Below are 83,380 nucleotides of genomic sequence, written 5' to 3'. Positions count from 1 at the left end.
TCAATTTGCTCCAGCACGACACCCGAAAACTCTCCATCCGCAGAAAATTTAAACACGCCGGATGGCACGACGACTATCTCTCTTCTCTCCTCGCTCAAATGCGATAGCCCTGCTTCCAGGGAGGGGACAAACACGTCGCTTATTTAAGCGCGGCGAGGTCGGTCTTGGCCTTGGCCAGCATCGCGTCGGTCAGTTTGCCTTTGGACATGCCCTGAAGATCGAGCAGCCCCATGCTCTTGAAGCTCTCGTACATCGGATGGACGAGCAGACCCGGAATATCTGCGTTGAGCACGGCCTTGCCGGCGGGGTCGGCGGCGATCGTCTCGACCGGCGTGTCGAGCGTGAACTTCGCGACGGGCGTGGCAGCAGGTGCCGCCGGAGGGGTCGCGGGGGTCTGCGCGAGCGCTGGCGCGGCGACGGCGGCAAGCAGGAGTGCGGCGAACTTCATGGGAGACCTCTTCACGATCGACGGCGAATCGCCACCGCGAAACGATCTAACCGCCAATTGTGTCGTTCGAAATATGCTGCGGCGCAGCGACGCCCCGGACGGATGAAGACCCGTCCGGGGCGATCGTCTCGCTTAGGCCAGTTCGCCTTCGAGCCAGGCCTTGAGCCGGCCCTTCGGCTCAGCACCGACCTTGGTGGCGGCCGGGACGCCGTTCTTGAACAGGATCATCGTCGGGATGCCGCGCACGCCGTACTTGCCGGGTGCATCCGGGTTCTCGTCGATGTTGAGCTTGGCGATCGTCACCTGCTCGCCGAGCTCCTCGGAAATCTCTTCGAGGCTCGGCCCGATCATCTTGCACGGCCCGCACCATTCCGCCCAGAAATCGACGAGCACGGGGCCATCGGCCTTGAGGACATCGGTATCGAAGCTGGAATCGGTGATCTGCTTGGTGGCCATCTGGTGTCTCCTTGTTCGAACGGTAACGTAGGGTGCGCGCCCGCCCGGCTCAAGCCGCTTCCGCCTAGCTTTGCTGCGCGGCCGCAAAGCCCGGCTTGTGCGCGGCGAGCAGTTCGGGCGGAAGCGCGAACAACGCCGGCGCGCCGGTGTAGAGCAAAGCCGCCTCGACCGGCCGCTCGGGGAAGATCACCCTGAGCGCCTCGACATAGGCCGCCATCTGCCGGACGTGATACGGCGGCACCTCCGCCAGCGATTGCGGCGCGCGGCGGCCGGTCTTGAAATCGACCACGATGATAGTCTCCGGCGTCACCAGCAGCCGATCGACCGTGCCCGACACCACCACGCCATCGCCAACCACCGCCGCGATCGGCGCCTCGGCGAGCGCATCGGGACCGAACAAAGCGGCGAAGCGCGGATCGTCGAGGATCGCCAGCACCGTTTGCGATATCTCCGCGCGCGCCTCGGCATCGCCGACGCCGCCCGCCCCCGCCAGCCAGCGATCGGCAGCGGCGGCGCGGGCATCGGGCGCGATCGGCGGCAGCCGCTCGAACAGCGCGTGGATCAGCCGGCCGCGCTCGGCGGCTTCACGCATCAGCGGGGTCGGCGGTGGATCGGCGACCGCATCGTCCCCGAGCGACGAGGGCGAGAGCGGACGCGGCGGGCGCGCTTCTTGCGGGGCGGGCTGATGCGCCCAGTCCGGCACCGGCGACGGCGCCTCTGCCATCGCCGTCCCCCTGTCGCGCCGCTTGACCGGCTTTAGCTCAACGCTGCCGATGAAGCTGCGCGTGCCGTCAGCCTCGCGCTCTACGCCAAGGTCCGTCATCGCTAGGTCGGCGGCGGCATACCAGCTTGCCGGCGGCGGCTCGCCCTTGGCGAGCGGACCGAGCGAGCCCGCGATCACCAGCCGCTCCTCGGCGCGGGTGGCGGCGACGTAGAACAGCCGCCAATGCTCCTCCAGTTCACGCTGCGCGGTCGCCTCGGCGATCTCGGCGAGCGGGCCAGCTTCCTCCTTGCGCGGGCGGAAGATCGGCAGCGTGGCGGCAATCTCGTCCACCGGCCATTTGAGCGTCGTGCGCGGTGATTTGGTGGGATCGACCGCCGCATCGGCTAGGATCACCAGCGGCGCCTGCAACCCCTTGGCGCCATGCGCGGTCATCACGCGAACCGCATCGAGCGGCGCGGATGGATCGCGCTTGATCTCGACCTCGCCGCGATCGAACCAGTCGAGGAAGCGTTGCAGCGAGGGCGTGCCCTGCGTCTCGAACTGAAGCGCGGCGGTGAGCAGTTCCTCGATCGGATCGCGCGCCTCCTGCCCCAGCCGCCGCAGCAGCGCGCGCCGCCCCCCGAGCGGCCCCGACAGCAGCTCTTCGAGGAACTGGTACGGCGTGGCGATATCGGCCCGATCGAGCATCCCCCGAAGCGGCCCGAGATCGTCGCCGATCGTGCGTTCGAGATGCCGCCACAGGCTCCCCGACCCGCGCGGCGCGGCGGCCATCAACCGCTCCTGTGTCCAGCCGATCAGCGGCGAGACCAGCAGCGACGCGAGCGACAGATCATCCTCGGGCTGGAGCACGAAGCGGATCGCGGCGAGCAGATCCTGCACGCTGAGCGGCGCGTTGAGCCGCAACCGATCGACGCCGGCGACCGGCACGCCCTCCGCATACAGTCGCGCGACGATCAGCGAGGCGAGATCACCGCGCCGCTTGACGAGGATCATCACGTCCTGCGGTTCGAGCACGCGGCCCTTGCTCTCCAGCATCAACGTGCCGATCCAGCCCTTGATCGTACGCGCGATCCGGCGTGCGAGTTCGCGCGTCGAATCGGCGATCCAGCCTTCCTCGTCCTCCTCGCTGCCGCCCGCGACGATCAGCGGCCAGAGCGTGACGGTGCCGGGGCCGGGCACTTCGCTGGCATGGCGTTCGAGCACCGCGACCGCGCCAAGCCCCGGCTCGGGCAGAACCGCCATCGTCGCATCGACGAACTCGAGCACGGGCCGGGTCGAGCGGAACGACTGAGTCAGCGACAGCCGGTTCCACGCGCCGGCTGCGGTCGGATGGCCGAGCTTGCGCAATTCCGCCTCGGCATTCCACGCGCCGCGCGCGAGCTTGCCGAACCGATCCTCCGCCGCCGCGAAGAACGCTGGGTCAGTGCCCTGAAAGCCGAAAATCGCCTGTTTGAAGTCGCCGACGGTGAAGAGTGTGCGCGTCTCGCCGCCGTGTGCGCCCTCGCCCGCGAAGAACTCGTCGGCGAGCGCACCGATGATCGCCCATTGCTCGGGATTGGTATCCTGCGCCTCATCGATCAGGATGTGCGACGTTTCGCGGTCGAGCTTGAAGCGCACCCACTCGCCGATGCCGGGCTGATTGAGCAGGTCGATCGTCGCGGTGATGAGATCGTCGAAATCGACCGCGCCGAGCCGCCGTTTCGCGCGCGCATACGCGGCGGCATAATCGCGCCCGACATCGAGCGCGTCGGCGAGCAGATCGGCATACACGGCGCGGTGGCGCATCGACAGCAACGCGCTCGCCGCCTCGCCGACCGATTGCGCGAGATCGGCATAGTCGACATCGGCGTCGAGCAGCTTCTTCGAATATTTGCGCGGCTCGCCCTTGGCGGTGAACGGCACGGTGACGAGATCAACCAGCATCCGCGCGCGCATCTCGGGGTCAGCCTCGATCCAGCATTCGGCGATGTCGGCGTGGTTGCCGCCAGTGGCAGTGCCCCATGCGCGATTGGCGGCGGCGAGCCGCGCGACCGCGTCGCAGTCGAAGTCGTCGTCGCTGCACCCCGCGACGATCGCCGCCTCGATCTCGCCCATCGGCAGATCGAGCTGGCGCCGCACGAAGGCGCGCACGCCCTCGGCGCCCATTGGTAGCGCCGCCATCGCCTTGGGCGCGCGCGCGCAGGCGATCAAGAACTTCTCCGCCTCGCCCTCGCCCAGCCGCACGCTGAGCGCACCGACCGCCTCGACTGGGCGCGTGCGCCCGTCGCGATCGGCATCGACAAGCAATTCGGCCAGCGCCTCACGCGCGAGCACCGCTTCCTCGCGCGCCTCGATCGGGCGGAAGCCGGGCGCCAGCCCCGCCTCGACCGGGAAGGCAGCGAGCAGGCTCTGGCAGAAGCCGTGGATCGTCTGGATACGAATTCCGCCGCCGCGCGCGTCGAGCACCTTGGCGAACAGGGTGCGCGCGCGCTGGTACATATCGGGCGTGGTTTCCTCGCCGAGCGCGCGCAGGTCGAGAAACAACTGCGTCTCGGGCATGCGAACCCATGCCGCCAGCCGCTCCCCAATCCGCCCCGCCATCTCGGCCGCGCCCGCCTTGGTGAAGGTGAGGCATAGGATCGCCGACGGATCGACCCCGCGCAGCAGCAGCCGATAGACTCGCGCGGTCAGCACCTGCGTCTTGCCCGTGCCCGCCGAAGCGGAAAGCCAGACATGGCCGTCGGGCGCACTCGCACGCGCCTGATCGTCCTTGAGCGGCGGCAGCGATGTCGTGCCGCTATCGCTCACGGCCATACCATTCGTCGCGGCGCATCAACTGGTCATACTCGCTATAGGGCGCGAATTCGGGGTGGAGCTTGGCGGTGAACGCCTCCCCCCCGGTCAGCCAACGGCCGACCGCTTCGCTGAAATGGTGCGCGGCAAGCGTGGTGAACTCTTCGGGCAACACCTTGTCGTACTTGCCGGCGGGATCGACCGGCGAGGTGACGTAGCCGAACTGGTCGGCGCGCTTGCCAAGCGACCAATATTCGAAGCCGCGCGCCTGACCGGCGATCCCCTCATACCCACCGCGCTCGGCGATCAGGCCGAGCAGACCGAGTTGCAGGCTGAACCCCGCGCGCACGGCGGCAGGCGACGGCGGCATGCCGGTCTTATAGTCGATCACGACGAGGCTGCCGTCGGCGAGCCGGTCGAGCCGGTCGAATGTGCCGTTGAGCGTCACGCCGGCGAAATCGATACTGCCCTTGCGCTCGACCGCGATCACTGCGCGGCCCTCCTCGGCCTGTTTTTCGATCGTGCGCGCGATCCAGTCGATCGCCTGCATCAGCCGGGGCTGCCACAGCGCCCGCATCATCGGGTGCGTGCGTTCGTCGGCCAGCATCGCGCGGGCGCGGTCGTGGAGCTTGTCGGGGTGGCAAGCGTCCTCGCGCGCCCATTCCTCCAGGATCGCGTGAACGGCGGTGCCGCGCCATGCCGCGCTCGGATCGGCATCGACCGGATCGAGCGGAGCGAGCCGCAGGATCTGGCGTGCGTAGAAGGCGAACGGATCGGCCTTGAGGCGATCGACATCGGTGACGGCGATCTGCTTGGGTCGAAGCGTCGCGTCGGGCGACGGCGCCGGCTGATCGACGGGATCGTGCGCGCCGGGATCGTCGAGCGCGCGCGTCCAGCGTTCGAGCGGCAGCGCCCGGCCGCGCGCCCAGGTCTCCCCGGCGAGCGCCTGCAACCGCAGCCAGAACCCCGAGGCGATCGCCGGCTGCGTGGCATCGCGCCGCGCGCGGGTGATGAGCGCATTCGGCGCACCCAGCGCGCTCGCGAAATCATGCGCGGCCATCCCGACCGCGCGTTCCTGCCCCGGCAGACCCAGCATCGCGCGGATGCGCGGCGCCAGCCACGGATCGGGCGCCGGCTGGCCGGGCCAGACACCTTCGTTGAGGCCGCCGAGGATCATCAGATCGGCGGTCTGGAGCCGCGCTTCGATCAGGCCGTAGATGGCGAGGCGCGGATGCCCGTGCTGCTGAGGCCGCACCGCGATCTCGTCTATCAGCGTGCGCAGCAAAGCAGCGAGCGAATCGGGATCGACCAGCACTGGGCCGTCGTCGGCACGCGCCTCGAGATCGGCAAGGAAATCGGACGCGGCACGGCCGGCGGGGCCGCTCCACAACATATCGCCGCACAGAGCCTGCGCGGTCTCGCGCAGCGCGGCAACCAACGTACCGAGCGGCTGCGCACCGGCCTCGAACACCGCTTCCAGCGGCGCGAGCAGCGCGCGGGCCTCCGGCCACCACACCGCAGCAGCGGCGCGGCGTGCCGCCTCGCGCTTGGGCGCGTCGGCGAGATGCGCGTCGATACCGGCCAGCCCCGCCGCCGGGCGCGGCCCGCGCAGCACACGATCGAGCTTGCGCGTACCCTCCAGCCAGCCGCGCCGCCCGTCGCCCGCGCGCACCAACGGATGCTTAAGCAAGGTCAGCAGCGCGAGCGGCGCGAAACGTTGCGCGGCGGCATCGGCCAGCGCGAGCAGCAAGGTTCCCGACGGCAGGATCGACAGCGGCCGCCCGGCGGTGTCGTCGATGTCGATCCCCCAGCGCCCGCAATGCGCCGCCACCCGCCGGGCGAGCGCGCGGTCGGGCGTGACCAGCGCCGCCGTCCGTTCGGGCGTTTCCAGCGCCTGCCGCAGCGCCAGCGCGATGGCCTGCGCTTCCTCGCCGGGGGTTGCCAGTTCGGCCGCCTCGATGCCGGCAAGGCGACGCTCGGCGGCAGGAAGCTCGGTCCATTTGCCGGTGAAATCGGCCGGGGCGAGCGCGCTGGCGATCGCCTTGCCGCGCGCCGCCGTGGCGTCGAACTCGCTGCCGCCCCGCCACACCGATACCTCGGCGCGGTTGAAGCCCATCCGGTCGAGCAGCAGCTTGAGGTGGAATTGCGGGTGAGTCTCGATCGAGCGTTTGATGGCGCCGGTAACCGGATCGGGCGCATGCGGGCCGAGCGCCTGCCACTCCGGCTCGTCCATCGCCGTGGCGAGATCGGCGAACACGACCATGCCGCGCTCCAGCGTCGCGACCCGGCCCAGCAGCGCGGCGACGGCGGGCGCGGTGTCGGTGACGCCCGCCGCACAAACGAAGCCAGCGGGCGGCGCATCCTTCCAGCGCACCGCCAGCCGCCGCAGCAGCCGCGCGCGCCGGTCGGCCAGATCGATGCACCCAAGCCGCGCCAGCTCGGCGGGCCAGCGATCGAGCACCAGTCCGAACAGATCGAGCGCACGGTGCCAGTGCGTCGACAGCTCTTCGCCGAGCTCGATCTCACGCAGGCGGTGCGGCGGCACTTCCTCGACCAGCAACTGGTCGAGCGTCCGCGCGAGGTCGCCGGCCAGCCGCACCGCCTCGGCGGCGTCGATCGGCTGGCCGGCACGCTCGCGTGCCGCCGCGACCAGCCGCGCGAGGATCAGCCGGCGCTGCATCGGCGCCACCGCCGGCGGCACCGGATCGGCCTCGTCGGCAGGATCGAGCGCCGCGCCCGCCGCCTCATCGAGCGCCGGATCGCCGAGCGCGACGAGGCGCGGCAGCAGCAGCCCACCGCCGCTCGCGCGAACGAACGCATCGGTGACAGCGCGCTTGGCACGGTTGTTGGGCAGCAGCACCAGCCCGCGCGCGAGGCCGAGCGGTTGCTCGCCGAACCGCCGGATCAACCCCGCCGCGAGCGAGTCGGCGAACGCGCGATGGGCCGGGATCGTGTAGAGATGCGGGCGTGCCCGCTCAGCCATCGGCGAGGATCGCCTCGGTCTTGCCGATCGCCGCCGGCGAACCGACGTCGAACCACAGCCCTTGGTGGACCATGCCATAAGCGCGGCCCGCCTCGATCGCGCGTTCCCAGAACAGCCGGGTCGAGAACGCCCCCTCCGGCCAGTCGCGGATCACGCGCGGCGAGAGGATCTGCACGCCGGTGTAGACGAACGGCGCGGGCTTGCTGGGCGTGCGCCAGCCGGTGATACGGCCATCGGGCGCGAGCCGGAAGTCACCTTGCCCGACATGGTTGTTCGCGCGCGCGAGCGGCACCATCAGCAACAGCGCGTCCATCCGCGCGTCGTCCCATTGCGCCGCGAGTAGCCGGATCGCATCGCTCGGCCCGTCGATCCACAGATTGTCGCTATTGACCACCACGAATGGCGCATCGCCGATCAGCTCGCGCGCCTGGACGATGCCGCCGCCGGTCTCCATCAACTGCCGGCGTTCATCCGAGACGACGACCTCGATGCCCTTCACGCGGTTGCGCAAATGCGCCTCAAGCGCGTCGGCGAGGTAATGCACGTTGACGATCGCACGCTTGACGCCCGCCGAGCGCAGCCGGTCGAGCACATGATCGATCAGCGGCTTGCCGGCGACCTCGATCAGCGGCTTGGGGCGTGTCGCGGTGAGCGGGCGCATCCGCTTGCCCAGTCCTGCCGCCATCACCATCGCGGTTTCGGGCACGCGCGCATCGGGCACGGGGCGCAGCGCGAGCGTCTTCTTGGCGGTCATGCCTGCATCACCTGTATCGGATCGCCGCGCAGCGCGGGCGGGATGTTGGCGTCGAACCACGCCGCGACGGGCGCGAGATCGGGATGCGCGAGATCACGTTCGAGATAGCCCCACACGCGCGGGCACAGCGCCGCATAGCGCGGCTTGCCATCGCGCTGCCACAGCCGGGTGAAGATGCCGACGATCTTGGCGTTGCGCTGCGCGCCGAGCACGCGGTAAGCGGTATCGAACGCGTCGCCCGCGCCGGTTGCGGCATGATAGCGCGCCAGCATAGCGGCCTCGATCTCGACCGGAACGTCGCGCCGTGCATCCTGAAGCAGCGAGACAAGATCATACGCCGGATGGCCGGCGAGCGCGTCCTGAAAATCGAGCAAGCCGAAGCTGCCGTCTTCGAGCAGCATCAAATTCTCGGCATGATAATCGCGCAGCACCGTCACACGCGGGCCTACGAGCGCGGCGTCGAACACCGCATCCCAAGCGGCTACATAACCGGCGAGATCGGGTTCGATGCCAACCGCCGGGCAATACCATTCGGGGAGCAGATTGACCTCGCGGTGCAGAACCGCGCGATCATAAGGCGGCACATCACCCGCTTCATGCGTGTGCAGATCGACGAGAATGTCGATCGCCGCGCCATACAGAGCGGTCTGTCGCTCCGGCTCGGCATCGGCGGTTTCGCGCAACCGATCGTCGCCGAAATCCTCCAGCAGCACGAGGCCATGCACCAGATCGCTGCCGAGGATCGCCGGCGCACGAAAGCCACGCTCGGCGAGCCAGCCGGCGATAGCGATGAACGGGCGCGGGTCTTCCTGCGGCGGCGGCGCGTCCATCAACACCGCGCGCCGGTTCGGCGCGACGATGCGGAAATAGCGCCGAAACGAGGCATCGCCCGCGAGCGGCAGGATCTCGGCATCGCCCCAGCCGAGCGCGTCGAGGAAAGCGCGCGCTTGCGGCGGCGGAATCATGGAAAGGGCCATCGCGCTCTCCATGCCGCCGGCACCTGCGCTGTCAAGCGGCGCCCGCCGTCGGGCGTAAAATCGAGCGCCAGCGCCAGCGCGTGCGGCCATGCGCCCGGCGCGCGATCGGGCCATTCGACAATCAGCAACGACTCCGCCGCCGCCTCGTCGAGCCCGAGTTCCTCGATCTCTTGCGGTTGTTCGATCCGGTAGAGATCGACGTGAAGCACCGGCAATGCGGTCTCCGGCGGCGCATAGGGCTGGACGATCGCGAAGCTGGGGCTCGGCGCCTCCCCCTCCAGCCCGAGCGCCGCGAGCAGACCGCGCGCGATGCTGGTCTTGCCCGCGCCGAGCGACCCGGTCAGCGTGATGACGTCGCCCGGCCGCACCAGCGCGGCGAGCCGCGCACCAAACGCAGCGCTCGCCGCTTCATCGGGAAGATCGAGCGTCATCGGTTGCGCGGCAACAGGACGGTGATCGCGGTGCCCTCGCCCGGCTCTGACATCAGCTCGATCGTCCCACCATGCGCCTCGACGAACTGCTTGGCGAGCGGCAGTCCCAAGCCCAGCGCGCGTTCGCCGTCGCGAGTCACGTCGGGCTGCGCGAAACGGTCGAACGCGCGCGCCACGGCTTGCGGGCTCATCCCCGCCCCGTCATCCGACACAACGATCCGCGCCGCGCGCGAATCGCCATCGACATGGAGCAGGATTCGTCCGCCCTGCTGCGTGCCGACGACGGCATGGCGAAGCAGATGCTCGATCACCTGGCGAATTCGCTTGGTGTCGCCGCGCACGATCCCGGCGGAGGGCATCACCTCGACCACGAACTCGAGCGTGCGCCGCTCGACCAACGGCGCGACCGCCCGCGCAGCACCGCGCGCGAGTGGCACCAGATCGACCTCCTCGCGGACCACCGCCGGCTCGGGACCATCGCTCTGGGTGAGATCGAGCACGTCATCGACCAGCGCGCCGAGCCGCTTTACCGATTCGAGGATCGCGTCGACATAACTCCCCGCCGTATCGTTGAGCTTGCCGCCATAGCCGGCGCTCAGCATCTCGGCGAAACCGCTGATCGAGGTGAGCGGCGTGCGCAATTCGTAGCTCATATTGGCGACGAACGAGGTCTTCACGCGGTCGGCCGCCTCCAGCGCCTCGTTGCGGTCGCGCAAGGCCGTCTCAATGCGGCGGCGGTCGGTGGTGTCGAGCATCGTGAACAGCCCGTTGCCATCGGGCAGCGGCACTGCGGCGAATTCGAAATAGCGCCCGTCGGCGAAGCGCACCTGCCCGCCGCGCTGCTGGCGCTCGACCGTCGCGGCGCGGACCAGCTCGCCGATCAACGCCGCCCGATCGGGATTGGCGAGCCGCGGCGCCGCCTTCTCGGCCAGCGCATCGACGCGCGGATGCGTGGCGAGGAACGCCTCGTCGAGATCCCACAGCATGCGGAACTTGTTGTTCCAGAGCTGCAACCGGCCATCGGCGGCGAACACGCCGAGCGCCTCGAACAGATTCTCGAACGTCGCGGTACGCACGCGCAACAGCGTGTCGAGGCCGCTGGCAAGCTGGACCTGCTCGGTGCGGTCCTCGAAGATCAGCAGCAGGCCGCCATCGGGCAACGGCTGCGCCACGACGCGCAGATGCACGCCGCCGGGCAAATGCCACTGCTCCTCGATAACCCCGCCAGTCGCGACGAACCACGCGCGCCGCTCCGCCTTCCAGCCGGGGAAATCGCGCACTTCGGGCAGGCGATTGCCTTCGCGCATCCGCTCCAGCACGCGATCGAACTCGGGCGAATCCCCCAGCCACTCGCTTTCGATACCGAAGATGCGCTGGAACGGCTGGTTGAAGAAGGTCAGCGCGCGATCAGCGCCGAATTGGGCAACACCGGCAGAGAGCCGGTCGAGCGTCGCGCGTTCGGTCTCGCCCAGCCGCTTGATCGCCGCGCGCGCCTGTTCGAGATCCTCGATATCCACCGCGAACCCGGCCACGCCGCCATCGGGCATCGGCACGTCATAGACGCGCAGCATCCGCCGCTCGCCCTTGATCGTCGCCGGCATCGCCTTGACCTGCAACCGATCGCTATCGCGCGCCGCGACCGCCCCGGCGAGCGGCCCGCCCCGCCCACCCCCTTCGAGCAGCTCAAGCCCACGCCCGACCGCATCCTCGGGATCGGCGGCGTCGACCGCATCGGCATAATGGCTGTTGACCATCGCCAGCCGCATATCGGCGCCGCGATACCACATCGGCATAGGTGCTGCTTGGATCAGCCCGGTGAGCACGTCGAACGCGCGGTGCGCGGCGGCGACCTCGTCGCTCAGCCGCTCGATCTCGGCAAGGTCGTCGGTCGCGTCGAACACCCACAGCACGACCCCGCCGGGCGCGCGCAGCTCGCTCGCCGCTTTGGCGCCACGGATCATCAGCGCGCGCGACGACCCGATCGCCCGCACCGACCGGCTGAACGGCCGCCCCGATTTCTGCGCCGCCGCGATCTCGGCAGCAAGCGCATCAGCATCCCGCGGCGACAGCCCGCCCGCCTCGCTGGCAAGATCGGCGAGATAGCGCGGAGTCGTGGCCAGGCCGAGCCAATCGCCGAATTGATCGGGCGCATCGAGCCGCCCGTCAGCGCGGACGATAACCGACAATGCGGGAGAAGACCGCATCAGCGCCGTAAAACGCGCAGCGGTGTCGATCGAGTCCGTCGCTGCACGGCGCGCGCTGAGGCCTAGGAACAACACCCATCCCGCACCGCCGATCAGCAGCGCCAGCAGCACGCCCGCGAGCGTCAGCGTCATGATCGGCAGCTCATGCATCACCCACGGTTCCTTGCCGGGTTAGGCCGACCGCGTCGATACGAAAAAGGGCTGCGGATTGCGCCGCAGCCCTTTCCTCTGGTCGGACGTGTCCGATCAGTAGCGGTAATGATCCGGCTTGAACGGCCCCTCGACCGGCACGCCGATGTAATCGGCCTGCTTCTGGCTGAGCGTGGTCATCTTCACGCCGAGCTTTTCGAGGTGCAGCGCCGCGACCTTCTCGTCGAGGTGCTTGGGGAGAACGTACACGTCGTTCTTGTAGTTCTCGGCCTTGGTGAACAGTTCGATCTGCGCGAGCGTCTGGTTGGTGAAGCTCGCCGACATCACGAACGACGGGTGGCCGGTCGCGTTGCCGAGGTTCACGAGGCGGCCCTTCGACAGCACGATGATCTGCTTGCCGTCGGGGAACTCGACGAGATCGACCTGCGGCTTAACCTCGGTCCACTTGTAGTTCGACAAAGCGGCGATCTGAATCTCCGAGTCGAAGTGGCCGATGTTGCAGACGATCGCCATGTTCTTCATCGCCTTCATGTGATCGGCGGTGATGACATCGGCGTTGCCGGTGGCGGTGACGAAGATGTCCGAGCGGGTGACCGCCTCTTCCATCGTCACGACCTCGAAGCCCTCCATCGCCGCCTGCAGCGCGCAGATCGGATCGATTTCGGTGACGAGAACGCGCGCGCCGCCGTTGCGAAGCGACTGGGCCGAACCCTTGCCGACGTCACCGAAGCCGGCGACGGTGGCGACCTTGCCGGCGAGCATCACGTCGGTGCCGCGACGGATCGCGTCGACCAGCGATTCCTTGCAGCCGTAAAGGTTGTCGAACTTCGACTTGGTGACGCTGTCGTTGACGTTGATCGCCGGGAACGGCAGCTCGCCCTTCTTCGAGATCGCGTACAGGCGGTGGACTCCGGTGGTGGTCTCTTCCGACACGCCCTTGATGTTCTTGACGGTCTCGGTGAGGTAGCCCGGCTTCTTGGCGATGAACGCCTTCAGCGCGCGCTGCATCTCGACCTCTTCCTCATTGTCGGGCTCGGGCATGGTGTGGCCGGCTTCGAGCTTGGCGCCCCACAAAGCGAACATCGTCGCGTCGCCGCCGTCGTCGAGGATCATGTTGCAGGTCTGGCCGTTGCCATCGACGTCCCAATCAAAGATCGAGCCGACGTAATCCCAATAGTCCGCGAGGCTCTCGCCCTTGATCGCGAACACCGGCACGCCCGACGCGGCGATCGCGGCGGCGGCATGGTCCTGAGTCGAATAGATGTTGCAGGTCGCCCAGCGGACATCGGCGCCGAGCGCGGTCAGCGTCTCGATCAGCACCGCGGTCTGGATCGTCATGTGCAGCGAGCCGGTGATGCGCGCGCCCTTCAGCGGCTGCGACGCGCCGAACTCGCTGCGCAGCGCCATCAGGCCCGGCATCTCGGTTTCGGCGATGTTGATTTCGGCGCGGCCGTAATCGGCGAGGCTGATGTCGGCGACGACATAGTCGTTCTTGCGGTCGAGTACGGTGGCCACGTGAGAAATCTCCGGATTACGCGGTTGGATGGCCGGCGCTCTAGCGCGAGATCGGCTTCGGATCAAATATAAAGATGTCTTTATATGACGCCGACCGTTCCCCCGCGAAAGCGGGGGTCCAGAGCCACGGACGGCAACGCCTGCGGCTCTGGACCCCCGCTTTCGCGGGGGAACTGAAAAGTTCGCGCGCCATGTCACATCCGCGCCCGCTCGTTCGTCAGGTTTGCACAACCCTGAAGGAGCCTGACGATGACCGCACGCGTACACTATTTCGCCGCCGCGCCCGAGCTGATGAAGGCATGGTTCGCTTTCTCCAACCAGGTTGCCGAGAGCGGACTCGAAAAGCCGTTGCTCGAACTGGTCAAGATCCGCGCCTCGCAGATCAACGGCTGCGCCAACTGCCTCAACATGCACACCTATGAAGCCCGCCAGGCCGGCGAGACCGAGCAGCGGATCGCGCTGATCGCGGCATGGCAGGAGGCCCCGGTGTTCACGGACCGCGAGCGCGCCGCGCTCGACTGGACCGATCATCTGACGCAGATTGCCACCCGGCGCGCACCGGCCGATGTCTATGCCGCGCTCGCCGCGCAGTTCAGCAAGGAGGAACAAGTGAAGCTGACGATGGCGATCAGCGTCATCAATACGTGGAACCGGATCGCGATCGGCTTCGACATGTTCGATCCGAGCTACGGCTGGCCCAATTCCGGTGAAAAAGCGTGAGCGGCAGCGCCGCCGAGTTCGACGCGCAGCGGCCGATGTTGCTGCGCGTCGCCTACCGTATGCTCGGCTCGATCGCCGATGCCGAGGATGTGGTGCAGGACGCATGGCTGCGCTGGACGGCGGCGGATCGCGGTGACGTGATCGTCCCCGCCGCCTTCCTGCGCCGGACGGTGACGCGGCTGTGCCTCGATCACCTCAAATCGGCACGCGTGCAGCGCGAGGATTATGTCGGCCAATGGCTGCCTGAGCCGATCGTCGAGGATTCGCCAGAAGACGATGTGACGCTGCCGCTGATGCTCGCGCTCGAACGACTCTCGCCCCTCGAACGCGCCGCCTTCCTGCTCCACGACGTGTTCGGCGAAAGTTTCGAGGACGTCGCCGATGCGCTCGGCCGCGATCCCGCCGCCTGCCGGCAACTCGCCGCGCGGGCGCGCGCGCATGTCCACGCCGAGCGGCCGCGCTATCCGGTCGATCGCGCACATGGTCTGGAGATCGCGCACGCCTTCTTCGCGGCGGCGCGCGGCGGCGAGATCGGCAAGCTCGGCGCGCTGCTGGCGACCGACGCGGCGATGTATTCGGACGGCGGCGGCAAGCGTCCGGCGGTGGCGCGAGTCATCCACGGCCCGGACGAGATCACCCGCACCCACGCTGCGCTGGCCAAGCTAGCACGCGGCAGGGCAGCCGAGCTGCTGCGCTATACGCTCGTCAACGGCCTGCCCGGCTTCGTCACGCGCGAACCCGACGGCATTTTGCAGACCACGGCGCTGCTGATCGAGGATGGGCGCATCAAGGCGATCTACGTGATGCGCAACCCCGACAAGCTCCGCCATCTCGCGCATCTGGACAGGTGACGCACGCCGCTTGCGCCCCCGCCCCGCCCCGGCTAGGCCACGGCTTTAATGCAACCTTCCGATCACCGCCCCGCTTCGCAGATTGCCGGAAGCGCCGTCTTCCCGCATCGGCACCTCACCGGCATCGACGGCCTTCAGCCGCACGAGATCATGTTCCTGCTCGACGAGGCGGAACATTGGGTCGAGGCCAACCGCAACCGCACCAAGAGCGACAAACGGCTCGAGGGCCTCACCCAGATCAACGCCTTCTTCGAGAACAGCACGCGCACGCTGCTGAGTTTCGAGATCGCCGGTAAGCGGCTAGGCGCGGATGTCGTCAACATGCACGCCGCGCAATCGAGCGTGAAGAAGGGCGAGACGCTGATCGACACGGCGATGACGCTCAACGCCATGCGCGCGGACGTGATCGTCATCCGCCATATGTCGAGCGGTGCGGTGCGGCTGATCGCGGGCAAGGTCGATTGCCCGGTGCTCAACGCCGGCGACGGCCAGCACGAACATCCGACCCAGGCGCTGCTCGACGCGCTGACGATCCGGCGGCGGCGCGGGCACATCGCCGGGCAGACCGTGGTGATCTGCGGCGACATCCTGCACAGCCGCGTCGCGCGGTCCAACATCCTCGCGCTGACCGCGCTCGCCGCGCGCGTGCGGGTGTGTGCGCCGTCGACGCTGATGCCGGTCGATATCGAGAAGATGGGCGTGACCGCCTTCACCGATTTCGACGCGGCGCTGGACGGCGCGGACGTGGTGATGATGCTCCGCCTCCAGAACGAGCGCATGGCGGGCGGGTTCATCCCCTCGAACAACGAGTTCCACTTGCGCTATGGCCTGACGCCAGCGCGGCTGGCGCGGGCGCCGGGCGCTTTGGTGATGCATCCCGGGCCGATGAATCGCGGCGTAGAAATCGATTCGGCAGTGGCCGATCATCCCGAGCAATCGGCGATCACCGAACAGGTCGAAATGGGAGTGGCGGTGCGGATGGCGTGCCTGGACGTGCTGACGCGACGTGCGCGCGGCGTGGAGGGTTGGGCATGAACCGCACACTCGCACTGCTCAACGCAACGCTTGTCTGTCCGGTCGCTGGCGTCAGCAAGGGCGGCGTGCTGATCGTCGACGATCGCATCGCCGCGACCGGGCTGTTCGAAGTGCCCGAAGGCGCCGAGCGGATCGATTGCAAGGGCAAGCTCCTCGCCCCCGCGATCGTCGATCTCGGCGTGTTCGCGATCGACCTGCCGGCGTTCCACAAGGGCGGGATCGTCCGGGTCGGGCTGATGCCCGACCAGTCGCCGGTGCTCGACAACCCCGGCCTCGTCCAGCGCGCCGCGCTGATCGGCCGGCCCGATCTGTGGATTCACCCGATCGCCGCCGCGACGCGCGGGTTGGCCGGCAAGGATCTCGCCGAGATGGCGATCAACTGCGCTGCGGGCGCGCGCGCGGTCGGCACCGGCGCGGGCTGGATCGCCGACTCAGGGGTGATGCGCAAGGTGCTCGCCTATGCCGGCGATCTCGGCCTGACCGTGATCGCGCATGCCGAGGATGGCGGCGTCGCGGGCGCGGCAGTCGCCACCGCCGGCGAAACCGCGACCCGGATGGGCCTGCCCGCCGCCCCCGCGCTCGCCGAACCCCTCGCGATCGCGCGCGACCTGATGCTCGCGGAAGAAACCGGCGCGGCGCTCCACATCCGTCAGGTGACGACCGCCGCCGGCTTCGATCTCGTCCGCGCGGCCAAGCGGCGCGGCGTGCGCGTGACGTGCGGCATCACGCCTGCCCATCTGTTCCTCTCCGACATCGCGATGAGCGACTTTCGCACGTTCGCCCGCCTCTCGCCGCCGCTTCGCGCCGAGAGCGACCGCCGCGCGGCGCTGGCGGCGGTGCAGGACGGCACGATCGACGTGCTGTGCTCCGGCCACGAACCGCGCGGACCGGAGGCGAAGCGCCTGCCGTTCGCCGATTCGGATGCTGGCATGGCCGGCGCGGAAACCTTGCTCGCGCTCGCGCTCGGGCTGGTGCGTGACGAACTGGTGACGATCGACCGGCTGTTCGCGCTGCTCGCGCTCAATCCCGCCAAAGTGTTGGGCGTTCCAACCGGATCGCTCACCCCCGGCGCACCCGCCGATCTGCTGCTGCTCGACGAACATGCGCCGTGGCAGATCGATTCGGACCGGCTCGTCGCCAAGGCGGGCAACACGCCGTTCGACGGCCTGCCCGTTCAGGGCAAGGTGCTGCGGCTGTTCAAGGGCGGCGCGACGCTGGTCTGACCTAAATCTCCGTTCGCCCTGAGTAACGGCCGAGTAGCCCGCAGGGCGTATCGAGGTCGTGTATCGAAGGGCACCAGCACCACCCGGTTGTTGACGTCGCCATGCTGGACCGCGATCTGGCGGAAGCTGTGGATGTTGGAGGCGGCGGCGAAGATCGGCGGGATCTCGCTCATCCCGCCGAAATCGAGCGAGCCGCCGTTGAACGCCTCGATCACCTGGCCCGACTGGAACTCGCTGAGGAAATCCTACTATATTTGTAGAGATAAGACCGATCGCCCGCCCGCGGTCGATCTGCGATAGAGGTTCGATCGACGATTCGGTTTGGCGCAAGGTAGGCATGACGAAGAGCATCGCGATCATCGGTGGCGGGTTTTCCGGCACGCTCGCCGCCATCAACCTGCTTCGCCATTGCGAGTCGCGGCTCGTGCTGATCGAACGCCAGCCGCTCGCCGGCGAAGGGCTGGCGTATGGCGCGGCGCACCCGGCACATCTCCTCAACGTCCGCGCCGCTAACATGAGCGCCTTCCCGGACGATCCCGGCCATTTCCACCGTTGGGTCGCGGCGCAGGCGCCGGACGGCGATCCCAATCCGTTCGTGCCCCGGCTGCGCTACGGCGATTACCTGCGCGAACTGCTCGACGAGGCCCGCCACGCGGCGGAAGGCCGGTTGGAGATCGTGCGCGGCGACGCCGTGGACGTGGTCCGCGAGGGGGACATCACGCAGGTTGTGCTCGCGGACGGGCGGCGGATCGGCGTGGATACGGCGATGCTCGCGATCGGTAATCTGCCGCCGCACCCGCAGCCGGGCACCACCGGCCTGCCCGAGCGGCTGTACGCGCCCGATCCGTGGGCGCCGGGCGCGCTCGACGAACTCGGCGACGACGACACCGTGCTCGCGCTCGGCACCGGGCTGACGATGGTCGATGTCGTGCTGGCGCTGCGCGCGCGCGGGTTCGGCGGGCGGATCGTCGCGATGTCGCGGCGCGGGCTGCTGCCGCATCCGCACGCCGCCGCCGCGCCGCCGCCCGATCCGCTCGACGAGCGCCCGCGCGAGACCGGCTCGGCGCTGCTGCGCCGTGTGCGGACCCGTGCGAAGGCGATCGGCTGGCGCGCCGCGATCGACGAGCTGCGCCGCTTCACGCAGGATATGTGGCGCGCCGCGAGCGACCATGAGCGCGCGCGCTTCCTGCGGCATCTGCGCCCGTGGTGGGACGTTCACCGCCACCGCCTCGCGCCCTCGGTCGCCGAGGCGCTCGCGGCCCTGCGCGACAGCGGCACGCTCACGGTCTGCGCGGGCAAGATCGTCGCCACGGCGAGCGACAGCGACGGGCTGACCGTCACATGGCGGCCCCGCACCAGCGCGACGCCCGAGACGCTGCGCGTCGCGCGGATGATAAACTGCACCGGCCCGCAAGGCGATCTGCTCCGCGCCGAGGAACCGCTGCTCCGCAATCTCGTCGCGCGCGGCACGCTGCAGCCCGATACGCTTCGCATCGGCATCGACGTCGATGCGCAAAGCCGCACCATCGCCGCCGACGGCACCAGCAACGCCTGGCTCTACGCGCTCGGCCCGATGACGCGCGGTGCCTTCTGGGAGATCGTCGCGGTGCCCGACATCCGCGTCCAGAGCTGGTCGGTCGCGCGCCGCCTCGCCAACGCACAATGGGTCGGCGGCGAGGGGCTTTAGGGCACCGCCTCAGTCGTTGAAGCGTGCAGAAGCGAGACCTTTGAGAAGATCTCTCACGCGCATTTCTTAATGTGTTTTCCCGCGAAAGCGGGAAGCCAGAGCCAAACAAAACAACAACTTGCAGCTCTTGGACCTCTCGACTCCCGCGTGCGCGGGAGAACAAGAACGCGTTACACGCTATACCGCGAAGCAAAACTTTCGCGCGCCCAATCAACCCGAGTGTTGAAAATCCCAGCACTTATGTGGACATTCGACCCTGACGAGGATCGAAAAGGACACCGCGTTCGTGAGTATCGAAGCGACATCATGGCCGGAACCGAATGCGCTCGACGATGCGGTTGCGGCGTTGCGTTCGGCGCGGATCGACTATCGCACCGATCTACGTGGCGGACGGACTCCGGTGCCGCTGTTTCCGTCCTCGGCCCGGCTCGCCGCCGCGATCGACCATCTCTCGGGCGCGATATACCCACGCCGGATCGGCGACTTCGCCGGCCCGGACTCGCAGGAGGACGGCTTCGTCGCTGATCGTCTCGCGCTCGGGCTTGATGTGCTGCGCGGCGAGATCGCCAAGGAACTCGCCTATTGGCAGGACGAGACGGCAACCCCGTTCGACCCCGAACAGCCCGAGCTCATCACCCGCCTGTTCGCCGCCACGCTCGGCGATATCCGCCGGCTGATCGATGCCGATGTCGAGGCAGCGTTCCTCGGCGACCCCGCCGCACGCAGCGTCGATGAGATCCTGATCTGCTATCCCGGCGCGATCGCGGTGCGCTATCACCGCATCGCGCACGAACTCCACGCGCTTGGCGCGCCGATCGTCGCGCGGATCATCTCGGAGATCGCCAACAGCCGCACCGGCATCGACATCCATCCCGGCGCGACGATCGGGCCGAGCTTCTTCATCGATCATGGCACCGGCGTCGTGATCGGCGAAACCACGATCATCGGCGCACGCGCCAAGCTGTACCAGCATGTCACGCTCGGCGCGCGCAGCCCGCTCGGGCTGACGCATGTGGGGCCGCGCGAACGCTACGCCCGCCATCCCGTGCTGGAGGACGACGTGACGATCTACGCCGGCGCGACGATCCTCGGCCGCGTGACGATCGGACGCGGCGCGACGATCGGCGGCAACGTCTGGCTGCTTGAGGACGTGCCGCCCGGCAGCGTCGTGACTCAGCCCGCAGCAAAAATCGCCGATCGCGAGACCGCCGAAGACCTGCGCGCCGCGCTGTCGGGGCGGAACCCTTGAGCGCCTGGTCCAACCCCTGGCCGCGCCAGTCGGGCTGCGCGCGCCGCCCGGTGATCGGCGTCTTGTGCTGCAACGAATTCTCGCAGCGCCCGGTGCAGGCGGTGGCGACGCGTTTCGTCCAGCCGCTCGCGGATTTCGCCGGCGCGGCGGTGGTGCTGATCCCGGCGGTGTCGGATGCCTGCGACGCGCTCGCGCTGGTCGATCGGCTCGACGGGCTGTTGCTGACCGGATCGCGCTCGAACGTCGCCGCCACGCGCTACGGCGCGGCCCGCGACGATAACGGCCCCGTCGACGAGCAGCGCGACGAAGTGGCGCTGCGCCTCGCCGCACACATGATCGAAGGCGCGCGGCCGGTGTTCGGCATCTGCCGGGGCTTGCAGGAGCTGAACGTGCTGTTCGGCGGCACGCTCACCGATGGGCTCGACTCGGTCCACCATTGCGGCCTCGCCGACGGGACTCACTATGAGCGCCATTTCGAGCATCGCCACGATCTCACGCTGACGCCCGGCGGAATGTTGCAGGCGCAGGCGGGTGTGGCCGCCGAATCCGTCAATTCGGTGCATCATCAGGGTATCGACCGGCTCGGCCACGGCCTCACGATCGAGGCGACCGCCGCCGAGGACGGACTGATCGAAGCCTTTTCCGCCCAACCCTGCGGCGCCGACGTGCTCGCGGTGCAATGGCACCCCGAATGGGACATCGGCACCAGCCAGGCGAGCAGCGCGTTCTTCGACCGGATCGGCACGGCGCTCGCCACGAATGTAAGGACGTTATCATGACCGAGGCTCGCCGCCTCTCCTTCCCCTTCGGCGCGCAGGTCGCGGTCGGCATGGCTGCGGGCATCGCGCTCGGCGTGATCGCGCGCGGCTATGTGACGCCCGATGCGCCGGGTCCGCTGGCCGAGGCGTTGCGCATCATCGGCGAGAGTTTCGTGCAATTGCTCAAGGCTTTGGTCGCGCCGCTGGTGTTCACCGCGATCGTCGCGTCGATCGCTGCTTTGCGCTCACTCGACAATGCCGCGCGGCTGGTGACATCGACGCTCATCTGGTTCGCGATCACCGCCGCCATCGCCGTCGCGATCGGCATCACGCTCGGCGTGACGATCCAGCCGGGGCTTCACGCCGGCGTCGAGCGTGCGGCGGCGGTGCGGCCCGATACGACCGGAAGCTGGCTCGATTTCCTGCGCGGGCTGATTCCCGCCAACGTACTCGGCCTCAGCGCCTCGACCACGATCAAGGGCGATGCGGTCAAGACGGCGCTGTCGTTCAACGTGCTGCAATTAATCGTCGTCGCGGTCGCGATCGGCGCGGCGGCGGTGCGCGTGGGAGAAGCCGGCGCGCCGTTCCTCGCCTTCAACGCCTCGGCCCTCGCGATCTTCCGCCGGCTGCTGCGCTGGGTGGTGCGGCTGACCCCGATCGGCACCGCCGCGCTGCTCGGCAATGCGATCGTCCATTATGGCTGGACATCACTGTCGGCGCTCGGCGCGTTCGCCGGCTCGGTCTATCTCGGCCTCGCGCTGGTACTGCTCGTGGTCTATCCGCTGCTGATGATCGCCAACGGCATCTCGCCGGCGCGCTTTTTCGCGGGCGCATGGCCGGCGATCCAACTCGGTTTCGTCTCGCGCTCGTCGATCGCCACTTTGCCCGTCACCGAGCAAGCCGCCGAACGGCTCGGCGTGCCGCGCAGCTACGCCGCCTTCGCGGTGCCGTTCGCGGCGACCACGAAGATGGACGGCTGCGCCGCGATCTACCCGGCGATCGCCGCGATTTTCGTCGCCCAATATTTCGGGATGACGCTCGGGCCGGTCGATTACGTGCTGATCGCGCTCGTCTCGGTGCTCGGCTCGGCAGCGACGGCGGGGCTGACCGGCGCGCTGGTGATGCTGACGCTGACACTATCGACGCTCGGCCTGCCGCTGGAGGGTGCGGGGCTGCTGCTCGCGATCGACCCGATCCTCGACATGGGCCGCACCGCCGTCAACGTCGCCGGGCAGGTGCTGGTGCCGCTGATCGTCGCCAAGCGCGCCGGATTGGTCGCGAGCGACCTGCCCGACGCGAGACTTGCCGCCGCCTGACGCACGCGGTCTTCCCGTGGCAATATGCTTTCGTTGCAGTGCAGCAGGTTGGAATCTGCGGGCCGCCCCCCTAAGAGGAGGGCGTCCCCTCCCCCACGGAAAGACCGGTCATGAGCAAACTCCACCTCGTCTTCGGCGGCCGCGTCAGCGATCCGCAGACGCTCGACTTCAACGATACGACGTCTCTCGATGTCGTCGGCATCTTCCCCGATTATGCCACCGCCGAAAAGGCCTGGCGCGCCGCCGCGCAGCGCACCGTCGATGATGCCGAGATGAAGTATGTCATCGTTCATATGCATAGATTGCTGGAGCCGGATTTGATGGCACCGCCCGCCGTCTGAAGCGCAGACAAGCTTCGTCGCCCCGGCGCAGGCCGGGGCCGCTGCGTAGCTTGGCTGGCCGGGTGCCCCAAACGCAGCGGCCCCGGCCTGCGCCGGGGCGACGGTGTCGTGTTTTGATGAACGCGCGCGCGACACAGCGCGACGCGGGAGTAAATCCCGCGTCGTCGGTCGGCGCTGGAGCGCCGCCGGCCGGTCGCGGCTGAAGCTCGGGATCAGCTTCGCTGATCCCGTCGCCGCCGCTTAGATAAACTCGATCTTCGACACGACGTAATAGCGGTCGCCAGAAGGCACCGTCACCTCAACCTCGTCCTCAACCTTGCGCCCAATCAGCGCCCGGCCGAGCGGTGAGTTGTACGAGATCCGCCCGCCCTTGGCGTCGGCCTCGGTCTGGCCGACGATCTGGTATTTCACCGGCTTCTCGTCCTCGTCGAGCAACGTCACGGTCGCGCCGAACACCACCTTATCGCCGGAGAGATCGCGCGGATCGATGATCTGCGCGCGGCTCAGCTTGTCCTCGATATCGGAGATCGACGCCTCGATCTGGCCCTGCCGCTCCTTGGCGGCGTGATATTCGGCGTTTTCCGAAAGGTCGCCGTGCGCGCGTGCTTCCTCGATGGCGTCGACGATCAGGGGACGCTCGGCCTTAAGCTGTTTGAGGTGCGCAGTGAGCGTGTCATGGCCCTCCTGCAGCATCGGCATCTTGTCGACGGTCGCCATCCCTTGAAATCCTTCGTCCCGAAAATGTGTCCCCAAGCCGGCCCTTCCGGACCGACCCGCACTGTGTTCAACTGTTGGGGAGTAATCGTGCGATCAGGAATAATAGGATTGCAGCGGCCGTACTTCAAGGTTTTGCGTCGCAAGCGCCACGATCGCCCGTGCCGCTTCCACGCCAGCCGACGCCGTGGTGAAGTGCGGAATCTTCTGAGTCAGCGCGGCGGCACGGATTGGCTGCGAGTCTTTCAGGCTCTGCCAGCCTTCCGTGGTGTTGAAGATCAGGTCGATTCCGCCGTCCTTGATCCGGTCGACGATATGCGGTCGCCCTTGCGCCACCTTGTTGACGCGCTCGACCGGGACGCCGTTGCGCTCAAGGAAATCGGCGGTGCCGCCGGTCGCGACGATGGTGAAGCCGTGGTCGGCAAGCTGCCGCATCGCCGGCAGGATGACCGGCTTGTCGCTATCCTTGACGCTGACGAACAAAGTCCCCGATTTGGGCAGCACCGTGCCCGCGCCAAGCTGCGCCTTGGCGAAAGCGAGCGCGAAATTCGGGTCGATCCCCATCACTTCGCCGGTCGATTTCATTTCCGGCGACAGCACCGGATCGACACCGGGGAAGCGCGCGAACGGGAACACCGCTTCCTTGACGGCATAATAACTGATGTTGCGATCGATCGCGGGCAGATCGGCGAGCTTCTCGCCCGCCATCACCCGAGCGGCGATTTTGGCGACAGGCACGCCGATCGCCTTGGCGACGAAAGGCACCGTCCGGCTCGCGCGCGGATTGACTTCGATCAGATAGACCAGCCCATCCTTCACCGCGAACTGGATGTTCATCAGCCCGACCACCGACAGCGCCTTGGCGAGCTCGCGCGTCTGCCGCTCGATTTCGGCGATGACATCGGCGCCGAGGCTATACGGCGGAATCGAGCAGGCGCTGTCGCCCGAATGGACGCCCGCCTCTTCGATATGCTGGAGCACACCCGCCACGACGACATCGGTGCCGTCCGAGATCGCATCGACATCGACCTCGATCGCGTCGCGGAGATACTGGTCGATCAGCACTGGCGACGTGCCGGAAACCTGCACCGCCGTCTGGATATAATCGTCGAGCTGCACCAGCGAGTCCACGATCTCCATCGCCCGCCCGCCAAGCACATAGCTCGGCCGCATGAGCACCGGATAGCCGATCCGCTCCGCCACCGCGACCGCCTCGTCGCGGCTGCGCGCGATGCCGTTGGCGGGCTGACGCAAGCCCAGCTTGTTGATCATCGCCGCAAACCGCTCACGGTCCTCGGCGAGATCGATCGCATCGGGCGATGTGCCGAGGATCGGAATGCCGGCATCCTGCAACGCCTGCGCGAGGTTGAGCGGGGTCTGCCCGCCGAACTGGACGATCACGCCATGCAGCGTGCCGTTCGACATCTCGACATGGAGGATTTCGAGCACGTCCTCGGCGGTCAGCGGCTCGAAATAGAGCCGGTCGGAGGTATCGTAATCGGTCGAGACGGTCTCCGGGTTGCAGTTGACCATGATCGTCTCATAGCCAGCATCCGCCAGCGCGAAGCAGGCGTGGCAGCAGCAATAATCGAACTCGATCCCCTGCCCGATCCGGTTCGGCCCGCCACCGAGAATGACGACCTTCTTGCGGTCGGTCGGCATGCTCTCGCACTCCGGCTCGCCGAACGTGGGCGCCTCATAGGTCGAATACATATACGGCGTCTTGGCGTCGAACTCGGCGGCGCAAGTGTCGATCCGCTTGAACACCGGCCGCACGCCGAGCTTGTGGCGCGCCGCGCGCACCTCCGCCTCGGTGATGCCGCCGGTCATCGCCTTGACCGCCTCGTGGATCAGCCCCGACCCACGCGCGATGCCGCTCGCGTTGCCGCGAAGATTGGCGGACTTGAGCGCGAGATAGGCGAGCCTTTTGTCCGAGAAACCCATCGCCTTGAGCTTGCGCATCCCCGCCGCATCGCGCGGCAGCCCGTTGTGGCAAACCTCTTCCTCGGCACGCACGATCTCGGCAATCCGCTCGAGAAACCACGGATCGTACTTGGCGATCGCATGCACTTCGGCGACGGTGAAGCCCTCGCGCAGCGCCTGCGCCGCGACCAGCAGCCGGTCCGGCGTCGCCTTCGCCAGCGCCGCCTCGATCTCGACCCGCGGCGCGCCCGACAGCCGCTCGACCATGTTGAAGCCGCTGAGGCCCGTCTCCAGCCCGCGCAGCGCCTTCTGGAGCGATTCATGGATGTTGCGGCCGATCGCCATCACCTCGCCGACCGACTTCATCGCGGTGCCGAGCACCTCTTCGGCGCCCTTGAACTTCTCGAACGCGAAGCGCGGGATCTTGGTGACGACATAGTCGATCGTCGGCTCGAACGATGCCGGCGTCGCGCCGGTGATGTCGTTGGTGATCTCGTCGAGCGTATAACCCACCGCCAGCTTGGCGGCGACCTTGGCGATCGGGAAGCCGGTCGCCTTCGACGCCAGCGCCGAAGACCGCGACACGCGCGGGTTCATCTCGATCACGATCAGTCGGCCGTCGGCGGGGTTGACCGCGAACTGGACGTTCGATCCGCCCGTCTCCACACCGATCTCGCGCAGCACCGCGATCGATGCGTTGCGCATGATCTGATATTCCTTGTCGGTCAGCGTCAGCGCGGGCGCAACGGTGATCGAATCGCCGGTATGCACGCCCATCGGATCGATATTCTCGATCGCGCAGATGATGATGCAATTGTCATGGCGGTCGCGCACGACCTCCATCTCATATTCCTTCCAACCGAGCAGCGACTCCTCGATCAGCACTTCATTGGTCGGCGAGGCGTCCAGCCCCGAACGCACGATCGCGATGAACTCCTCGCGGTTGTACGCGACGCCGCCGCCGGTGCCGCCGAGCGTGAAGCTCGGGCGGATGATCGAGGGCAGCCCGGTCCGCTCCAGACCGACGAGCGCCTCCTCGACGGTATGCGCGATCGCCGAGCGCGCGGATTCGAGGCCGATCTTGTCCATCGCGTCGCGGAACTTGAGCCGGTCCTCGGCCTTGTCGATCGCGGCGGCATCCGCGCCGATCATCTGCACGCCGTACTTCGCGAGCGTGCCATCATTGTACAGCGCCAGCGCGGTGTTGAGCGCGGTCTGCCCACCCATCGTCGGCAGGACGGCGTCGGGCCGCTCCTTCTCGATGATCTTGGCGACGATCTCCGGCGTGATCGGCTCGACATAGGTCGCGTCGGCCAGATCGGGATCGGTCATGATCGTCGCCGGGTTCGAATTGACCAGGACGATGCGATAGCCTTCCTCGCGCAGCGCCTTGATCGCCTGCACGCCCGAATAATCGAACTCGCAGGCCTGGCCGATCACGATCGGCCCCGCGCCGATCACGAGGATGGAGGAGATGTCGGTGCGCTTGGGCATGTCAGTTCTTCAATCCGGTTTCGCCAGGTCCGGCCTCAGCCGTGCAACCCCAGCCATCATATTCCACATCGTACAGAAGCTCGATCTGCAGGCACTTGAGCGTCAGCGCGCGGATCGCGTCGGCATCGACGCTCTGCTCGATCCCGAGGAACGTGCTGATCTCGCCGTCCTCGTCCTCCTCGCGCTCGATGAAGCTGAAGCCGAGCGTCTCGGCATCGTCCTCCAGTCGCTCCAGCGCCGCCTCGTCGCCGCGAAAGCTCACATCGACCAGCCGCACGATCTCGGCACGGTCGCCGTTCGCGGCGAGGCTGGCGAGCACGTCCTTGTCCGCCGCCCACTCGGCTTCGAGCCGCTTGGGATCGACTTCTGGGAGCGTCATGCCATCACCGCCGGGTTGAGCATATCGACGAACTTGCCGAACAGATACAGGCTGTCCTGCGGCCCCGGCGACGCCTCGGGGTGGTATTGCACCGAGAACGCCGGGCGATCGACCAGTTCCAGCCCCGCGTTCGATCCGTCGAACAGCGATACATGGGTCGCGCGCGCGTTGTCAGGCAGGCTCTCGCTCAGCACCGCGAAGCCGTGGTTCATGCTGGTGATCTCAACGCCGCCGTCGCCCAGCCGCTGGACCGGATGGTTGGCGCCGCGATGGCCCTGGAACATCTTGCTGGTCTCGGCGCCCACCGCGAGCGCGAGCAACTGGTGGCCGAGGCAGATGCCGAACAGCGGCTTGCCCGTCTCCAGCAACTGCCGGATCACCGGCACCGCATACACGCCGGTAGCGGCGGGATCGCCGGGGCCGTTCGACAGAAAGATGCCGTCCGGCGCGAGTGCCATCACCTCGTCGAACGTCGCGGTCGCGGGCACCACCGAAACCTTGGCGCCGGCGGCGACGAGGTTGCGGAAGATGTTGCGCTTCGAGCCATAATCGATCGCGACGACATGCGGACGCGCGCCCTCGCTCACGCCATCTTCATACCCGAAACCGAGCCGCCAGATGCCGCCCTCCCACGCCCCATGCGTCTCGCGAGTCACGTCGATGGCGAGGTCCATGCCCTCCAGCCCCGGCCAGCCCTGCGCCTGCGCGAGCAAAGCGGGAATGTCGAACACGCCGTCCGCGCTGTGCGCGATCACGCCGTTGGGCGCGCCGCCCGCGCGGATTCGCTTGGTCAGCGCGCGTGTATCGATGCCGGCGAGGCCGATGCGGTTGTGCCGCGTCATCCAGTCGTCGAGCCGTTCGACGCTGCGGAAGTTGGAAGGCTCGGTCACGTCCTCGCGCACGATCATGCCGAGCGCATGGGGTTCGTCGGCCTCGACGTCATCCGGGTTCGCACCGACATTGCCGATGTGCGGGAAGGTGAAGGTAATGATCTGACCCGCAAACGACGGATCGGTCATGATCTCCTGATAGCCGGTCATCGCGGTGTGGAAACACACCTCGCCGACCGCCGCGCCCTCAACGCCGAAACCACGCCCCCACACCACATCGCCCGATGCGAGAACCAACACGCCAGTGGCACCTTCGGGCGCGGAAATAGGTTTGGCGTCGGCCATGATCGGCGGGCACTCCTGCATTGGGTTTGGCGATGTCGCTAAGGCGCGGCAGCTAGAACCCGCAGGCGGCAGCGTCAATCTGTTATCGCCGCGCCGGTTGGGGTAAGCGGCGTGTTTCGATGTGCGGTGCCGGCCCGCTCTCAACACAAGGGATGTGACAATGATCAGGGACGACATCAAGGCGGCGCTCATCACCGCGATGAAAGCAGGCGAGAAAGCCGACACCGCCACGCTCCGCCTCGTCCAGTCGGCGATCAAGAACCGCGACATCGAAGCCCGCACCGGCAAGGCCCCCGACAGCGACGACGCGCTCGTGGTCGAGGTGCTCCAGAAGATGGTCAAGCAGCGCCGCGAATCGATCGAGATGTTCGTAAAGGGCGGCCGCCAGGAACTCGCCGACGCCGAAAGCGCGGAGATCGCGGTGATCGAACGCTTCCTGCCGCAACAGATGAGCGAAGCCGAGACGTCAGCCGCGATCGAGGCGATCAAGGCGGAGCTGGGTGCGTCAGGCATGAAGGACATGGGCCGCGTGATGGCCGAACTGAAGGCCCGCCACGCGCAAACGCTCGACATGAGCAAGGCGAGCGGGCTGGTGAAGGCTGCGCTGAGTTAAGCGCAACACACTCCCCTCCCGCTTGCGGGAGGGGCTGGGGGAGGGCCTGTTGGACAAAGCCTACACCAGACCAACCATCCGCGCTCGCGAATTGCGCGCCAATGCGACAGACGCGGAACGGCGCTTGTGGTCGATCCTAAGCGCCCGCAAGCTCGCAGGCGTCCGCTTCAACCGCCAAGTTCCAATCGGCCCATTCATCTGCGATTTCGTCTCACGCAGCGCAAAGCTCATCATCGAAGTCGATGGCGGCCAGCACGATGCTAACCACGACGCCGACGCGCAACGAACGCGCTACCTCGAAGCACAGGGCTACCGCGTCATCCGCTTCTGGAACAACGAGGTGATGCAGAACCTTGAGGGCGTTGCGTACACCATACAGCGCGCGCTTGCGGACATGCCCTCCCCCGACCCCTCCCGCGAGCGGGAGGGGAGTTAAAGCGCGCGCCCAAACTCCCCCTTGCAAATCCCTCCCCCTTTCTGGCAATAACCGTGCTAGAATCGCGCGGTGAGTCTTTCCCCTGCCTTTCTCGACGAGCTGCGCTCGCGCACGCTTCTGTCGGCGCTGATCGGCCGCACGACCAAGCTCCAGAAGGCCGGGCGCGAGCATCGCGCGTGCTGCCCGTTCCATAATGAGAAGACGCCGAGCTTTTACGTCAACGACGACAAGGGCTTCTACCATTGCTTCGGCTGCTCGGCGCACGGCGACGCGATTCGCTGGCTGACCGACCAGCGCGGCCTCCCCTTCATGGATGCGGTCAAGGAACTCGCCCAAGCCGCCGGCATGGAACTGCCGGCGATGGACGCGCGCGCCGCTGAACGTGCCGAGGCCGCCAAGGGCCTGCACGAAGCTTGCGGTGACGCCGCCGCGTGGTTCACCGAACAACTCCACGGCCTCGCCGGCGCCGAGGCGCGCGCCGTGCTGGAGAAGCGCGGCATCCGCCCGGAAACCGCGCGCGACTTCGGCCTCGGCTTCGCGCCCGACTCACGCGGGAAGCTCAAGACAGCGCTCAAAGACTATGGCGATCCGATGCTGGTCGAAGCCGGACTGCTGATCTCAGTGGAAGGCAAAGACCCCTACGACCGCTTCCGTGGCCGGCTGATGATCCCGATCCGCGACCAGCGTGGTCGAGCCATCGCGTTCGGCGGTCGCATCATCGGCGACGGCGAGCCCAAGTACCTCAACTCGCCCGAGACCCCGCTGTTCGACAAGGGCCGCACGCTCTACAATCTCGACAAGGCCGCGCCCGCCGCGCGCAAGGCCAACCGCGTGCTGGTGGTCGAGGGCTATATGGACGTGATCGCGCTCGCCCAGGCCGGCTTCGGCGAGGCCGTCGCCCCGCTCGGCACCGCGCTCACCGAACCGCAGCTCGAACGGCTGTGGCGGATCAGCGACGTGCCGATCCTGTGCTTCGACGGCGACAGCGCCGGGCAGAAAGCCGCGATCCGCGCCGCCCACCGCGCGCTGCCGATGCTCACGCCGGGCCGCAGCCTCGCCTTCGTCACGCTGCCGCAGGGGCAAGACCCGGACGATCTGGTCCGCGCCAAAGGCCCGGCCGCGTTCGAGGCGCTGCTCCGCCAGACACAGCCTTTGGTCGACCGGCTATGGGCGCACGAGCTCGCCGCCGAACCCACCGCCACGCCCGAGCAGAAGGCCGGCCTCAAGGCGCGCTTTACCGAGCTCGCCAACAGCATCGCCGACAGCGACGTGAAGCACGAATATCTCGCCGACTTCCGCCGCCGCTTCGACGAGATGTTCCGCCCGCAGCGCAGCGCCTTCGTACCGTTCGCGCCGCGCGCGCCCGGCGGCGGGGGCGCTGGCGGCTCCGGTCGCCGCAACGGTCAGCCGTGGAAACTGCCGATTGGCCCAATCCGCGCGGAAACCAAGGCAGCGCAGTCGCTTGGCGTCGATTCCACGCATATCAAGCTCATCCTCGCCGGCCTCATCCGTCACCCTGCCGAAATCGCGCGGCATATCGATGTCCTCGGCCTGCTGCGCCCGGCCGAGCCTTCATTGAACCAACTGTTCGACAAGATCATCGATCTGGCGATCAACGATCATACGCTTGATAGCGCGCGCCTGCTCACCATATTGGCCGCATCAGGCTTCGATCAGACGGTCGGCGAGTTGTTTAGGGCAGATCAGCCGCAATGCTCGTTTACCGAGAAAGATGCCGATCCCGAACGAGCCCGCGCCGATCTCGATGAGACCATCGCGATCTTGGTCGCGAGGCCGGAGGTAGTGGCCGCTTTGAACGAGGCGACGGCGGCGATGATGACTCATTTCACCGCCGAGGCGTTCGATCGGCAACGATCGTTAGTTAATGAATGTAACGCTTTGGAGTCGCGGCTTGCAAATCTCGTGCAAGCGAACGAAGACGCCAGAGCTTTTAAATCTGAGGGCAGTTAATGGCGAAGACCGATATGGCGGACGTTTCGGACACCAACGAGGGTGGCGATGCGCCGCTGATTGACCTCAACGATGCGAACATCAAGAAGGTGATCGCACGCGCGAAGAAGCGCGGCTACATCACCTACGATCAGCTCAATGAGGCGCTGCCCCAGGGCGAGATGTCGTCCGACCAGATCGAGGACATTTCCTCCGCGCTGAGCGAGATGGGCATCAACATCGTCGAGAATGACGAGCAGGGCGAAGAGGGCGACACCGAGGAGCAGCCCGAGGATGAGGCCGAGCCCGCCGATACGGCGGAGGAAAGCGCACCCAATCTCGACGTGAAGAAGAAGGAGATCGTCGATCGTACCGACGATCCCGTCCGCATGTACCTGCGCGAGATGGGTGCGGTCGAGCTGCTCAGCCGCGAGGGCGAGATCGCCATCGCCAAGCGGATCGAGGCCGGTCGCGACACCATGATCCTCGGCCTGTGCGAAAGCCCGATCACCTTCAACGCCATCATCGACTGGTCGACCGCGCTCAACGAGGGCACGATGCAGCTCCGCGAGATCCTCGATCTCGACGCGATGCTCTCCAAGGACCCCGCGCCGGAAAGCCTTTCCGACGACGATACGGGCGGGGATGCTGAAATTTCAGAGAAGACCGCCGGCCCGTCGTTCAAGGAAGAGGAGGAACCCGAAGAGGCGTCCGCCGACGAGGACGAAGATTCGATGACCGAGCGGCGCACGCCGCGCGCCTCCGACGACGAGGAAGAGGACAATACCCTCAGCCTCGCGCAGATGGAGGAGCAGCTCAAGCCGATCGCGCTCGAACGGTTCGCCAACATCACGGCGATCTACAAGAAATTCTCGAAGATGCAGCAGCAGCGCCTCGACCAGATGGGCGCCGGCGGCGAGCTGTCGATGGCCGAGGAGCGCAAGTACCAGAAGCTGCGCGAGGAACTCACCGCCGAGGTTGAGAGCGTTCAGTTCCACAACGCCAAGATCGAATATCTCGTCGATCAGCTCTATTCGTTCAACCGGCGCCTCACCGCGCTGGGCGGCCAGATGCTGCGCCTCGCCGAGCGTCACAAGGTCAGCCGCAAGGACTTCCTCGATCGCTACATCGGCCACGAACTCGACGAGGCATTCCCGTCGAGCGCGGCCAAGGTCGACAAGAAGTGGGCCGCGTTCGTCCTGAACGAGACCGAAGCCGCCGACCGCATCCGCCTCGAAATTTCCGAGATCAGCCAGCAGACCGGCATGGCGCTCGGCGAGTTCCGCCGCATCGTCAACATGGTGCAGAAGGGCGAGCGCGAGGCGCGTATCGCCAAGAAGGAGATGGTCGAGGCGAACCTGCGGCTCGTCATCTCGATCGCCAAGAAATACACCAATCGCGGCCTGCAGTTCTTGGATCTCATCCAGGAGGGCAATATCGGGCTGATGAAGGCGGTCGATAAGTTCGAATATCGCCGCGGCTATAAGTTCAGCACCTATGCGACCTGGTGGATCAGGCAGGCGATCACGCGCTCGATCGCCGATCAGGCGCGCACGATCCGCATCCCGGTCCACATGATCGAGACGATCAACAAGCTGGTCCGCACCAGCCGCCAGTTCCTCCACGAGCAGGGCCGTGAGCCCACGCCCGAGGAAATGGCCGAGCGCCTGAGCATGCCGCTCGAGAAGGTCCGCAAGGTGATGAAGATCGCCAAGGAGCCGATCTCCCTCGAAACGCCGATCGGCGACGAGGAAGATTCGCACCTCGGCGATTTCATCGAGGACAAGAACGCGATCATCCCGGTCGATGCCGCGATTCAGGCTAACCTCAAGGAAACCGTCACCCGCGTGCTGGCGAGCCTCACCCCGCGCGAGGAACGCGTGCTGCGCATGCGTTTCGGCATCGGCATGAACACCGATCACACGCTTGAGGAAGTCGGCCAGCAGTTCAGCGTGACCCGCGAACGCATCCGCCAGATCGAGGCAAAGGCGCTCCGCAAACTCAAGCACCCGAGCCGCAGCCGCAAGATGCGCTCGTTCCTCGACCAGTAAGTCTCACGCCGCGCCGGGCGACCGGCGCGGCGGCAACGACATAACCGGCTGATCGAAATACGGTTAAGCCGATCTACACCACGTCTTTACGCGCTTCGTATAAACCGTCTCGGCTAACCCCATATCGAGCATACCGGCAACGGTTCGAAAAGGCACACCGATTACATGGCGTTCGAGGCACCATCGATGAAACCAGCCGGTGATGCCTGGCAGATGCTCGCCGCGTTGGCCACCGCCGACGGTAGCGCCGCCCATCCCCGCATCGCCGCGCTCGCAGCGCCGAACGCCGACAAGCGCGACGTCGCGGATGCGGTCCACGCGGTCTGCACCATCCACGGCCGCTATCTGTTCGAGGGCGTCGCGCTCCAAAGCGACCAGCAGACCGCCGACTGGTTCGACCGCATCACCACCGCCTTCACCGACGAACGCGCCTATCTCGCGCATCTCACCGCCGCCGTCGGTCCCTTGCCGTCGACGCCCGGCCAGGCCGAAGCAGACGCCGCTTTCACCAACCAGCGCCACACCTTCGACATGCTCGCCCGCTCGGATCGCAAGGGCTGCGCGATCGGCACCGCCATCGCGCTCGTGATCGACTGGCAGGCGATCCGCATTGTGCTCGATGCAGCCGCCTTGCGGTTCGGCATCGCGGTGCCGCCATCCGAACTGCCCGACCGCGCCGATCTCGCCGCCTTCGTCGCGACCGCCAGCGACTCGCCCGCGACCCAGCGCGCCATCGCCTTCGGTGCGCAACAGGTCTTCGCCCAGCATCGCGGGCTGTGGAGCCTGCTCGAAGCCCGCGCCAGCGCCCGCAACCACCATTGCTGAGCGGCTTGCGCGACCGCGCGCACGCCCTCTATCCTCGGGCGGACCAAGGGGGACACGATGACCAAAGGCGGATGCCTGTGCGGCGCGATACGCTATGAAATTCCCGGCGAGCCGATCGCGGCGCGCGCCTGCTGGTGCCGACTGTGCCAATATCTCGGTGCCGGCAGCGGCACCGTCAACGTCGCCTTCTCGAGCGAAGGCGTGGCGATCACCGGCGATCCGCGCTGGCGCACCGATACCGCCGATAGCGGCAACACACTCCGTCGCGGCTTCTGCGCCGAATGCGGCACGCCGCTGTTCAGCACCACCGACGCCCGCCCGCACCTGATATTCGTGCGCGCCGGCTCGCTCGACGACCCCGATCTGATCGGCCCCGGCGCTACGATCTGGACCAGCGAAGCGCCGATATGGGCGCATTTCGATCCAGCGCTGCCGCAGGTGGAAAAGCAGCCGCCGCCGGTCGCGTAACGCCGTCCTGCCCGGCCTGCGCCGGGGAAGCCATCACCAGCCGCTCGGCTTGCCCTTGTTCTGCGCGTCGAGCCACACCTTCAACGGCGCGAAATAATCGACCATCGCCTGCCCCGACATCTCACGGCTGCCGGTGAACGCCTGTAGCGCCTCAGGCCACGGCTTCGACTGGCCCATCGCCAGCATCGTATTCAACTTCGCACCGACCTCCTTGTTGCCGTAGAACGAGCAGCGGTGCAGCGGCCCGGTCCAGCCCGCCTGCTTGCACGCCGCCTGGTAGAACTGGAACTGGAGCAGCCGGGCGAGGAAGTAGCGCGTATACGGCACGCTCGCCGGCACATGGAATTTCGCACCCGGATCGAACTTGGTCTCGTCGCGCGCGACCGGCGGCACGATGCCCTGATACTTCAGCCGCAAGTCGTTCCAGCCCTTCTCATACTGGCTCTCGGGAATCGCGCCCGAGAACACACCCCAGCGCCATTTGTCGATCAGCAGCCCGAACGGCAGGAAGGCGACCTTGTCCATCGCTTGCCGCAGCAGCAGGCCGATATCCTTGTCCGGCGTCGGCACCTTGGCCGGATCGAGCAGGCCGATCTTGACGAGATAATCGGGCGTGATCGACAGCGCGATGAAATCACCGATCGCTTCGTGGAAGCCGTCGTTGGCGCCATTCTCGTAGAGGAACGGCTTGGTGTTATAGGCGCGCTGGTAGAAATTATGCCCCATCTCGTGGTGGATGGTGGTGAAGTCGTCCGAATTGACCTTGGTACACATCTTGATGCGCAGGTCGTCCTTGTTGTCGAGATCCCATGCCGACGCGTGGCAGATCACCTCGCGGTCGGCCGGCTTGACGATCTGCGAGCGCTTCCAGAAACTCTCGGGCAGCGGCTTGAAGCCGAGCGAGGTGTAGAACCCCTCCCCCGTCTTGAACATCCGCACCGGATCATAGCCCTTGGCCTTGAGCAGATCGCCGACATCGAAACCGAGATCGCCCGCCCCCTTGGGCGCGACGACATCATAGATATTGCCCCATTCCTGCGCCCACATATTGCCGAGCAGATCGGCGCGGATCGGCCCGGTCTTGGCCTGCACCGCGTCGCCGTATTTCTCGTTGAGCTTCCAGCGGACATAGGTGTGCAGCGCCAGATACAGCGGCTCGACCTGCTTCCACAGCGTATCGGTGAGCGTGGCGAACTGGTCCGGCGTCATGTCGTAGCCCGCACGCCACAGCGCGCCGGTGTCGGCGAAACCGAGCTGCTTCGCACCCTGGTTGGCGATCACCACCTGCCGCGCATAATCCTTCCGCATCGGCGCGCCGACCTGACCGTGCCAGCTAACCCACATCTCCTTGAGCTTGGCCGGGTCGCGCGTGGTGCCCATCGCCGCTTCGATATCGCTGCCGTTGATCGGCTTGCCGTCGAGCGTGCCCTTGCCCTTGCCGTATTCGGACGACATGCGCGTGACGATCGTCGCGAGTTCGCTCGCCGCGCCGGGCGTGGTCGGCGCCGGCAGAGTCAGCCCGCCACGCAGCAGATCGAGCTTGCGCTTGGTGTCAAAGGACAGCCCCGGCAGCGTCGCGAACCGTGCCGCGCCAAGCGCATATTTCACCTGCATCTCGGTGCTCTCGGCACCAAAGCGCGCGGCGATCGCGTCGGTATCGTCGGTGATATAGGTCTCGTTGATCCACGTCGCCTGCTGGACCGGCACCGAGAAATCGCCGAGCACCTTTTCGGCATCGGCGACGAAGGCATCGGCCTGTGCAGGGGTCGTCGGCGCGGCGGTCTGGGCCAGCGCTGGGGCCGCCGCGAGCGCAAGCGCCAGCGCGACGGTGGAGATACCGGTGCGGATCATGGAATGCCCCTTTGGTCTTGTCTCGATGCGGCAAACTGTGCCGCAGCGGCGATCAGGTCAAGCCGCGAGAAAGTCGGCGATTTCCCGGCCAAGTTCGGGCTTCACCACCGCGCTCATGTGGTTGCCGGGGATCTCCCGGAAGGTGCCATCGACCAGCGCCTCGGCCAGTTCCGCGCCAGACCCATTGTCGTCGTCATCGACCCCGGTCAGCACCAGAGTCGGCGTGGTGATCGCGGCGACCGCCTCGGCCGGCGTATCGACGAACGTGTCGAGAATGCGCAGCAGCGCTTGCGGGTCGCCCTTGGTGGTCTTGAGGAAAGCCTCGGTCAGCCACTCGTTGCTGCCACGCGTGAAGCTGCCGAGGTTGGTCAGCACATGGCGGAAATAGCTGCCCCGCCCGGCAGTATGCACGATCCCCTGATAGCCCATCCCAGACAGCACCGCCCGCCGTGGCGTCGCGCCATTGGCGAGCATCCGCACCGTCGTTCGCCCGCCGAGCGAATAGCCGGCAAGATCATATTCGGTGAGGCCGAGATGTTCGATCAGCGCGAAGCCGTCGTGCATCAGCACATCGGGCGGATAGCTGGCGGCATCGTGCGGCTTGGCGCTGCTGCCGTGCGCGCGCAGATCGGGCATGATGACGCGGAACCCGCGCGATGCGATCAGCGCGGCATGGCCGTAGCGTATCCAGTTGGTGAACGCGTCGGAAAAATAGCCGTGGATCAGGACGACCGGCCTACCCTCGCCTAGCTCGCGCCACGCGATGCGGGTGCCATCGAAACTATCGAAAAACTGCGGTTCAATCGGGGAGCTTGCCAAGCGCGTCCATCCAACGGTCTGAGGTCGAGGGGTTATCCTCGCTCCTTATCCGCGGCAAGGCGTGCGTGTCGATCCATGCTTCGTGCAGGCTCTCTACGCCGAAGTGATGGCGCGGCACGAACCGGCCGGGCTCGTCGAAGCTGCCGACGGTCAGGTCCATCGTCTCGCCAGGCTTGAGGAACTCGAACGTCAACGGCGTGCCGCATTCGCGGCAAAACCCGCGCTCGGCGATCGGCGAGGATCGGAACCGCTCGGGCGGCTGCGTCGTCCATTCGACGTCGGCGATCCGAACGCCCTTGAACGCGATCGACACGCCCCCGGTCGCGCGCTGACACATACGGCAATGGCACAGATACGCATCGTCATCGTCGATCGCGACCGCGTAGCGGATGCGACCGCACTGGCAGCCGCCGGTGAGGGTTTCCGTCACAGCTCGAACACCTCCCGAAGTCGATCGATACTCTTTTCTCTATCAAAAATTGAGAAGCGGCTGAGGTGCGGCAGCGCGATCAGCTTTCGCCCATCGGCGAGGCGGTAGCGGTCCGCAGTGACCGCCCCCCATCCAACCAAATGACTGCTCTCGAATTGCGCTCCGCACAGGCTGGCCAGCGGTTTGGCTGGCTGCTCCTTTCCCATACAAACGATGATATCGAACGATATCTTGGGATATATGGATCGCCAGAGCCGGTCCGAGAACCTCAACGCGGCATTCCGGTGCGGGAGAGCGTCCCAACTCGGGCTACGAAACGGAACGTAGTTCGCGCTAAAAACCTCGTCGTCACAAACGTCGAGCAAGGTAAACAGGGCCTGGACCTGTTGCTGAAGCCTAGCCTTTCCCGGCTCGCAGCCGTTCCATGCCTCGACTCTGTAGGCGCTGCCCAACTCTTGCGACCAAGACGGGCCATGACGTTCTTTCCCGCCCGGATTGAGCGTCACGAACAGCAATTTCGCGGTGGCCATGTTCGCTTGCGGGCACATGATAAAGCGCCAGCCGAGATCATATCCCAGTCGGCGTGCCTCAATTTCGATCTCCGCGCCCCTACACAACGGATCGTCGCTTAAGGGTTGCTCAGACGCGCCCGCCAGTGTGACGTCATGGCAAAAAATCGGGGCATTCTGGTAAAGTAGTTTTCGAGCGTAATCCTCAACATTTATCCCGGCGGCATCTGCTTCGCCAGTTAAGCGCTCGATCAGGTCATCGTCCAATTCGAGAAAAAGATCCGCCATAAGGTGATGATGCCATCAAGGCATCATCACCTCAAGTCATCTCAATCCGCCTTCTGCAAATGCCGCCGCCCCAGCAACTCTGCGATCTGCACCGCGTTCAACGCTGCCCCCTTGCGGAGATTGTCGCTCACGCACCACAGCGACAGGCCGTTCTCCACGGTGGGGTCTTCGCGGACGCGGCTGATGAAGGTGGCATATTCGCCGACGCACTCGACCGGGGTGACGTAACCGCCATCCTCGCGCTTATCGACCAGCATGATGCCGGGTGCTTCGCGCAGGATGTTCTGCGCCTCCTCGGCCGAAATCTCGCGCTCGAACTCGATGTTGATCGCTTCGGAATGGCCGACGAACACCGGCACGCGCACGCAAGTCGCGTGGACCTTGATCTTCTTGTCGAGGATCTTCTTGGTCTCGACCACCATCTTCCACTCTTCCTTGGTCGATCCGTCGTCGAGGAAGCTGTCGATGTGCGGGATCACGTTGAACGCGATCTGCTTGGTGAATTTCTTCGCTTCGGCACTGTCGCCGACGAAGATGTTGCGGCTCTGCTCGAACAGTTCGTCCATGCCAGCCTTGCCCGCACCCGACACCGACTGGTAGGTCGCGACGACGACGCGCTTGATGGTGGCGGCGTCGTGCAGCGGCTTGAGCGCGACCACCATCTGCGCGGTCGAGCAGTTCGGGTTGGCGATGATGTTCTTGACGCGATACCCGGCGATCGCTTCGGGGTTCACCTCGGGCACGATCAGCGGCACGTCCGGGTCCATCCGGTAGAGCGACGAATTGTCGATCACCGTGCAGCCCGCCGCCGCGAAGCGTGGCGCGTGGATCTTGGTCGCTTCCGAACCGATCGCGAACAGCGCCATGTCCCAGCCGGTCGGATCGAAATTGTCGATGTTCTGGACCTTGAGCTTCTTGCCGGTCTCACCGAAATCGACTTCGTCGCCCTGGCTGCGCGAGGATGCGACGACGGCGATCTCGTCCGCCGGAAACTCGCGCTCCGCCAGAATGTTCAGCATTTCGCGCCCGACATTGCCCGTGGCGCCTGCGACGACGATCCGATAACCCATGATATTCTCCAATTCGGGCCGTGCCCGTAGCGTCATTGCGCGGCAGCGTCCATCGACTTTGCTAATCGTGCGTGCGCGCTTGCCAGGTCGCATGGGTGATGCCGTGAACCTCGGCGAGATGATCGGTCAGCGCATCGAGTTCGCTTGCCGCGACATTGGTGCTGACCAGCTTGGCGACGATCTCTACGCGGTCCTCGCCGCGCGGCACCACGTCGAGTTCGGCGACCGGCAGTTGCGCGCTTTCGAGATGCTCGGTCAGCAGGTCGCCCATCGGCCCGGCCGCCTCGGCCTCGGTGGTGATGGTTACGGTGTAGGTCGCCTCGACGTGCCGCCCCTCGATCGGCACGCGGTTGATCGCATCGACCAGCGGACGCAGCACGGTGTTGACGAGAATCACCATGAACGCGAGCAGCGCGGCTTCCGCGATCATGTCGCTGCCCGCGATCGCGCCGACCGCCGCTGAACACCACAAAGTCGCCGCCGTGTTGAGCCCACGGACGTTCATCCCCTCCTTCATGATGACGCCAGCGCCGAGGAAGCCGATCCCCGACACGACATAGGCAATGATGCGGATCGACTCGACATCCCCGCCGAGCCGCTGCCCGAGATCGACGAACGCTGCCGATCCCAGCGCGACCAGCGCATTGGTGCGCAAGCCTGCCGTGCGCTGGCGATATTGCCGCTCGGCGCCGATCAGCGTGCCGAGCACGAAGGCGACGAGATAACTGACGACCGTGTCGAGAAACGGCCACAGATGAAAGGTCGTCAGGAAACGCATGACGTTACGGCTTGGACTTTACAGTGCGGTCCAGGAAATTGACGATCGTCCCGAGCACATGCGGCCCGACCTCGGAGCGAAGCGCGCTATGCGTCTGGCCGGGGTAGAACATCATCTCGAACGGCCGGTTCTGCTTCTGCATTTCGGCGGCGAACGCGGTCGAATTCTCGAACACGACATTGTCGTCGGCCATGCCGTGGATCAGCATCAGCGGGTCGGCGATCTTGCCGGCATCGCCGAGCGCGTCGGATGCGGCATACGCGGCGGCATCCTTCTTGGGATCGCCCATGTAGCGCTCGGTATAATGCGTGTCGTAGAGTTCCCACTTGGTCACCGGCGCGCCCGACACGCCGGCGGCATAGACGCCGGGGTTCGCCGCGAGCATCTTGATCGTCATATAGCCGCCATAGGACCAGCCGAAGATCGCGACCTTCGATGGATCGACGAACGGCTGGGTCTTGATGAACTTGGCGCCGGCAAGCTGATCCGCGACCTCGACCGTCCCCATCGCGCGATAGATCTGGTCCTCAAACGCCTTGCCGCGATTGTACGATCCGCGATTGTCGATCTGGAAGAACACATAGCCGTGCTGCACCAGATATTGCGGCAGCGCGCCGCCCCATGCCCGCGTCACCTGCTGGCCGGTGCCGGGGCCGCCATAATGCTGGAAGAACACGGGATATGTCTTGCCCGGCTCGAGCTTGGGCGCGATCATTTCGTAATAGAGCGGCGTGCCGTCGTCGGCCTTGATCGTGCCGAACTGCGTGCTCCGGTGCGCGGCGCTATAGGGGTAATAGGGATGGCCCGGCACGATGGCATTCTCGTTGATCCACGCCAGCCGCTTGCCCGCCGCATCGGCAAGGTAGGTCTGCGGCGGCTGATCCGGGCTTGAGCGCGTGACGATCAAGCGGCTCGCGTCGCCGTCCATCGTCGCGCTGTTCCACCAGCCAGCCTCGGTCAGCCGCGTGATCGCGTTGCCGTGCTTGAGATCGAGCGCATAGACATGCTGTTCGAGTGGGCCATCCTTGTTGGCAACGAAGGTGATCCGCCCCGCCTTCTCGTCGATCCCGATCAGCGCCTGTACCACCCAGTCGCCCTTGGTGAGCTGGGTCCATTTGCCCTGTGCGTAGCGATAGAGGTGGCGGTAGCCGCTGCGCTCCGACGCCCAGATCAAGCTGCCGTCGCTGAGCACACGATACGCGTCGCTCAGGTTGAGCCAGCTCCGCACGCCCGATTTCTCGGTGAACAGCACATGCGCCTTGCCGGTCGCCGGATCGACGCTGAGCATGTCGAGCGTCTTCTGGTCACGGCTCTGCCGCTGGACGAGCAAGGCCGAACCGTCGGGCGTCCAGTCGACGCGGGCAAGATAGATGTCGCGGTTTGCGCCGAGATCGACCTTCACCTGTTTGCCATCCAGGCCGACCACGTAGAGATCGACCAACGCGTTGGGCGTGCCCGCCGCCGGATAGCGCTGGTCATAGACCTTGGTGCCCTCCGCGCCGATCGCCGCGCGCGTGACCACGCCGACCGGCGCCTCGTCGAACCGCTCGATCGCGATACGAGTCTCGTCGGGCGACCACCAATAGCCGGTGAAGCGGTGCATTTCCTCCTGCGCGACGAACTCGGCCTCGCCCCAATGCACCGTGCCGCCGCCACCCTGCGTCACCGCATGCGCCGCGCCGCCGCCGAGCGGCTGGACGAACACATTCTGGTCGCGCACGAAGCCGATGTAACCGCTGCGCGGGGATACGGTCGGGTTGAGCTGCCCGCCCGGCTGGTTGGTCAGCCGCCGCACCTGCCCGTCGAGCCCGGCAAGAAACAGGTCGCCATCGAGCGGCACGAGGATCGTCTTGCCATCGGGCGCCCAGTCATACGCGACGATGCCTTTGCTGCTGCCGATGCGTGCGCGCTCGCGCTGCATCTTCTCGGCTTCGGACAGTTCGGCGCCGCTGCCGATCTTGCGCGAATCGACCAGCATCCGCTCTTCGCCGGTGCGGGTGTCGCGCGCCCACAAATCGAGCCGGTCCTTCTCATCGGCGCGTGGGCGAAGCGACGTCAGCAACGTGCCGTCCGGCGACAGCCTCAGCGCACGCGGCTGCGGCCCGGCGAGATCGGGGCTGGCGAAGACGCGGTCGAGCGTCAGCGCCTGTTGCACCGGCTCAGCGGCCATGAGCGGGACCGGCGCCGAGAACAACAGCACCCCAGCGAGCAAAGCGCCTTTTCGCAAACATCATCTCCGCATCTCTCAGGCCATCGCCTGCGCGAGCGGCAGGCGGGAACGGCCTTATCGCGATGCGGACGCGGTGCGTAAAGGGGCCGGTTTGCGCCACGGCAAACGCCGCCCTTCGATCAGCGAGCGCCACGCCCATTCGACCGGCGCGATAGCATAATGCCGCACATAGACGTTCGCGACCCATAGCAGCACTGCATCGATGACGAACGCCACCACCATCAGCGGCCCCCACGTCAGCTTACCGTACAGCGCCAGAGCGAACGGCGGGAACAGCAGCCACAGGCAGATCAGCGTCTGCGCGATGTAGAGTGTCAGCGCCGTCCGCCCCGCCGCGACGAACGGCCGCAGCAGCCGCGCGCCGAACACCGTCGTCACCAGCAGGTTGATCAAGCCGATATGCCCGAGCGTCACCGCCAGCCGGGCCAGTTCGGAGGTCGCCCAGTCGAGCTTCGGCGCATCGTCGAACCGCATCGTCTGCCACGCCGAAATCGCGCGCAGCGACAGGCCGATCGCATAAGCGATCACCGTCATCCCCACGTAGAACCGCCGCGAGCGCTGGCCTTGCAGCAGGCCGAGCTTGAACAGTCCGGCACCGATCAGCATCGTCGACGCAGCTTCCCAGACGAACAGCGCTTCCAGCCCATAACTCTCCATCATGATGATGATGGACCATTGCATCTTCGCCCAACTGAACGCGGTGCCGCGCCGGGCCGTGTCCTCGGCGACGACCCGCGTGGCCATCTCCCGGTCGCGCTTGGCCTTGCTGACCTCATGCTTTTTCTGCGCCGCGATCGCCTTGCGATCATCCGCGTCGAGCGGCACGCCATTGTGCTGCTTGATCGCCACCTGCGCGAGCGTGGCGTGCCGCTGGATCACGGTGTTGAGATCGAGCGCGCCGGTGACGAACGTGAACGCGGCCAGGTTGAGGCCAAGGAGGATAAGCCATTTGCCCGGAAGCCGCGCGAACAGGAAGGCGATCAGCGCGGCGATGCCATAGGTGTGCAGGATCTCACCCGGCCACAGCAGGATGAAGACATGGACGACACCGAACGCGAAGAGGATCAGGTTGCGCACATAATAGCGCCCCAACACCTGCAAATGCCCCGCCGCCTCCGCCGCGCGGGTGGTTAGGATCACCATGCCCGCCCCGAACAGCATCTCCAGCATGCAGCGCGCGGTGCCATCGGCGAACACCTCGCGCAGCCACCACGCCGCCTGATCGGTCGGACTCCAGCCGAGATGGCGGATATCGTCGAACGACGCGATCAGTGATTGCCCCATGTCGTTGATGTTCATGAACAGGATGCCGAGGATCGCCACGCCGCGCAGGATATCGAGCACCGCAATCCGCGGCGCACCGTCCGGCTCGGCGGCCGTCGTCATCGGTATGTCGCTCACCCCGGCTCTCCCCCTCAGCGAGACGAGAATACCGCAATGCATGTGTCCTGTAAATGCAACACACCGCCTCATAACCCGTCACCCAGCGCAAGCTGGGGCCCCTCCGAGGCGGACGTTCCGGTTTCCACAGGAAGACCTCAGCTTGCGCTGGGGTGACGGTGACGGTGACGGTGACGGTGACGGTGACGGTGACGGTGACGGTGACGGTGACGGGCCGATGCTCGAACGTACCGCGCCCGCGCACCAAAAAGGGCGCGGGAGCTATCGCCCCCGCGCCCTTCCTGAAACCTTGCGGTCGTCGCTTATTCGGCGGCGACGGTGCCCTTGGCCGGACGGTTGTCGCGGCGCTCGGCGATACGCGCCGACTTGCCGGTGCGGCCACGCAGGTAATAGAGCTTGGCACGACGCACCGCACCCTTGCGGACGACTTCGATGCTGTCGATGTTCGGCGAATACAGCGGGAAGACGCGCTCGACGCCCTCGCCAAAGCTGATCTTACGAACGGTGAAGTTAGACCCCATGCCCTTGTTCGAACGCGCGATGCACACGCCTTCGTAGTTCTGCACGCGGGTCCGGTCGCCTTCGACCACCTTCACGCCGACCTTCAGCGTGTCGCCGGGGCGGAATTCTGGGATCGTCTTGGTCGCCAGGAACTTGGCGATGTTTTCGGCTTCGATCGTCTGGATGAGATTCATCTCATGCGTCCTTCGTCTGTCGCCGCGCGCCAGAGGGAGGCTTGACCCGAACGCCCTCGTGGCGCTCCCAAAGGTCCGGCCTCCTTAGCCGTGTCTCGGTCTCGGCCATGAGCTTTCGCCATGCCGCGATCCTCGCATGATCCCCCGATCGCAGCACTTCGGGGATCGTGCGCCCTTCCCATTCATTAGGTCGGGTATAATGCGGATATTCGAGAAGGCCGCTTTCGAAGCTCTCGTCATCTCCGCTGGAAGGCGCGCCCATTACGCCGGGAAGCAGGCGAATGCAAGCGTCGAGCAGCACCAGCGCCCCCATCTCCCCGCCCGACAGGATATAGTCGCCGATCGACACCTCTTCGATGCCGCGCGCCGCGAAGATCCGCTCGTCGAACCCCTCGAACCGACCGCACAGGATGGTGACACCGGGGCCGCTCGCCAAGTCACGCACGCGGCGCTGGGTGAGCGGCACCCCGCGCGGCGTCATTGCTATGAGGGGGGCGCCCGTCGCCACGCTATCGATCGCAGCGGCGAGCACGTCGGCACGGAGCACCATCCCCGCGCCGCCGCCCGCCGGCGTATCATCGACGGTGCGGTGTTTGTCGGTCGCGAAATCCCGGATGTTGCGCGCATCAAGGCTCCACCGCCCCTCGCTCAGCGCCCGCCCGGCCAACGACATGCCGAGCGGGCCGGGGAACATATCCGGGTAGAGCGTGAGGATGGTGGCGGCGAAGGTCACTTGGCCCAATTTTCCACCACGAGACCCGGCACGTCCATGAAGTCGCGCTCATTGGCAGTCACGAGCGTCAGGCCGAGCGACAGCGCATGCGCGGCGATCAGGCGATCGAAACTCGCCCGTCGAAACGGCAGCGTTGCATAAGCGCGCGCCGCCGTTTCGTCGAACGGCACCAAGGCAACGTCCCTCAGGAACGCATCAAGCGCCCCCATCGGCGGCGGGCGTCCCTTGGTTGAGCCGAGCGCGACCTCGGCAAAGACGATAGCGGATACTCCGAGATCGCCCTCGTCGCATCGACGAACCCGCTCGGCCAGAACCGGGTGCGGACCGCTGAGCAGCACGATGACAGTATTAGCGTCGAGCAGGTATTTCATGGTTTGTCGGGCCGCCAGCCTGACCAATCAGGATCATCCCAAACCCTTGGTGAATCCTCGAACTCACGCTCTTCGGGCGTGAGCGGCTTGAGCCAAGGGATTGCTCCCATCCAACCCTCACCGCTGATTTTCCGCTTCGGCGCGTTGGCAGGTTCGAACGTGAAGCGACCATGCTCCTCGCGCAAGCGCATCTCGGCGCCTTCTTCAAGGCCAAGCGCCTTGGGCAAGCGCAGTGCGAGCGAATTGCCCGACTTGAACACCTTGGCTTTATAGTCCTCGCTCATCGCCGCAGCTCCGTATACACTCCACGTATATACTAAACCACGAACGCCCCGTCAATCACCACCCGCTCGCCGTCCCATTCGGGCACCGCGTCGGCGTTCATCGGCACCATGAAGCGCTGGCCGCCTTCACGTTCGATCTCTATCACGTCGCCCGCGCCGAAATCTTCGATCAGCACGACATGCCCCAGCGGCTCGCCCATCGTTGAGACGGCGGCGAGGCCGATCAGGTCGGAATGATAATATTCGCCCGGCTCGAGCGGCGGCAAAGCCGAACGCGGCACCGTCAATTCGGTGCCGCGCAGTGCCTCGGCAGCGTTGCGATCAGTCACTTCGGCGAAGCGCGCGATCGTGCCGTTGCCGCCCGGGCGTGCCGACTTGAGCGTCAGCGCGCCACCATTGAGCACCTTGTAGCGCGCCAGATCCTCGGTGAAGACCTTGAGCCGCACTTCCCCCGTCACGCCATGCGCGCCGATGATGACGGCGAGCGTAACGGGGCGATCTGCCAACATTATGCCTCGGCCGAAGCCTCTTCGGCGGCCGGGGCTTCCTCAGCCGGCGCAGCAGCGGCGGCCTTGGCGGCTTCCTCGGCTTCGGCGAGCTTGGTGGCGCGTTCCTCGGCGCGTTCGGTCGCCTTCTCGCCCGGCTTGCCCTTGTTCGGGTTGTTGCGGACGGCACGCTCCTTCACGCCCGTCACGTCGAGGAAGCGCGCGACGCGGTCGGTCGGCTGCGCGCCGTTGCCGAGCCAGTGCTTCGCGCGCTCGGCGTCGAGAATGATGCGCTTCTCGTCATCCTTGGCGAGCAGCGGATTGTAGGTGCCGATCTTCTCGATGAACTTGCCATCACGCGGCGAACGCGCGTCCGCCACGACGATGCGGTAATAGGGACGCTTCTTGGAGCCGCCACGCGACAGACGAATGCTGAGTGCCATCTTGAACTACTTCCTTCTTCTTATCTTCTGTCGCCCCGGCGAAGGCCGGGGCCGTTTCGTTGAGGTCGCCGCGGCGACGATTACTTCTTCTTGTTCATCAAATTCTCGAACCCCGGCGGCAGCTTGGCCTGACCACCGCCAAGCCCAGGCAGCCCGCCCGAGTTGCCGCCGATCAGGCTGCCGATATCCGGCATGCCAGCCCCACCGAGGCCACCCATGCCGCCACCGCCCATGCCGCCCTTGCCGAACATCGCCGCCATGCCCTTCAACCCGCCCATCTTGCGGATCTTCTTCATGGCGCCGGCCATTTCCTGATGCATCTTGAGCAGCTTGTTGACGTCCTGCACGGTCGTCCCCGAGCCCTTGGCGACGCGGATCTTGCGCTTGGCGTTGAGCAGTTCGGGCTTGGCGCGCTCCTTCTCGGTCATCGAACCGATCATCGCGTCCATGTGGATCAGCACCTTGTCGCCGCCGACCTGCTGAACCGCGCTCTGCGCCTTCTTCAGCCCCGGCAGCATGCCCGCGAGCGCGCCGAGGCCGCCCATCTTGCGCATCTGCTGGAGCTGCGCGCGAAGATCGTTGAGATCGAACTGGCCCTTGGCGAGCCGCGCCGCGATCTTCTCGGCATCTTCCTGCTGGATCGTCTCGGCGGCGCGCTCGACCAGGCTGACCACGTCGCCCATGCCGAGGATGCGGCCCGCGACCCGGCTCGGATGGAAGGCTTCGAGCGCATCCATCTTCTCGCCGGTGCCGGCGAACTTGATCGGCTTGCCGGTGACGGCGCGCATCGACAGCGCCGCACCACCGCGCGCATCGCCGTCCATGCGGGTCAGCACCACGCCGGTCAGCGGCACCTGCTGCGAGAAGCTGGTCGCCACGTTGACCGCGTCCTGGCCGGTGAGCGCATCGACGACGAGCAGGATTTCCGCCGGACGTGCGACATCAGCGACGGCGCGCATCTCATCCATCAGCGCCTGATCGACATGCAGGCGGCCCGCCGTATCGAGCATCAGCACGTCATAGCCCTGCAGCTTCGCCGCCTGAAGCGCGCGCCGCGCGATATCGACCGGCTGCTGGCCCGGCACGATGGGCAGCGTCGCCACCTCGGTCTGCGTGCCCAGCGTGGCAAGCTGTTCCTGCGCGTTCGGGCGATTGACGTCGAGCGACGCCATCAGCACCTTCTTGCGCTCGCGGCCGCCCTGCCCGCCCGACAGCCGCCGCGCGATCTTGGCAGTGGTCGTCGTCTTGCCCGAGCCTTGCAGGCCTACCATCATGATGACGGCCGGCGGCGTGACGCCGAGTTCAAGCTCGGCCGCGCTACCGTCGCCATCGCCGCCCAGCATCGCCACCAAGGCGTCGTTGACGATCTTGACGACCTGCTGACCCGGCGTGACCGAACGCAAAACTTGCTGGCCGATCGCCTGCTCGGTCGCCTTGTCGACGAACTCGCGCGCCACCGGCAGCGCGACGTCGGCTTCGAGCAGCGCGACGCGCACCTCGCGCATCGCGGCGCGCACGTCCGCCTCGGTCAGCGACCCGCGGCCGCGCAACCGATCGAACACACCGCCAAGACGGTCGCTGAGGCTCTCGAACATCGTCAAACCTTCCACTTCGAACGCTATCGCCCTACGAAAAAACGCAAAAGACGCCGGCGGACGAAACCTCGTCGGCCGGCGTAGCCCCGTGGGGCAAGCCTTTCACGAATCCCGATGGGGACACGATCGAAGCGCGCTTTAGCGACTTCGCGCGCATCTCGCAACCCGCCGGGGCTTAACGCGAAATACACGGCTCGAACGACATAGTCCGTTGATCGGGTTTGTAAGGCGTTGGCAATGGGTTCTGGACACGACGACGGATCGGAGGTCACGCTCCCGCCACGCCAGGATCTGTGGATCGGCGCCATCACGGTCACCGCGATCGTGCTGTTCGTCTGCACCGCCGGCGCCGCGCTGTCGCTGGCGTTCGACGCGCATCGCTCGGATCGGCCGGCCGATCGCTGGTTGATGATCGCGCTGCTGCTCAACGTCGCGCTGATCCTGTTCGGCTGGCGCCGCCACCGCGAACTGAGCAGCGAGGTCGCGGCTCACACCCGCGCCGGAGACCGCGCACACCACCTCGCCGCGCGCGATCCGCTGACCGGCGTCCTCAACCGGCGCAGCCTCACCGAGGAAGGCGCGACACTGTTCGTCGGCGCACGCCGCCGCCACAAGGCGATGGCCCTGATGATGATCGACATCGATCACTTCAAGGCGATCAACGATCGCCACGGCCACGCCACCGGCGACGCCGTGCTCCGCCTCGCCGCCGCCGAGATCACCCGCATCATGCCGAGCGGCGCGGTGCTGGCACGGATCGGCAGTGACGCATTCGCCTGCGGCTTCCTGTTCGATTCCGGCCATCCCGCCACGGTCGAGCGCGTCGTCGAGCGCACGATCAGCAAGTTCGCCCAACCCTTCAAATGCGAGGGGCTGGCACTCGCGATCAGCGCCTCGGTCGGCATCGCCCGCTCTGACAATGGCTGCGCCAGCTTCGAGGCACTGATGCGCGGCGCCGACTCCGCGCTCCACGCCGCCAAACACGCTGGCCGCAACCGCTACGCCTGGTTCGATCAGGCGTTGGAACGCGAGGAAGCGGCCCGTGCCCTGCTTGAGACCCGCCTGCGCGGCGCAATCGCCCGGCAGGACATCGTCCCCTATTTCGAACAGCAGATCGATCTCGCTACCGGCGGCCTGCGTGGCTTCGAAGTGCTGGCGCGCTGGGACACGCCCGACGGCATGGTCGCCCCCGCCGTCTTCTTGCCCGTCGCCGAGCGCACCGGGTTGATCGGCGATCTGTCGTTTTCGGTGATGCGACAGGCCTTCCTCGCCGCGCGCGATTGGGACGCCGGGCTGACGCTGTCGGTCAACCTCTCACCGTGCCAGTTGCAGGACGCCTGGCTCGCGCAGAAGATCATTAAGGTGCTGACCGAAGTGCGCTTCCCACCCGGTCGGCTCGAGATCGAAGTGACCGAAACCGCGCTGTTCGACAACCTCGCGCTCGCCCAGTCGATCCTCGCCAGCCTCAAGAATCAGGGCGTGCGGCTGGTGCTCGATGATTTCGGCAGCGGTTTCGCCAGCCTTGCGCATCTCCATGCCGCAGCGTTCGACCGGGTCAAGCTCAGCCGCAGCTTCGTCACCGCACTCGACACTACGCCCGATCATGCCGTGATGATCAACGCCGTCGCCCGCCTCGGCGAATGCTTCAACCTGCCGATCACCGCAGTCGGCATCGAAACCGCCGAGACCGGGGAACGGCTGCGCGCGCTCGGCTACACGCGCGGGCAAGGCCAGCTCTATGCGCAGCCCGCCAGCATCGCCAACACCCGCCGCCTGCTCGCACAGCGCGGCCTGCTGCGCCAGCCCGGCCCAACGATCGCCAACCCACACCGCGCGATCGGCTAGAATGGACATCCGCCGCGCCCGTCCCTAGATCACCGCGCATGATCGACCGCGCCGGCCCCTGTCGTGGCTGACCCCCATATCGTCAGCCTGGGCTGCCGGCTCAACATCGCCGAGAGCGAGACGATCCGCGCGTTGCTCGCAGGAACCGAACGCGCGCGCGACACGGTCGTCGTCAACAGTTGCGCCGTCACCAACAGCGCCGTCGCCGAGACGCGCGCCGCGATCCGCCGCGCGCGGCGCGAGCGCCCGACGGCGGAGATCGTCGTCACCGGCTGCGCCGCGCAGATCGATCCGGCCAGCTTCGCGGCGATGCCCGAGGTCGATCGCGTGATCGGCAATGCCGAAAAGCTTTCGTCGCACGCCTGGAAAGCATCGGCCCCGGTCGTGGTCGGCGACATCATGCAGGTGCGCGACACCGCCCCGCATCTGGCAAGCGCCTTCGCCGCGCACGCGCGCGCGTTCGTCGAGGTCCAGAACGGCTGCGACCATCGCTGCACCTTCTGCGCGATCCCCTATGGGCGCGGCAACAGCCGTTCGGTGCCGGCGGGCGGGGTGATCGACCGGATCGCGGCGCTGGTCGATGCCGGCTACCGTGAAGTGGTGCTGACCGGGGTCGATCTCACCAGCTACGGCCCCGATCTGCCCGGCGCGCCGACGCTCGGCATGCTGGTCGAACGTATCCTCACCCACGTCCCCAAGCTGGAACGGCTGCGGCTGTCCTCGCTGGATTCGGTTGAGATCGACGACCGGCTGTTCGACCTGATCGCGCGGCATCCGCGCATCATGCCGCACGTCCACCTCTCCTTCCAGGCCGGCGACGACATGATCCTCAAGCGCATGAAGCGCCGCCACAGCCGCGCTCAGGCGGTCGCTTTGGTCGCGCGCCTGAAAGCGGCCCGCCCCGACATCGCGATCGGTGCCGACCTCATCGCCGGCTTCCCGACCGAGGACGCCGCGATGTTCGCCAACACCCGTGCGCTGATCGACGATTGCGACATCGTCCACGCGCATATCTTCCCATACTCGCCGCGCGAAGGCACCCCCGCCGCGCGGATGCCGCAAGTCGCGCCGGACGTACGCAAGGCGCGCGCGGCGGAACTCCGCGCGGCAGCGGCGGCGCGCAAGGCGGCGTGGCTAAACACCCTCGTCGGCACCGAACAGGACGTGCTGGTCGAGCGACCCGGCGATCGCGGCCACGCCGGCAACTTCGCCGAAGTCCGCTTCCCCGCCCCGCTACCCTCCGTTCGCCCTGAGCCTGTCGAAGGGCGTGTTCCGGGCGCAGGTGCTTCGACAGGCTCAGCACGAACGGAGTGGGTCGGACAGGTCGCGCGCCTCACCATCACCGCCACCGACGGCCTCACCCTCCAAGCCCCATCGCTACAAAAGGCAATCGCATGAGCACCACACCCGGCTGGCACGAGCGCCTGCTCGGCGGCTTCAAGCGCACCTCCGATCGGCTGATCGGCAACCTCGTCGGGCTCGGCACCGCGCCGCTCGACGACGCCACGCTCGACGATATCGAGGAAGCGCTGATCGCATCCGATCTCGGCCCGCAGACCGCGCACCGCATCCGCGACCGGCTCGCCGCCGGCATGTTCGAGCGCGACATGGAGGATCTCGGCATCCGCCTCACCGTCGCCGAAGAAATCGAGAAGGTGCTGGAGACAGTCGCCAAGCCGCTGGAAATCGAGGCGTTCCCCCGCCCGCAGGTGATCCTCGTCATCGGCGTAAACGGTTCGGGCAAGACCACCACCATCGCCAAGCTCGCGCACTGGCTGAAAGAGCAGGATTACGCGGTGATGCTCGCCGCCGGCGACACCTTCCGCGCCGCCGCGATCGGCCAGCTCGCCACCTGGGCGGAACGCGCCGGCGTGCCGATCATCAGCGGCAAGGAAGGCGGCGACGCCGCCGGCATCGTTTACGAGGCGGTCAAGCAGGCGACCGCGATCGGCACCGACGTGTTGATCGTCGACACCGCCGGCCGCCTCCAGAACAAGCGCGAGTTGATGGACGAACTCTCGAAGATCCGCCGCGTGCTCGGCCGGCTCAACCCCGCCGCCCCGCATGACGTGGTGCTGGTGCTCGACGCGACCACCGGCCAGAACGCGCTCAACCAGATCGAAGTGTTCAAGGAAATGGCGGGCGTTACCGGCCTCGTCATGACCAAGCTCGACGGTTCCGCGCGCGGCGGCATCCTCGTCGCGGCGGCGGAGAAATACGGCCTGCCGATCCACGCGATCGGCGTCGGCGAAGGCATGGGCGATCTCCGCCCGTTCAACGCCAACGAAGTCTCGCGGATCATCGCCGGTGTGGATGGAGTGCGTCGTGGTTGAGATCAGCAAGAAGCCCGTCCCCAAACCCGTCAACGCGCCGCTGCTGCGCATGGCGGTCGATTACGGCCCGCTCGTGGTATTCTTCGCGGTCAATTACCTCGCCCCCGGCCCGACCGTCGCCAAGGCGGTCGCCGCGACGATCGCCTTCATGATCGCCGAGGTGGCGGCCTTGCTTTTCTCTCAGCTCAAGCTCGGCTCGATCTCGCCGATGCTGTGGATCACCGGCGCGCTGGTGCTCGTGTTCGGCGGGCTGACCATCTATTTCCACGATCAGCAATTCATCCAGATGAAGCCAACCTTCGTCTATGCGCTGTTCGGGGGCCTGCTGCTGTTCGGCTGGCTGACCGGCCGGCCCTTGCTCCAGCAATTGCTCGAAACCGCCTATCCGGGTCTCGACGCCGAAGGCTGGCGCAAGCTTACCCGCAACTGGGCGATTTTCTTCATCCTGATGGCGATCGGCAACGAAGCCGTCTGGCGCGGCACTGCGATGCTGTGGGGTAAGGACGCCGGCTGGAACGCGTGGTTATGGTACAAGATGCCCGGCTGCGTCATCATCACGCTCGTCTTCGCGATGGCCAACGTGCCGATGCTGATGAAGCACGGCCTGACGCTGGGCGACGACAAGCCGCCGATCGTGCCGCCAGAGGGCTGATCCGAAATATATCGTCACCCCGGCCTGCGCCGGGGCGACGAGGGGCATCAAAAAGGGCCGGAGACCCTGCGGTCCCCGGCCCTTTCGGTAACCGTCAGCGGCTGGATCAGCCCTGTTGATCCGCGCGGCTCACGCCCTCGCCGTCGAGGTTCTGCGCGGCGAACTCCCAGTTCAGGATCTTCCCCGTCAGCGCTTCGAGATAGCCCGGGCGCGCGTTGCGATAATCGATGTAGTAAGCATGCTCCCAGACGTCGATCGTCAGCAGCGGCTTGTAATCATACACGACGGGCGTGTCGGCGTCGTGCAGCGACGTCACCTTGAGCTTGCCGTCCTCAAGCACCAGCCAGCCCCAGCCGCTCGCGAAATGGTTGGTCGATTCCGCGACCAACGCCTTCACCAGCGCCTCCGTCGAACCGAAAGTCTCCTCGATCATCTCGGCGAGCTTGCCGGTCGGCGCGGCATAGTTCGGGGTCAGCGAGTTCCAGAAGAAGGTGTGGTTCCAGATCTGCGCGGAATTGTTGAACAGGCCCTTGTCGCCGGTTTCCTTGGCGTGGCGGATGACCTCGACGAGCGATTTGCCCTCAAGGCCCTTCTCCGTGACGAAGCCGTTGGTCTTGTCGACATAGGCCTTGTGATGCTTGCCGTGGTGGAAGTCGAACGTCTCGGCGGACATCGTCGGGGCGAGCGCGTCTTTGGGGAAAGGCAGCGGGGGAAGTTCGAAAGCCATGGGATATCCTCCTTATGAGACGTTCAGGATCACGGCGCAAACGCCTGTGCGGCGGAAATGGGTCCGCATGGATTATTACGCAACCGATTCGGAATTGAGAATGAATCGCAAGTCGTTACTGCGAATCGTTTTCAAAAATATCCTCGGAACGATCCCGCCGCCGCCGTCTGGCATTCCGACGCGGCACTCGCTATCGGCGGCACCATCTCGCGCCCGTTGCGGCGCACCAGCATTCAAGGACGAGAATATGGGTTTCCGCTGTGGTATCGTGGGCCTGCCCAATGTCGGCAAATCCACCCTGTTCAACGCGCTGACGCAGACGGCGGCGGCGCAGGCGGCGAATTACCCGTTCTGCACGATCGAGCCGAACGTCGGCAACGTCGCGGTGCCCGATGCGCGGCTCGACCAGCTCGCGGCGGTCGCCGGATCGGCCAAGATCGTCGAAACGCAGCTCGCCTTCGTCGATATCGCCGGGCTGGTGCGTGGCGCGTCGAAGGGCGAGGGTCTCGGCAACCAGTTCCTCGGCAACATCCGTGAGGTCGATGCGATCGTCCATGTGTTGCGCTGCTTCGAGGATGGCGACGTGACTCACGTCGAGGGCAAGGTCGATCCGATCGCCGATGCCGAGACGGTCGAGACCGAATTGATGCTGTCCGATCTCGAAAGCCTCGAAAAGCGCGTGCCGAACCTCGCCAAGAAGGCGGCGCAGGGCGACAAGGAAGCCAAGATCGGCGTGGCGGTGTTGGGGCAAGCGCTCGACCTGCTACGCGAAGGCAAACCCGCGCGGCTGACCGTGCCCAAGGACGAGGAAGAGGCGCGCGTGTTCGCGCAGGCGCAATTGCTCACCTCCAAGCCGGTGCTCTACGTCTGCAACGTCGATGAGGGCGATGCCGCGAACGGCAATGCGCTGTCGGCGCGCGTGTTCGAAAAGGCCAAGGCCGAAGGCGCCGAAGCGGTGGTCGTCTCTGCCGCGATCGAGGCCGAGATCGCGACGATGCCCGCCGACGAGCGCGGCGAATTCCTCGGCGAACTTGGCCTTGAGGAGACCGGCCTCGCCCGCGTCATCACCGCCGGCTATAAATTGCTCAAGCTGCTGACCTTCTTCACCGTCGGCCCCAAGGAAGCGCGCGCCTGGACGGTGCATGTCGGCGCCAAGGCCCCGCAAGCGGCAGGCGAGATCCACACCGATTTCGAACGCGGCTTCATCCGCGCCGAGACGATCGCCTTCGCCGATTACGTCGCGTTCAAGGGCGAAGCCGGCGCGCGCGACGCGGGCAAGCTGCGGCAGGAGGGCAAGGAATATGTCGTGCAGGACGGCGACGTGATGCTGTTCCGCTTCAACGTCTGAGTTTCCGCGCCACACTGTCTTGAAGATGTAGCGGAGCCGGCGCAGGGGGCGGGCCATGCGTTGGTATAGCAAGATCATCGTCGCCGGGCTCTGCGCCGGCCTTCAGGCCTGCGTCACCCCGCCGGCGGTGGCCCCCGCCCCGCCCGTCGCGTCCGCCACCCAGGCGCGGACGCCGGTCACGATCCTGATCTCGATCGACGGGTTCCGCGCGGATTATCTCCAGCGCGGCGTGACGCCCAATTTGTCGGCGCTGGCGGCGACGGGGATCAGCGCGGCGATGCACCCATCGTTCCCGTCGAAGACCTTTCCCAACCACTGGACGATCGTCACCGGCGAGCGGCCCGATCGCAACGGCATCGTCTCGAACACCATGGAGGACGCGCGTCGCCCCGGCGAAACCTTCACGATGGCGACCGACGATCCGTTCTGGTGGAGCGAGGCCAAGCCCTTGTGGGTCGATGCGGAGGAGTCCGGCATCCGCACCGGCGCGATGTTCTGGCCCGGCTCGAATGTCGCCTGGGGCGGTGCGCTCAAGCCCAACAGCCACGGCGCCACCACCGGCGGCACCCGGCCCGAGGACTGGATGCAGTTCAACCAGGCAGTGACCGGCGAACAGCGCGTCAACGGTGTGCTCGACTGGATGCGCCGCCCGACGGCGATCCGCCCGCGCTTCGTGGCCCTGTATTTCGATACGGTCGATGGCGCCGGGCACGATTTCGGTCCCGACGACGCCCGCACCACCGCCGCCGCCGGCGCTGCCGATGCGCTGATCGGCGAACTCGTCGCGGGTCTGCGCGAATTGGACCAGCCCGCCAATCTCGTCATCGTCGCCGATCATGGCATGGCCGCGACCAGCAGCGCGCGCACGATCGCGATCGACACAATCGCCAACCCCGCCGACTATCGCATCGTCGAAACGGGGCCGTTCGCCGCGCTGTCGGCGGTGCCGGGGCATGCGGCGGCGCTGGAAAAGGCGCTGTTCGCGCGCCACGACCATCTGCAATGCTGGCGCAAGAGCGATATCCCCGCGCGCTTCCACTATGGCACGAACCCGCGCGTCCAGCCCTATTTCTGCCTCGCCGAACCGGGCTGGGAAACCGCCAAGACCACGCCCGACAAGCCGCGCACCGGCGGCAATCACGGCTATGACAATATGGCACCCGAAATGCTCGCGCTGTTCGTGGCGAACGGCCCGGCGATCAAGCCGCTTGGCACGCTGCCCTCTTTCGACAATGTCGATGTCTATCCGTTGCTGCGCGACCTGCTCGCCCTGCCGCCGGCGAAGGGCGTGGACGGCGACGATGCGCCGTTCCGGGCTGCGCTCAAACGATAAACTTACTGCCGCAGGATCGCGACGAAGCGATCGGCCGGGCATAATGTGCCGCAACCGGGCACGCTCAGCACCTGTTCGAACGGCGCACCACCGCCGGCCCGCAAGGCGGCGAGCGGCTGAGCGCGGTATTTGACGCGCACGAACGCCTTCCCGGCCGCATCGCGCACCTGTTCGATCACGATAGCGCCGCCGGGAGCTGGATCGTCCTCGGCATAGCCGGGCACATGCCAATGCACACCGAGCAGCCCGCCGAGATTGGCGACCTGCGTATCATGCGCGGAAAACACCGTGATCCGCGCCGCCTTGGGATCGGTCAGCGCCGCCGCGATCGTCGGAAGTATCAGCGACAGGTTGGCGCGCGCGACCGGCAGCGGTCGCGCCAGCAGGCGAAATTCGAGCGCGTGGAATTCGGACAGTGCGGTCACGTCGGCGGCGGTGGCGCGGCCGAAGCCGACATCGGCCATCGGCTTGCCATCGGCATATTCGAGCAACAGCACTTGCGCGGCGGTCGAGGCGAGGTCGAGCGCGCCGCGCAGCTTGGGGCGACTGGTCGCGGTCGCATCGGTGAGGCCGGTCGGCGCTTGCATCACCCCGCACGCGGCCTTTCCCGCGCAGAGGATCGTGTCGAGCTTGCGCAGCAACGGCACGTAGCGCGCGTCGAGCGCCCCCACCCCGCCCGGCCCGACCGCAGCCTTCACCGCCGCGTTCACCGCCGCCGGATCGAGCATCACACCATTGCCGAGCGGAGAGAACATCGGATCATCGACATCCTGCGGCTTGTGCATGCTCGGCAGCGAGCAGCCGGGCGCGAACCCTGCCGCCCACGCGCCGGCGGTGGCGATAGTGCGCTGGTCGCTATCCGCGATGATCGCTACCGATCCCGCCGCCGGGCAGCCGCTCGCCGGCAACAGCCCTGCCCTCACGAACCCGGCCCGATCAGCGGTGCCGAGCGCCGTCACCGCGACCGTGCCATGCGCGGTCAGCCACCCCGGCGGCACCGCCCAGTCCGGCCACCGTTCGGGCGTGACGCTGGCCGGCAGCGCCGGCGCCTTGGTCGGCGGGCGGACGCCGTGGCGCATCATCAGCACGACGCGATCGAGCTTGAACGCAGGGGTTTTGGCGGGTGCGGCACTGCTGCCCAACCCGGCCAGCGCGAGAGCAAGAGTCAGGGTTGAACGGCGCATCGACGTACCTCTTCCATATTCCTCGTTCGCCCGTAGGGTTGGGTGCATCCGCTAAAAGTGCAGTTGCACGCCACCCCGCAGCGAATAATCATAGCGCTCGCGTTCGACCAGATTGGCCTTGGTGCCGATGAAGCGCCGCCACGGCGCGTCGGTCAGGTTGGTGCCGTCGGCGAAGATCGTCACCATCGGCGTGATCTGGTAGCTGGCATGCACGTCGAGCTGGCCGTTGTTGTCGGTATATTCGTCGGTCGCCGCGCTGGCACCAAGCAGGTCGAGATATTTCGAGCGGTAGCTGTAGGCCACCCGCGCCGCGAAGCCGTAGTTCTCATAGAAGAGCTGCGCGGTGCCGATGTCGTGCGACTGAAAGCCAAGCGGAATGTCGCCCGCGCGAATGCCCGGCGCGGTCGCGTGGCCCTCGACATGCGTGTAGTTGGCCGACACGCCGAAACCACCCCAGACCCCCGGCAGCCAGGTGAACTGCGTCTGCGCGTTCAGTTCGATACCGTACACGACTTCGTTATCGGCGTTGATCGGCTGCGATACCTGCGCGACGGGGTAGGTCACGCCCGCATAGGTGACGTTGGTGAGCCGCGCGCTGCTCGTGTAGATCGGGTTGTCGATACGCTTGTAGAACAGGCCGATCGCGAACACGCTGTCCTTGGCCGGGTAATATTCGAGCGAGCTATCGAGATTGACCGATTTGTACGGTTTGAGATCAGGATTGCCGAGCGAGACGCCCGTCACGGCATCATCGGTGACGACGATGGACGGCGCGAGATTGGGATAGTTCGGCCGTCCAATCGCGGTCGTCACCGCAGCGCGCATCAGCACATCCTGCGCGATATCCCATTTCGCATTCAGGCCGGGAAACACGTCGGTATAGCTCTTCTTGCCGAAGCTGTTGTAGCCGTCGGTCAGCTTCGAAGCGCCATTGACCACCGTTGCCTTGGTCTTGTCCTCGGTATGCTCGACACGCACGCCGGGGATCAGCGTGAGCGGCCCGAATTTGAGCGTCGCCATCGCATAGCCCGCGACGATGCTTTCGCTCACGTCATAGTCGCTCGACAGCGAATCGGCGAGCGTGGCGGTGGGATCAAGCTTGAGGGTGGCCGGGTTCGCCTCGACATAAGCACGCGCCTTGAAATAGTCGATACGCTGACCGAAGCTGTACATGCCGTTGTAAAAGCCGGTATCGCCGACATACCCCAAATTGGCGAGCGCCAGCGCGGTGCCACCGGCCTTGTAATTGGTTTTATCCTGATTGTTGAACTTGCGGCGATCGAGATACTTGCCGCCGATCTTGATACTGCTGTCATCGCCGAGCGTGATCGGCAGGGTGTAGTCGACTCGCGCTTGCCAGATTTCCTCATAGGCCTGGCGCCGATCGAGATTGAATTTGGTGAGCGTGAACTTGCTCGGATCGGTAAAGCCGGGCGTGCGCGGGGTGAAGCTGTAGGGATCGGTCGACAGGTCGTAATCGACCGTCAGCCCGCTCTTCGCGGTCGCGAAGGTGAATTCGCTGCGGATCGGATCATCCTTGACCGCCTTGGTATAGCCGCCCGACGCCTCCAGCTTGCCGCCACCGACGTTGAACTCGCCGCCCAGCGTCACCGACTTGGTGTTGTCGTCCTCCTCGCGGCGCCGCACCAGAATCGTGCCGGTCGCCTTGAACACGCCACTGGTGGCACTGGCCGGAGTGATGCCGGTTTCGCTGCCGATGCGGTTCTGGTCGCGCGTCTCATGGTCGGTGAATTTCGAGTAACTCGACCGGATGTACAGCTTCACGTCGTCGGACGGGCGGTAATCGAAATTGCCGACCACACCAAGCCGGGTGCGGACAAGGTTGTAATCGCGCAGGCCATTCTGGTCGGGGATGCCGGTGCTCCACGCTTCGGACCCCTGAAAATTCTCCGATTCGATCGGCCGGCGCGAGTAATTGGCGGAGACGACCGCGCCGAATTCCTCGTTGGTGCCGAAGCGGCCGCCGACCTGCCCGTCGACTTCCCACGGCGTCTTGCCGTTGAGCTTGCTCCAGCCCGCCGAGCCGCGCGCGCCAAGGAAGAAGCGCTCGCTGCGATCATAAGCGGTCAGCGTGCGGATCGCGACTTCGCCGCCGATCGCATTGGCGTCCTGGCTCGGCAGCAGCGACTTGGAGACGACGACCGATTGGATCATCGCCGAGGGCAGATCGTCGAGCTTGACCTGGCGACCGGCCGGCTCTGGCGCGGGCAACGTCTGGCCGTTGAGCGAGACGTTGACGAGATTGGGGTCGATGCCGCGGATGATGACATAGCGGCCCTCGCCCTGATCGTTGGCGACCGAGAGCCCCGGCAGGCGGCGCAGCGCCTCGGCGACGTTCTGGTCGGGCAGCTTGCCGACATCGTTGGCATAGAGCGCCTCGACGGTATTGTCGGCGTTACGCTTCTCGGCGACCGCCTTGCGCTGGCCTTCGCGTGCGCCGGTGACGACGATGTCCGGCGCGGTGTCCTCGGTCGCGGCGGCCTCGGGCGCGGGCGGCGCGGTTTCGGCGTGCGCGAGCATTGGCGCCGCGAATGCGCCCGCGACGATCGCGCAGGCGGCGACACGCGCCAGCAGCGCGCTCTGGATCGGCTTCATCGATAGTCCCCCCGGTGTGCTTCCGGGGAGGCGCTAGGCAAAGTTCACGACCTGCGCGTGACGCGACGGTTACGGTTTCGCGTCAGCCGGCCGGCGTCTTGCGCACCGGCACGTCGAGATTGCACAGGTCGGCATTGCCGGCCGGCACGGTGAAGAACGGCAATCCGCGATTGGCGCGCGCCTCCAGCGTCCGCGCGAACTCGGGCGCGGAGGGCTTGAGATACTGGTAGGACAGCCGCTCGCCCGCAGGCAGGTCGCTCGCAATCGCGACCCGGCGGATCGGCACATTGTCGCGGGCGTTTTCGTACAGCCCAAGCCCCCCGCCCGTCCCCCGCTTGCGCGCCGAGAACGTCGCCATGCCGTCGATCACACGCCCGACCACGGCGATGTTGCGGTCGAGATGGCGCGGCGCATGGCCGATCACGGTATAGAGATCGCCGCCGGTCCCGACATCGGGCGCGAGATCCCGCGCGACCCCGACCATGCCATAGCAATGCGGCAGCCATTGCGAGCGCCCGTCACCCGCCACCGCCCAGCCATCGGCGGTAAAGCCGGTGACGGCGGCATAAGCGTCCTTATATGGATTGGCGACGATCGGATGCGCCGACGCCGGCCATTCATATTCGGCGGGCGGGTGAACCGCGATGCCGGCGGCAGGCGGCTTCTTGTTGGTCGGATCGCCCCATTGCGTGACGTAATTGTCCTGCACGCGGTAGATCGCGCCGTCGCGCCACCAGCCGCTGCGCGCGATCGTGCGGATGTTGGCGACATGCACCGGGGCGAGCGCGGACGCGAGCCAGATCACCCCGCGCTGCCCGTCGGCGAAGTCGATCACCAGCAGATCCTCGGGCGCGATGGTAGCCCAGGACGACGCGGGTGCGGCCGCGGCGATCTTCGCGGCCGTCGGTTTCGGCGGCGGCTCGACACCCTGCGGTGCGGCGGCGAGGGCGAGGAGCATGGGCAGGATCATCGGCATAGCCGCGATCCTGCCATGAGGCACGACCACCACGCAATCCTCACGCATGGCTTGCGCTGCCCGCACCGACCCGATAGGGGCCACCAATCCCAGGGAATGCGGAGCGGTGGCCGAGTGGTCGAAGGCGCTCGCCTGGAAAGTGAGTATACGTCAAAAGCGTATCGAGGGTTCGAATCCCTCCCGCTCCGCCATTTTACCGTTTCCCACCATGTGCCAACGTCCGCTTAGGACGCATAATCCTCTGATTATGCTAGAGATTTATCCGTTCTTGTTTTCCTCCATCCGCAGTCATTTGATTCCGAGTGTGGGACTGAGTGTGGGGCTGGAAAGCTCGACCGGCTTCAGTTCTGGCTCCGAAAATGCTATGTCTTGGTCATGGGAAATTTGACCAAGGACCAGGTTCGAGACCTTTCTACGCCGGGTCGCTACTCGGATGGCGACGGCCTGATTCTGAAGATCGGACCGAGCGGCGGCAAAAGCTGGATATTGCGCGTTCAGGTCAACGGACGTCGTCGGGACATCGGACTTGGGGATTGCCAGGATTTTTCGCTGCGCGCTGCACGCGCGGCAGCGGCCGATCTTCGTAAGCTCGCCCGCGCAGGAATCGATCCCTTGGAGGAGCGCAAAAAGCAGGTCGTCGTCGTCCCGACATTCGAGGAAGCCGCAGCGCTGGTCCATGCCGAGTTGCTCAAGGGCTGGAAGAACGGCAAACATACCGATCAGTGGCTGACCACTCTCAAGAATTATGCCTACCCAAAGCTCGGCAAACTGCGCGTCGATCAAATCGAGGGACCGCTCATCCGTGACGTGCTCGCGGAAATCTGGCTCGACATTCCCGAGACCGCCCGAAGGTTGAAGCAACGGATCGGGACGGTGTTGGACTGGTCATACTCCAAGGGGTTCCGATCGACAGAAGCCCCCATGCGCTCGATCTCCAAGGGTCTGCCTCGACAACCCCGCAAGTCGGGACACCACGCGGCGATGGCGCACGCCGACCTGCCCAAGTTCCTTGCCCAACTCCGATCAAAGCCCTTTAACGTTGGTCGGCTTGCACTTGAGGCGACCATCCTGACGGCGACGCGCTCCGGCGAGGTGCGCGGTGCGCGCTGGCCCGAATTGAACGAAGATTTCACGGTCTGGACGGTGCCCGCCGAGCGGATGAAGGCCGGTGTTGCACATAGCATCCCCCTATCTCCGCAAGCTGCCGACGTTTTCCGTCAGGCAGCGCGCATTCGGATCAAAGAGTGCGATCTCGTTTTCCCCGGACAAATCTCCGGGGCGCCGCTGTCTGACATGACGCTGCTCGAAATACTGCGTGGCATGGAACTGCCAGTGACGGTCCACGGCTTCCGATCGACTTTCCGCGATTGGGTCGCCGACGAAACCGATTATCCGCGGGAAGTAGCGGAGGCTGCGTTGGCACATACGCTAGAAAACAAGGTCGAGGCCGCATATCGCCGGACTGACTTTTTCCTGAAACGCCGGAAGCTGATGAACGACTGGGCCGATTATTGTGACAGCGCGGGAAACAACACCAGCAGAGAGGTCCGAGCTGAGTTGACTGCAAAGCGGCCAGCACAGCGGCGGCGGCGCGCGGCAGCGCGCACTATCTCGACCGGAAGGAACGCGGTCAGCGTTCCCGATGACGGGCAATGAAATCGTGCAGGCTCTGCACGACGATGAGCCTTGCCTTGCCCGCCTTCACCGTTTCAATTTCGCGACTGTCCATGAGGTCGTAGATCTTTGATCTTCCGAGACCGAGCATGGCCATCGCCGTTGGAATACGTACCGTTAGCCGGTGCGACTCCGTGAGCGCGTCATCCTTTTTCATGATGCTCGCCCGCCTGCCACTTTTTCGCTTCGCGCCTTAGCGAAGCCGCGATCGCTCGCAAGGAAGGCGGCCAGCATGTGTGGGATCAGATCGGCGACGGCCTGTTCGTCGCCATATGTTTCCCGGTAGATCGCGGCATAGTCGGTTAGCTCCCGTTGCAGATCCGGCGCTATGCTGATGGTCAATTTTATGGGCGTTCTGTCCGGGAGGCGGGCAAGCTTGAGATCGGGCATATTCAGTTCCTATTCCTTCCAGGATGCCAGAACGAGATCGCGATGCACAATCAGGCGGACCGGCGCGCCCGGCCGGATCGTAATCGTCGGCTGTATTTGCAAATTGCGCGACGTGATCTGGTCGCCAGCGCGCGAGACATTCTGCTGCGTGGATTCGCGGATCGCCTGGACGAGATCGCTCTCGCCGGAGAAGGTCACGTTCGCGCCCACGCCAAGCAGAGTCGAGATCGCGACGCCCTTGAGCAGCGCCCAGGTGTGGAAATCCACCTTATCGGCAAGCCCGGCATAGCCCGACGAGTCGGTTGCCGGCACATTGTCGAGCCGGATCGAGCTTCCGTCCGGCAAGATGATCCGCTGCCACACGACCAGTGCGCGCTTCTGCCCGAAGGCGACGACACTGTCGTAGCTGCCGATCAGGCGCGCACCTTGGGGAATGAGAAGAATGCTGCCCGTCGCGCTGTCGAACACGCGCTCGGTCACCTGGGCGGTGACGAGCCCAGGCAGGTCCGACCTGAGCCCGGTGATCAGGCTGGCGGCGATGACGCTTCCGGCGGACAGCATGTTCGGCGACGCCGGCGGGCTTAGCCGATGCTCGTTGACATCGCCGCCGGTGTCGCGCGCTGCGACGAAGTCGGCCTTGCGCTGCTGGGCATTGGGATCACGATCGGGATTGATCGCGATCCGTGACGCATCGATGGCTGCAACCGGTGGCGAGGATGGCGTCGAATCTGCGGCGCGAGTCGGATCGGTGCGACTGCCGTTTTGTACCAACAGGCCCGATTCACGCGCTGCCTTCAGCTCCGCCGCCCGCCGATCGCGTTCGGTCGCGGCAGCCTGGTCCGCGCGCGCTGTTTCGCCGGCCGCCGGCGCAATGCCCATCGCTCGCTGATGATCGAGGATCGGCCGGCCGAGATCTCCCGGCAGCGGCGGTCCGAGCTTGGGTACGTCGCCATAGCTGCCCGGGAGCTTGCTCAAGGTATCAGCCGGTGCCTTCGCCGCGACCGTCTGATCGTCGGCTTGTCCAGCAAGGTGCAGCGCGGACGGCCGCAGCGCGACCCACGCCGTCGCAACCAGGCTAACGGAGCCCAGCGTCGCGATCGCCACCACGGCGCCGCGCTTGAAGCGGATCGCCCGTGCCGGCTGGGCGCGAAGCGCGAGCGTCTCCGGGTCCACCTTGGCGGGTGTGGCGGGGGGCTCGGGTGGCGGTGGGGCTGCCGCTTCGACGGTCATGATCCCCTCCGCGTAGGCGCGCCGCCCGCCACCCGGTTGATGCGGACGATCTGCTGGTGCTTCGTGCCGAGGCGAAGTTCGGCGACGTCGAAGATGCGATCGACGACATAGAAGCGGCCCTTCACGCGATAGTTGACGAGTTGGGTATCACCCTTCCCGTCCACCAGGAAGATTGGCGGCGCCTCGCCAACTGCCAGAGTTGCCGGGAATTCGATGAAGGTCTGGCGCCCATCGTCGAAAGCGCGGAACGGCCGCCAGACCGGTCGATCGCCCGATACGGCATAGTTGAAATGAAGCTGCTCGACCTCAATCCCGGCCGCCACCGGAGCCACCGCCTCGGTCGCCGCAGCGGCGCGCTTCAAGGCGATCAGCGCATCCTGGGGATAGGTCCAGGAAAGCGCGGCCATCGCCGTCTTCGCCGTGGCTGTAAGCGCGACGTGATAGCTGCGCCGATCGGTGGTGATAACGAGATTGGTGGACAGACCGGCGCTGAACGGCTTGATCAGCACATGCGTCCGCTTATCCGCGCCGGAACCGCTGGTGGTATCGCCGATCACCCAGCGCACCGTGTCGCCACTGGCCACGGCGACCAGCGTCTCGCCGGGTTGCAGCGCGATGTCGGTCACCCGCTCGATCGCGGTGATGACATGATAGATGGCGCCGTCGGCGAACGGATAGACCTGTACGGCGTTGATGAAGCCCTGCGCGACGGGCTCGATCGTCGCCGCGCGGTTGGCGGCGACCGGCGTGGTTTCGTGTGTGGTCGCCTCTGCGGGTTGGGCAGCAAGGATCAGGCAAGGCGTCAGCAGCGCGGCGGTTGCGAGAGTTCTGGTCATGGCTGCGTCTCCGGATTGACGGTCGGTTGAGCGGCAAGGTTCGGGTCGAGCGGCGAGCCGAGCGGCAGCTTGCTGGGCGACTGCGTGGTGCGCGTGGGAGCGGTCGACGCCGCAGGCTCGATCTCGCGGCTCCAGTCGATCGCATCGATGTAGATGCCGAGCGGGTTCCTGCGGAGCGTGTCGGCCGACACCGGCTGCTTCGTCAGGATCGTCAGGATGCCGGTCCAGTGAGAGGAACCTGCCGCGCTGCCACGCTCATAGGCCGTCTCGGTCCATTTGACCTGGAACGAGCGATCGGATGCCCGGACGACGCTGGTCACCTGGACCGACACGGTGCGCTCGCCGATCCTGGCGAACGGGTCCGCAGCCCGCGCATAGTCGCCAAGGAACTGGCTCCCCCGCGTAGTCGTGAAGTCATAGGCGGACAGCCAGTCGCGACGCATCAACACCGGGTCGAGCGAGACCCCGCGGACATTCTCGATGAACTTCGCCAGATGCCAGGCGATCTGGGGATCGGTCGGATGATAGCCCGCTTCGGCCTTGGTCACCGCCCGGGCCTCACCGAGGCGATCAACCTCGACGACATAGGGCGTGACCCGGCTCTGTAGCGACTGCCAGATGAGCGCCCCCGACATGACGGTCGATAGCGACAGCGTGCCGAACGCCATCAATCGCCAGTTGTGGGCTTGAACGCGAGCCGAGCCGATGCGGTCGTCCCAGACCTGGCCGGCGCGTTGATAGGGCGTCTCGGGCTCGGGCATCTGCGCGTAGCGCTGGATCGCGCGCTTAAAGATCATGGGGTTTGAAGATCATGACTCAGTCTTCCCTTTCCTTGATGTCGGGGGTGGCGGATGCGCCGCCACGATCGCCTTCCTTGAGGGTTTGAAGCGCGACGTGGCGGTGGTGACGGGCATCCTGCTGGCGGCGCAGCGATCGTGCCCAGGACGGAGCGCCATCGGCGGATGCGTGGGGAGTCGGTCCAGTAGAACCGCCGGCGCCATTCAGAGCCGACCAGGCCGCGTCGCGGCCGCGCTCAGCGGCCTCCGACAAGCCCAGCGCTGCCGAAGCCTTTTGGCGGATTGCGTTGCCGGCCGCCTGCGCCATGCCGCCGATGCCGGCGCCGACGCTTGAGGATCCGGTCGCGGTCTGGCCGAGCTGGTAGGAGGCCGACGCTGCTGACCCCATGGCCGTGCCTGCCCGGATCGCACTGAGCGCAGCCCCGCCGACGGCACCGGCCGCGCCCATCGCGGCGCCGCCGCCCAGCGCAACCACGCTGGCCGCGCCAATAGTCGTGCCGAGCGCCGCGCCCGCGCCCAGTTGCGGCGCGCCGGCGACGAGACCCGAGGCGATGCCGGGACCGAAGATACCGAGCCCGAATAGCGTGAGCGACGCCAGCACGAGGCTCATGGCCTGGCCGATGTCGGGTTCCTGGCCCTGAAGGGCGGTGGTAAACTCGCTGAAGAAATTCGAGCCGATGCCGACGATGACGGCGAGCACCATCACCTTGATGCCGGAGCTGACGACATTGCCGAGCACGCGCTCGGCGAGGAAGCTGGTGCGGTTCCAGAGCGCGAACGGCACCAGCACGAAGCCGGCGAGCGTCGTCAGCTTGAACTCGACGATGCACACGAACATCTGCACGGCCAGGATGAAGAAGGCGATGATGACGATCGCCCAGGCAAACAGCAGCACGATGATGGTCAGGAAATTGTCGAAGAAGCTGGTGAAGCCGATCAGCTTCGAGACCTGCTCGAGCAGCGGCCAGGCCGCCGAGAAGCCGGTGCTGGCAAGGCGGCCGGGTTTGAGGAGATTATCTGCGGTAAGCGTTCCGCCGCCCGCCGTCAGGCCGGCCGCCGTGAAGGAACGGAAGATGATGTCGGCGAGGGTCGAGAAGCGGTTCAGGATGAAAGCGAACGCCCCGACATACAGAATCTTCTTGATGAAGCGACCGATCACGCCCTGCTCGCCGCCCATCGCCCAGAACAGGCCGGCGAGCGTGATGTCGATGCCGATCAGGGTCGTGGTCAGGAAGGCGACATCGCCCCCCAGCAGCCCGAACCCGCTGTCGATGTAGCGGATGAAGGTCTGCAGGAACCGATCGATGACGTTCAGGTCGTTCATAGGGAAATCCTGGGAATGAAGCCGCGCAGGTCCGATCTGGGATGAGGGCGCTTGGGGCGCGGCCTCATGACCGAACCTGCGCGGCGGCAGCGACGAGGAGGCGATTCGCCGCCGCCTGCGCCGGCCCCGGCTTACTGGGGAGTGTAAGCCGAGCCGGAACCGAGGAACCTGGTGGTGGCGGCGCGTGCGTCGATCTCGGCCTGCGCGCGCCGCGCCTGTTCGATCGCCTGTGCCCGGTATTGTGCCGCCATCAGGTTCTGAATCTGGAACTGCTGCTTGGCGGTCAGCGCGAGCAACTGGTTGGTGGCTTGGCTGACCTGCAGCGCGCCTTCGGCGCCCTGGCTCCGCGATACGATGCCGTTGAGGGTCTGGGCATCAGCCTGGACATTTTCGACGACCTGCGCCTGCACACCCATCGTCTGTTTGTAGGCCGACATCTCGGTGTCGAGCCGCGTCCGCGCGGCGACAACCTGGCCGTTCATGGTCAGCGCCTGGTTGAAGCTCTGGGGAAAGAGCTGGCGGAACTGCTGGTCGAGACCGCCAATGCGGAACTGGATGCCCTGCGCTTGGCCCATCAACTGGTCGATCTGCCGAAGCGTCTGGGTGATCGCCTGGATTTCAGGAAAGCTGATGGTGGTAAGGTTCTTCGCCTGGTTGATCAGGCTCTGTGCCTGGTTCTGCAAGCTGCGGATTTGGTTGTTGATCTGCTGAAGCGTTCGCGCGGCGGTCAGGATATTCTGGCTGTAGTTGCTGGGATCGAACACGACGATCGCGTGCGCTGGCGCGCTCGGCAGCGCGATGCCGGTCAGGCCGGCACCAGCGGCGGCGATGCAGAGCGCGCTGGCGGTCATGTATTTCGTGGTGCGGATGCGGACATGGTGGTTACTCCTTGATGCTGAGGCTGGTGAATCCGGCGATGAGCGGCACGGCCCAATCGAGGCCTGCGTCGGCGAGGAAGCGGGCAGCGAAATCGGTCGGCCCGAATTCTGTGAGAAGGGCGTCGATCCGCGCCTGGGTCGCGGGATCGGAGGCGCCGCACAGCGCCAGCGCAATCGGGCCGAGGCTGAGTTCGAACAGGCGATTGCCGCGTGCGGATTGCAGGTAATAATGCCGCTTGGGCGTGGCGCGGCTTATCAGCTCGATTTGGGCGGCGTTGAGGCCGAACCGCTCATAGGCGGCGCGCGACTGCGGCTCGATCGCGCGGTCGTTGGGCAGCAATATGCGCTGCGGGCAGCTTTCGATGATGGCGGGCGCGATACTGCTGTCGGCGATGTCGGCGAGGCTCTGGGTCGCGAACAGCACCGCGACATTCTTCTTGCGCAGGACTTTAAGCCATTCGCGGATGCGCGCGGCGAAGAGCGGATGGTCGAGGAAGATCCATGCCTCGTCGAGCACCAGCAGCGTCGGGCGGCCGTCGAACCGCTCCTCGAGGCGGTGGAACAGATAGGTCAGTACCGGCGCGACGACGCCGGCCTGTCCCATCAGCGACTCGGTCTCGAAGCACTGGACGTCGGCGAGAGCGAGTTTCTGCTCGGCCGCGTCGAGGAGCCGGCCATAGGGGCCGTCGAGCGTATAGGACGTGAGTGCGGTTCGCAGCGCATTGGACTGTAGCAGCATGGCGAGCCCGGTCAGCGTCCGCTCCTCCGGGGGCGCCGATGCGAGACTGCCCAACGCCGACCAGACGGCGTCCTTCACGTGCGGATCGACCATGACCTTCTCGTGGGCGAGCAGCGCTGCGATCCATTCCGCCGCCCAACTCCGCTCGGCGGCATCGTCGATGCGGCGGAGCGGCTGGAATGCCAGGGCCTCGCCGCTATCCGCGCCGAGACCGAGGGCATGATGCGCGCCGCCCATCGCCAGCACCGCCGCGCGTGCCGAATAGCCTTTGTCGAAGATATAGACTTGGGAACCGGTATAACGCCGGAACTGGAGCGCGATCAGCGCCAGCAGCACCGACTTGCCCGCGCCAGTCGGTCCGACGACGAGCATGTGGCCGACGTCGCCGACATGGGTGGAGAGGCGGAACGGCGTCGACCCGCTGGTCTGCGCATAGAGCAGCGGCGGCCCGCCGAGGTGCCGGTTTTCGGTTGGGCCTGCCCAGACCGACGACAGCGGCATGAGATGGGCGAGGTTGAGAGTGTGGACCAGCGGCTGGCGCACATTGGCGTAGACCTGACCGGGCAGCGACGACAGCCACGCCTCGACCGCGTTGACGCCTTCGCGCTTGGCGGTGAAGCCGAGGCCGTTGACGATACGCTCGACCGCGCGGACCTTGTCCTCGGCACGGGTGCGGTCGGCAGCCGACACCGTGATCGTCGTGGTCAGGTAGCCGAAGGCGACATGGTCGCCGCCGAGCGCCTGGAGCGCGAGGTCGGCATCCACCACCTTGTTGTCGGCGTCGCTGTCGAGCAGCTGGACCGGCTGGTTGTACATCACCTCGCGCAGCAGCGCGGTGATCGACTTGCGCTTGTTGAACCATTGCCGGCGGATCTTCGTCAGCGCGCTTGTAGCATCGGTCTTGTCGAGCGCGATAAAGCGCGTGACCCAGCGATAGTCGAAATCCTGATGGTTGAGCGCGTCGAGGATGCCGGGCCGGCTCAGGTTCGGGAATCCCAGTACCGTCAGCGTACGCAGATGCCGATCCCCGAGCATGGGCTCCAGCCCGCCGACCAGCGGTGTGTCGGCGAGCAGCGCATCGAAATAGATTGGTGTTTCCGGCACGGCGACCGGATGACGGCGGCTGGAAACGGTGCCGTGGAGATAGGTCAGCGTCTCGGCGTCACCCAGCGCCCGCACCTCGGGCATGAAGCCCGACAGGAGGTCGAGCACGCGATCGGTCTCGGCGATGAAGCCGGCGAGGCTGGCGTGCCAGTCCCGCCCTTTCGCGTCGTCGGGCCGCTCGACCAGCGTCCGTCCAGCCGCATCGCTGCTGTCGGCAGGTGGCAACCAGACCAACGTGCCATGATAGACGCTCTCGAAATGCTGCCCCTCGGCTTCGAAGCCGCCGCGTCGCTCCTGCTCGACCAGCCACGACGCTGCGTCGGGAAAGGCGCTCTCGGGATAGCCGAGCGCCTCGCGCCGCTCGGCCTCGAAGAACAGCGCCCAGCCCGAGCCGAGCCGCTTGAGGACATTGTTCGCCCGTGCGCACGCCGACACCAGTTCCGCCTCGGTCGCGCTTTCGAGGTCGGGACCGCGGAAGGCGAAGCTGCGCTGGAAGCTGCCATCCTTGTTGAGGATGACGCCAGGTGCGACCAGCGCGGCCCAAGGCAGATGGTCGGCGAGCCGATCGGCACGGGATCGGTATTCGGCGAGGTTCAGCATGCCAGATATCCCTTCTGGCGCAGATGGCGCAGCAGGACGGGCACGAAGTCCGGGTCGCGGCGGGCGGCGAAAACGGCAATGCTGTGGCCGATCGCCCAGATCGCGATCCCGACCAGCCATTGCTGGAGGCCCAAACCCATCGCGGCGGCGATCGTACCGTTGACGATCGCGATGCCGCGCGGTGCGCCGCCGAGCAGGATGGCTTGCCCCAAGCTGGCGTGGATCGGCGCTTCGAAGCCAGCAACATGTCCGTTGTCGGTAGGACTCATGCGACGAGCGCTCCGCCGCCAAAGCTGAAGAAGGACAGGAAGAAGCTCGACGCGGCAAATGCGATCGACAGCCCGAAGACGATTTGGATGAGCTTGCGAAAGCCGCCGGCCGTCTCACCGAATGCAAGCGCCAGCCCCGTGGAAATGATGATCAGCACCGCGACGATCTTGGCGACCGGTCCCTGAACCGACTCCAGTACCTGCTGGAGCGGCTGCTCCCAGGGCATGCCCGCGCCGCTGGCATAGGCGTGGCTGGTCATCGTGATCGACAGGCCGAGCATCAGCCCGGTGACGAAGAAGCGGTTGCGGTTGGGAATACGAACGGTCGTCATGTCAGTCTCCTTGCAAGTCAGGGATCAGGGTCGGGGTGAGTTCGACGACAGCGTAGCCGCCGTCTGGATCGAGCCCGGCGACGCGGGCGATCGTCTCGATGCGCCGCGCGGTGCCGCGCCCGGCAATGAACACGATCATGTCGATGGCCTCGGCGACCAGGCGGCGCGGCACGGTGACCACGGCCTCCTGGATGAGCTGCTCGATCCGGTAGAGCGCGGACGCCGCGCTGTTGGCATGGACGGTCGCGATCCCGCCGGGATGACCGGTGTTCCAGGCCTTGAGCATGTCGAGTGCCTCGCCGCCCCGAACCTCGCCGACGATGATGCGGTCGGGCCGAAGGCGCAGCGTCGAGCGCACGAGATCGCCCATGGTGACGGCGGTGTTCTTGTCGGATGCGCTTGGCCGGGTCCTGAGCGCGACGGTGTCGCGCGCCGGCGATTGGAGTTCGCGGGTGTCCTCGATCAGGATCACGCGTTCGTCGAGATGCGCCATTTCGGCGAGCAGCGCGTTGGCGAGTGTGGTCTTACCCGAACTGGTCCCGCCGGCGACGAGGATGTTGCGGCGATCGACGACTGCGAGCGAGAGCATGCGCGCGGTCTCGGCCGACATGATGCCGTCGGTCACATAGTCCATCAGCGTGTAGATGCGGGCAGCGGGTTTGCGGATCGAAAAGCACGGGGCCGTCGAAACCGGCGGCAGGATGCCCTCGAACCGCTCACCGGCGCCAGACCCAAGCGGCGGCAGTTCGGCCGACACGATGGGCTTGTCGCCATGGACTTCGGACCGGACATGCGACGCCACCAGCCGGATGATCCGCTCGACCTGGGGCGCATCGAGCTTTACGTCGGTGTCGACACGGCCTTCGCCGAGGATATCGACGCGCAGCGCACCATCGGGATTGACCATGATCTCGATGACGCGCGGATCGGTGAGCGCGGCGGCAATCGCCGGCCCCATCGCGGTCCGCAGCATGGTACGGCGGCGTTCGGCGGAAACGCTGTCGGTTGGGGCGGAGGTCATGACGCACCTCCATCGGTGTCGATCGGCGTCAGCGTACGCTTGCCACTCGCGAGCTGGCGCCCGACCTGCGAGACGAAGGCCTCGAACCGATCGCGACCGATCGCGCGCGCTGCGGCATCGGCTTCGGGCAACGGCGCTGTCACCATCAACTGGTAGCGGACGAACAGCGCCTGGCTCTCCAGCAGCACGTCGATATCGCGCCGCGCGCCGGCGAGTTCGCGTGTCAGGCGGTCGAGGCGGACCTTGAGCAGGTCATCGACCTCTTTGGTTCCACGGCGCGCCAGCCAGTCACGGAGCGCATCGTTGACGATGTGGCTTTTATTGCCGCGCGGACCAGCGGCGAGCGCCTCGAGCGCATCGCTCAGTTCGCGGTCGATATAGAGGTTCTGGCGGATCTTCATCACGGCCTCAGAAATCCGGTACGAGGTCGCGCTTCGCGCCCTCGTTGATGGCATGGCTACGGACGACGGCGTTCGGCGCTTGCGCCTGGTCCATGGCGCGCTTGTCGGCGGCGACATCGTCGTCGTCCGACACGATCTGGGGATCGCGCGTTTCGGCGGCGTCGGTCGTCTTGGAAACCTGTTCGGGAAGGGCGGGATGGCGCTGTTGCTGCATGCCGCCGTCGTCCTCGCCACCTGCGGCGTCCTTCGCCTGTTTCAGGCGGTCGTCGGTGCCGCGCACCTGATTGGACCAGTCGTCGCCGCGCGACTTTGGACGGTCGGCATATTGACCAGCCACCACCGCTGGCGCGGGTGCCACCCGGGCGGCGAAGTTGCGGTCTTGGAAGTAGCGCAGCTTGCGCGCCCGGATCGGCGCGAGCCCGGAGATAAGCACAAGCTCCTCGTCGGCCGAAAGTTGCATGACCTCGCCCGGGGTCAGAAGCTGGCGGGCAGTCTCCTGACGGCTGACCATGACGTGCGCGAGCCACGGGGCAAGCCGGTGGCCGGCATAGTTGCGCATAGCGCGCTGTTCGGTCGCGGTGCCGAGCGCGTCGGAAATGCGCTTGGCGGTGCGTTCGTCATTGGTGGCGAAGGCGACACGGACGTGGCAATTGTCGAGGATGGCGTTGTGATCGCCGTACGCCTTCTCGATCTGGTTGAGGCTTTGCGCAATCAGGAAGGCCCGGATGCCGTATCCGGCCATGAAGGCCAGGCTGGTCTCGAAGAAATCGAGGCGACCCAGTGCCGGAAACTCGTCGAGCATCATCAGAAGTTGGTGCCGGCGCGCGGAGGTTCCGGGCTGGTCGAGCCGCTCGGTGAGGCGGCGGCCGATCTGGTTGAGCACGAGCCGGATCAGCGGCTTGGTGCGGCTGATGTCCGATGGCGGGATGACGAGATAGAGCGACAAGGGGCGCTCGGCCTCGATCAGGTCGGCAATTCGCCAGTCGCAGCGCGAGGTAACCTCGGCCACGGTCGGATCGCGATAGAGGCCGAGGAAGGACATGGCCGTCGACAGCACGCCTGAACGCTCGTTCTCGCTCTTGTTGAGCAGTTCGCGCGCGGCGGACGCGACGACGGGATGGACCCTGGGATTCCTGTCGTTGCCGAGATGATTTGTGGTCATCATCCGCCGGAGCGTGGCGACGAAGCTGCGCTGCGGATCGGACAGAAAGGTCGCGACCCGCGCGAGCGTCTTCTCCTCCTCGGCGTAGAGGATATGGAGGATCGCGCCGACCAGCAGCGAATGGCTGGTCTTTTCCCAATGGTTGCGACGTTCGAGCGCGCCTTCGGGATCGACCAGGATATCGGCGATATTCTGGACGTCGCGCACCTCGTTGACGCCGCGCCGGACTTCGAGCAGCGGATTGTAATGCGCCGACGCCGCGTCGGTGGGATTAAACAGCAGGCAATGCGAGAAGCGCGCGCGCCATCCGGCGGTCAGCGTCCAGTTTTCACCCTTGATGTCGTGAACGACGGTCGAACCTGTCCAGGACAACAAGGTCGGGACGACAAGGCCCACGCCCTTGCCGCTCCGTGTCGGCGCGAACGCCATGATGTGCTCGGGGCCGTCATGGCGCAGATAGCGGCCCCCGAGCGTGCCGAGCATAACGCCGGCGTGCCGATGCAGCCCGGCGCGCTCGATCTCGCGGGAGCTTGCCCAGCGGGCCGAACCATAGGTGGTGACGTTGCTCGACTGACGCGCGCGCCAAAGCGAGCCGAAGATCGCTGCCGCGCAGCCGATGAAGCCGCTGGCGCCGGCGAGCATGCCCGCTTTGTCGAAGACGACCGGGGCGTAGGTATCATAGTGATACCACCAGCCGAACAGCGCCCAAGGATGGTAGATCGGAACAGTGCCGAGCCGGAACCAGGGCAACCCCAGTTCGGGCTGATAGGCCAGCATCGCCGCAGCCCATTGCGTCGCGGCCCAGACCCCCGCGATGACGATCGCGAAGACGACAAGGATCTGGCCGATAAGCAATTTGGTGGGTGTCACGTCGAGGCTCCCGCCCTCCGGACAGGACCGGCTCGGGCGGATTCAGACTCGGGGACAGGCTTGAAAAACGGAACGGGGCTGATGGGAGCAGAAGGGCTCGCGTCGGCCAGCTTTGGCCGAGTGGGGGAACCGGAAGCTATCCGGCAGGCGCCGTCCGACCCTCCTGAAGCGCGAATGATGCCAGTTTGATCCCGCTGCCACGTCGGTCAATCAAGAAATCAATTTCCATTGAGAGTCGCGCATGACACCGCCAACGCTGTATACAAATCGATCGGGACGCTGGTGACGCTTCGCCCTCCCGCCGTTCCGCATCGATGCTGTCAAAGCTATTCCGAGACAGCCCTCGGCAAATGGCGGCGCCTAGAGGCCCGCGTCGCTCCTGAGCGTTTCGATGCGCTCGCGAGATATTACCTCGACGATGTCGCGTAGCGAACGGACCGACTGCGATAGGGCGTCCAGATCGTCATTACCGATCTCGTAGCTGGCCGAATAGCGCGCCTCCACATACGCGCGCTTCAGAAGTTCGAAGCGACGGCGGTCGATTCGGGTCGCGCGCGTCCACGCCTGAATCAGCCGCGGCTCGCTGTCCTCGGCCAGCGACCGTAGGAATTTGATGTTGTGCGAGCGCGGAAAATAGAGCGTGCGAACGAGCAGAAAGCAGATGTAGGCCCGTTCCGTCGCCTGATGCAGCGTGAATGCCGCGTCCTTCCGCTTGCCCTTTTCGATGCAGAATTCAGCGATCTCTATCGCGTCATTCACTTTCGCAAGCCAATCCGAGAAATAGGCATGTGCCATCTCATAGGCATCGGCGGCCGTCAGCGGCTGCGGCGTGGCAAGTGCGCTCCCGGGCAATTCGTAGAGAACGATCCCGTCGCGGGCGATATCGACCCAGAAATATTCACCCCGGCTCAGCGCCTGGTTCACCTCCTGCAGCGTGTGGACGATGATGTTCACCGGCCGCGCAATCGCGGTATCGCGCAGGATTTTATCCTCGGCGACATACCAGTAGTCGGCAATGTCGGTAAGGTCGGGATGGCTGACGATGACTAGCAGGTCGTAGTCGGACTGGTAGCCATTCTCGGGTTCATCGACCCAATCATCCCGCGCGTAGCTGCCAAACAGGATGACCTTGAGGATGCGGCCATTCTTCTTCCACGGCTGGTTCGCGCGCGCGGTCGCTTCGGCGAACTCGCCCATCAGCAATTGCTTCACCCGATCCAGTTCGCCTTGCTGGATCGAGGGCAGATGATCGACATCAGAGCGCACGGCGGCGGTTCTCGCGAGAGACCAAGCGCTTGGCAAGCCTTGACCACGCGCATGGGCACGTCGATGGTACCGCCTCACGCACGAGCGCAGCCTCGTAGATATCGAAGACGCCTGCGCATCACCCGGTTGTCTCCCTTATTTAAGCCCGCTTACCTTAGCCTGTTTGCTAATTAAGCCAAGAGCCAGTTGCTTAAATAAGAGACTCTCCGCATATTGGGTCCGCATGGTTGATCCCGAATCCAATCTGCGGCTGGGCCGCTTCGTTGAGACCCCCGTTGCGGGCGAAGTTGTGCGGGCCTTCGTACCGCCGCCGCTTCCACCAGCGCCACCCGTCGATGTGCTGGGCCTGCTCGATCGCCTCAGCCTGGCCGAACGCGCATTGGGTCGCCTCGACGGCATCACCATGCTCCTGCCGCGCCAGGAACTCTTCCTCTACATGTACGTGCGAAAGGAAGCGGTGCTGTCCTCACAGATCGAGGGCACGCAATCGACCTTGTCGGACCTGCTCCGCTTCGAAACCGAGGCGCGGGCCGGCCAGCCGATCGACGATATCCGCGAGGTCTCGAACTACGTCGACGCTATGATGTACGGGCTCGATCGGCTGGAAGAACTGCCGCTGTCGCTTCGTCTCATCCGCGAGATGCACGAACGCCTACTGCAAAGCGGCCGCGGCGGCACCAAAAACCCCGGCGAATTCAGGCGATCACAAAATTGGATCGGCGGCACGCGCCCCGGCAACGCGCTGTTTGTGCCACCGCCGATTACGGAACTCGATGGCTGCCTGGATGCTCTCGAACGCTTCATGCACGAGAGTGAATCTCGCCTGCCCGCGCTGATCAAGGCGGGCCTCCTCCACGTTCAATTCGAGACGATCCACCCGTTCCTTGATGGCAACGGCCGCATCGGGCGCCTGCTGGTGACGCTGTATCTTTGCGTCAACGGTGTACTGCGCAAGCCGCTGCTCTACCTCAGTCTATATCTGAAAACCCACCGGACCGACTATTACCGGCTGCTTCAGGAGGTGCGCGAGCATGGCGCATGGGAGGCCTGGCTCGACTTCTTCCTCGCCGGCGTAGCCGACACCGCCAACCAAGCGTTCGACGCTGCCACCCGCATTGTCGATCTGTTCAAGGAGGATCGCGAACGCATTACGACGGAAAGTGATCGTGCGGGCTCAGCGCTCCGGGTTCATGACCTTTTTCAGCAAAACCCGTTTCTCACCGCCAACCAGCTTGTAGGGCGAACAGGACTCTCGGCGCCAACGGTCAACGCTGTACTGGCGGACCTTGAGCGCTTCGGCGTGGTCGATGAAGTCACGGGCAAGAAGCGAGGGCGGGTTTTCGGCTATCGCAGATATCTCGCTATCCTCAGCGAAGGGACGGAACCGTTGTTATCCGCGACATCAGGCATGGCGACTTAGCCCCGCGTGCCGGTCGCTCCAGGGCACCACCCATTAACCCACAAACCGCGCGCCCAAAGGACACGCCGTTGTTTCGCGGAATGTCGGGGGCGGGGACATTTGCGCCGTTGCTCGGCGATGCCACGGATGACGGCTTCCAGCCGAGCCCCGGACATTTGCGAAGTGCGTGAATCGCGTCTGGGAACGGGAAGGTCCGGCCGTTAGCTGACGGGCGACCTTCAACCTGCCGACGCGGAATAGCAGACGTTGTCGACGGCGAACGGCCTGCGGCTTGGTGCATCACGGCGGCGCAATGCTGCGCAAGGCCACTTCGGACCGCTGGATGGGCAGCCGCGCAGCGTCGAAGGGCGGCCGATACCTAAAGCGTATTACGACCCAATTGGAACCGGCAGCTTATTGCAAGCGACTACGCCGCCTCGACGTCCTCCTTCAACTTCTGGTAATTCCGAGCGAATTCGGCGCTCGTCTCATCAAGGTCTATCTCGAGATATTTGCTTCGGACCTCGGCAATCACGCGACCCAGCGTGAGTGACAGCGATGCAACGATGGTCCGGATCTCCTCGGCCGCCCTCGTCTCTTGCCTATAGTCGCGATTCGGTCCCCGCACACCGAGGGCATGCACCCACGGCGTATTCGTATCGCGGTAGACATGATCGAAGCTGAGCGATGACTTCAGGTCATGGTATAACGATCGCAACTGCTGTTCGAGATTTTCGTCGTAGAGTCGAAAACTCGGACTGTTGATCAAGGGCTCGAGGTTGTCGCTCATCACGATCGCAAAATAGTGAAGCCTGTCGGGCATCTCCTGAATGTGCGTTCCCAACATGTCGATGCTGATGTGACGAAGGAACCAGCGAAGGTTCACCAGATCGCGCTGGCGCTTGATCTCCGCTTCCGATTTCCCTTCCAGGTCGCGCGGTCGGAGAGGTTGCTGATCGAGGATGGTCTCGACCGCAATCGTGACGAGGTCAGTCAGCTTTTTCTGATCCGCAGCGGCGAGCTTTTTCGCCTCCGCAATCTTGTATTTTGATATCCGGTGCCGGTCGAAGTCGAACGGCAGATTGTCGAACGTGGCCAACTCCTCGTTGAACAGCAGGATGATTCGGTCCCACCCGAGATGTGCGGCAGCTAGCCCGAGTTCGAACGTGACATTGGGATTCGGAAGGCTCTTGCCGTCCGTCAACACGGCAATCGAGGTGACATCGCCGACGAAGATGTCGCTCTTCTGGATCTTCTCGGCGAGCTTTCCAGGAATGTAGGGCGAACCCGGAACATTCCTCGTCGCCTCATCGGGCGTCACCTGCTCGCCGAACTTTGCCGTCATGGCCGCCGCCGCAGCTGCGACGGCGCCACGGATGGCTCGCGTATTCGCGTTCGGTGCCACGTCGCTCTGCCAGGAGAAGAAAATCGTCGTCATGACCACACACTAGTCGGGGTCTCGCTGCGAACCAAATCAACCATTCTGGGCTTGCTTTCACATTCCCTGTCCAAAGCGACGCCTCGATCCTATAACCCTGCAGAAGAGGGGATCCTGTTCTAATGCTTGGGGAAGAACAACAGCGCGGCAGGCAGATCCTTGCCCTTGCACGGGCGGCATCCGGCGAGGTCGACAACAACTTGTCGGTCGACGCGCGGGCGGCATTCTGCTTGTCCCTGCTGGACGGTGTCCCTCATACCGGCCGGATCGGCCTGTTCACCTCCTCGATCGAACCCCTCGCCGTCGAAGAGCGCCATTACTGGACCGGCGTCTTCTACACCCTTTTGCTGAGTGCGGAGACCAGGCGGACGCAGGCTACGTATTTCACCCCTCCCTATCTTGCGAACGCCGTACTGGACCTGGCGATCGGCGCGGGCTTCAACCTCGCTCAGCACGACGTGCTCGATCCTGCCGCAGGCGGCGCCGCCTTCCTATCGACGATCGCGGCGCGCATGCAGCAGGCCGGTCTTGAGGCGGACGACATCGTCTACCGGCTGAACGGTATCGAGATTGATCCCGGCCTCGCCGCGATCTCACGCTCGCTGATCCAGCGCCGGCTCGGGGAGACCGTGGCGCGCGAGATGATCGTCACCGCGGACGCGCTCCGGGTGAAGCCGCTCGCCGCGTACAACCTCGTCGTCGCGAATCCGCCATATGGACGACTGCACGTCGACGAACTGCCCGACGATAACTGGAAAGCGATCGCCCACTCCGGCCACATCAACAAATATGCCGTCTTCACCGAATATTGCTTCCGGATGGCAAAGCCGAACGCCCTTCTCGCCTTGGTGATACCCTCGAGCTTCAGGGCGGGTCCGCTCTACGACCGAATGCGCTCCTACATCCGGTCAAATGGCCAGGTTGTCGCGCTCGGCTCGGTGGATGGTCGCAAGGACGTCTTCGTCGACGTCGCCCAGGATGTGAGCGTCCTGCTCGTGCGGAAGGGTGCCAGTCACAAGACGAGTGTCCCTGTCAGCTTTCCGGTGCTCGGCCTGGGGGAGATCGAAGAGCCTCAGCGGCGACGCCTTCCTGCGGACGCGACACGCCCCTGGCCAACGCCGGCTCCCGATGGGGAAGTTCTTGGCGGAGCCACGCTAGCGGACTACGGCATAACCGTGAGGGCCGGATACTTTGTCTGGAACCGCGAACAGCACCGGATGGCCGAGGAAGGCGACCCAAACGCCTACCCGCTGATGTGGGCAAAGAACGTGAAGGCAGGCAAGCTTTGCCGGCCCGCTGCAAAAAAAGGGACGGGCATCGACTTCGTTACCGTCGATCCGACCAGCTCCGCGATCGTGCGTGGCCCGGCGATCGTCATGCAGCGCACGACCAACACCAAGCAGCCGCGTCGGCTGATATGCTCCCGTGTGGCGCCAGCGGTCTCGAAGAAGTGGAACGGCTTCATCACCGAGAACCACACGATCATCCTCACCGGTGCCGATCCGGCGCGACTGAAGCTCGTGGAAGCCCTGCTCAACACGGCGGCCGTGGACGCCCGATATCGGCGTGTCTCCGGCACGGCTTCGATCTCGGTTACTCTTCTTCGCGAACTGGACCTGCCGCTCCCCAACGCTTTCGCAGAGGCGATGGCGTCGCACGGTGATGACGCCGAGATTGCGGCCGTCGCCGCGTATGGATCGGGCGCCAAGACCAGAACTACCGAGCACGCGTGATGTCGGGGCGACGGCGACCGTTCAGGAATGCGCCAGGCGCCAGCCGCGAGGATCAGGCGCGTCAGCGGAAGGAAGCCGCCGAGCGGAAGTTCAGCCAGTTCAAGGCGCGTGACGTGACCAAGCGCGAAAGCGTGACGCCGGAAGCCGAGCCGGCCCCGCCGCCCCGACTTCAGCGGGATTCCGCCGGACTGATCGGCGCACTCGCCAACGTCCCCTTCTACCGCATAGGTGATGCCGAGCCGATGACCGTTTCGCCAGCCTACAACGCGCTGGTGGAGACCGCCGTCACTGTCATGAACACCGGCGAGAGCATTGCGGTCCTCTGTTGGCCTGCGGGCCAGACCTGCCTATCCGGTCTCGTTGGACTCCTCGCACTTGCCGATGTCGCGGCTGCGCCCAAGAAAAAATTCGACAAGGGGGGTAGCAAACTCATCGGCTGCGAGCGACCGACCGGCATTCGGGTCGCACTCTACCCCCACGCTAGGACCACACACACAGCGTCGCGCGAGGTCCAGATCGATCGGGATCGGCTGGGATCGATAAGCATCATGCACAGCACCCGCCATCTCGCAGGCGACGATGACGGTGGTTTCAAAGACTATCATCAGGTCCTAGCGCGCGTCCGCAAGATGACCGGCAAGGCTCTGGATGGCTCGACTTACGCCGAATTCGAGCATCCCGTGCTCGACGAGATCGTGCCGCACGGATCGGCTCGGAGCGGATGCCCGCAGACTGGGCGCCTGCTCTGGAGGACGAAGAGCAAGACCGATCTGGGATCCCAAAGCAGAAACGAACTTGCCGACGATCCAGGTCGAGCGCGTTTCTTCCTCTACACCATCCACCACACAGACGCATTGCGTCGGGAGCTGGCTGCGCTCACCCAACCGCCGGACCTTCTGATCCTCGATCTGACCAGGAAAGCCTGTAACAGGCTCGGGCGAGACTGGCGCGACCGCGCGGTTAAGGCCCTCGAGGAGATCAGGACAGCGATGCCCACGGTCGGCATCATGGCGGTCACCGAGGATCCCTGGACATACGACTTCGAGCGCTTCGACCTGCTCGCTACGAAGCCCGCAGTGAAGAAGGCCCGGCTTACACCCGCGAAGAGTCGGATCATCTTCGAGACCGAAGATGCGATCCTCACCCCTGCGACGGCGTCGCCGGCCGTCCAATGGGAAGGGGCGCTCCGTATCAAGGCGGGTGGCTTTCTCGGCACGCTCGCGTCGGTCATCGACGAACTACGATCCATCAACGCCAAGCTCCGCAACGCCGGCGATGAAGCCTCATCGGAGGCGGTCCGCACGGTGATGATGAAACTGAAGCGGGCCGCCTGTCTCCCCGGTTCCCTTGCGGAATTCAGCGAATTCCTCGAGACGACCGCCAACGACGTCGTCGCCGCCGACACCATGACGGGATACGCGATCGCGGCCGAGATGCACGAACTCACCGGACGGGATAGCGCGGCGCTCGACATCTCGCCGGAGATCGGCGACGCCAAGCGCCGGGCAGCGGCCGTCATCACGGCCGCCGAGCGCACCACGCCCATGGTAAGTCTACTGAACGAAGCCCTCGCTCCGGCCCTGCGATCGAGCTCTAGGACGCTCTTCGCCTTCCGCAACGAGTCATTGTCCGACTTCGCCGTCGCCCGGTTCGGTGTGGAACATCCGAAACTGCTCGAGCGGCTGGACGACAACATGATCCGCTTCAGCACACTTCACGGACTGACAGACATCGGCCAGCTTCCATATCCTGCGAGGCGCCAATACAAGCGCGCCGTTGTCGTCGCCCCGACGCGTGCCTCGATCCTGCAGGTTCTCGCCCTGCCCTGGCTGCCTGACGAGGTCGAATTCCTCGCCGACGCCGACACGCTACGGTTCGCCGCGCGCGACGCGGTTCGCCTCGGAACTGAGCTCTCGCATATGCCGATCGGCGCCAGACTCACCCGGTTCGCGAAGGCCGCCAACGACCGAGTGAGCGGGATCGGTGGCCATGTCGTGCAGCTCGACACCGCGGACATCCCGTCCGACGATGTCGAGTTCCCGAGCGGCGGCGTGGTCGATTTGCGCAGCGGTTATGGAGGCCGTGGCGATAAGACGACCTACGAACTGGTTCTCGATCGCGACCGGCGCATCCTCGCCAGGCCGAGCACCGGCATCGTCGTCCGCAACAAGCACTGAGCTGCTGCCGGTCCCATGGACACCAAGTTAGGCTACATGCGCTTGCCGCTCGAAGTCCATGGGGCTGAGATAGCCCAGCGTCGAGTGCCGGCGCGTCGGGTTGTAGAAGCGCTCGATATAAT

74 protein-coding genes and 1 tRNA gene are annotated in these 83,380 nt (G+C 65.9%); 26 read left to right on the top strand and 49 right to left on the bottom strand.

Going from position 1 to position 83,380, the window contains the following annotated elements; genetic code table 11:
• Positions 1-139: 139 nt before the first annotated feature.
• The 9 genes from EWE75_RS14845 to ahcY all read right to left on the bottom strand — a co-directional run bounded on the left by EWE75_RS14845 (position 140) and on the right by ahcY (position 13,414).
• Complete coding sequence (locus EWE75_RS14845) at positions 140-448, bottom strand: hypothetical protein (protein WP_130158843.1); 309 nt, start codon at positions 446-448, stop codon at positions 140-142.
• 132 nt (positions 449-580) lie between these two features.
• Positions 581-904, bottom strand: coding sequence for a thioredoxin TrxA (gene trxA / locus EWE75_RS14840; protein WP_130158841.1), 324 nt, complete (start codon positions 902-904; stop codon positions 581-583).
• Positions 905-968: 64 nt separating this feature from the next.
• Positions 969-4,421: a double-strand break repair helicase AddA gene (gene addA, locus EWE75_RS14835; RefSeq protein WP_130158838.1), complete on the bottom strand. Its 3,453-nt coding sequence runs from the start codon at positions 4,419-4,421 to the stop codon at positions 969-971.
• The gene (gene addB / locus EWE75_RS14830) at positions 4,405-7,383 is read right to left on the bottom strand and encodes a double-strand break repair protein AddB (RefSeq protein ID WP_130158836.1); all 2,979 of its coding nucleotides are present in this window, start codon (positions 7,381-7,383) and stop codon (positions 4,405-4,407) included. Before addB ends, addA begins: the two co-directional genes overlap by 17 nt.
• Positions 7,376-8,137, bottom strand: coding sequence for a nucleotidyltransferase family protein (locus EWE75_RS14825; protein WP_130158833.1), 762 nt, complete (start codon positions 8,135-8,137; stop codon positions 7,376-7,378). Before EWE75_RS14825 ends, addB begins: the two co-directional genes overlap by 8 nt.
• On the bottom strand, positions 8,134-9,102 hold the full coding sequence (locus EWE75_RS14820; protein WP_165388395.1) for an aminoglycoside phosphotransferase family protein: 969 nt from the start codon (positions 9,100-9,102) through the stop codon (positions 8,134-8,136). The genes EWE75_RS14825 and EWE75_RS14820 overlap by 4 nt, the downstream gene beginning before the upstream one ends.
• Positions 9,099-9,545 carry a tRNA (adenosine(37)-N6)-threonylcarbamoyltransferase complex ATPase subunit type 1 TsaE gene (gene tsaE / locus EWE75_RS14815; protein ID WP_130158829.1) on the bottom strand — a complete coding sequence of 149 codons (447 nt, stop codon included), beginning with the start codon at positions 9,543-9,545 and terminating at the stop codon, positions 9,099-9,101. The genes EWE75_RS14820 and tsaE overlap by 4 nt, the downstream gene beginning before the upstream one ends.
• Entirely contained in the window at positions 9,542-11,899 is a 2,358-nt protein-coding gene (locus EWE75_RS14810; protein WP_130158857.1) for a sensor histidine kinase, read from the bottom strand. Before EWE75_RS14810 ends, tsaE begins: the two co-directional genes overlap by 4 nt.
• A gap of 96 nt (positions 11,900-11,995) precedes the next feature.
• Positions 11,996-13,414 carry an adenosylhomocysteinase gene (ahcY, locus tag EWE75_RS14805; protein WP_130158827.1) on the bottom strand — a complete coding sequence of 473 codons (1,419 nt, stop codon included), beginning with the start codon at positions 13,412-13,414 and terminating at the stop codon, positions 11,996-11,998.
• A gap of 249 nt (positions 13,415-13,663) precedes the next feature.
• Here ahcY and EWE75_RS14800 point away from each other — a divergent pair, with 249 nt between their 5' ends.
• The 4 genes from EWE75_RS14800 to EWE75_RS14785 are packed head-to-tail and all read left to right on the top strand — an operon-like array spanning position 13,664 to position 17,243.
• Complete coding sequence (locus EWE75_RS14800; RefSeq protein ID WP_130158825.1) at positions 13,664-14,134, top strand: carboxymuconolactone decarboxylase family protein; 471 nt, start codon at positions 13,664-13,666, stop codon at positions 14,132-14,134.
• A 35-nt stretch (positions 14,135-14,169) separates the two neighbouring features.
• Complete coding sequence (locus tag EWE75_RS14795; RefSeq protein WP_165388394.1) at positions 14,170-14,985, top strand: sigma-70 family RNA polymerase sigma factor; 816 nt, start codon at positions 14,170-14,172, stop codon at positions 14,983-14,985.
• Positions 14,986-15,033: 48 nt separating this feature from the next.
• Positions 15,034-16,020 (top strand): aspartate carbamoyltransferase catalytic subunit, encoded by a 987-nt coding sequence (locus tag EWE75_RS14790; protein ID WP_130158821.1) that lies wholly within the window; start codon positions 15,034-15,036, stop codon positions 16,018-16,020.
• Entirely contained in the window at positions 16,017-17,243 is a 1,227-nt protein-coding gene (locus EWE75_RS14785; protein WP_130158819.1) for a dihydroorotase, read from the top strand. Before EWE75_RS14790 ends, EWE75_RS14785 begins: the two co-directional genes overlap by 4 nt.
• Here the strand turns inward: EWE75_RS14785 and EWE75_RS25575 are convergent.
• Positions 17,195-17,458 (bottom strand): hypothetical protein, encoded by a 264-nt coding sequence (locus tag EWE75_RS25575; protein WP_231708364.1) that lies wholly within the window; start codon positions 17,456-17,458, stop codon positions 17,195-17,197. The two genes, EWE75_RS14785 and EWE75_RS25575, sit on opposite strands and share 49 nt — an antisense overlap.
• A gap of 122 nt (positions 17,459-17,580) precedes the next feature.
• Here EWE75_RS25575 and EWE75_RS14775 point away from each other — a divergent pair, with 122 nt between their 5' ends.
• The 5 genes from EWE75_RS14775 (at position 17,581) to EWE75_RS14755 (ending at position 22,594) form a co-directional block, all read left to right on the top strand.
• On the top strand, positions 17,581-18,930 hold the full coding sequence (locus EWE75_RS14775; protein ID WP_130158817.1) for an FAD/NAD(P)-binding protein: 1,350 nt from the start codon (positions 17,581-17,583) through the stop codon (positions 18,928-18,930).
• A gap of 286 nt (positions 18,931-19,216) precedes the next feature.
• Positions 19,217-20,179 (top strand): serine O-acetyltransferase EpsC, encoded by a 963-nt coding sequence (gene epsC / locus EWE75_RS14770; RefSeq protein WP_130158815.1) that lies wholly within the window; start codon positions 19,217-19,219, stop codon positions 20,177-20,179.
• Complete coding sequence (locus EWE75_RS14765; RefSeq protein WP_206364776.1) at positions 20,176-20,958, top strand: gamma-glutamyl-gamma-aminobutyrate hydrolase family protein; 783 nt, start codon at positions 20,176-20,178, stop codon at positions 20,956-20,958. Before epsC ends, EWE75_RS14765 begins: the two co-directional genes overlap by 4 nt.
• Complete coding sequence (locus tag EWE75_RS14760) at positions 20,955-22,253, top strand: dicarboxylate/amino acid:cation symporter (protein WP_130158813.1); 1,299 nt, start codon at positions 20,955-20,957, stop codon at positions 22,251-22,253. The genes EWE75_RS14765 and EWE75_RS14760 overlap by 4 nt, the downstream gene beginning before the upstream one ends.
• A 110-nt stretch (positions 22,254-22,363) precedes the next feature.
• Complete coding sequence (locus EWE75_RS14755) at positions 22,364-22,594, top strand: DUF4170 domain-containing protein (protein ID WP_130158811.1); 231 nt, start codon at positions 22,364-22,366, stop codon at positions 22,592-22,594.
• 240 nt (positions 22,595-22,834) lie between these two features.
• Here EWE75_RS14755 and greA read toward each other — a convergent pair whose 3' ends face one another.
• From greA to carA, 4 genes are all read right to left on the bottom strand, one after another.
• On the bottom strand, positions 22,835-23,311 hold the full coding sequence (gene greA / locus EWE75_RS14750; protein WP_130158809.1) for a transcription elongation factor GreA: 477 nt from the start codon (positions 23,309-23,311) through the stop codon (positions 22,835-22,837).
• A gap of 93 nt (positions 23,312-23,404) precedes the next feature.
• Complete coding sequence (gene carB / locus EWE75_RS14745) at positions 23,405-26,725, bottom strand: carbamoyl-phosphate synthase large subunit (RefSeq protein ID WP_130158807.1); 3,321 nt, start codon at positions 26,723-26,725, stop codon at positions 23,405-23,407.
• Between the two features lies 1 nt (position 26,726).
• Complete coding sequence (locus EWE75_RS14740; protein ID WP_130158805.1) at positions 26,727-27,104, bottom strand: ribonuclease E inhibitor RraB; 378 nt, start codon at positions 27,102-27,104, stop codon at positions 26,727-26,729.
• Positions 27,101-28,279, bottom strand: a complete 1,179-nt coding sequence (gene carA / locus EWE75_RS14735; RefSeq protein WP_130158803.1) for a glutamine-hydrolyzing carbamoyl-phosphate synthase small subunit — start codon at positions 28,277-28,279, stop codon at positions 27,101-27,103. The genes EWE75_RS14740 and carA overlap by 4 nt, the downstream gene beginning before the upstream one ends.
• A 160-nt stretch (positions 28,280-28,439) precedes the next feature.
• Here carA and EWE75_RS14730 point away from each other — a divergent pair, with 160 nt between their 5' ends.
• The 6 genes from EWE75_RS14730 to EWE75_RS14705 all read left to right on the top strand — a co-directional run bounded on the left by EWE75_RS14730 (position 28,440) and on the right by EWE75_RS14705 (position 34,622).
• Positions 28,440-28,892: a GatB/YqeY domain-containing protein gene (locus tag EWE75_RS14730; protein ID WP_130158801.1), complete on the top strand. Its 453-nt coding sequence runs from the start codon at positions 28,440-28,442 to the stop codon at positions 28,890-28,892.
• A gap of 49 nt (positions 28,893-28,941) precedes the next feature.
• On the top strand, positions 28,942-29,328 hold the full coding sequence (locus EWE75_RS14725) for an endonuclease domain-containing protein (protein ID WP_130158799.1): 387 nt from the start codon (positions 28,942-28,944) through the stop codon (positions 29,326-29,328).
• Positions 29,329-29,397: 69 nt separating this feature from the next.
• Positions 29,398-31,299: a DNA primase gene (gene dnaG, locus EWE75_RS14720; protein WP_130158797.1), complete on the top strand. Its 1,902-nt coding sequence runs from the start codon at positions 29,398-29,400 to the stop codon at positions 31,297-31,299.
• Entirely contained in the window at positions 31,299-33,329 is a 2,031-nt protein-coding gene (gene rpoD / locus EWE75_RS14715) for an RNA polymerase sigma factor RpoD (protein WP_130158795.1), read from the top strand. Before dnaG ends, rpoD begins: the two co-directional genes overlap by 1 nt.
• 186 nt (positions 33,330-33,515) lie before the next feature.
• Positions 33,516-34,154, top strand: coding sequence for a DUF6975 family protein (locus tag EWE75_RS14710; RefSeq protein ID WP_231708363.1), 639 nt, complete (start codon positions 33,516-33,518; stop codon positions 34,152-34,154).
• Between the two features lie 57 nt (positions 34,155-34,211).
• Positions 34,212-34,622 (top strand): GFA family protein, encoded by a 411-nt coding sequence (locus EWE75_RS14705; protein WP_130158791.1) that lies wholly within the window; start codon positions 34,212-34,214, stop codon positions 34,620-34,622.
• A gap of 33 nt (positions 34,623-34,655) precedes the next feature.
• Here EWE75_RS14705 and EWE75_RS14700 read toward each other — a convergent pair whose 3' ends face one another.
• From EWE75_RS14700 to ffh, 15 genes are all read right to left on the bottom strand, one after another.
• The gene (locus EWE75_RS14700) at positions 34,656-36,473 is read right to left on the bottom strand and encodes a M2 family metallopeptidase (protein ID WP_130158788.1); all 1,818 of its coding nucleotides are present in this window, start codon (positions 36,471-36,473) and stop codon (positions 34,656-34,658) included.
• Between the two features lie 57 nt (positions 36,474-36,530).
• The gene (locus tag EWE75_RS14695) at positions 36,531-37,292 is read right to left on the bottom strand and encodes an alpha/beta fold hydrolase (RefSeq protein ID WP_130158786.1); all 762 of its coding nucleotides are present in this window, start codon (positions 37,290-37,292) and stop codon (positions 36,531-36,533) included.
• Complete coding sequence (locus EWE75_RS14690; protein ID WP_130158784.1) at positions 37,273-37,722, bottom strand: GFA family protein; 450 nt, start codon at positions 37,720-37,722, stop codon at positions 37,273-37,275. The genes EWE75_RS14695 and EWE75_RS14690 overlap by 20 nt, the downstream gene beginning before the upstream one ends.
• Entirely contained in the window at positions 37,719-38,519 is an 801-nt protein-coding gene (locus tag EWE75_RS14685; RefSeq protein WP_130158782.1) for a hypothetical protein, read from the bottom strand. The genes EWE75_RS14690 and EWE75_RS14685 overlap by 4 nt, the downstream gene beginning before the upstream one ends.
• Positions 38,520-38,560: 41 nt before the next feature.
• Positions 38,561-39,589, bottom strand: a complete 1,029-nt coding sequence (locus EWE75_RS14680; RefSeq protein ID WP_130158780.1) for an aspartate-semialdehyde dehydrogenase — start codon at positions 39,587-39,589, stop codon at positions 38,561-38,563.
• Between the two features lie 61 nt (positions 39,590-39,650).
• Positions 39,651-40,367 (bottom strand): MgtC/SapB family protein, encoded by a 717-nt coding sequence (locus tag EWE75_RS14675; RefSeq protein ID WP_130158778.1) that lies wholly within the window; start codon positions 40,365-40,367, stop codon positions 39,651-39,653.
• A 4-nt stretch (positions 40,368-40,371) separates the two neighbouring features.
• Positions 40,372-42,537, bottom strand: coding sequence for a S9 family peptidase (locus tag EWE75_RS14670; protein ID WP_130158853.1), 2,166 nt, complete (start codon positions 42,535-42,537; stop codon positions 40,372-40,374).
• Between the two features lie 114 nt (positions 42,538-42,651).
• Entirely contained in the window at positions 42,652-43,998 is a 1,347-nt protein-coding gene (locus EWE75_RS14665; protein WP_231708362.1) for a DUF418 domain-containing protein, read from the bottom strand.
• A gap of 302 nt (positions 43,999-44,300) precedes the next feature.
• Positions 44,301-44,693 (bottom strand): 50S ribosomal protein L19, encoded by a 393-nt coding sequence (rplS, locus tag EWE75_RS14660; RefSeq protein ID WP_130158775.1) that lies wholly within the window; start codon positions 44,691-44,693, stop codon positions 44,301-44,303.
• Between the two features lies 1 nt (position 44,694).
• Positions 44,695-45,426 carry a tRNA (guanosine(37)-N1)-methyltransferase TrmD gene (trmD, locus tag EWE75_RS14655; protein ID WP_130158773.1) on the bottom strand — a complete coding sequence of 244 codons (732 nt, stop codon included), beginning with the start codon at positions 45,424-45,426 and terminating at the stop codon, positions 44,695-44,697.
• Positions 45,423-45,797 (bottom strand): type II toxin-antitoxin system VapC family toxin, encoded by a 375-nt coding sequence (locus EWE75_RS14650; RefSeq protein WP_130158849.1) that lies wholly within the window; start codon positions 45,795-45,797, stop codon positions 45,423-45,425. The genes trmD and EWE75_RS14650 overlap by 4 nt, the downstream gene beginning before the upstream one ends.
• On the bottom strand, positions 45,794-46,081 hold the full coding sequence (locus EWE75_RS14645) for an AbrB/MazE/SpoVT family DNA-binding domain-containing protein (protein ID WP_130158771.1): 288 nt from the start codon (positions 46,079-46,081) through the stop codon (positions 45,794-45,796). Before EWE75_RS14645 ends, EWE75_RS14650 begins: the two co-directional genes overlap by 4 nt.
• 32 nt (positions 46,082-46,113) lie before the next feature.
• Complete coding sequence (rimM, locus tag EWE75_RS14640; RefSeq protein ID WP_130158769.1) at positions 46,114-46,590, bottom strand: ribosome maturation factor RimM; 477 nt, start codon at positions 46,588-46,590, stop codon at positions 46,114-46,116.
• Positions 46,590-47,009 (bottom strand): 30S ribosomal protein S16, encoded by a 420-nt coding sequence (rpsP, locus tag EWE75_RS14635; protein ID WP_130158767.1) that lies wholly within the window; start codon positions 47,007-47,009, stop codon positions 46,590-46,592. The genes rimM and rpsP overlap by 1 nt, the downstream gene beginning before the upstream one ends.
• Positions 47,010-47,089: 80 nt before the next feature.
• Entirely contained in the window at positions 47,090-48,604 is a 1,515-nt protein-coding gene (gene ffh, locus EWE75_RS14630) for a signal recognition particle protein (protein ID WP_130158765.1), read from the bottom strand.
• A gap of 237 nt (positions 48,605-48,841) precedes the next feature.
• On the opposite strand from ffh, the gene EWE75_RS14625 reads away from it, so the two are divergent.
• From EWE75_RS14625 to EWE75_RS14610, 4 genes are all read left to right on the top strand, one after another.
• Positions 48,842-50,449: a putative bifunctional diguanylate cyclase/phosphodiesterase gene (locus EWE75_RS14625; RefSeq protein WP_130158763.1), complete on the top strand. Its 1,608-nt coding sequence runs from the start codon at positions 48,842-48,844 to the stop codon at positions 50,447-50,449.
• 63 nt (positions 50,450-50,512) lie between these two features.
• Positions 50,513-51,847 (top strand): tRNA (N(6)-L-threonylcarbamoyladenosine(37)-C(2))-methylthiotransferase MtaB, encoded by a 1,335-nt coding sequence (gene mtaB / locus EWE75_RS14620; RefSeq protein WP_130158761.1) that lies wholly within the window; start codon positions 50,513-50,515, stop codon positions 51,845-51,847.
• Positions 51,844-52,782, top strand: coding sequence for a signal recognition particle-docking protein FtsY (gene ftsY, locus EWE75_RS14615; protein WP_130158759.1), 939 nt, complete (start codon positions 51,844-51,846; stop codon positions 52,780-52,782). The genes mtaB and ftsY overlap by 4 nt, the downstream gene beginning before the upstream one ends.
• Positions 52,775-53,434, top strand: coding sequence for an inner membrane-spanning protein YciB (locus EWE75_RS14610; protein ID WP_345789385.1), 660 nt, complete (start codon positions 52,775-52,777; stop codon positions 53,432-53,434). The genes ftsY and EWE75_RS14610 overlap by 8 nt, the downstream gene beginning before the upstream one ends.
• Before the next feature lie 106 nt (positions 53,435-53,540).
• Here EWE75_RS14610 and EWE75_RS14605 read toward each other — a convergent pair whose 3' ends face one another.
• Positions 53,541-54,161 carry a superoxide dismutase gene (locus EWE75_RS14605; RefSeq protein WP_130158757.1) on the bottom strand — a complete coding sequence of 207 codons (621 nt, stop codon included), beginning with the start codon at positions 54,159-54,161 and terminating at the stop codon, positions 53,541-53,543.
• 247 nt (positions 54,162-54,408) lie between these two features.
• Here EWE75_RS14605 and ychF point away from each other — a divergent pair, with 247 nt between their 5' ends.
• Together ychF and EWE75_RS14595 are read left to right on the top strand one after the other, a co-directional pair.
• Positions 54,409-55,509, top strand: coding sequence for a redox-regulated ATPase YchF (gene ychF, locus EWE75_RS14600; RefSeq protein ID WP_130158755.1), 1,101 nt, complete (start codon positions 54,409-54,411; stop codon positions 55,507-55,509).
• A gap of 55 nt (positions 55,510-55,564) precedes the next feature.
• Positions 55,565-56,842: an alkaline phosphatase family protein gene (locus tag EWE75_RS14595; RefSeq protein WP_130158753.1), complete on the top strand. Its 1,278-nt coding sequence runs from the start codon at positions 55,565-55,567 to the stop codon at positions 56,840-56,842.
• Between the two features lie 2 nt (positions 56,843-56,844).
• Here the strand turns inward: EWE75_RS14595 and EWE75_RS14590 are convergent, their stop codons facing one another.
• From EWE75_RS14590 to EWE75_RS14580, 3 genes are all read right to left on the bottom strand, one after another.
• The gene (locus EWE75_RS14590) at positions 56,845-58,026 is read right to left on the bottom strand and encodes a histidine-type phosphatase (protein WP_165388393.1); all 1,182 of its coding nucleotides are present in this window, start codon (positions 58,024-58,026) and stop codon (positions 56,845-56,847) included.
• A gap of 51 nt (positions 58,027-58,077) precedes the next feature.
• A complete protein-coding gene (locus EWE75_RS14585) occupies positions 58,078-60,642 on the bottom strand; it encodes a TonB-dependent receptor (RefSeq protein ID WP_130158749.1) in 2,565 nt (854 codons plus the stop codon).
• Positions 60,643-60,724: 82 nt separating this feature from the next.
• Complete coding sequence (locus EWE75_RS14580; RefSeq protein ID WP_231708361.1) at positions 60,725-61,618, bottom strand: peptidylprolyl isomerase; 894 nt, start codon at positions 61,616-61,618, stop codon at positions 60,725-60,727.
• Positions 61,619-61,718: 100 nt separating this feature from the next.
• Between EWE75_RS14580 and EWE75_RS14575 the strand changes: the two genes are divergently transcribed.
• Positions 61,719-61,809: transfer RNA gene (locus EWE75_RS14575), tRNA-Ser, on the top strand.
• A gap of 184 nt (positions 61,810-61,993) precedes the next feature.
• Positions 61,994-63,274 carry a tyrosine-type recombinase/integrase gene (locus EWE75_RS14570; protein ID WP_130158747.1) on the top strand — a complete coding sequence of 427 codons (1,281 nt, stop codon included), beginning with the start codon at positions 61,994-61,996 and terminating at the stop codon, positions 63,272-63,274.
• Here the strand turns inward: EWE75_RS14570 and EWE75_RS14565 are convergent.
• From EWE75_RS14565 to EWE75_RS14500, 14 genes are all read right to left on the bottom strand, one after another.
• Positions 63,249-63,449, bottom strand: a complete 201-nt coding sequence (locus EWE75_RS14565) for a helix-turn-helix domain-containing protein (protein WP_130158745.1) — start codon at positions 63,447-63,449, stop codon at positions 63,249-63,251. The two genes, EWE75_RS14570 and EWE75_RS14565, sit on opposite strands and share 26 nt — an antisense overlap.
• Positions 63,446-63,682, bottom strand: coding sequence for a DUF2274 domain-containing protein (locus EWE75_RS14560; RefSeq protein ID WP_130158743.1), 237 nt, complete (start codon positions 63,680-63,682; stop codon positions 63,446-63,448). The genes EWE75_RS14565 and EWE75_RS14560 overlap by 4 nt, the downstream gene beginning before the upstream one ends.
• A gap of 9 nt (positions 63,683-63,691) precedes the next feature.
• Positions 63,692-64,912, bottom strand: a complete 1,221-nt coding sequence (locus EWE75_RS14555; RefSeq protein WP_130158741.1) for a TraB/TrbI/VirB10 family type IV secretion system protein — start codon at positions 64,910-64,912, stop codon at positions 63,692-63,694.
• Entirely contained in the window at positions 64,909-65,748 is an 840-nt protein-coding gene (gene trbG / locus EWE75_RS14550; RefSeq protein WP_130158739.1) for a P-type conjugative transfer protein TrbG, read from the bottom strand. Before trbG ends, EWE75_RS14555 begins: the two co-directional genes overlap by 4 nt.
• Positions 65,745-66,545: a conjugal transfer protein TrbF gene (trbF, locus tag EWE75_RS14545; protein ID WP_130158737.1), complete on the bottom strand. Its 801-nt coding sequence runs from the start codon at positions 66,543-66,545 to the stop codon at positions 65,745-65,747. The genes trbG and trbF overlap by 4 nt, the downstream gene beginning before the upstream one ends.
• 19 nt (positions 66,546-66,564) lie before the next feature.
• Positions 66,565-67,869 (bottom strand): P-type conjugative transfer protein TrbL, encoded by a 1,305-nt coding sequence (gene trbL, locus EWE75_RS14540; protein ID WP_130158735.1) that lies wholly within the window; start codon positions 67,867-67,869, stop codon positions 66,565-66,567.
• Positions 67,870-68,000: 131 nt separating this feature from the next.
• On the bottom strand, positions 68,001-68,720 hold the full coding sequence (gene trbJ, locus EWE75_RS14535; protein ID WP_130158733.1) for a P-type conjugative transfer protein TrbJ: 720 nt from the start codon (positions 68,718-68,720) through the stop codon (positions 68,001-68,003).
• A 31-nt stretch (positions 68,721-68,751) separates the two neighbouring features.
• Entirely contained in the window at positions 68,752-71,190 is a 2,439-nt protein-coding gene (gene trbE / locus EWE75_RS14530; protein WP_130158731.1) for a conjugal transfer protein TrbE, read from the bottom strand.
• Complete coding sequence (locus EWE75_RS14525; protein WP_130158729.1) at positions 71,184-71,459, bottom strand: VirB3 family type IV secretion system protein; 276 nt, start codon at positions 71,457-71,459, stop codon at positions 71,184-71,186. The genes trbE and EWE75_RS14525 overlap by 7 nt, the downstream gene beginning before the upstream one ends.
• Positions 71,456-71,791: a TrbC/VirB2 family type IV secretion system protein gene (locus EWE75_RS14520; protein WP_130158727.1), complete on the bottom strand. Its 336-nt coding sequence runs from the start codon at positions 71,789-71,791 to the stop codon at positions 71,456-71,458. The genes EWE75_RS14525 and EWE75_RS14520 overlap by 4 nt, the downstream gene beginning before the upstream one ends.
• Before the next feature lies 1 nt (position 71,792).
• Positions 71,793-72,812 (bottom strand): P-type conjugative transfer ATPase TrbB, encoded by a 1,020-nt coding sequence (gene trbB, locus EWE75_RS14515; RefSeq protein ID WP_130158725.1) that lies wholly within the window; start codon positions 72,810-72,812, stop codon positions 71,793-71,795.
• Positions 72,809-73,213, bottom strand: coding sequence for a CopG family transcriptional regulator (locus tag EWE75_RS14510; protein WP_130158722.1), 405 nt, complete (start codon positions 73,211-73,213; stop codon positions 72,809-72,811). Before EWE75_RS14510 ends, trbB begins: the two co-directional genes overlap by 4 nt.
• 7 nt (positions 73,214-73,220) lie before the next feature.
• A complete protein-coding gene (locus EWE75_RS14505; protein ID WP_130158720.1) occupies positions 73,221-75,245 on the bottom strand; it encodes a conjugal transfer protein TraG in 2,025 nt (674 codons plus the stop codon).
• A 360-nt stretch (positions 75,246-75,605) separates the two neighbouring features.
• The gene (locus EWE75_RS14500; RefSeq protein ID WP_130158718.1) at positions 75,606-76,511 is read right to left on the bottom strand and encodes a HEPN domain-containing protein; all 906 of its coding nucleotides are present in this window, start codon (positions 76,509-76,511) and stop codon (positions 75,606-75,608) included.
• 223 nt (positions 76,512-76,734) lie between these two features.
• Between EWE75_RS14500 and EWE75_RS14495 the strand changes: the two genes are divergently transcribed.
• Entirely contained in the window at positions 76,735-77,931 is a 1,197-nt protein-coding gene (locus EWE75_RS14495) for a Fic family protein (protein WP_130158716.1), read from the top strand.
• A gap of 406 nt (positions 77,932-78,337) precedes the next feature.
• On the opposite strand, the gene EWE75_RS14490 is transcribed toward EWE75_RS14495, so the two are convergent.
• Positions 78,338-79,348: a hypothetical protein gene (locus EWE75_RS14490; protein WP_130158714.1), complete on the bottom strand. Its 1,011-nt coding sequence runs from the start codon at positions 79,346-79,348 to the stop codon at positions 78,338-78,340.
• 122 nt (positions 79,349-79,470) lie between these two features.
• On the opposite strand from EWE75_RS14490, the gene EWE75_RS14485 reads away from it, so the two are divergent.
• Positions 79,471-81,081: an N-6 DNA methylase gene (locus EWE75_RS14485; protein WP_130158711.1), complete on the top strand. Its 1,611-nt coding sequence runs from the start codon at positions 79,471-79,473 to the stop codon at positions 81,079-81,081.
• Positions 81,082-81,194: 113 nt separating this feature from the next.
• Positions 81,195-83,258 carry a hypothetical protein gene (locus tag EWE75_RS14480; protein WP_130158709.1) on the top strand — a complete coding sequence of 688 codons (2,064 nt, stop codon included), beginning with the start codon at positions 81,195-81,197 and terminating at the stop codon, positions 83,256-83,258.
• Positions 83,259-83,285: 27 nt separating this feature from the next.
• Here the strand turns inward: EWE75_RS14480 and EWE75_RS26160 are convergent.
• The coding region (locus EWE75_RS26160; protein WP_345789387.1) for an IS3 family transposase at positions 83,286-83,380 on the bottom strand (95 nt) is incomplete at its 5' end.

Source organism: Sphingomonas populi (genome assembly GCF_004208535.1).
Taxonomy (GTDB): Bacteria; Pseudomonadota; Alphaproteobacteria; order Sphingomonadales; family Sphingomonadaceae; genus Sphingomonas; species Sphingomonas populi.
The sequence above is the reverse complement of the archived record's forward strand: the minus strand, read 5'-3'. Positions and strand labels throughout refer to the sequence as shown.

Coding starts and splice junctions, on each gene's coding strand:
- EWE75_RS14845 (WP_130158843.1), bottom strand. CDS start 448: ATGAAGTTCGCCGCACTCCTGCTTGCCGCCGTCGCCGCGCCAGCGCTC.
- trxA (WP_130158841.1), bottom strand. CDS start 904: ATGGCCACCAAGCAGATCACCGATTCCAGCTTCGATACCGATGTCCTC.
- addA (WP_130158838.1), bottom strand. CDS start 4,421: ATGGCCGTGAGCGATAGCGGCACGACATCGCTGCCGCCGCTCAAGGAC.
- addB (WP_130158836.1), bottom strand. CDS start 7,383: ATGGCTGAGCGGGCACGCCCGCATCTCTACACGATCCCGGCCCATCGC.
- EWE75_RS14825 (WP_130158833.1), bottom strand. CDS start 8,137: ATGACCGCCAAGAAGACGCTCGCGCTGCGCCCCGTGCCCGATGCGCGC.
- EWE75_RS14820 (WP_165388395.1), bottom strand. CDS start 9,102: ATGATTCCGCCGCCGCAAGCGCGCGCTTTCCTCGACGCGCTCGGCTGG.
- tsaE (WP_130158829.1), bottom strand. CDS start 9,545: ATGACGCTCGATCTTCCCGATGAAGCGGCGAGCGCTGCGTTTGGTGCG.
- EWE75_RS14810 (WP_130158857.1), bottom strand. CDS start 11,899: ATGCATGAGCTGCCGATCATGACGCTGACGCTCGCGGGCGTGCTGCTG.
- EWE75_RS14800 (WP_130158825.1), top strand. CDS start 13,664: ATGACCGCACGCGTACACTATTTCGCCGCCGCGCCCGAGCTGATGAAG.
- EWE75_RS14795 (WP_165388394.1), top strand. CDS start 14,170: ATGTTGCTGCGCGTCGCCTACCGTATGCTCGGCTCGATCGCCGATGCC.
- EWE75_RS14790 (WP_130158821.1), top strand. CDS start 15,034: ATGCAACCTTCCGATCACCGCCCCGCTTCGCAGATTGCCGGAAGCGCC.
- EWE75_RS14785 (WP_130158819.1), top strand. CDS start 16,017: ATGAACCGCACACTCGCACTGCTCAACGCAACGCTTGTCTGTCCGGTC.
- EWE75_RS14775 (WP_130158817.1), top strand. CDS start 17,581: ATGACGAAGAGCATCGCGATCATCGGTGGCGGGTTTTCCGGCACGCTC.
- EWE75_RS14760 (WP_130158813.1), top strand. CDS start 20,955: ATGACCGAGGCTCGCCGCCTCTCCTTCCCCTTCGGCGCGCAGGTCGCG.
- EWE75_RS14755 (WP_130158811.1), top strand. CDS start 22,364: ATGAGCAAACTCCACCTCGTCTTCGGCGGCCGCGTCAGCGATCCGCAG.
- greA (WP_130158809.1), bottom strand. CDS start 23,311: ATGGCGACCGTCGACAAGATGCCGATGCTGCAGGAGGGCCATGACACG.
- carB (WP_130158807.1), bottom strand. CDS start 26,725: ATGCCCAAGCGCACCGACATCTCCTCCATCCTCGTGATCGGCGCGGGG.
- EWE75_RS14740 (WP_130158805.1), bottom strand. CDS start 27,104: ATGACGCTCCCAGAAGTCGATCCCAAGCGGCTCGAAGCCGAGTGGGCG.
- carA (WP_130158803.1), bottom strand. CDS start 28,279: ATGGCCGACGCCAAACCTATTTCCGCGCCCGAAGGTGCCACTGGCGTG.
- EWE75_RS14730 (WP_130158801.1), top strand. CDS start 28,440: ATGATCAGGGACGACATCAAGGCGGCGCTCATCACCGCGATGAAAGCA.
- rpoD (WP_130158795.1), top strand. CDS start 31,299: ATGGCGAAGACCGATATGGCGGACGTTTCGGACACCAACGAGGGTGGC.
- EWE75_RS14710 (WP_231708363.1), top strand. CDS start 33,516: ATGAAACCAGCCGGTGATGCCTGGCAGATGCTCGCCGCGTTGGCCACC.
- EWE75_RS14705 (WP_130158791.1), top strand. CDS start 34,212: ATGACCAAAGGCGGATGCCTGTGCGGCGCGATACGCTATGAAATTCCC.
- EWE75_RS14700 (WP_130158788.1), bottom strand. CDS start 36,473: ATGATCCGCACCGGTATCTCCACCGTCGCGCTGGCGCTTGCGCTCGCG.
- EWE75_RS14685 (WP_130158782.1), bottom strand. CDS start 38,519: ATGGCGGATCTTTTTCTCGAATTGGACGATGACCTGATCGAGCGCTTA.
- EWE75_RS14680 (WP_130158780.1), bottom strand. CDS start 39,589: ATGGGTTATCGGATCGTCGTCGCAGGCGCCACGGGCAATGTCGGGCGC.
- EWE75_RS14675 (WP_130158778.1), bottom strand. CDS start 40,367: ATGCGTTTCCTGACGACCTTTCATCTGTGGCCGTTTCTCGACACGGTC.
- EWE75_RS14670 (WP_130158853.1), bottom strand. CDS start 42,537: ATGGCCGCTGAGCCGGTGCAACAGGCGCTGACGCTCGACCGCGTCTTC.
- rplS (WP_130158775.1), bottom strand. CDS start 44,693: ATGAATCTCATCCAGACGATCGAAGCCGAAAACATCGCCAAGTTCCTG.
- EWE75_RS14650 (WP_130158849.1), bottom strand. CDS start 45,797: ATGAAATACCTGCTCGACGCTAATACTGTCATCGTGCTGCTCAGCGGT.
- EWE75_RS14645 (WP_130158771.1), bottom strand. CDS start 46,081: ATGAGCGAGGACTATAAAGCCAAGGTGTTCAAGTCGGGCAATTCGCTC.
- rimM (WP_130158769.1), bottom strand. CDS start 46,590: ATGTTGGCAGATCGCCCCGTTACGCTCGCCGTCATCATCGGCGCGCAT.
- rpsP (WP_130158767.1), bottom strand. CDS start 47,009: ATGGCACTCAGCATTCGTCTGTCGCGTGGCGGCTCCAAGAAGCGTCCC.
- ffh (WP_130158765.1), bottom strand. CDS start 48,604: ATGTTCGAGAGCCTCAGCGACCGTCTTGGCGGTGTGTTCGATCGGTTG.
- EWE75_RS14625 (WP_130158763.1), top strand. CDS start 48,842: ATGGGTTCTGGACACGACGACGGATCGGAGGTCACGCTCCCGCCACGC.
- ftsY (WP_130158759.1), top strand. CDS start 51,844: ATGAGCACCACACCCGGCTGGCACGAGCGCCTGCTCGGCGGCTTCAAG.
- EWE75_RS14605 (WP_130158757.1), bottom strand. CDS start 54,161: ATGGCTTTCGAACTTCCCCCGCTGCCTTTCCCCAAAGACGCGCTCGCC.
- ychF (WP_130158755.1), top strand. CDS start 54,409: ATGGGTTTCCGCTGTGGTATCGTGGGCCTGCCCAATGTCGGCAAATCC.
- EWE75_RS14595 (WP_130158753.1), top strand. CDS start 55,565: ATGCGTTGGTATAGCAAGATCATCGTCGCCGGGCTCTGCGCCGGCCTT.
- EWE75_RS14590 (WP_165388393.1), bottom strand. CDS start 58,026: ATGCGCCGTTCAACCCTGACTCTTGCTCTCGCGCTGGCCGGGTTGGGC.
- EWE75_RS14585 (WP_130158749.1), bottom strand. CDS start 60,642: ATGAAGCCGATCCAGAGCGCGCTGCTGGCGCGTGTCGCCGCCTGCGCG.
- EWE75_RS14580 (WP_231708361.1), bottom strand. CDS start 61,618: ATGCCGATGATCCTGCCCATGCTCCTCGCCCTCGCCGCCGCACCGCAG.
- EWE75_RS14570 (WP_130158747.1), top strand. CDS start 61,994: ATGGGAAATTTGACCAAGGACCAGGTTCGAGACCTTTCTACGCCGGGT.
- EWE75_RS14565 (WP_130158745.1), bottom strand. CDS start 63,449: ATGAAAAAGGATGACGCGCTCACGGAGTCGCACCGGCTAACGGTACGT.
- EWE75_RS14560 (WP_130158743.1), bottom strand. CDS start 63,682: ATGCCCGATCTCAAGCTTGCCCGCCTCCCGGACAGAACGCCCATAAAA.
- EWE75_RS14555 (WP_130158741.1), bottom strand. CDS start 64,912: ATGACCGTCGAAGCGGCAGCCCCACCGCCACCCGAGCCCCCCGCCACA.
- trbG (WP_130158739.1), bottom strand. CDS start 65,748: ATGACCAGAACTCTCGCAACCGCCGCGCTGCTGACGCCTTGCCTGATC.
- trbF (WP_130158737.1), bottom strand. CDS start 66,545: ATGATCTTTAAGCGCGCGATCCAGCGCTACGCGCAGATGCCCGAGCCC.
- trbL (WP_130158735.1), bottom strand. CDS start 67,869: ATGAACGACCTGAACGTCATCGATCGGTTCCTGCAGACCTTCATCCGC.
- trbJ (WP_130158733.1), bottom strand. CDS start 68,720: ATGACCGCCAGCGCGCTCTGCATCGCCGCCGCTGGTGCCGGCCTGACC.
- trbE (WP_130158731.1), bottom strand. CDS start 71,190: ATGCTGAACCTCGCCGAATACCGATCCCGTGCCGATCGGCTCGCCGAC.
- EWE75_RS14525 (WP_130158729.1), bottom strand. CDS start 71,459: ATGAGTCCTACCGACAACGGACATGTTGCTGGCTTCGAAGCGCCGATC.
- EWE75_RS14520 (WP_130158727.1), bottom strand. CDS start 71,791: ATGACGACCGTTCGTATTCCCAACCGCAACCGCTTCTTCGTCACCGGG.
- trbB (WP_130158725.1), bottom strand. CDS start 72,812: ATGACCTCCGCCCCAACCGACAGCGTTTCCGCCGAACGCCGCCGTACC.
- EWE75_RS14510 (WP_130158722.1), bottom strand. CDS start 73,213: ATGAAGATCCGCCAGAACCTCTATATCGACCGCGAACTGAGCGATGCG.
- EWE75_RS14495 (WP_130158716.1), top strand. CDS start 76,735: ATGGTTGATCCCGAATCCAATCTGCGGCTGGGCCGCTTCGTTGAGACC.
- EWE75_RS14490 (WP_130158714.1), bottom strand. CDS start 79,348: ATGACGACGATTTTCTTCTCCTGGCAGAGCGACGTGGCACCGAACGCG.
- EWE75_RS14485 (WP_130158711.1), top strand. CDS start 79,471: ATGCTTGGGGAAGAACAACAGCGCGGCAGGCAGATCCTTGCCCTTGCA.